This is a genomic window from Mesorhizobium sp. M0306, assembly GCF_040321655.1.
Classification (GTDB): domain Bacteria; phylum Pseudomonadota; class Alphaproteobacteria; order Rhizobiales; family Rhizobiaceae; genus Mesorhizobium.
The window spans coordinates 1-111,611 of the sequence record NZ_JAMYRY010000013.1 but is presented as its reverse complement, the minus strand read 5'-3'; the positions used below and the strand labels follow the sequence as shown (position 1 = coordinate 111,611).

Below are 111,611 nucleotides of genomic sequence, written 5' to 3'. Positions count from 1 at the left end.
GCCCAGCGTCATCAGTGTGAGGAACAGGAGCACCGAATAGGCCGATGCCACGCCCCAGCGCTGCCGTCCGAAGGCGAGCTCATAAATGTGGGTTATCCAGATGTGCGATGCGTTCGACGGCCCACCGCCGGTCATGATCCAGGGGATGATGAAGGAATTGAAGTTGGCCACCGCGAGCAGCAGCATCGTCACCACCGAAACGTTGCGCAAGTGCGGGAAGGTGACGTGCCAGAAGCGCTGCCATGCATTGGCACCGTCGACTTTTGCGGCGCGCAGCAATTGGTCGGGGACTGTCTGCAGGCCGGCCATCATCATGATCATGGCAAACGGAAACTCGCGCCAGATATTGACGACGATCAGGGAGGGCAGCACCGTGCTGACATTGTCGATGAAATTCGGCGGCTGGTCGGCCATTCCGAGGCCCACCAGCACCGCGCCGATGATCCCGAAGTCCGAATGGTAGATCCACTTCCAGATATAGGAGGCGGCGACTGCGCTGATGACCCAAGGGATGATCAGGATAGCGCGCAAGACACCACGGCCGATGAAGTCGCGGTGGAGCGCCAGCGCTGTGGCAAACCCCAGGACAAAGGAGATGAAAGTTGACCCCAGTGTCCAGATCAGTGTGTTCCAGGTGACTTTCCAGAACACCTGACTGGTGAGGATGGTCGTGTAGTTGTCAAAGCCGATGAAGCTCTTGTCACGGAGCTGCAGACCAGGCGGTGTCTTAAAGAACGACAGCTCGATCGTGTAGTAGATCGGATAGGCGATGACGATGAGCATCACGGCGATCGCTGGGAGCACGTACGCGTAGTCCGCGCGATGCGCCCAGATCTTCCGCAGCGCGCCGGACCTGCCAGGTTGCAATTTTCGGCGAGCCTCGGCCTTGCCGGTCACGATCGTCACTTGTGGCGTGCCCTTATTCTTCGGAACGAGGCGGCTGCGCCAGCGGCGCAGCCGGTCAGGTCGTAGGTCAGGCCTGGACTAGAGTCCGCCCATCACGTCTTTTACCTTCTTGGCCGCGTCGTCCGCTGCCTCGTCGACGGTCATCGCTCCGGTCAGGGCATTCTGCAGCATGTCCGGGATGATGATGTTCATGATCTCGGGGGCCTGCGGCAGCGCTGGGAACGGGATGCCGTATGGCAGCATCGAGGTGGTGACGTCGAGGAACTTGATGTTGTCCAGACGTTCCTTCATCCACTTGGTCTTGAAGCCGTTGAGGTTGCCCGGGTTTGATCCGGCGTAGGCCATCTTCAGCGACCATTCAGGGCTCGTCCACATGCAGATGATAGCTTTCGCAGCCGGCTCGTCTACCTTGCCGCCCTCGACATATTCGGGCTTCAGGATGTGAATGTTCGAGCCGCCGAACACGACGGCGCGCTTGCCGTCGGGACCAGTCGGGATCAGGCCGTAGCGCATGTTGTCGATGACAGTCTGCGCCTTGTCCTTGTCGGTGCCCGTCGCCTTTTTCTGCAGGTCGAGCATGACGTTGTAATCGGACGGGTGCGAGATCATCATGCCGAGTTGGCCGGCTACGAACAGGGGCTGGTTATCGGCCTGCTGGTTGGTGAGTGCCGAAACCGGAACCGACTTGTCGCGAACATACATGTCGTAGGAGGCTTGCAGCGCTGCCTTGCTCTGCGGACTATCGAGCTGGACCTGCTCATAGGTCGGGTTTGCCGTGGCTTCGTCGAAGACGCCGCCGCCATAGGCCCATAGCTGTGGCATGAAGCGGTACGGCGTATTGCCGGCATTCTTGCGAGCCACGAGACCGTAGCCGGCAATGCCGAGCTTGTCGTGGATCTGCTTGGAATATTTGACGACGTCTTCCCAGGTTGCCGGAGCCTTGTCCGGATCGAGGCCCGCACGCTTGAAGATGTCGGCGTTCCAGATGAACGCCATCGTCTCGTTGTTGGTCGGAATGCCGTAGGTCACGCCCTCCCAGGTCACTGCCTTCATGGCGCCGGGCCAGAAATCCTCGGTCGAATACCCCACGTCCTCTGGCTTGAGCGGCTGCAGATAGCCCTTTGAGGCGAATTCGGTACCACCCAGGATTTGCAGGCGGACCGCCATAGGCGCGGCATTGCCCAGGAGCGCGGTGCGGAACTTGTCGAGAAGGTCGTTATAGGTGAGGGCTTGTTCCTCGAGCTGGATGTTCGGATATGTCTTGCGGAAGGTCTCGAAGAATTCCTTGTAGTACTGGCGCAGGAGGTCGGGGTCGCCCTCGAACACGCCCTGATACCAGAAAGTCAGTCGCCCCTTGTAGTCGAGCGGGGTGACTTTGGCGCAATCGGCCGCCGTGTCAAAATCCTGTGTGCCCGCAATCGAGCGTACATATTCCGGCGACCACTTGCTCAGGTCAACCGGCGGTGCACCCAGCGCCGATGTAGACGTCAGGGATGCCATCAAAGCAGTGGCGACAGTGCCGCGCAGGACGGCACTGCCGAGCGCAATTCTCGTCATAGGTATCCTCCCTGGTTCTCCCATGCCGCCCTGCGCCAAAGCAAAGCGGTCCTTGCTCGTTTCGATCGCGAGGATGCTTCTTTCAGCTCAGTGTATCCTCTCGATCGCTTGGTACGTTTTCAGATCATGGATTGCCTGTCAACGCGCCAGATCGTACATTGTTTGCGAAAGCCGTGTGTGATATCGGGCAAGGTATGTATTAAATTGGGGAGCCGACCTTGGCCGAAATAAGCGACTTCAAAGCGATGCCACCGGTGGGGACCGATCCCATCGGGGCCTCCAGCGAGGGCGCCTCGCTTTATGAATTGATCAGGGAAGACATCATCGAAGGACGGCTCGCCGCCAACGAACGGCTTGTGGTCACCGATCTCGCCCGGCGTCACGGCACTTCGACCAATCCTGTGCGCGAGGCCCTGCAGCTGTTGCGCGGCGAAGGCTTTGTCACCTTTGTCGCCAACCGCGGGGCGCGCGTCCGACCCATTGATCAGGATTTTGTCCGGGATATCTACGAGATCGGTGTTCTGATCGAGCCAGCCCTGACACGATGGTTTGTGAATATGGCTACCGGCGAGGACATTGCCGAACTCGAACGTCTCCAGGGCCTGATCGAAGAGAACAACTTCGCCGACACATTCAGGCACAGTGAGCTGGATACCGCTTTCCACACGGTGATGTACCAGCGGCACTATAACCGCCACGCCGCCGAGCTTTGGTGGAAGCATCGCGAAGTGCTGCGAGCCGTGAGCCGGCGTTTCAATTTCACGCTGGCGCGACGTGCCGCGATCATGCGCGAGCACCGCGAACTCATCGCGCTTGTGAAGGCGGGAGAGGCCGACAAGGCGGCCGAACTCGTTTCCCGCCATGTCGAGGGTTCGGGCAGGCATATTCTGGAACAGATGCGAGCGCGCAACGCCGCTCGGGCCGGATAGAATATCCAGTCCAGAACATCGTTAGCTGACCATTTTCAGGCAAAGGTAGTTGAGATGAAAATCACGAGCATTCGGCCGTGGCTGTTCAAGTCCGATGCTTCTTACTGGGGAGAGTTCCTGTTCGTCGAAGTGACGACCGACGAGGGAGTGAGTGGCTGGGGAGAGATCACCACCACGACAAGGCTCGCCAACCGCGCTCTCTGCACGATCCTGCGGCAGATCGGCGTCGCCGTGACAGGCGAGGATCCGGCGCGTATCGAGCATCTCTGGCACAAGATCTTCCGCAGCTTCACCTACATGGGAAGCCGCGGCGCCGCGGTCGAATGCGTGAGCGCCATCGACATAGCCCTCTGGGACATCAGGGGCAAAGTCCTCGGCAAGCCGATTTACGAGCTGCTGGGCGGACCAGTACGCGATGAAATCGCGCTCTACACCCATCCCAACCAGGCCAAATTCACCAGCAAAGAGGCTGTGGTCCGCGAAATTCTAGACATTGTCGAGTCCGGACACACTGCGCTCAAGTTCGATCCTTACCCCCACCAGGGCCGCAGCGCCGATGGCCTGCCCCGCGAACAGCGGGACGGCTACCTCGATGGCAGCATGACCCGCAAGGACGAGCGCGAAGCCGCCGAACTCACGGCTCTGATCCGCGAAACGGCAGGACCCGATGTCGACATTCTCATCGATGCGCATGGCCGCTTCGACGTTCCCACCGCCATTCGCCTCTGTCGGAGCCTCGAGGAGGCCGGCCAGATCGACTGGTTTGAGGAGCCCTGCCCGCCCGAGAGCCTTAACGCCCTCAAGCAGGTGCGTGAGAAGGTCAATACCGCCATCTCGTGGGGCGAGCGCGGCCACACGAAATGGGATTTCGTGCCGGTACTCGAGAACAAGCTCGCCGACTACATCATGCCCGACGTTACCTGGACCGGCGGCATTACCGAACTCAAGAAGATTTCTGCGCTGTGCGAAGCCTACTACGTCCCGGTCTCGCCGCATGACGCCGCGGGACCGATCAACGTGGTTGCGGGAGCGCAGGTGATGATGACCGTTCCCAACTTCTACAAACTCGAAACATCGGAGTGGAACCTCGGCAAATACGATCACCTGATCGACAGACCACTCGACATTTCGAACGGCAGCCTCAAGCTGACGTCGAAGCCTGGTCTCGGCATTGAGATGGATCGCGACTACCTGCAGGCCCACGAGATTGAGCTGGGCTAGCAACACTCTGTGCCGGCCCAGGGTGCGGGGCGACAAGCCGAAACGAGGATAAGTCATGGCAAAGACAGATGGCGCCGACGAAGCGCTCAATCGGGTGAACGCGAACTCCAAGCCATCCCAGCTTCGCATCACCGACATGCGGGTAGCCGAAATCGTCGGCGCGCCGTTCACCTCGACCCTGCTCAAGATTTACACCAACCAGGGCATCGTCGGGCTTGGCGAGGTGCGCGACGGCGCCAGTGCCACCTACGCGCTGATGCTGAAGAGCCGGCTGCTTGGCGAGAACCCTTGCGACATCGACCGCCTGTTTCGCCGGATCAAGCAGTTCGGTGGCCACGGCCGGCAAGGCGGCGGCGTCTCGGCGGTCGAGATCGCGTTGTGGGATCTCGCCGGCAAGGCCTATGGCGTGCCCATCTACCAGATGCTCGGCGGCCGGTTTCGGGAGAAGGTGCGCGTCTATTGCGACACCGACGCTACCGTGCCGAGCGGCACCGAGACAGGCAAGCGCCTCAAGCAGCGCATGGAGCTCGGCTTCACCTTCCTCAAGATGGATCTGGGGCTGATGCAGATCGCGGATGTACCCGGTGCGGTCGTCTCCCCTGCCGGTTCACTTGAAGGGTACCGCGTCCATCCCGGCCGCGGCCCGGTCAAAACCCTTGAAGAGCGACGCGCCCGCAACGCCGCGTACGATTTGCACAACATTGCCCACCCGTTTACCGGCCTCCATTTTTCCGACAAGGGCCTCGACCTGCTTGAGCAGTATATTGCCGAGGTTCGCGATGTTATCGGCATGGATATTCCGCTCGCCATTGACCATGTCGGCCACATCTCGCTGCAGAACGGTATTCGCCTCGCCAGGCGGATTGAGAAATACGTGCCGGCCTGGCTCGAGGATGTGATCCCATGGCAGTACACCGAGCAGTACCGGCAACTGCAGGCCGCCACCACGGTGCCGATCTGCACCGGCGAGGATATCTACCTTACGGAGGGCTTCGAGCCCCTGCTCAAAAGCGGCGGCCTCTCCATTATCCACCCGGACCTGCTCACCAGCGGGGGCATCCTCGAGACCAAGAAGATCGGCGACATGGCGCAGGACCACGGCGTCGCAATGGCCATCCATATGGCCGAAAGTCCAATCGCCGCAATGGCCGCGGCACATGTCGCGACCGCGACCGAAAACTTCATGGCGCTCGAATACCACTCTGCCGATGTCGACTGGTGGGACGATATCGTCACCGGCGTTCCCAAGCCGCTCGTGAAGGACGGCTTTATCACTGTTCCGGACAAACCTGGCCTGGGGATCGACGACGTCGTCGACGAGGTGATCTCGCAGCATCTGCAGCCGGGTGTCACCGGCATCTGGCAGCCCACGGATCACTGGGACAACGAGTATTCCTGGGACCGCACCTGGAGCTGAGGCGAAAAGAACCGAAGATGAAGATCACCGACCTCCGCTGCGCCGTCATCGGCAAACATCCCATCGTCCGCATCGTTACCGACGAGGGCCTCTATGGCCTTGGCCAAGTCGAGTTCACCAAGACCTATCTCAAGCCTTGGGTGCTGCATTTCCGCGAGGCGCTGATCGGCGAGGACCCTACCGACGTCGAGCGGGTGATGCTGAAGATCCGCCAACGCGGCTCTTTCAAGCCCTATGGCGCGGCGGTAAGCGCTATCGAGCATGCGCTGTGGGACATAGCCGGCAAGGCCGCAGGCGTGCCGGCCTACAAACTGCTCGGCGGCAAGGTGCGCGACAAGGTGCGCGTCTATAACGGCTCGATCCGCCAGAAACGCACGGGCGACCGGCCGGAGGATTACGCCGCTGACGTGAAATGGATGATGGAGCAGCCGCAGAACTTCTTCATGATCAAGCAAGGAATCTCGTTCCACTCCAACATGAAGGACACTATCGAGGGCTTCCATTACGGTGTGACGCAGACAAAGGCTGGCTATCACGGTGCCATGGATCAGGGCGTGATCAGCGAGCGCGGTTTCAACCACATGCTCGACTGCGTGATCGCGATGAAGGAAGTGCTGGGCGACAAGGTCAGCCTGGCGCTCGACTGCGGCCCGGGCTGGATGCTGCCCGATGCGATCAAGTTCGCTCGCGCGGTCGAGAAGTACAATTTGATGTGGCTCGAGGATATGCTGACCGGCGACTATGTGCCGTGGGTCAATCCGCAGGCCTATCGGGAGCTGACCACCTCCACCTCGACGCCAATCCATACCGGCGAGCAGATCTACCTGCGGCACAATTTCAAGGAGCTGATCGAAACGCAGGCGGTGCGCGTCATCGGGCCCGATCCGGCCGATATTGGCGGCATTGCCGAGCTCAAATGGGTCGCCGAGCACGCCTATATGCACTCGATCCTGATGGCACCGCACGGCACCGCGAACGGCCTTCTCGGCCTCGGCGCGCTGATCAATGTCTGCGCCACCCTGCCCGCCAACTACATCGCGTTCGAATACCCGAGCGCCTCCGACCCCTGGTGGGAGGACCTCGTAATCGGCCTGCCGTCGCAGATCGTGAAGGACAGCATGGTGGACCTGCTGGAAGCGCCGGGGCTGGGCCTCGATATCGACGCCGAAGCAGCCAGGAAGTATCTCGGGGAAGAGGATGCGGGCTTCTTCGACTGAACCATGCTTCTTGCGCAACCCCGCGCCGCGCGGACCGCTTCACGCAAAATGGCATCCAGAATGACCGTTTCGGGGCCGGATGCGGACTGGCAGCTTTTCAACAGCGGAGGGTCCAAAGCTGGACATTCAAATCGGTGCATCCTGAAAGCAACTAACGATGCGGGGAAGGATACTGCACGCCTGTACTCCGGCCTCCAACCGAAACTACTTCGTTGGCAATCCCGCAGCGACGAGGTCGGCTACCTGTCGATCAATCACTGCAGGATTGATATGGAACGTCATATCGCGCCACCGCGTGGCCTTAAGCCACGGCTGCATGGCAAGCGCCTTGAGGACTTCACTGCGTGCATCGTCAGTTTTTCCAAGATGGACATCGTTGATGGCACGTAGCAGCGGAACGGTGATCAGGAAGTCTGACGCCTTCGTGATCAGTGCAGCAGATTCGGCGTACTTTTCGATATCCGTCAGGGCATTTGCCTTCATCACGAGATAATAATCGGCGAAGTTTGGATCGTTCCTGAGCCCGTATTCTGCTCGCTCAATGGCCTTGTCTGTCAGGCCGCTGAAGCGGGCTGCTGATGAAAGGTCGCCGATGAGAAACGCGTCTCCGGGCGAAAGCGCAATCACCTCATCGGCCCTACGCAGAGACAGATCGAAGTTGCCCTCATGAGCGCTGACGTAGACGGATGACCACAAGCAGCTTTTTCTTGCGTCGGGTCCGAGGTTGGCCCGCGGAAGAACCTTTGCTTCCAGTTCGGACGCCATGCGCCAATGTTCGTCAGGCTTTTCGTCAAAGCCGAGGCTGGCCGCCAAGACGTGATCCCAAGCCATTCCGCACGATAACAGCGACGAGTCGGGAAATTTGGCCAGGCCCTCAAGAATTATGTCCGTCGCCTTCACCAGGCTCTCGGGCGTGAACTGCCCAAAAAAGAAATTGGATCGAAGGAAGAAGTCGTACTCTTCAAGATCCGGTGTGTCCTTTTCCCAGACCTTCTTGTATTCGATGTCGTACATTTTTCCGCGCTGGCCACCAAGCGTGCCAATGATGCGTTCGATCGCCTCGTCCTGAATCACAAGGGGATTGCTTCCAGAGCGATCGAACTTTTCCGCCCAGAGGTTTTCGCCCGTGCGCGCGTCGATCAGCTGTGCGGTGATGCGCACCCGGTCCGTCTCCTTCCAGATACTGCCCTCGATCACGTAGGCCGCGTTCAATTCTTGGCCGATCCGGCGGACATCGGTTGGCTTGTCCTTGTAGACAAAGGTAGAGCTACGCGAGAGCACCTTAAGTTCGGTGACGCCTGCCAGCATCGAGATCAAATTGTCTGTCATGCCGTCGCTGAAATATTCCAGCTTCGGGTCGCCGCTCATGTTCTTGAACGGCAGAACCGCGACGGTCGGGATACCACCCTGGCCCATATCACGCTTTGTTCCATAGAACTGCCACCACGCCAGGACCGCTGTGACTGCTAAGACCAGCACCAGGAAGCTCGCCACGACTGGCAGCCGCGACCGGCTGCGGCTCGCCCGCCTGGGCTTGGCCTTGCCGCCGATCGTGACACGGTATGCCTCCACCGGCTCCGCGATGTTCTTGACCCTCTGCAGGCCCATCGACTGAAAGCCGAAAGCCAGCTTCTTCTCAACCTCGCGCGCGACCTTTGCAGACACCCAGATGCCGCCAGGCTCGGCAAGTTGTTCTAGTCGCGCCGCGATATTTACGCCCTCGCCAAACCGATCGTCACCCTCGACAATCACCTCGCCAAGATTGACGCCGATGCGCACTTCGACGCGCTGGTCTTTCGGCAAAGAGGCGTTTCGCTCGGCCAGCCCACGTTGCAACGAAACCGCGCATTCCATCGCCTCGACGACAGAAGAAAACTCCGCCAGCAGGCCGTCGCCCATCAGCTTGAAGATAGTGCCATGATGACGCGCTACTGTCGGCTCGAAAAGTTCCTTATGATCGGCGCGCACCCGTTCATGCGTACCCGCCTCGTCGCGCTCCATCATGGCAGAGTATCCGACAACGTCAGCAGCAAGGATGGCGGCGAGCTTGCGGTCCATTTCGGAGCACTCTGTCGGCGGCCAACCTCGGAGGCGAGGTGGCAAACCCTCCCGGTTCCAATCAGTTTCGCCTATCAGGACCTTACCCGCAAGCGGCTGCCGGTTACGAAACGACTTGATTGGGGCCGGACGCGGACTGTCGGCTATGGGAGAATCCGCCCGACTCCTTCCGATAGGCGAAAGTCGCTCTGGAAAAGCACCGCGGGGTCTTGAAATGGCACGACCGAGCCGGCGGGCGCATCGGCTCGAACTATTCCGCGTGGCTAATTTGGGCCGTAGTGTCGAAGCGTCGGTGGAGCCTTGGCAACCAGGGGCAGTTCTAAACCGGTCGGGCGCGGCCAGACTTTCGAGTTTCAAGGTAAGCCGCCATGGATTTGCAATGATCTCCACGACGAAGCCATAGCGCTGGTTGCTCGCGCAACGCTATGGGCGTCCTGGTGGCTGCTCCTGCGGAAACTTGTCTTCATGGACGATTGCCACGGCCCGCTCAAGATTGCCTCTCACCTCGAAACCGATCCAGTGTCCGTCCATCAGGTGCGTTTGTCTCGGACAGGCGAGGAAATAGTTCCCCGCCTGCTGGGCAACAAAGTTGAGTTGCCTCCTCTCATTAATTTTAATCCCCTCTAGCGGAGCGGTGTACGCCCCCCAAATCGCATCCTCAGCCTCCAACTTCACTGGCATCTCTGACCGAGCATAAACCCTGGTCACCATCAGACCGTGCCTGAAATTCGAGGAGCCATTGATGAACTCGATCTGGACCGACCATTCTTCTGGCACGATGATCGTGAGATTGCCGCCCCAGTAGCCGTTGAAGTCGATAATGTCGGTCCGGATGTTGTCCCTGCGGTACCGCTCGACTTGGTTCCAATCGGCGACCATCTCGATAGCCACCGTCTTCGCTACCGGATCGTTTTTGATCCAGCTCGGGACGAAAGGCTTCCCAGCCAGCGCAATTCCAGGCAACAATGCGAAGGCGAGAAGGGCAAGGTGGGCAAAGCGCGCCATCGCAATCAGAGGCTCCTCCCGAGCGGAGCGGCCGAGCTAAAGCGACCGCAATCGAAGTCGACTAGGCCCATTCTTCAACCAAGAGAATACCCCCAAAACAAGATCCACACCAGCAAACCCCCTTTGGCGGAACGGAACAAAACTCGCCGTCGCCGGAGGCGCCCCAAGCGAACGCCCCACCTCGCGCAGGCCGATGTCTGCCCCCGAAAAGCGAAGGAGGAGTAAGGTTTCCGCGCCACGCTGATCGCCGCTCGGCAAAGGTCTGCTTCGGGCCGGAAAGCGGACAGATGCTTTTCAAACCCGGAGCGACAAGAGCGGACCTTTGGTCGGCGCAAGTGTCGTCCTGACGTGACCCAATGCGGTCTTCCGTTGCGAGCGTCGCTTGCTGGAGCTGCGTTAAGTCGGTCGGAGGCCAATGGTATTTTCAATGGAACGCTAATATACATGGAAACCCCAACGAGCAGCGCCTGCCAGATACTTGAGGAATGCCATGCGAAGGCTCATCTTCACGGCGATGTGTATCGCCGCCGCAACAGCCGCCAGCGCCCATGATTGGTACGAAGACAAGATTGACCCACAGACCAAATTCAAGTGCTGCGGCGGTTCAGATTGCCGCGCCATACCTCGGTCTTCGGTGCGGTCCAGGGTAGACGGCGGGTACACTTATTTGCCGCATAATTTCACCATCCCACGGGACCGTGTACAGGAATCCCCGGACGGGCAATACCATATCTGCGAAAATAAATATGTTGTAACCAACCAGCTGTATTGGCGTTGCTTCTTCGCACCTCGTGTCGATGTGTCGATACTTCTAAAGCATTAACCGCGCGTGCTTCCGCAACTTACATCCGCAGGTGCTAGTCCATTAATTCTGTTGGACTTTCTTCAAAATTGTCGAAGCTCAAGCGGTGCGCGACTGCCCCAGGGATTTCATTGGATACGTCGCGGCTATCGAGAGCCTGCGCGCCCTGGGCGTAACTCCATGGGCGCTGCCGCGGGTGACTTCTGGGCGCGCTCCGCAAATTCGGTGACAGTCCAGATTTTATCGTGTCGGCAGGGCCGTGGTTGTGTAGATTGGCTGCGTGGCCCGCCTTGCCGCATTGTCGTTCCAAGTCCACTCGCCACGTGACGCAAACGCGGTAACGGCTGGCGATTTCGACCACGATGGACAGCCAAGCGATAGGAGATAACTGGCGCGGGATCATCAGCACGGTTCATGCGGGAGCGGCATTCGCCGGATGCGGTAGCTGCGGCTGCAGTCTCGAATTTGACGCATCAGCACTTGCAAATCGTCAGCCGAGGTCTTTTGCTCGCGCGATAGTTGCCCTTGACCGTTGAATGGTTGGCGAACAGATGAACAAAATCGATCGACGGCGGCCAGAGTCAGAAACGGACGCCACCGTAAATGCCGCAAGACTTGGAACTCGGCTGCGCCTCGCCCGCCAGACACGCGGCATGACGCTGAAGACGCTGGCCGCGGCTGCGAATTGCTCGGAAAGCCTGCTGTCCAAGATCGAGAACGGCAAGGCTTCGCCGTCCCTGCCCATGCTTCACCGTCTGGTCGAGGTTCTCGACACAAACATCGGCTGGATGTTCGAGCAAGTCGATGACGACGAGGCGATCGTATTCCGGGCGGGCGCAAGGCCTTTGATTGCGCTCGACGCGCTACGGCGTGGCGAAGGAATTTCGCTCGAACGCATCATTCCGTATTCGCCCGGCCACCTCTTACAATGCAACATCCATCACATCGAGGCAGAGGGCTCGAGCGAAGGTCCGATCCAGCATGCCGGCGAGGAAGTCGGCTATGTGCTCGCCGGCCGGATCGAGTTGATCGTCGACGGCAAGAGCCATGCTCTCGCCACGGGTGATGCCTTCGTGTTCAGATCGGAGTTGCCGCATCATTACCGCAACATCGGCGAGGAACGCGCTAGCATTTTCTGGGTCAACACGCCGGCGACTTTCTGAGCGACGCTCTGCGTTCATTTGGATTGACAAATATTCAAGTCTCTTGAATGCTTGCCTCGTGCCTGTAGCACTAACGGGACCAGCCGAGGTCTGGTCCGCAAGCAAGGGGAACCGAAATGCGTCTGTTCAAACTTCTCGCCGGCTGTGCCGCCGCCATTGCCATGGGCTCGGCAGCCATGGGATCGGCGCTTGCCGATACGTTCGCTCTCGTCAACATCAACCAGCAGGCCCTGTTCTTCAACGAGATCAACGAGGGCGCGCAAAAGGCAGCCGACGCCGCCGGCGCCAAGCTGGTCATTTTCAACGCCAACAATGTGCCCAGCGCGCAGAACGACGCGATCGAGAACTACATCACGCAGAAAGTCGACGGCATCATTCTGGTCGCCATCGACGTCAACGGGGTCAAGCCTGCGATCACCGCGGCCAAGGCGGCCGGCATTCCCGTCATAGCCATCGACGCGCAGATCCCCGACGGCGACAATATTTCGTTCATCGGCGTCGATAACACCAAGGCCGGCGAGGACATCGGCAAATTCTACGCCGACTATGTGAAGGCCGAGATGGGCGGCAAGGCCAAGATCGGTATCGTCGGCGCACTCAATTCATTCATCCAGAACCAGCGGCTCGACGGCTTCAAGAAGGCGGTGACCGAAAGCGGCCAGGCCGTCACCTTCCTCGACACGGTCGACGGCCAGAACGTTCAGGAGACCGCGTTGAGCGCTTCGGAAAACCTGATGACCGCCAATCCCGACATGAACTCGCTCTATGCGACCGGCGAGCCGGCCTTGCTCGGCGCAGTTTCGGCTGTGACCAGCCAGGGCCGCACCGGCGACGTCAAGGTGTTCGGCTGGGATCTGACCAAGCAGGCCGTTCAGGGCATCGACGACGGCTGGGTGGTCGCGGTCGTGCAGCAGGATCCGGCCGGCGAAGGCAAGGCCGCGGTCGAAGCGCTGGGCAAGCTCAAGAAGGGCGAGAAAATCGACCCGATCATCAATATCCCGGTGACGATCGTGACCAAGAAGAATGTCGACGAATACCGCTCGATGTTCAAGTAAACTGCGTCGGCGACCGAGCCGCGGCGCTGCCTGAGGCTGCGCTGCGGATCCCTTGCAATCGCGTGGAATCCCAGATGAGCAGTGGCCAGACCTATCGGGTGCGGATGAGCGGCATCTCAAAGCGCTACAACGCCATCCAGACGCTCGATGATGTGTCGCTGACGCTGAAGCCGGGCGAGGTGCTGGGCCTGGTCGGCGACAATGGCGCGGGCAAGTCGACATTGAGCAAGGTGCTGTCGGGGGCTGTGGTTCCCGACGCCGGCACCATCGAGATCGACGGCAAGCCGGTGATCTTCAGCTCGCCGGGGGACGCACGTGCGGCGCGCGTCGAGATGGTCTACCAGGACCTGTCGCTCTGCGACACGGTCGATGTCGCCGGCAATCTGTTTCTCGGCCGTGAGCCGCGCCGCCGCATCGCAGGCATTTCCTTTCTCGACAAGAAGCGCATGCATGACGAGACGCGCCAGATGCTCGATCGGCTCGGCATCGTCATTGCCGACACGCGGCTCAAGGTCGAAAACCTCTCCGGCGGGCAGCGCCAGTCGATCGCAATCGGCCGCGCCGCCTCGTTCGAGCCGGCCGTGCTGATCATGGACGAGCCGACGGCAGCGCTTGCCGTGGCCGAAGTCGAGGCCGTGCTCGAACTGATCCGCGCGGTCAGTGCGCGCGGTGTCAGCGTCATCCTGATCACCCACCGGCTGCAGGATCTGTTCCTCGTCTGCGATCGCATCCAGGTCATGTATGAAGGGCGCAATGTCGCCGAGCGGCTGATCGGCGAGACCAATATCGAAGACGTGGTCAATCTGATCGTCGGCCGCAAGTTCAGTGCGCGTTCCGCCACCAATGGCTATCGCGGTGGAGCGCCGGCATGAGCGACGCGATCCACGCCGCCCAGCCCTCACGGGTGCGCAGGGGCACCTGGCGCGATGCGCTGCTCGCCAATGGCAGCGTCGTCTCGATCGCGCTGTTCTTTCTGGTCGTCTGCATCATCTTCTCGGTTGCGACCGACGCCTTTCTGACGTCGCCCAATCTGTTGAACATCCTGCGGCAGTCGGCGCCGCTGCTGATCGTCGCCGCGGCAATGACTTTCGTCATCACCACTGGCGGCATCGATCTTTCGGTCGGCTCCGTGCTGGCGCTGGTGGCGACGCTGTCGGCGACGCTTTTGCAGTTTGGCCTGCCGTGGCCAGTCGTTGTCCTCGCCATGTTGGCGCTCGGTGCCTTGCTTGGCGCGGTGCAAGGCTATTTCATCGCCTATGAGGGCATCCCGTCCTTCATCGTCACGCTTGCCGGGCTTTCGGTGATCCGTGGCGTGGCGCTGCTGATCACCGGCGGCTATTCCATCCCCATCGAGCCCGGAAGCACTTTCACCGTGCTGGGCCGCGCCTGGTTCCTTGGCGTGCCGGTGCCGGCGCTGATCGCGCTGGCGATCCTGGCCATCGCCTATCTCGCCTTCAACGAGACGCCGTTCGGCCGCTATGTCACCGGCATCGGCGCCAACGCCGAGGCGGTGCGGCGTGCCGGCGTCAACACGCGGCAGACGACCCTCTTCGTCTATGTGATTTCCGCCGCCGCGGCAGCCCTTGCCGGGATCATCATTGCTGCCCGGCTTGGATCGGGATCTTCGAATGCCGGACAGGGTTTCGAGTTGGAAGTCATCGCTGCCGTCGTGCTCGGCGGCACCAGCCTGTTCGGCGGCCGCGGAACGATCATTGGCACGGTGCTCGGCGCGCTGACCGTGGCCGTCATCGGCAACGGCCTGATCCTGGCGCATCTGTCGCCTTTCCTGACGCCGATTGTCACCGGAACGATCATCCTGATCGCCATCTGGCTGAACTTCCGCCTGTTCCGCGGCGCCGTGCGGAGCCGTTGAGCCGATGAGCGGTCTGTTCGATGACGCAGTGCCCGCCCAGCGGCTGGCGATCGGGGTCGACACTGGCCATGTGATGACCGTGCTCGGCCCGGTTCCGGTCGACGACATGGGCATCACGCTGATGCACGAGCACATCTTGCTCGATGGCGCGCGCAGCTGGAAATGCCCCTGCCATCCCGATGACATGGCGATCGCCGAGCAGCCGGTGAACATCGAGATCATCGGCGAGTTGCGCATGAACCCTTACGTCAACCGCGACAACGTTTCGCTCGACGACGCCGACCTGGCGCTGTCGGAGCTGCAGCGCTATCGCGCGCTGGGCGGCCACACCGTCGTCGATGCCACCAATATCGGCATCGGCCGCGATCCCGAAAGGCTCGCCCGCATCAGCCGCATGTCCGGCCTGAAGATCGTCATGGGCACCGGCTTCTATCTCGAACACACCCATCCCGAATGGCTGAGAGCGATGGATGTGGACGCCGTGACCGAGTTCATCGTCAACGATGTCGGCGGCGGCGAGACGCAGCCGCCGATCATGGCCGGGCTGATCGGCGAGGTCGGCGTCAGCAAGGATTTCACCGCCGAGGAGCGCAAGTCGCTGCGAGCTTCGGCGCGCGCCTCGCGCATCACCGGCGTGCCGCTGTCGATCCACCTGCCGGGCTGGGAGCGGCTGGCGCATGAAGTGCTCGATATCGTCGAGGCCGAAGGCGCCGATCTCCGCCACACCGTGCTCTGCCACATGAACCCGAGTCACAACGATCTGGACTATCAGAAGAGCCTCGCCAAGCGCGGCGCGTTCCTCGAATACGACATGATCGGCATGGACTATTATTATGCCGACCAGGACGCGCAATCGCCCTCCGACGAGGAGAACGCACGCGCCATCGCCGCCCTTGTCGAGGCGGGCTTCGGCGACCGCCTGCTGTTGTCGCAGGATGTGTTCCTCAAGATCATGCTCACGCGCTTCGGCGGCTTCGGCTATGGTTATATCTTGAAGCATTTCATACCGCGCCTGAAACGCCACGGCGTCGAGCAGGCGGCCATCGACCGCATGCTGATCGCCAATCCGAAAAGCGTATTCGCGCGGCTCTAAGCGGCCTGGAGTTACACGGGAGTTCAAATGTCCAAGAAGAAGATCCTGCTTGCCGGCGAATCCTGGGTGTCGACCGCGACCCATATCAAGGGTTTCGACCAATTTCCGACCGTTACCTACCACACCGGCGCGGACGAGTTGCTGGGCGCACTGAAGGCGACCGACTTCGATGTCACCTTCATGCCGGCACATGAGGCGCAGCGCGGGTTTCCTCAGACCATGGAGGCGCTGTCTGCCTATGACGCGGTCGTGCTCTCCGACATCGGCGCCAACACGCTGCTGCTGCATCCCGACACCTGGGTCCTCTCCAAGCCGACGCCGAACCGCCTGCGCCTGCTGCGCGATTACGTCGGCGGCGGCGGCGGTCTATTGATGTTCGGCGGCTACTACAGCTTCCAGGGCATCAATGGCGGCGCACGCTACCGCAAGACCCCTGTCGAGGACGTGCTGCCGGTGAATTGCCTGGCCTACGACGACCGCGTCGAGGTTCCCGAAGGTTTTGCGCCTGTGCCGAAACCAGGGTCGAGCCATCCCATCCTCAGGGGCCTCGGCTCGGACTGGCCGATCCTGCTCGGCTTTAACGAGGTGACGCTGAAGGACGATGCGGAAGTTCTGGCCAGCGTGTCGTCGGACTATGGTTCGCTGCCGCTGCTTGTCACCGGCCATTACGGCAAGGGCCGCACCGTGGCCTGGACATCCGATGTCGGGCCGCATTGGCTGCCGCCGCAATTCATCGCCTGGCCAGGCTACAAGACGCTGTTCGAACAGATGCTGGGCTGGGCGACCGGTGAGAGCTGAGCCATGCATGTCCACGTCGTCGGCAATGCCTGCGTCGATACCGTGTTTCGCGTCGGCCGCTTTCCTGCTGCGGGCGAGACTTTGAATGCTGTGAGCTATGCCGACGGGCTCGGCGGCAAGGGCGCCAACCAGGCGGTGGCAGCAGCACGGACTGGTGCAGAGGTGACGTTCTGGACGGCGCTCGGCAAGGACCCCGCTGGCGCATGGATCAGGAGCCGCCTCGACAGCGAGCTGTCCGATCTTAAGGTGAGCGAATTCGAGCTGCCGAGCGACCGCTCGACCATCGTCGTCGATAAAGGCGGAGAGAATTTCATCGTCAGCGGCGTCGCCTGCAGCGAAGCCTTCGATCCGGTTGCGCAGACAGCACTTGTCCGCTGGATCGCGCCCGGCGACATCCTCGTCTGCCAGGGAAATTTGCGGGCTGCCGTGACCAATGCCTGCCTCGGGGCAGCAAGGGAAAACGGCGCGCGCACCGTTCTCAACGCCAGCCCGATCGATGCGATTTCGCTGCCCGATCTCGGCTTGGCGGAGGTTTTGGTGGTCAACCAATCCGAGGCGAAAACCCTGACCGGCCGCGATGATATGACAGCAGCAGCCGGCGCGCTGGTAGCCAAAGGCGCAGGCACCGTCGTCATCACGCTCGGTGCCGCAGGCTGTCTCGTGCTTGGCCCGGGTCATGAAAAGCCGCTTCGTTTGCCGGCGCCGCAGATCGAGGCGCTCGACACCAGCGGCGCCGGCGATGTGTTCTGCGGCTGCCTCGCCGGCGGGCTTGCGCGGGGCATGCCGGTCACCTCGGCGCTGGAGCTTGCGCTCGCGGCCGCCGCAATTGCCGTGACACGGCCGGGCACGCTGGCATCCTGTCCTTCCGCCTCCGAGATGGCGGCGCTCATCGATCAAATGGAGCTCTCATGACCCAGATCGGCCAATCCGGCGGCGACGCGCTTCTACACCTTTTCGGCCGCACCAAGGTGGTGATCGGCGTCGTTCACCTGGCGCCGCTGCCCGGCGCGCCGCGCTATGGCGGCGAGGCCGTGGAAGTGATCTACCAGCGCGGGCTCGATGACGCCAAAGCCTATCTCGACGGCGGCTGCGACGGCGTCATCGTCGAGAACCATGGCGACATCCCCTTCGCCAAGCCTGACGATATCGGGCCGGAGACGGCGGCCTATATGGCGGTCGTCTCCGACCGCATCCGCCGCGAGCTCGGCAGGCCGATCGGCATCAATGTGCTGGCCAATGCCGCGATCCCGGCCTTGGCGATCGCCAGCGCTGCCGGCGCCGGTTTCGTCCGCGTCAATCAATGGGCGAACGCCTATGTCGCCAATGAGGGTTTTGTCGAAGGCGAGTCGGGCCGCGCGGCGCGCTACCGCGCCAGGCTGCGCGCCAACGGCATCCGCATTTTCGCCGACGCGCATGTCAAGCACGGCGCACATGCCATCGTCGCCGATCGCCCGGTCGAGGAACTGGTCAAGGACCTGGTCTTCTTCGACGCCGACGCCATCATCGCCACCGGCCAGCGCACCGGCCACGCCGCGGATTTGGGCTACATAAGCATGATCAAGCAGGCCGCCGGCCTGCCGACGCTGGTCGGAAGCGGTGTCACGGCGGACAACGCCAAGGATATCCTCGCCATTGTCGACGGGGTCATCATCGCCAGCGCGCTGAAGCACGACGGCGTCTGGTGGAACCAAGTCGACTCTGCTCGAGTAAAGGCGTTCATGGGTGGTCTGAAGCGATAGCTGACTTCAACCGCCTAGCCCACCGAGGGCTCGGGTCACCTCCATCAGAGACGACGGACAGGCCCAGGATACTGCGCGACCAGATCGTCGACGGTCAGCAATGTAATGCCTTCCACAATCGATTGAGCAATCAGGATCCGATCGAAGGGGTCCTTGTGGATGGGTGGAAGCCCCTCCACCGCAATGGCATGCTCGCCGGTGATTGGCAGCTCATGATAGCCATTGTCTATCAGGCCCCGACGTAAAAGACGCGCATCGACCCTAAAGTCAGAGCGGCCCAAACTGCATTTGATGGCAATCTCCCAGAGACTTGCAGCGCTGAAGGTCAGGTGGTTGTCGACATTCTCGATCTCAGCAAGGGCGGCGGGCGGGAGCTTTCCGGGCTCGCCCGCCGCCCAGAGCAGAAGATGGGTATCGAGCAGAAGTTTCATGCGTCGCCGCCAAACAGCTTCTCGATTTCCTCATCGGCCATGCGATCAAAATCGTCCGGAACTGAAAACTGCCCGGCCATAAACCCCAAGCGACGCATTTCGCCGGCCGCAGGTGCGTCTATGGCAACGACCTTGACCATCGGCTTGCCGGATTTGGCGATAATGAAAGATTCGCCCTTGGCCGCCCTGTCGATAAGACGAGACAGATGCGTCTTGGCCTCGTGGATATTGACGGTGCGCATTGCGGGCCTCGTGACTTAGTCTATAAAACTTAGTCTAGTTGGGCCCGATCTTCAAGTGTGTATCTCTCGGCGAATAGGATGGGGCGGATCCAATTGCCCATGTCCTCGACCAAAAGCCGTGGCAGATCTTCGTGCAGCCCGCCGGGGCGGAGGCCAATGCTTGTGTGAATCGCTCGCGCGCTCGTGAGCACCACCAGCTTCTTCTGCTCCACAGGGCGGCATTAGCGCCCGGATGTCGAAGCCTGGGGTGATGATGTTGGGCAGATGGGACAGAACAAGGGAGATCTCAATGGTGAGAACTCGTATCAGCTGAGCGCGCTTGGGCACCTCGGCGCAATCGAGGCGATTGAAATAGGGCAATACCTGCAAACTAGGGCCTCGAGGCCTACGCTCTCGGCGTCCGTATCGGCATCACGGCCGTCCTCCACACATGGGCTCCGCGATGACCCACCATCCGCACGTGCACATGATCGTGCCGGGCGGCGTCGCCCGGCTCGATCGATGATAGTCGAGCGGCTACTAGGCCGGCAACGCGCCCGACTTCTTCGCGGTCCAGGTGGCGATAAAATCCATCAGGCCGGGATTGAGGCAATCGTAGGGTTCGAGCCCGATCGACTTCAGCTGTGACCTTATACCGTCCATGCGGCTCGGATCGACACCCGATTCGATGATCGACGAGACAAAGGCGGTGAAGCCCGGCGGCGACCAGCCGTCTTCCTGGAAGCGTTCCGGATGGATGAACGACAGCCCCTTGAAAGCGTGGTCGCGCTCGACCGGGCCGTGCATATGAACGCCGCAGCCGGTGCAGGCATGGCGCAGGATCAGCGCGCCCGGATCGACGATCTTCAGCTTGTCGCCGTTTTCGGTCACCGTCACGTCGCCCGTACCGGCAACTGCGACGACCGAGAACAATGCGCCTTCCGGCTTCCAGCATTTGGTGCAGCCGCAGGCATGGTTGTGGGCGATCTGGCCCTTGACCTTCACCTTGACCGGGTTGCTGGTGCAGGCGCAGACCAGCGTCCCGCCGGCAAAATCGGCCTTTTGCCTGGGCAGTCCATTGTCGATCTTAGGATGCAGTTTTTCCGGCATTTTTGTTTCCTCCCTTGTTGAACATCTGCATTTTTCGGCCTCTGGCTGGCTAGCCGGCGGCTTTCTCCTCGTCAGTAAACCACCACGCTCCTGATCGACTTGCCTTCATGCATCAGGTCAAAACCCTTGTTGATGTCCTCGAGCTTCAGTGTGTGGGTGATCATCGGATCGATCTCGATCTTGCCGGCCATGTACCAGTCGACGATCTTCGGCACGTCGGTGCGGCCGCGCGCGCCGCCGAAGGCGGTGCCCATCCAGGTGCGCCCGGTGACCAGCTGGAACGGCCGCGTCGAGATCTCCTGGCCGGCGCCGGCAACGCCGATGATGACCGACTTGCCCCAGCCGCGGTGGGACGATTCAAGCGCCTGCCGCATGACTTTGGTGTTGCCGGTGCAGTCGAACGTGTAGTCGGCGCCGCCGATCTGGTCGGCGCCGCGCTTGGTCATGTTGACGAGATGAGCCACGATATCGCCGTCGATCTCCTTCGGATTGACGAAATGCGTCATGCCGAATTTCTCGCCCCATTCCTTCTTGTCGTTGTTCAGATCGACGCCGATGATCATGTCGGCGCCGGCCAGGCGCAATCCCTGGATGACGTTGAGGCCGATGCCGCCGAGGCCGAAGACGACGGCCGTCGCGCCTTGCTCGACCTTGGCCGTGTTGATCACAGCACCGATGCCGGTGGTGACGCCGCAGCCGATGTAGCAGATCTTGTCGAACGGGGCGTCGGCATTGACCTTGGCCACCGCGATCTCGGGCAGCACGGTGAAATTGGAGAAGGTCGAGCAGCCCATATAGTGGAACAGCTTGTCCTTGCCGATCGAGAAGCGCGAGGTGCCGTCGGGCATCAAGCCCTGTCCCTGCGTGGCGCGGATCGCGGTGCACAGGTTGGTCTTGCGCGACAGGCAGGACGGGCACTGCCGGCATTCCGGCGTGTAAAGCGGGATGACATGGTCGCCCTTCTTGACCGAGGTGACGCCCTTGCCGACGTCGACGACGATGCCGGCGCCCTCATGGCCAAGGATCGCCGGAAACAGGCCTTCCGGGTCGGCGCCCGACAGCGTGAACTCGTCGGTGTGGCAGATGCCGGTTGCCTTGATCTCGACCAGCACCTCGCCATCACGGGGACCTTCGAGGTCGACCTCCATGATCTCCAGCGGCTTTCCGGCGGCAACGGCGACAGCGGCGCGCGTTTTCATCAGGCAATCCTCCCAAGACAACCCATAGAGTTTCACATTCCGGCATTGCTGCGGATGATCTCGGAGTCGAAGACCGCAACACGCTCATTCACCGCCGTATCTCCGCAAAAAGCCATAGGACTAAAGCAGACACGTAAGTCCACTTGCAGGCTTTGATAAATCTTGTGGGGTCCGCTAAGCTCATTGTGGGCACCTTGAATTCGCGCTGGTCCGGGAACAATCGGACTTTAGTGCAAGAATGGGCAGTTTTATCGATGACGAGCGCGGTGCCAGGCACTCTCGCGGCCTTTTTGTGCTTTTTTTTCCAGACCGCCAACGTTGCGGACGTGATGGTCCAGGAAGCGACGGGCAAGCAACCGGTCGCAACCCACAGGCCGGAAAGAAAGATAACCGAAATCAGAATAGGCTATTTGCGGGCCTACGCGCCGCAACTGGCGCTTTCGCTGCTGGACCTGCCGCCACGCGACGAAGGTGTTGCCGGCGCCAATGTGGCGATCGGCGACAACAATACGACAGGAAAGTTCCTCAGCCAGAAATTCAGCCTCGACATAGCCGAGGTCAAGCCGGACGCCGACGCGGTTCAGGCGTTCAACGATCTGATTGCCAAAGGTGACCGCTATGTTGTCGCGGACCTCTCGGCCAGGCAATTGCTGTCGATCGCCGACATCGCCCGCGACAAGGGCGTTCTGGTCTTCAATGTCGGTGCCACTGACGACAGCCTGCGCGAGGAAGACTGCCGCATAAACATTTTCCATGTGGCGCCGACGCGAAGCATGCTGGCCGACGCGCTGGCGCAGTATCTCGTAGTAAAGAAATGGCCGAATTGGGTGCTGCTCTACGGTTCGCATGAGCGGGATCATCTCTATGCGGCCGCGCTGCGCCGCGCGGCGGCTCGCTTCGGCGGTCAGATCGTCGCCGAGAAGGAATTCAAAGACACTGGCACGGCGCGCCGCACCGACACCGGCGCTACGCAGATACAGCAGCAGATTTCCGTGTTCACGCAGGATCTGCCGGAGCATGACGTGGTGCTTGTCGCCGATGAGAGCGAGGTGTTCGGAACCTATGTGCCCTACCGCACCTGGACACCGCGGCTGGTCGCTGGCACGGCCGGTCTTGTCGCATCGTCCTGGCATCCCGCGAGCGAGCAATGGGGTGGCATTCAAATGCAGAGCCGTTTCCTGAGGACGACCGGCCGGCGAATGCTGTCCAAGGATATGTCGGCCTGGACGGCGGTGCGGGCGGTGGGCGAAGCCAGCACGCGGACCAATGGCGACGATCCGAAGAAGATCAGCGACTACATCCGCTCGGACGATTTCTCGGTCGCTGCCTTCAAGGGACAGAAGCTGACCTTCCGCAAGTGGAACCATCAGCTTCGCCAGCCAATCCTGCTCGGCGACACCGAATCGGTGGTCTCGACATCGCCACAGGAGGGTTATCTCCACCAAATCTCCGAGCTCGATACGCTCGGCGTCGATCAGCCGGAAACGAAATGCGTCCTTAAGTAGAACCAATCGGGAGGAATTTTCGTGCAGAGACGAGCTTGCGCACTCGCCATTCTCGCAATCGGCTTCATGGCCAATCCGGCGTGGGCTTACACCGTTTATGTCTCCAACGAGAAAGACAATACGATAACGGTCGTCGACACGGCGACGATGCAAGTGGTGAAGACCGTCGAAGTCGGCCAGAGGCCGCGCGGTATCACCATCTCGCATGACGGCAAGTTCATCTATTTGTGCGCCAGCGATGACGATACGATCGAAATCATCGATACCGCGACGCTGCAGATCGTTGGCACGCTGCCATCGGGCCCCGATCCCGAACTGTTCGTTCTTTCGCCCGACGGCAAGACGCTCTACGTCGCCAACGAGGACGACAATCTCGTCACCGCGATCAACATCGAGAGCAAGCAGGTCATGACCGAGATTCCCGTTGGGGTGGAGCCTGAAGGCATGGCCGTCAGTCCCGATGGCAAAACCATGGTCAACACCTCCGAAACCACCAGCATGGCGCATTTCATCGATACCGACAGCCATGAGGTGACCGACAATGTCCTGGTCGACACGCGTCCACGCTTTGCGCAATTCAAGCCCGACGGATCACAGATCTGGGTCAGTGCCGAAATCGGCGGCACCGTCAGCGTCATCGACAGTCTCAAACGCGAGGTGGTGAAGAAGATCCAGTTCGCGATTGCGGGACTGCGGCCCGAAACCATCCAGCCGGTCGGCATCGCAATCAGCGCCGACGGCAAGAAGGCCTATGTCGCGCTCGGCCCAGCCAACCACGTCGCCGTTATCAATACCGAAACCTACGAGGTGGAAAGATACATCCTGGTCGGCCAGCGCGTCTGGCATCTCGACTTCACCCCCGATCAGAAGACGCTGATCACCACCAACGGCAATTCCAACGACATCACCTTCATCGACACGGCGACCGACGAGCCGGTTCAATCGGTCACGGTGGGCCAGCAGCCTTGGGGCGTGGCCATATCGCCCCGTTAGACCGCAGCGATTATCAGGGAGGCCGGCATGATGAATATTTGCCGCGGGGATGCTGCAAGTGCACTAGATAACCAGCGCGCCCCGAAGGAGCCAGCGGCATGCAACATGTGAGGACAGGCGGACCTGGAGAGGAGGTGGCGGCGCTCGATCTTGCCGGTATCAGCCATTCCTATGGTCCGAAGCGGGCGCTCCACGACGTCTCATTCTCGATCGCGCCGGGAACTTTCACCGTTCTGCTCGGCCTCAACGGCGCCGGCAAGACAACTTTGTTCTCACTGATCAGCCATCTTTACGGCACTCGCCGCGGATCGATCCGCATCTTCGGCCATGATGTCAGCCGCGCTTCGGGCGAAGCGCTCAGACGTGTCGGCATCGTGTTCCAGGCACGCACGCTCGACCTCGACCTCAGCGTCCACCAGAACCTCTCCTACCACGCCTCGCTGCATGGCATTGGCGGACACCAAGCCCGGCAGCGCATTGCCGCGCTGCTGGACATAGTCAACATGCAGGGCCGTCAGCATGACAAGGCACGCAGTCTTTCCGGCGGCCAAATGCGGCGCATCGAGATCGCGCGGGCGCTGCTCCACCGCCCTTCCCTGCTTTTGCTCGACGAGGCGACGGTCGGTCTCGACATCCAGTCGCGTGCGGGCATTTTGGCCACCATCCGCAAGCTCGTCGAAACCGAGGGCATCGGCGTGCTGTGGGCGACGCATCTGATCGATGAGGTCGAAGCCGGCGACCATGTCGTCGTGCTGCGGCAGGGCGACCTGGTTGCCAAGGGTAAGGTGGCCGATGTCGTTGCGACGAGCGGTGCCAGTTCGATCCGCGACGCCTTTTCCAGGCTCAACCGCATCGAAACAAGCGGCATCGCGGAGATGGCGCCATGAGCGCTCCCGCAATGCCCGCAAAAGTCGCCGCCCTCACGCCGGTGAAGTTCGAACAATTTGGGCTCCGCCACTACCTCATTTGCCTCAAAGGGATCGTCGTGCGGGAGTGCCTGCGCTTCCTGCACCAACGCGAGCGCTTCATATCCTCGCTGGTTCGGCCGCTCGTCTGGCTGTTCATTTTTGCCGCCGGATTCCGGCAGGTGCTCGGTGTATCGATCATCCCGCCCTACAAGACCTACGTGCTCTACGAGGTCTACATCACGCCGGGCCTGTGCGGCATGATTCTGCTGTTTTCGGGCATGCAGTCTTCGCTGTCGATGGTCTATGACCGCGAAATGGGCAACATGCGCACCCTGCTGGTCAGCCCCTTCCCGCGTTGGTTTTTACTGATCTCGAAGATGCTCGCCGGTGTCGCCGTGTCGATCGCGCAGGTTTACGCGTTCCTGATCGTTGCTTGGTTCTGGGGCGTCAAGGCGCCGCCGCTCGGCTATCTCACAGTACTGCCGGCGCTGTTCCTGTCAGGCATGATGCTGTGCGCGCTCGGCATGCTTTTGTCCTCGATGATCAAGCAGCTCGAAAACTTCGCCGGCATCATGAACTTCGTCATCTTTCCCGGCTATTTCGCTTCTCCGGCACTCTATCCCTTGTGGCGTATCCAGGAGGCTAGCCCCCTGCTCTACAAAATCTGCCTCGCCAATCCGTTTACTTACGCTGTCGAACTGATCCGCTTCGCCTTCTACGGCCAGGTTGAGTGGCTGTCGCTGGGCGTCGTTGCCGGCTGCACGCTGCTGTTCCTTGCCGCCGCCATCATCGCCTACGACCCTTCGCGCGGCCTGATGACCCGCAAACAGGACACGGGAGGAAATGCCTGATGGCACGAATGAGCCTTGTTCGCGGACTGGCTCTGGTTGCCATGCTCGCGCCGGGCGTCGACGCCATGGCAGCCAACCCCGATCCAGACTGGCCCTGCATACAGCGCAAGGTGCCGCAACTCTCGCTCGGCCAGATCTGGAGCGGACCGGACCTTCCTTCAGCGGCGAAGGACTGGTCGAAGGACCCCACCATCTCCGCCCTGGTCGAGGAGCTGGCAGCTCGCCGGATGCCGATTGCGGAAGCTCAAAAGAAGATCAAGGATTTCGCCTCCTCCTTGCCGGCCGAGCAACTTGCACCCAAAATGGCGATGCTGGTGCAAGGCATGTTCGATCACATGGACGCCGAGCGCTCGCAGGTGATCTCCGGCATTTCCCGTTACGCCCACAAGCAACTCGAAATGGCCGCCGCGTTGCGCAAGGAAGCGTCCGATGTCGATGCGTTGCGGGCAAAGCCGGATGCAGATCCCGAAGAGATCGATCGGCGAACCGAACAGCTGAAATTCGCAACGCGAATTTTCAATGAACGCGTCCAATCACTGACTTACGTCTGTGAAGTGCCGACGATAATCGAGCAGCGGCTCTATCAATTGTCCAAGGTCGTCTCGGAAACGCTCGCCGCGAAGAAGTAGGACCTCATTCGATCTTTGCGGCGGATATCACGATCCACGGCCGGGCAGCACGCGCCAGCGCTGAACGAAATAACCGGGATGCGTCTCGATCCACTGGGCTACCAGCGATTGCGCCTGCATGAAGGCGGTCCCGGGATTCATCGCCAGGCCGTCCACCATCTGTTCGCGTTGTTCACAGGTCTGCGGCACATCCGTCAGGCAGACCATCATAACGAGCGTGTAAAGCATTACCCCTTGTCCCCCTCGAATCCCGAACCCCATGCGCGGGAGTTTCCGTGATACCGACCAGTCTGCAGGGGTCGCACATACGGATCGCTTACGGGTGTGAAAAGAACGTGGCCCCCGCTCTTTCGCGCCGCAATATAACATGGCGCTAATCTAACGCCAACGACCGCAGGGCTCAGTCGCGGACGCTGGCGCATCGAAGATGCGCGTCCGGCTGTGCCAGTGCCGAAAAATGTGAACTCCTGGAACGCGCTCGCGCACGGGTTCGAGCGAAACAGGAATATCATTGTTGTCGACCTCAGACCGGCAGGCCGTTCTGCTTTCGCAGGCTCTTGTCGAAAGCGGATGCGGGGACGAAACGGCGCAGGAAACTAACCTGGCGCGCCATTTTTCCAGCCGCATAGCGCCTCTTGGGAGCGGGATCGATCGCAGCCGCCAAAACGGTCCTGGCCACCACTTCGGGCGCATCGCCTTTTTCCATCGCTTTCCGCACAGCTGCATTCATGCCAGCGCGCGCGGAGTCATAGATATCAAGCAACTGATCCGGCCTGGCGAGATTTTCTTCAAATGAGGTGCGGGTATAGGCGGGCTCCACCAACACGACGCGAATTCCGAAAGTACGCAGTTCGTGGTCGAGCGATTCGGAATAGCCCTCAACGGCATGCTTGGTCGACGAATAAAGCGCGAAATAGGGAGCTGGAATGAACCCCTGCACCGAGCTCAAATTGACGATTCTGCCCTTGCCTTGACGGCGCATTGTCGGCAACACCGCTTTGGTTACTCGCATAACGCCAAAGACGTTCACGTCAAATAGCGACTTGGCCTGGGCCATCGAGGACTCCTCCGCGCCACCAAGCAGGCCAACGCCGGCATTGTTGACGAGCAGGTCGATGCGCCCGGTCTCGGCCAGCACGTCCTGGACAAGTTTCGCCACGGACGTGTCATCGGTCACGTCGCAGGCCAGCATGGTAACGCCGTCGGATCGGTCGGCGACCGCGCGACGGCTGGTTCCGAACACGCGAAAGCCCGCGTTCTGCAGGGCTTTGGCCGTCGTGTGCCCGATGCCGCTGGATGCCCCGGTCACCAGGGCGACGCCCAGATTGGTCTTGTTCATGGAGGTCACTTCTTTCTTCGTTTTGGATTGGCGTGGGAGAAGCACGAAAGGTCGGAGCGAAAGGCGTCAATCATGAGCGCCTCCGGTACTCGCGCCGGCCAGATCATCCGTCCAGCGCCGGAACAGCGCGCTGGCATTAACGCCTCCGAAGCCGAAGCCATTGGAGATTGCATAGCCCAACGCCATCGGCCGGGCCCGGTTTGCGACGAAGTCGATCCCGTCGCCGGCCGGATCGGGAGCGCTCAGATTGAGGGTCGGCGGTGCCATCTGATCCCTGAGCGCCAGGATTGCGAAGATTGCTCCGAGCCCGCCGGCGGCTCCGAGCAGGTGTCCGGTCGCCGATTTCGTTGCACTGACGGCTATCGCGAAATCGCGCCCGAACACGCTCTTGATCGCTTCGATCTCACCCAGATCGCCTACCGGCGTGGAGGTCGCATGGGCATTGAGATGACGAACCTCGCGGGGCGAAATCCCTGCTTGGGCGATTGCGATCTCCATGGCCCGGCGCGCACCGTCGCCGTCCTCGGGACCGGAGGTGACGTGATGAGCATCCGCCGTCGTGCCGTAGCCGACAAGCTCGGCCAGCGGTCTTGCGCCGCGCGCCAGCGCGTGGCTCAATTCCTCGATGACCAGCATGCCGGCTCCTTCGCCCATGACGAAGCCGTCCCGCGACTTGTCGAACGGTCGGGAGGCCTCATCAGGACGGTGATTAAAGGAGGTCGAAAGAGAGCGTGCCGCGGCAAACCCACCGAGGCTGACAAGATTCATGCATGCTTCCGTCCCGCCGCACACGGCAATATCGGCTTCATTGGCGCGGATTAGGCGAGCCGCATCGCCGATCGCCTGAATGCCGGCCGCGCACGCCGTCACCGGTGCACCGAGCGGACCTTTGAAGCCATAGCGGATCGAGACGTGGCCTGCCGCGAGGTTCACCAGGAAGGACGGCACCGTAAAAGGTGATAGACGGCGGACGCCGCGCCGGTCGACCGTGCGCACCGCCTCGGTTATGGCCGGGAACCCGCCGACGCCCGAAGCGATGATCGTGGCCGTGCGCAAGCGATCCACTTCCGAGGCGGGGGCCCATCTTGCTTGGGCGAGCGCCTCTTGTGCCGCCGCCAGCGCAAAGAGAATGAACCGGTCTACCTTGCGCTGATCCTTCAGCGGAAGGACCGCTTCCGGATCGAAACCAGCGTCCGGATCTTCTTCTGTGGAGGGCACCACCCCGCCGACCTTCGCCGGCAGGTCGCCCACCACATTGTCGGGAAGCCTCCGGATGCCCGAGCGGCCGGCCAGGAGACGCGACCAGGACGTTTCAACATCGGCAGCAAGGGGCGTGACCGCTCCCATGCCCGTAACAACAATCCGTCGCATCTATTTTCCTATCAGTTTGGGCGCGCCGCCGGCGCCGCGACGCCGTTCAAGCGCCGGCTGATTCACGAACCTGATTGGCCGCCGCATCCAGAAAGGCCTGCGCGAGGTCAGGATCGTTGATAACGCGCGATAACATCAGCGCACCGACCATCGTCGAGAGAATGGCCATGGCCTTGCCATCGAACTCCCCGCCATTGGCCTCGACAACGAAACGGCCGAGGATCTCGAGATGCTCCTTGATCCCGGCTTCGAACGGCGCTTTCACGTCCATGCCCTGTCTGGCGGCATCCGAGCCGAGCGCCACGATCGGGCAGCCGTCCATCTTTTCTCCGCGATGGTCCATACTGAGGTAGAACGCGATCACCGCGCCAAGCGGATCATCAGGGTTTGCCGCAGTGGCGGCCGACCATCGACGGGTGGCGCTCTCCATCGCCCGCCTGGACGCCTGCGCCGCCAGGTCGTCCTTGGATGCGAACTGCTTGTAAAACGCGCCTTGGGTCAGTCCGGCGCCCTTCATCAGATCCTTAAGGCCAATACCGTCAAAGCCGCGCTCCCGAAAAAGGCGGCTTGCCACGTTGATTACGGTTTCGCGGTTTTTCGCGGCCCGAGTGCGACTTACGCGCATTGTCGACCTCTTTTTTTAGATTGCGTTCGTAATCTATAGCCTATATAGAGTTCGAACGCAATCTAAAAAGGAGATACGAAAATGATCCGCAAAACCTTGAGCGCATCGCTCCTGGCCGCGCTGTTTCTTGCGACCCCCGCTTTTGCCGAGGAAGCCACCATCGGACGCCCGATCGAGGGCGGCAGCCTGCACGCGGGACACCTTGACATGGTGGTCTACTACGTCCCGGTCGACGGCGACCTCCTAGAGGTCACCGCCACCTTCGCGCCGAAGACCGGGGGCGATCCGCTGCGCATCGTCATGGGTCTCGCCGACGATGACTCCGTCGCCTTTTCCATGCCGGGCCACCAGGGCTCGCTTTACGCGTTCTCAAGGTCCGGCGAGCAGGTGACGGTCTCGACCGAGACGGACATGGATCTGCGAGCCGACGCGACAATGCGCTGACCCGACGTGCAGACCGCAACCTGCGTACTGCGGACCGTGGGCTCTCGCGTCCGCGCGGCCGACGTAGAGGTCGAACGCAATCTACTCGATATGAAGAGATGGGCATGAAGAACGAGACCCGCCATTGTGCTGGCGGGCGTCCTGTTCGGATGGTCCTCCCGAGAGCGCTAGGAGCAGGCAAAAGCCGCATTAGAGACGGCTACGGCAGCGGCCACCGGACAGAAACCAATAAGGTTCCATCGGATCAACGCCATCGTTCCCCAATGGCGGCGAGCATCATCAGAGTCAGCGGACGGAGCGCCACTGTGCCCTCGATCACGCCATCGAATAAGCTTGAGGAGAGGTCAAATGCTATACAGTTATTTTGTCGAGAAATCGATCCGAGAGAGCTTCGACCACGTCAATAACCATCGCTGGGATGAGGCGGTGAGGGCACTCGCGCCGCATGTCCATCACCGCGTTTCCGGCGCCCACGCGCTTGGTGGTGAGCGCCACGACAAAGAAGCCATGCGCCGCTGGTTTGAGCGCCTCGGCCGCGTCCTGCCCAATCTCCATCTCACGGTCAACCACATCTGGGTGAACGGCTGGCCGTGGCATACCACCGTGTTTGCCCAGTGGGACGGCACCGCAACGCTGCTCAACGGCGACGCGTCGTACGTCAACCGCGGTCTCCACGTGTTCACCCTGCGGTGGGGCAGAGTCTATGCACTTGAGGAATTTTACGATTCACAAGCAGCGGCCCGCGGTCTTGCCGCCCAAGCGGCAGCTGGCCTCGAAGAAGCTGGCGCCGAACCAATTGTAGGCTAGCAGAAGCTCAGTCAAAGCCCACCCGTTCCGTGAATGCGGGTGCGCTACCCCGTGGCCCAGCGCTTGGATGGCGGTCGCCTCGGCTCCGCAAATGCGTGCCACGAGCGATGCCGATGCTCGGCTCGTGGACGTCGGTCTGGAGGTCACAGCCGATCAGCCGCTGATGCACGCCATGTCTGAAGCGTTTGCCTGTGCCGCGCCCCTAACTCGCGCGACCTTTGGGGATCGGCTCCTCGTGCGGATAGAGCTTGCCGAACAGCGGCAGGTACATCGCGCCCTTGCGCATCAGAAAATCGTGGAAGGTCGCCATCGCCGGCGAGATCGCGTGATCGCTGCGCATCACCGAAAACCATTGCCGGCGGATCGGCATGCCGACAACGTCGAGGATGACAAGCCGGCCAGCCTCGATTTCCGCGGCGATGGTGTGGGCAGAGATGAAGGCGATGCCGAGCCCGGCCATCACCGCCTGTTTGATCGTCTCGTTCGAGCCCATCTCGACGCCGAGATCGTCGATGCGGCCAGGCACGTCGCTCAGGAATATTTCCAGCGAGATGCGCGTGCCGGAGCCGGACTCGCGAATGAGGAAATGTTCCTGGGCGATCCGCTCCTTGGATATCTCGCGCATCGAGGCCAGCGGGTGGTCCGGCGGCGCGATGATGACCAGCGGATGATCGCCGAAGACCGAGGCACGCACCGGGACTTCTTTCGCCGGGCGTCCCATCAGCGCGATGTCGATGTCGTGATTCTTCAGATTGTCGATCGTCTCGGCGCGATTACCAATGGCAAGCCGCATGTCGATGTCGGGATGTTCCTTCATGAAGGCAGCCATCAGCCGCGGTGCGAAATATTTGGCCGTGGAAACGACACCGAGTCGCAAGCTGCCGGCGCGCACGCCCTTGATCGCATCCATCTTGTCTTCGAGCAGACGAAGCCGCTCCTCGATCGCCTGTGCCGTCTCGACGAAGGCAAGACCTGCGGCAGTGGGACGCATACCGTCCGCCGTCCGGTCAAACAAGGCCAGCTGGAACTCTTCCTCAACCTGCCGCAACTGGATCGTCACCGCTGGAGGAGACAGGCCTAACGCCCTGGCCGCACTGACGATTTTCCCGTGGCGGACGATTGCCTGAACGGTCTTGAACTGCTTGAGCGTGAGGTTTCTCATGCCGCATACTAAAATTTTTTTAGTGCTAAAGTAAAGTTATTGAATTTTACTTATCCAGCATCGTTTGTTTTCATTCCCCAATCCGGCCGATCCGAGGAGAGGCGGCTGGATCGGGAGGTTACGATGCCAGCGGCAACGCTCGACGCTTTTCTGAACTCCTATCTCGGCGAGCCGGACGAACTGCGCTCCGCGGTCGTAATGACCGTCCGTCGGCTGACGCAGGCGGCCACCACGATCCGCAACACCATCAATCAAGGGGTACTCGGCACCGCCTTTGCCGGAACCCGTGGCGCCAATGCTGACGGCGATGTTCAGAAGGATCTCGATGTCTTCGCCGACGACATCTTTCTCGATGCCATGCGCCACGCTCCGGTCGCGCTCTACGCTTCCGAGGAACTGGACCAGCCAGTGCTTCTCGACAGGCAAGCGCCTCTTGCCATCGCCATCGACCCGCTCGACGGCTCTTCCAACATCGACACCAACGTGTCGATTGGAACGATCTTCTCGCTTCTGCCTGCAACTGGCGCGCCGGATGGGAATCCGGCCGCCTCATTTTTGCAAGCAGGGGTGAACCAACTGGGCGCCGGTTTCTTCATCTACGGGCCGCAGCTGGCGCTCGTTCTGTCTCTCGGCAGCGGCACGCATGTCTTCGTTCTCTCGGCCAGGCTCGGCACCTTCGTCCAGGCCTACGAGAGCCGGGTCATCCCCCAGCGTACCCAGGAATTCGCCATCAACGCCGCCAACTACCGGCACTGGGACGAGGCGGTGCGGCTCTACATCGACGACTGCCTCGAAGGCACCGAAGGCCCACGCGAGAAGGACTTCAACATGCGCTGGATCGCCTCCCTGGTCGCCGACTGCTACCGCATATTGATGCGCGGCGGCGTATTCCTGTATCCAGGCGACAAGCGCAAGGGCTACAGGCAGGGGCGGCTTCGCCTCGTTTATGAGGCAAACCCGATCGCCTATCTCGTCGAACAGGCGGCCGGTGGCGCCACCGATACGATCACCCGCATCCTCGAAATCGAACCCGAGAGCCTGCACCAGCGCGTGCCCATGGTTTTCGGATCGGCGCGGGAAGTCGCGCGTATCACCCGCTACCACACCGAGCCGAGCGCCATCGGCGAGCGCGCGCCGCTGTTCAGCCGCCGCGGCCTTTTCAGGGCCTGAATACCATGTCGGCAAAGCACCCCATCATTACCATCACCGGGTCGTCGGGCGCAGGCACTACCTCTGTCAAGCGCATCTTCGAGCTGATCTTCCGGCGCGAGAACATCGGGGCCGCCTTCATCGAAGGCGATGCTTTCCATCGCTACGACCGCGCCACGATGAAGGCGAAGGTGGCCGAGGAGGAAAAGGCAGGCAATCCGAACTTCACCCACTTCCATGCCGAGGCCAATGAACTGGCAATCCTCGAAGAGGTGTTTGAGGAATATGGCCGCCGGGGAACCGGAAAGACCCGCACCTACATCCATGACGAGGATGAGGAGAAGCAGTACGGCACGCCGCCAGGACATTTCACCGAATGGCGCGAATTTCCGCCGAGCGACCTGCTCTTCTACGAGGGCCTGCATGGCTGCGTCGTCACCGACAAGATCAATCTGGCCAGGCACGCGGACCTCAAGATCGGCGTGGTGCCGGTCATAAATCTCGAATGGATCCAGAAGATCCATCGCGACCGCACAACGCGCGGCTATTCCACCGAGGCGGTGATGGACGTGATCCTGCGCCGCATGCCGGACTATGTCCGCTACATCGTCCCGCAGTTTTCGCAGACCGCCATCAACTTCCAGCGCGTGCCGATCGTCGACACGTCCAATCCATTCATCGCGCGCTGGATTCCGACGCCCGACGAATCGATGCTGGTTATCCGCTTCGCCAATCCGCGCGGCATCGATTTCCCCTACCTGCTTTCGATGATCCACGACTCGTTCATGTCGCGGCCGAATTCCATAGTGGTGCCCGGCAACAAGCTCGACCTCGCCATGCAGCTGATCCTGACGCCGCTCATCCTGCAATTGATCGAACGCAAGAACCGTGTGTCGTGAGGAGGACGCCATGAACAGCCAAGCAGCAGCACTGAAGCCCGTCGCCGCCGTGTTGGAGCGCGATATGGCGAACGCCATTCGCGCACTGGCGATGGACAGCGTCCAAAAGGCCAATTCCGGTCATCCGGGCATGCCGATGGGCATGGCCGATGTCGCGACGGTGCTGTTCAGCCGCTTCATCAATATCGATCCGTCGATGCCGGACTGGCCCGATCGCGACCGCTTCGTGCTTTCGGCCGGGCACGGCTCGATGCTGCAATATGCGCTGCATTACCTGCTCGGCTACGAGGACATGCCTATCGAGGAGTTGCAGCGGTTTCGCCAGCTGGGCAGCCGCACTGCCGGCCATCCGGAATATGGCCATGCGCTTGGCATCGAGACGACGACCGGTCCGCTTGGACAAGGCATTTCGACCGCGGTCGGCATGGCGCTGGCGGAGCGCATGCTTGCTGCCCGCCACGGCGCCGATCTCGTCGACCATTTCACCTACGCGATCGCCGGCGACGGCTGCCTGCAGGAAGGCATCAGCCACGAGGCGATCGATCTTGCCGGTCACCTGAAGCTCTCCCGGCTGATCGTCTTTTGGGACGACAATGCGATCTCGATCGACGGACCGACCTCGCTGTCGACATCGATGGACCAGCCGGCACGGTTCAAAGCCGCTGGATGGCATGTCCAGTCGGTGAACGGCCACGAGACCGAAACCGTTGCGGCGGCAATCGAAGCGGCGCAGCAGTCGGATCGGCCGTCCCTGATCGCCTGCCGCACGGTGATCGGCAAGGGAGCGCCCAATCTGGGCGGTTCGGAAAAGACGCATGGCGCGCCGCTGGGCGACGCGGAGATCGCCGCTACGCGCGAAAACATCGGCTGGGCTTACGCGCCGTTCGAGGTGCCGGACGATATCCGTTTCGCTTGGCGCGAGATTGCCGACCGCGGTCAAGCCGTGCGGCGCGCCTGGGAGCAGCGGCTTGCCGCCTCGCCACGGCGGCAGGCCTTCGAGAGCGCGGTCGCCGGCGCCCTGCCCGACGCGGTCTTCGAAGCGCTCGGCGCTTTCCGCAAGGAGCATGTCGGGACGGCGACCAAGGTTGCAACGCGAAAAGCCTCGGAAATGGCGCTCACTACGATCAATGGCGCAACCGAGCTGACCGTCGGCGGCTCCGCCGATCTGACGCATTCGAACCTGACGATCACCAAGGGCATGGATCGCATAGCGCCTGATGATTATGCCGGCCGCTACATCCACTATGGCATCCGCGAGCACGGCATGGCCGCAGCCATGAACGGGATCGCACTGCATGGCGGCTTCGTGCCTTATGGCGGCACGTTCCTGTGCTTCGCCGACTATGCGCGCGGCGCGATGCGGCTCTCGGCGCTCATGGGCCAGCGCGTCATTTATGTGATGACGCATGATTCCATCGGGCTCGGCGAGGACGGCCCGACCCACCAGCCGGTCGAGCACCTGGCGATGCTGCGGGCGACACCAAACCTCAACGTCTTCCGTCCGGCCGACATCATCGAAACGGCGGAGTGCTGGGAACTGGCGCTGAGAAGCGAGAACCGGCCGAGCGTGCTGGTGCTCTCGCGCCAGAACCTGCCGATGCTGCGCCAAGCGCACGACGACGAGAACCGGTCGAGCCGGGGCGCCTACATCCTGCGCGAGCCAGCCGGGCACCGCGCGGTAACGCTGATCGCCACCGGCTCGGAGGTCGAAATCGCGGTTGCCGCCGCCGAACGGCTGGAGGCCGAGCACGGCATCGCAGCCGCGGTCGTCTCGATGCCATGCTGGGAGCTTTTCGAGGAACAGGACGCCGGCACCCGCAAGGCTGTCCTCGGCTCGGCGCCGCGCATTGCCATCGAAGCCGCAGCACGGCTCGGCTGGGACCGCTGGATCGGCGACACCGGCACTTTCGTCGGCATGGCCGGTTTCGGCGCCAGCGCCCCTGCCTCGGATCTCTACCGGCATTTCGACATCACGCCCGAAGCCGTCGCGGCAGCGGCGCTGAAGCTCATCATCTAGGAGGACGACCATGGCCCGCATCACCCTTCGCCAGCTTCTCGACCATGCCGCCGAGCACGGCTACGGGGTGCCGGCATTCAACATCAACAACATGGAACAGGGCCTCGCCATCATGGAGGCCGCCAGGGCCTGCGATGCGCCGGTCATCATCCAGGCCTCGCGCGGCGCCCGTTCCTATGCCAATGACATCATGCTGGCCAAGATGATGGAGGCGTTGACCGAAATCCATCCGGCCATTCCGCTATGCATCCATCAGGATCACGGCAACAACGAAGCCACCTGCCTGTCGGCGATCCGCCACGGCTTCACCTCGGTGATGATGGACGGGTCGCTGATGGCGGACGCCAAGACCCCGGCGAGCTACGATTACAACGTCGCCATCACCGAACGTGTCGCGCGCATGGCGCATTGGGTCGGCGCCTCGGTCGAAGGCGAGCTCGGCGTGCTCGGCTCGCTGGAAACCGGCCAGGGCGAGGCCGAGGACGGGCACGGCGCCGAAGGTGCGCTTTCCCACGACCAGCTTTTGACCGATCCCGATCAGGCGGTCGACTTCGTGACCGCCACCCGGGTCGACGCGCTGGCGATCGCCTGCGGTACCTCGCACGGCGCCTACAAATTCAGCCGCAAGCCCGACGGCGGCATCCTGGCCATGCAGGTGATCGAGGCGATCCACGAAAAGCTGCCCAACACGCATCTGGTCATGCACGGGTCTTCCTCCGTGCCGCAGGAACTGCAGGACATCATCAACAACTATGGCGGCGAGATGCCCCAGACCTTTGGCGTCCCGGTCGAGGAAATCGAGCGCGGCATCCGCTACGGCGTGCGCAAGGTCAACATCGACACCGATTGCCGAATGGCCATGGCCGGGCAGTTCCGCCGCGTCGCGACGGAGGACCCGCGCGAATTCGATCCGCGTAAATTCCTGAAACCCGCAATGGACGCCCTGCGCGACCTTTGCCGCGATCGCTTCGAACGCTTCGGCACCGCAGGCCACGCGTCGAAGATCAGGGTGATCGCCATGGATGAGATGGCGAAACGTTACGCCGCAGGAAAGCTAGACCCCCATATCGCAACCGCGAAAGCCGCCTGAGCGGCAAACAGGAGACCTGCCATGAACAAGATCGACATGCAGTCAGCAGGCACGCTCAAGGAAGGCAAGGAACGCTACCGGTCGGGCGTCATCCCCTACAAGAAGATGGGCTACTGGGAGCCGGACTACCGGCCCAAGGAGACCGACCTGATCGCCATGTTTCGGATCACGCCGCAGCCCGGCGTCGACCACGAGGAGGCGGCCGCCGCCATCGCCGGTGAATCCTCTACCGCGACATGGACCGTGGTGTGGACCGACAGGCTGACCGCCTGCGAGCTCTACCGCGCCAAGGCGTTCAAATCCGAGCCGGTGCCGAACACAGGTCCAGGCACCAGGATCGAGCAGCAGTACTTCGCCTATATTGCCTACGACCTCGACCTGTTCGAGCCAGGCTCCATCGCCAACCTGACTGCATCGATCATCGGCAACGTGTTCGGCTTCAAGGCCGTCAAGGCCTTGCGGCTCGAGGACATGCGCATCCCGGTGGCTTACCTCAAGACATTCCAGGGCCCGGCGACCGGCATCGTGGTGGAACGCGAGCGGCTCGACAAGTTCGGCCGGCCGCTGCTCGGCGCGACGACGAAGCCGAAGCTTGGCCTATCAGGTCGCAACTACGGCCGCGTCGTCTACGAGGCGCTGAAGGGTGGCCTCGACTTCGTCAAGGACGACGAGAACATCAACTCGCAGCCCTTCATGCACTGGCGCGACCGTTTCCTCTACTGCATGGAGGCTGTGAACAAGGCGTCGGCCGCCACCGGCGAAGTCAAGGGCCATTATCTCAACGTCACCGCCGGCACGATGGAGGAGATGTACGAGCGCGCCGAATTTGCAAAACAGCTTGGCTCCTGCATCGTCATGATCGACCTCGTCATTGGCTATACGGCGATCCAGTCGATGGCCAAGTGGGCACGCCGCAACGACATGATCCTGCACCTGCACCGGGCCGGCAACTCGACCTATTCGCGCCAGAAGAACCACGGCATGAATTTTCGTGTCATCTGCAAATGGATGCGGATGGCCGGCGTCGATCACATCCATGCCGGCACGGTGGTCGGCAAGCTGGAAGGCGACCCGCTTATGATCAAGGGGTTTTATGACACGCTGCGCGAGGAGCGCACGCCGCAGAACCTCGAAACCGGGCTGTTCTTCGATCAGGACTGGGCCTCGCTCAACAAGGTGATGCCCGTCGCCTCCGGTGGCATCCATGCCGGCCAGATGCACCAGTTGATCCATTATCTCGGCGAGGACGTCATCCTGCAGTTCGGCGGCGGCACGATCGGTCATCCGGACGGCATCCAGGCCGGCGCGACGGCCAATCGCGTCGCGTTGGAGGCGATGATCCTCGCCCGCAACGAGGGCCGCGACTATCTGCGCGAAGGGACCAAAATCCTCGAACAGGCGGCCAGATGGTGCACGCCGCTCAAGGCGGCCTTGGAGACGTGGAAGGACGTCACCTTCAACTACGAATCGACAGACACGGCCGACTTTGTGCCAACCGCAACGCCGAACTTCTAGACGAAAGGAACCTTCGCCATGATGACCAATCCCGGAAACAAGGTCACGCAGGGACAGTTTTCGTTCCTGCCCGAGCTGACCGATGAGCAGATTTCGGCGCAGATCAAATACGCGCTGAAAAACCACTGGGCGGTCAGCGTCGAGTACACGGACGATCCGCATCCGCGAAACACCTATTGGGAAATGTACGGCAACCCGATGTTCGACCTGAGGGACCCGGCGGGCATCCTGCTTGAAATCAACAATTGCCGGAAAGCCATGCCCAACATGTATGTCCGGGTCACCGCTTTCGACTCGACCAAGGGCTGGGAAGCGCCGCGCATGTCATTCATCGTCAACCGGCCGCCCCATGAACCCGGGTTCCGGCTGCTGCGCCAGGAGCGTGACGGGCGCAGCCAGGGCTATTCGATCGTGCCTTACGCGACCGACAGGCCCGAAGGCGAGCGGAGCTAGGCGAAACCATGCTGGACGCGATAGCAAAGGGCGCTGCCGTGCCGGGCGAAACGGTTGATCTGCAGGCCGAGTTCGAGGCATCCAACATCGACGAGGTGATGGAAAAGCTCGACCGCGAACTCGTTGGCCTGAAACCCGTCAAGAACCGCATCCGCGAGATCGCCGCGCTGCTCCTGGTCGACCGGCTTCGCCGCAAGTTCGGGCTGATCGCGGGCGCGCCGACGCTGCACATGAACTTTACGGGAAATCCCGGTACCGGAAAGACCACCGTGGCGCTCAGAATGGCGGAAATCCTGCATCGTCTCGGCTATGTCCGCGAAGGGCACATGGTCGCGGTGACGCGCGACGATCTCGTCGGCCAGTATGTGGGCCACACCGCGCCCAAAACCCGCGACGTGATCAAGCGCGCCATGGGCGGGGTGCTTTTCATCGACGAGGCCTACTATCTCTACAAGCCAGAGAACGAACGCGACTACGGCCAGGAATCGATCGAAATCCTGCTGCAATGCATGGAAAACAACCGTGACGATCTGGTTGTGATTCTTGCCGGCTACAAGGACAAGATGGACCGCTTCTTCGACAGCAATCCCGGCATGCGCTCGCGCATCGCCCATCACCTCGATTTTCCCGACTACGGCGTCAGCGAACTCAAATCGATCGCCGAGATCATGCTGGCGGAACAGAATTACCGTCTCAGCGAAGCGGCGGCCAAGGCGCTCGAAGAGTATCTCCCGATCCGCATGCGGCTGCCGCATTTCTCCAACGCTCGATCGGTTCGCAATGGCCTCGACCGGGCGCGGCTTCGCCAGGCCAGCCGGCTTTTCGCATCGCGCGACCGGGCGTTGACGAAAATCGACCTTATCACCATCGAGGAATCCGATATTCGCGGCAGCCGCGTATTCGCGGAAGGTAAGCTCGAAGGCGAACCGGAGACGAAGACGCGCTGACGAGACGACGCCGATTGGTGTGCAGCGACCGGAAACGGACGACAGAATGGGAGCCGACGACCATGGATACTACGACAATCATCGCGCCTTCGGTCCTTTCCGCGGACTTCTCGCGGCTTGGCGACGAGGTCGAAGCGGTCGTCCGGGCGGGTGCCGATTGGATCCATCTCGATGTGATGGATGGTCATTTCGTGCCCAACATCACCTTCGGTCCGCCGGTGGTCAAGGCGATCCGTAATCGAACGGACAAGGTCTTCGACTGCCACCTGATGATCGCGCCGGCCGACGCCTATCTCGGCGCCTTCGCCGATGCCGGTTGCGACATCATTACAGTGCATGCCGAGGCCGGACCGCATCTCGACCGTTCGCTGCAGGCAATCAGAAATCTCGGCAAGAAGGCCGGCGTGTCGCTGAACCCGTCAACGCCGGAAAGCGTCATCGAATATGTGCTCGACCGGCTCGATCTGGTGCTTTTGATGACGGTCAATCCGGGCTTCGGCGGCCAGGCCTTCATTGCGGCAGTCGTCGACAAGGTCAGGCGTGTCAAGGCGTTGGTCGGCCATCGTCCGATCGACATACAGATCGACGGCGGCGTCACGCCCGAAACCGCTCCGCTGGTCACCGCGGCCGGCGCCAATGTGCTGGTCGCCGGCTCGGCCATCTTTAAGGGCGGCACCCAGGCGGCCTATTGCGCCAATATCGGCGCCATCAGGCAGGCGGCCGACGGGGCGATCCGGAAAGCTGCATGAACCGTTTCATCGGAGGGCAAATATGGCGGCAATTCCACCTGTCTGCGATTTCGGCTGGCGAGCCATCGACGCCGTTTTGCCTGGCGTCGACGGCCCATCGCATTCGATCTTAAGCCACGCCGGCCCGAACGGGCTGGTGGTGGCCTTCATCTGCAACCACTGCCCCTATGTGAAGGCGGTGATTTCACGCATGGTGCGCGACGCCAACGACCTCAAGGCCGAAGGCATCGGCTTTGTCGCGATCAACTCAAACGATGCCGGGGCCTATCCGGATGATTCCTTCGACAATATGAAGCTCTTCGCCAGCACGAACGGCTTCACTTTCCCCTATCTCCACGACGAGCGCCAGACGGTGGCGCGTGCCTACGGAGCCGTGTGCACCCCGGATTTCTTCGGGCTCAACAGCGAGTTGACGCTGCAATATCGCGGCCGGCTTGACGCGTCGCGACGCGACGCCGAATCGCCCGGGCTGAGGCGCGACCTGTTCGAGGCGATGAAGCAGGTTGCCCGAACCGGCGACGGACCGCTCGACCAGATCGCTTCGATCGGCTGTTCGATCAAGTGGAAGGGTGCTGCATGAACGTCGGCGCAGGCAGGCCGTTTCGCTCGCCCAAGGCGATCCTGTTCGATCTCGACGGTACGCTGGTCGATTCGGCGCCTGATATAACGGCCGCCGTCAACGAATTGCTGGCCGGCCGCGATCTGCCGCCGCTGCGCCTGGATCAGGTCAAGTCCATGATCGGCGGCGGCATCAGGAAACTGGTCGAACGAGCCTTCGCGGCTTCCGGCACGCCGCTCCTCGGCAGCGCGCTCGATGAGGCCAACCGCGTCATGGCGCCGATCTATCGCAGGCATCTGACCGGCCGGACGAGGCTGATGCCTGGCGTCAGGGAGGTTCTCACGCACTTGCATTTGAGCGGAATAGCCATGGGCGTGGTGACCAACAAGCCGCAGTTGGCGGCTCGCGAAATCCTGCTCCATTTTGGGCTGACGGAATATCTCGGCGCGATCGTCGGCGGAGACGCGGTGACATACTTGAAACCGGCACCAGACGCGCTGTTGCTGGCGCTCGACCAGCTTCAGGTCGAACCTCGTGACACGCTGATGGTCGGAGACAGCAGCGCCGACGTGGCCGCCGCCCGCGCCGCCGGCATGGCAGTCATTCTGCTGCGTGGCGGATACAGCCAAATTCCCGTTGAAGAGCTTGGCGCCGACCTCGTTTGCGACAGCCTGTTCGATATGCCGTCTGCGATGCAGAGGCTGCAAGACGCTGCGTGACCTCAAGCGCAATGCCCAGGCCAACGCCGGCCGGGCGCAGTCCAAATGGCCGGCGGAAGTACCGCGTTATTTGGAGAATTGCTTCAGGTAGGCAATGACATTGGCGATGTCCTCGTCTTTCTTGAGGCCGACAAACGCCATCTTCGTTCCTTTGACCATCGCTTTCGGATCGTGAAGGTAGGTGGTCAACGTGGCCTCATCCCATTTGACGCCGGACTTGCCGGCCTCGGTCATCGCCTTGGAATAGCTGAACCCTGGATGCGTCCCGGCCGTTCGGCCGATGACGCCGTTCAAGGACGGACCGATCTTGTTCTGGTCCTTGTCTGCCACGTGGCAGACCTTGCATTTGGCGAAGACCTTCTCACCCGCCGCGGCATCCTGTGCCTGAGACTGGGTAGTGACAAAGGTGGCGACGGACACGGCGGCGAAAAATGCGACTGCGCGCATGGCATTTCCTCATTGATCGTGTGAGTGCCCCGGACAATTTACGCGTGTCGATGCCTTGATCGCCGGCATCCCCGTTTACGCCGGAGAGCAAACGTTCGTCCTTCCTCCCCGGACTGGCAGCACCTGCACGCCTCGAAAAGCTAGACTGCCGATGACGGAAGTCAATCGTACAAAGGTCCTGTTTCGTTTCCCGACTGCGCGAAGGGGAAGTGCGCAGCGACACGCGGTTCACATTATTGACGCCTATTGGCCGAGCGCGTAGCCTCACTCCAACCGGTTTGCTGTTTGGGCACCTTCAGGAATCCGCTGCAACTCCAAAGCACGAACTCTGGAGAGTTCGCCGCGCAGGCGACGATAAGTGCCAGATGGACATGGTCGATCTCATATTAACGGTGTGCCTTAGCGCCAATCCGGGCAATTGCCGAGATGAACATGTCTATTTCGAGAGCCGCGGCTCTCTGTTCCAATGCATGTTCCTGGCGCCTGCCGAGATCGCAAAATGGTCTCAGGAACATCCGAGGCTCAAGGTCGTGCGCTGGAAATGTGCCTTTCCGAGCAAGGAACGAGCGATTTGATCGGCATTCCTGGTTCGCATGTTCGACGTAAGATTGCCGCGGCAACATCGCAATCCACAGGTGATGAGCGACCTTTTGCGGTCATTCCAGCAAAAATTTCCGGATGTGGCCTGATCGCCTTGCCGTTCGGAATGCATATCGGAGGAGACATGCCGATCGACAGGGTACGACGCAAGCTTGTGAACGGCTTCGCCTGCACCGCGGTCAGCGCCGCGGTGCTGCCTTTGTTGCCTCGGGCGGACCGCTCTCGCCGCTGCCGGCGGCCTTGAATTCAAGATCAGGAAAGTCGCCGACAACGTCTTTGCTTTCCAGGACGTGGACGAATTGATCACGGCGGATGGCAAAGGCGAAATCCGTGCGGAGGCGACAGACACGGATGGCAAGGTATCACGGATGGCAAGGTATTTCGCGGCCATCGGCCGATGGAAACAGCGGGACTGTGAGGCGCACGGCCACGCGTGCCTGTTCCGCCTGACTAAAAGCAACGTATGTCAGCTTCCGCCTGCGCGCGTTTCAGTTCCGTGCGCGCCGCCTTCGCCGGCGCGCTTTCGCGAAACAACCCTGCCGCCTCCCCTGTCGTCAACGACATGCTTTTGAAGGTCTCCGCCCTCTCATAGTGATCGTAAGGAAGGATCGAGGCAATAACATCGATCGAGCAGGAACAGCTTTCAAGCGCCTGACGTGTCTGGCCATTTGTTTGCATGCAGCCGAGCACGTAGTCGGCAATCGTTGCCGTCGGGTAGTCTCCCGCGGCATTGGCCGAGTTCGCAAAGGCCAGCGCCGCAAAGGCCACCGGCAAGGTGAGAGATCCAACAGACCTTATCATGAGGAACCTCCAGTTGGCCTGGACACCATGCATCCAGACGGGATCATCGCTCCAATTGGCGACGTGCCGCAAAGCCAGTCAAGCTCCCATGGCCTGCGTATAGGACCAAAGGAGGAATGCCCTATCGGCCGACAAGAGCCAGCTTCATGACCCGCTGTGCACCCCCCTTCTCGCGTTCATTTCATGCTTCGCCCACTATCGGCAGGCAGCGAGATGCACGCATACTTACTCCGAGGTGCCTCGTAGAATATATCGAAATAAAGTTAAATGTGTATCACCTTGAGAATACGGGAACAATATGGTTGCTATATATGTCGCGGCTGGAGGCTCATCTGCTTAATAGTTTTTCACAAGACGCTTCTTTTAATTGTTTCTGAATATTGCACCGCACCATAATCGATATTGCAGCGCAACGATGCATTGTAGGTTTTTGCTTGCCTGGCCTTTTACGATGACATAGCTTTTTCCTGTTTCCGGCTTCAAGAGCGCCACCGTCATCAGGGAGCGGCGGCAGTCTTTCGAAGACCAAGGGGGGCGGGCGGTAACGGTGCCCTCTGCTTCGGGGTAGGTCGTGACAGCTGCCGGAAAATAACTTCCCAACATGAATTGCTTGGGCAAGCCCTTGTGGGGCTTGACGGTCGATTCTTCACTGTGAACCCGGGAGGATTTTGGATGCGTGTACTTGCGAAAACTACCTACATTCTGACGACCGCGGCGTTTTTATCGCTCGGCGCTGCCTATACGGCTTCGGCCAATGAAGACCTTGCAAAGCTCGCATCGGATGCGAAGAACTGGGCGATGCAGACGGGTGACTACGCCAACACCCGCTATTCCAAACTCAACCAGATCACTGCCGACAATGTGAAAAACCTGCAGGTCAAATGGAGCTTTTCCACCGGCGTGCTGCGTGGTCACGAAGGCGGGCCGCTAATCATCGGCGACGTGATGTATGTCCACACGCCTTTCCCAAACAACGTCTATGCTCTGGACCTCAAGAACGACGGCAAGATCCTCTGGAAATACGAGCCCAAGCAGGACACGAACGTCATTCCGATCATGTGCTGCGACACGGTCAATCGCGGTGTCGCCTATGGCGACGGCAAGATCATTCTCAACCAGGCCGACACCACCGTCGTCGCGCTCGATGCCAAGACCGGCAAGGTCGTGTGGTCTGTCAAGAACGGCGACCAGACCGACGGCGGAAAGGGCGAATCCGGCACGTCGGCACCCGTAGTCATCAAGGACAAGGTGCTCGTGGGCGTCTCCGGTGCTGAATTCGGTGTTCGCGGCTGGCTGGCCGCCTACAATCTGAAAGACGGCAAGCTCGCCTGGAAAGCCTATTCGGAAGGTCCTGATGCAGACACCCTTCTCGATCCTGAGAAGACGACCCATCTCGGCAAGCCTGTCGGAAAGGATTCCGGCACGAACACCTGGGAAGGCGAACAGTGGAAGACGGGCGGCGGCACGACATGGGGATGGTATTCCTATGATCCCAAGCTGAACCTCGTCTACTACGGCACCGGCAATCCCTCGACGTGGAACCCGGTCCAGCGCCCAGGCGACAATCGCTGGTCCATGACAATCATGGCTCGCGATGCGGATACCGGTGTTGCCAAATGGCTCTACCAAATGACCCCGCATGACGAGTGGGACTATGACGGCATCAACGAGATGATTCTCGTCGATGGCATGGAGGTCAACGGCGCCAAGCACGACGTGCTGGTGCATTTCGACCGCAACGGCTTTGCCTACACAATGGATCGAGCCACCGGCGAACTTCTCGTCGCCAAAAAATACGATCCGGCAGTGAACTGGGCGACGGAAGTCAACATGGATCCCAAGAGCGACCAGTATGGCCGCCCACAGGTCGTCGCCAAGTATTCGACCCAGCAGAACGGCGAAGACACCAACTCGACCGGAATCTGCCCGGCCGCGCTTGGAACCAAGGACCAGCAGCCGGCCGCCTACTCGCCGAAGACCGGGTTGTTCTACGTGCCGACCAACCATGTCTGCATGGACTATGAGCCTTACAAAGTGAGCTACACCGCCGGTCAGCCCTATGTGGGCGCTACCGTGTCGATGTATGCGGCGCCTGGCGGTGACGGTAACATGGGCAACTTCATTGCCTGGGATGCAGCCAAGGGTGAGATCGTCTGGTCGAAGCCCGAGCAGTTCTCGGTGTGGTCGGGGGCGTTGGCGACCGATGGCGACGTCGTCTTCTACGGTACCCTCGAAGGTTACATCAAGGCGGTCGATAAGGACGGCAAGGAACTGTACAAGTTCAAGACCCCGTCCGGCATCATCGGCAACATCACGACCTATGAACATGACGGCAAGCAGTACGTCGCCGTTCTGTCCGGCGTCGGTGGATGGGCCGGTATCGGTCTGGCAGGTGGGCTGCTTTCGCCCGATAACGCCGCTGCCTGGCATGGTGCCGTTGATCAGGGCCGTGCGCAGGGCGACCAGACCGCAGTCGTTGGAACCGCCGGTCTGGGTGCTGTCGGCGGTTACGCTGCACTTGCCGACTATACGACGCTGGGCGGCCAGCTCACCGTGTTCGGCCTCCCGGACTGATAGCCGGGAAGAGCCTTACGACTAGGTTCGAAAAACGAGAGCCCGGGTCACCCGAAGCCGGGAACCGGGCTCTCGATTGCGCCGCCCACCCAACACCGATCAATGCCGCTGCACGACGGCAGCCAGGGTTTCTGGCAAATGAAGGAAGAGTCTGAATGATCGTTCGCATTGCAGTTTCCGCTCTCGCCCTGATCCTGCTGCCTCTGGCCAGCTCAAGTCTGGCACGGGCCGAAGACAGCATGGAAAAAGCCAAGGCGGTGAAGCAAGAAGGAGGCAAATATTTAGATGCGGACGGAAATCCGACCTACAAGATCGAAAACGGAACCGTCGATTGGTACACCTTCAGCGGGTATCGCCGGTATCACTCAGATTGCCATGTCTGTCACGGACAGGACGCCACAGGTTCGAGCTATGCGCCTGCCCTGGCTAATAGCCTGAAGAACATGGATTACGCCACGTTCCTGTCGATCGTCGCCGAGGGCCGCAAGAATGTCGGCGGCGGCAAGGAAAATGTCATGCCTGCCTTTGGCGACAACAAGAACGTCTATTGTTACCTGGACGATCTCTACGTCTATCTGCGCGCTCGCGCCGATGGCGCGGCACCCCGCGGCAGGCCGCCTAAGCACGAAAACAAGGCTCAGGCAGCCAAGGATGCCGAAGCATCCTGCATGGGTGGATGATATGACCGGCTGCACTGCATCGAAGCTGCGCGTCGTTCTGCCGATCCTCGGCGCGCTCGCCTTGCTGCCGTCGAACGTTCTGGCGCAAAATGCCGGGCTTGGCGCTGCGGGCGAACTGGTCGATCCTGACATTCTGCGCGTCTGCGCCGATCCCTCGAACATGCCCTTTACCGACAAGAGCGGCCAAGGCTTCGAAAACAAGCTGGCTGAACTGGTTGCCAAGAACACGGGGCGGAAATCAGTCGCTTACACGTGGTTTCCCAATGTTACCGGCTTTGTGCGCAACACGCTGGGGGCCAACCGATGCGACATCATCATGGGCTACGCCCAAGGTGATGAACTGGTGCAGAACACCAATGCCTACTACCGCTCCGCCTATGTGCTCGTATACCCGAAAGGCAACGGCATGGAAGGCGTCGAGACGATCGAAGACCCGAAACTTTCCGGCAAGAGAATCGGCGTCGTCGAAAGCACGCCGCCAACCGCCAACATGGCCACCAACAAGCTTCTGCGGACCGCCAAGATCTACCCGCTGGCGGTGGATACGCGCGTCACCCCTTCCATAGGGGAGGTCATGATCAAGGACATGCTCGCCGGCAAGATTGACGCGGCGGCCCTGTGGGGGCCGATGGCAGGTTACTATGCCAGGGAACTCGGAGCCGATGTCACCATTGTTCCGCTGCTGAAGGAAAAAACCGGCTCGCGCATGTCCTACCGCATCACCATGGGCGTACGTCCGTCCGACCAGGAATGGAAGCGGACGCTCAACCGGGTGATCAGGGAAAACCAGGCGGAGATCACCAAGCTCCTGCTGGGTTACAATGTGCCGCTGATCGACGAGCACGACAATCCGATTACGCAATAGTTGGGATGGGTCAGGAGGAGAAAATAACCTACGCGATGAACAATTGAAGAGAACTACAGCTACTTTCGATAGTTTTGTTTTTCGGCCTTTCAAAACCTTGTGTTTCATTTGTCCATTTTGAGACGTGATGGACGAGCCATTGCTTCGGTGCCCTGCAATGGTTGGCTAACCACCGGATCGGCCCCTTCGGGCTGGTAGAAGAGGAGAAATGTTATGAAGAAGAGCTGGACAAAACCGACCATGTGTCAGGTTGCTGCGGGCTTTGAAATTTCGCGGTATCTGCCTGCTGAAATTACTCCCAAGAAGTAGGCCGCAGAGGTGCGTGTCCCTGGCAACAGGGGCACGCATCCCCTTGCCGCATGGGATTTTCGTGAAAGAGTTTGAGGCACGCAAAGCGGGCGGGACGTTTTTTGCGGCTGCAAATCGGCTGCTGGTCAGAGAAGCCGCGGGGCGGGCGTTTTCATGCGCTTGAGAATCATCGGATCGGCGGCAGGCGGTGGCTTTCCGCAATGGAACTGCAATTATCGTCTGAGCCGTGCGGCTCGCACGGGGGTAGCTGGCGTGCATTCACGAACCCAATCAAGTGTCGCCGCGTCGGCGGATGGGCTCGGCTGGGTTCTGTTCAACGCGTCGCCCGACATTCGCCAGCAGATCGCGGCAACGCCTGAATTGCAACCCGCGCACGACGCGCCGCTGCGCTCGACACCTATTCGCGCGGTGGTGCTGACCAACGCCGATGTCGATCATGTCGCCGGCCTGCTCAGCCTGCGTGAGCGGCAGCCTTTCGCTGTCTATGCAACGACTCAGGTTCTGGCAACGCTGGAGGCGAATTCGATTTTCAATGTCCTCGATCCGGCGCTCGTGCCGCGACGCATCTTGCCGCCGGCGCAAGAACTGGCGATCTGCGATGCAGACGGGCACGACACTGGGGTGGCTGTCGAGAGCTTTCCCGTGCCCGGGAAGATAGCCCTCTATCTCGAAGAAAGAGGCCAGCCGGATGCGAATTTCAGCTCCGATGCCGGCGACACGATCGGCGTTCGAATCGCCGGTGCCGGCAGTCGCGGCTCCGTCTTCTACATCCCCGGCTGCGCCCGCATCGATGCGAACCTGCGAACGCGTCTAGCCGATGCCGCATGCCTTCTGTTCGACGGCACGGTCTTCACCGACGACGAGATGATTGCTGCCGGCGTCGGCCAGAAGACCGGTGCGCGCATGGGGCATCTGGCAATGTCGGGAGACGCGGGGTCGATCGCCGGCTTGGCCGATGTGAGGATCGGCCGCCGTGTCTTCGTCCACATCAACAACACCAATCCTGTTCTGGACGAGAATTCTGCCGAGCATGCAGCAGTCAAAGCGGCTGGCTGGGAAGTGGCCCGCGACGGGATGGAGATGGACCTTTGAGTGATTTCCACGACGCAGCCAGCAACGGCCTGTCCTCCAGCGAGCTCGAAGCCGTGCTGCGGCGGGTCGGTGCCGAGCGCTATCACAACCGCCATCCTTTCCATCACAGGATGACCAGCGGTGCGCTGTCGAAGACCGAGATGCAGGCCTGGGCGCTGAACCGCTATTGCTATCAGGCCGTCATTCCACGCAAGGACGCTATGATCCTCGCACATGCCGAGGATCCGGCGTTTCGCGCCGCCTGGCGCAAACGCATCGAGGATCATGACGGCGAGAACGGCTGGAGCGGCGGTATTGCGCGCTGGTTGCACCTGGCGACCTCGCTCGGTCTCGATGCCGACGCGGTGAAGAGCGAGAGGCTGGCCCTGCCGGCGACACGTTTCGCGGTTGGCGCTTACCTCTCCTTTTGCACGAACCGGACCCTGCTAGAGGCGGTCGCGTCGTCGCTGACCGAGATGTTCTCGCCGCTCATCATCGGCGAGCGGGTACCCGCGATGCTGGCCAGATACGATTATATCACCGAGGACACGCTGGCCTATTTCAGCCGACGGCCAGAACAGGCCTCGCGCGACGCCGACTTCGCTCTTGCCTATGTGCTCGAACATGCCGACACGGCGGAACGCCAGCAGCAGGCGATCGATGCACTGGTGTTCAAATGCGATATACTCTGGGCCATGCTTGACGCGCTTCAACACGCCTATGGCGAGCCGGGCAATATCCCGCCCGGCGCCTTCCGTCCGGAGGCAGCCCAATGATGGCACTGCGCGAAAGAGCCATGGTGTCGCCGCAGTCGGTTCCATCGCTGCCGAAGCACGTGCGCATACAGTACGACCCCGTGCGCCAGGCGTTCGCCGTGCTTTCGCCCGAAAAGGTGTTCTGGCCAAACGATATCAGCCTCGACATATTGCGCCGCTGCGATGGACGGTCCACGGTCGGCCACATCATTGCCGGCCTTGCCGCAGATTATGACGCCGAACAGGAGGCTGTGGCGGCCGATGTCGTCGCCTTCCTGCAGGAATGGTCGGACAAGCTGCTGGTGAAGCTATGAGCGAGCCCCCTCTCCCCCCGATCGGCATGCTGGCGGAACTGACGCATCGCTGCCCGCTGCAATGCCCCTATTGCTCCAATCCGCTCGAATTGCTGAAGGCCAATCGCGAACTCGACACGCAGAGTTGGCTCGACCTGTTCTCGCAGGCGGCCGATCTTGGCGTTCTCCAGGTGCATCTGTCCGGCGGTGAACCGACGCTGCGTCGCGATCTCGAGCAATTGATCGCCGGGCTTTCGGCCCGCGGCGTCTACACCAACCTGATCACCGCCGGCGTCGGCATTGCGGATGGCCGCATCGAGGCATTTGCCGAAGCCGGACTCGACCATCTGCAACTGAGCTTTCAAGGCGCACGGTCGGCGACCACCGAGCGCATCGGCAATCACAGGGGCAGCCACGAAAAGAAGCTGGAAACGGCACGGCGCGCTCGCGCGGCCGGCTTGCCGCTTACCATCAACGCGCCGATCCATCGCCACAACATCGAGGAGGTACCGGAATTCATCGATCTGGCCCTTTCGCTGGGTGCGGAGCGTCTCGAGATCGCCAACGTGCAGTACGCCGGCTGGGCGCTGACCAATCGCGATCAACTGATGCCCGAGCGTGCTGCCGTCGACCGGCAGGCGGAGATCGTCGCGGCGGCGTGCGAACGGCTCACCGGCATCATGAACATCGATTTCGTCACGCCGGATTATTTCGCCATCTATCCCAAGCCGTGCATGGGCGGCTGGGCGCGCGACGCCTTCATGGTGACGCCGGACGGCACCGTACTGCCATGCCACGCTGCCCAGACCATCCCGTCGCTCAGCTTCGAGCGTTTTGGACCGCGCAGCCTGGCCGCGATCTGGACCGATTCCCCGGCATTTAATGCCTTTCGTGGTACGGACTGGATGCAGGAGCCCTGCCGCAACTGTGAGCGGCGCGAGATCGATTGGGGCGGCTGCCGCTGCCAGGCTATGGCAATCGCCGGCGATGCCGCCGCGACGGACCCGGCTTGCGCGAAATCGCCGATCCATGCGCGCATGGCAATGCTGATCGACGAAGCCCAGCGCGCTGCGGCGGTTCCTTCGAAGGACGGACCATTCGTCTACCGGCGTATCGGCGTCGTCACCGAGCCCGCCTGACTGCCGACCTATTCCTCTGGCCTTAGCCTCGTGAAAGCCGTTCGGCATGCCACGTCATATGGTCATGCATGAAGGTCGAAATGAAAAAATAGGAGTGATCGTATTCGTCCTGCATCCGCAATTTCAACGGAATGCCGGTTTTGGAGCAGGCGTCTTCGAGCAGCCAAGGCCTGAGGTCCTCCTGGAGGAAACCGTCTGATGTTCCCTGATCGACCAGGAATTCCGGGAAACGGTGTCCATCCTCGATGAGCGAAGTGGCGTCGTAGCGCCGCCACGAGGCCTCATCCCGGCCGAGATATTTTTCGAAAGCCGGCTTCGACCAGCCGGCTGTGCTTGGCTGCACGATCGGCGCAAATGCTGAGCAACTCCTGAAACGTGCGGGATTTTTCAGTGCGATCGTCAGCGCGCCATGCCCGCCCATCGAATGGCCGAAGATCGACTGGCGCGCCATATCGGCGGGAAATTCGCGCCCGATTACAGCTGGCAGCTCCTCGACGATATAGGAATACATGCGATAGTTCTTGGCATATGGCTCTTGCGTCGCGTCGAGGTAGAAACCGGCGCCGCTGCCGAACTGCCAATTGTCCTTTTCATCCGGAATGTCGGCACCACGCGGGCTGGTGTCGGGACAGACAACGATCAAGCCAAGTTCGGCGGCAATACGTCTGTATTCGCCTTTTTCCATTACATTCGCATGGGTGCAGGTGAGTCCGGAGAGGTACCACACCACCGGGCAACGCCGTTCCCGTGCCTGCGGAGGCACGAAAATGGCAAACGTCATTTCGCACGAGCAGCTCGTTGAGAGATGAGAGTAAACATGCTGGGCGCCGCCATGCGACTTGGCAGTCGAGACGAGTTTCGGGTGCTCTGGCATATATTCTTCTCCGCCAATTTTAACCGCCCACCATAGGCTCTACGACATCGAGGGTGATCGCGGCAACCTTGGTGGACCGGCTGGCGCAGGGCACTTGATCGGAGCCGGGATGGCCTGCCTTCGCCGACCGTCTTGGCGCAGCAAGGCACGAGAGGCCATTCGCTGGCGCAGCGTTGTCCAACGTCTTTCGCAAGCAGTGTGGGCGCTCGTTGGCGATGCTGGCTATAACAAGGACGCAATCACTGCGCAGGGCATCCGCGATGCCTTGCCGCTTCGGCGCGGCTATGGCGGACGAGCACGCACGCGTCATCGCGTGGGCTCGCAGTAAGCGCGCCAGGGTAGCGAGCAAGAACTGGTGAGCCGGCGGCTATTCCCGGCTGTCGAAAGCCACGGACAGGCCAAGGGCAGTTGCTGCCTCGACGATCGCCTCGGTTAGCTCTTCGTCGGATGCGACCAGATAAGGGGCGGCTTGCCGTGCTGCCTTTAATGTCGCTGTGATCGAGATGGTGTCACCACGATCCTCCCTATTGAGGACTGCGGCGATTGCTTGCTCTACTACCGGACTGATCCTCTGCACCTTACTCATCCAACCCTCCCCGTACGCGGCCCAGGGCGATGGTAATCTATCCACGGTTGTGTTCAATTCGATGTACGAAACCGTACAGACTTGATCGACTGGACCGTTACGGCCAGACATTTCTAATTTCGACGGCATCCTAGATCGACCAAGCCTCGCTACCGGGCCTCGACCGGCTACTCAGCAGATCGCCAGCGCGGCGCAGAGCCATGGCAAATTGCCAGGTTCGTACGCGAGCCCGGTCCAGGAGCTCGGCTCGGCCCACGGGCGCGCGCCCCTGTGCTTGGCGAAGATGTCGCCTAGAAATAGCCGAGGATGGATTTGACCTCGAGATACTCCAACATGCCCTCGACCCCATATTCGCGTCCGTTTCCAGACTGCTTGAAACCGCCAAACGGGGCGTGCGGATCCCAGGCCGGGTAATTGAGATGCACCTGACCGGAGCGTATCCGCGAGGCCACCTCCCTGACGGCGTCCACATCCTCGCCCTGCACATGGGCGCCCAGACCGTAGACCGTGTCGTTGGCGATGGTGACGGCCTCCTCGATTGTGTCGTAGGGGATGATGCAGAGAACGGGCCCGAAGACCTCTTCCTGGGCAATGCGCATGCTCGTGCGGACGTCGGAAAAGATAGTCGGCCTCACATAGAACCCGACGTTCAGATCGTGCGCACGACCCGGTCCTCCGGTGAGGAGCCTGGCGCCCTCAGAAATGCCGACGCCGATCATGGTTTGGATGCGGTCGAATTGGGCACGGTTTGCGATTGGACCATGAGTTGTGGCTTCCGAAAGAGGATCGCCAATTACGATCTGGGCTGCGGCCCTTTTGGCGATTGCCTCGATCTCGGAGAGCAGCGCGCGTGGCACGATCATGCGCGTCGGGGCGCTGCATGACTGGCCGAGATTGCGGAAGGCGGCGGCTACGCCCAGAGAAACGGCGCGATCGAGATCTGCGTCCGGCAGGATCACGTTCGGCGACTTGCCGCCGAGCTCCTGCGCGACACGCTTGACCGTGGTCGCTGCCGCCTGGGCCACCGCAATGCCCGCGCGGGTGGACCCGGTAATGGAGATCATATCCACATCGGGATGGGAGGCGAGACCCATCCCCACGCACGGACCGTCACCTTGCACGAGGTTGAAAACTCCGCCAGGGAAGCCGGCTTTCTCGATCGCCTCGGCAAACAGCAGGGCGTCCAAGGGAGAAAGCTCGCTCGGCTTCAGCACGACCGTGCAGCCTGCAGCGAGCGCCGGCGAAACCTTGGCGGTGATCTGGTAAAGTGGCCAGTTCCACGGAGTGATCAAGGCGCAGACACCGATCGGTTCGTGGGTGACGGCGGTTTGCCCCCGTTGCTTGACGAAGCGAAAGTCTGTCAGCACATCGCGAGCGACCTTAACATGGGTGATCGCCAGCGGCACCTGCGCGCTGCGCGCATAGCCGATCGCCGCGCCCATTTCGAGGCTCAGGCATTGAGCCAGCAGTTCGCCGCGCGCCTCGAGCAGCGCTTGCAGGCGATCGAGCAGACCCGCGCGGTCTTCTGGCGTGGTCCGACTCCAGGTGGCGAATGCCCTGCGAGCCGCTGCAACGGCCGCGTCCACGTCCTCGCCATTTCCAAGCGGAAACTGGCTCACAACCTCTTCTGTGGCGGGATTGACGACGGCGCCCGTCGCGGTGCCGCTCGGCTCAACCCATTGACCGTCGATGAAAAACTTGTCCAGGTGGCCGTTGCGGGACAGGTGTTCGAGGGGCGTCATCACCCTACAAGGTCCTTCATGCGGTAATAGGCGCCGAGAATCGGCAGGAACCAGGGACGCCCGAAATAACCGGGGATCGCTGGCCAGTCGAAATCCTTCCAGGGATTGAGCTCGGGGTGCCCGTCCATGACGTCGGCCATGATGGTGCCCATCAACGTCGACATCTGGGTCCCGTGTCCGCTATAGCCCATTGAGTAATAGATGCCATCGCGCTCTCCGGCGCGCGGCAGGCGATCGCGGGTCATATCGACCATGCCGCCCCAGCAGTAGTCGATGCGGGTGCCGGCCAGTTCCGGAAAGACCTCGACCATCGCCGCCTTGAGTATCCGGCCGCTTTTTTCGTCGGATTGAGGATTGGACACGGCAAAGCGCGCCCTCCCGCCGAACAGAAGGCGATTGTCTGGCGTGAGCCGCCAGTAGACAACGAGATTGCGCGTGTCGACGATCATGCGCCCGGTCGGCATGAGACGCTTAAGGTGGTCGGGCGACAGCGGCTCGGTCACGATCAGAAAGGCGCCGACCGGGATCATGCGCCGGCGGATCCAGCCGAGCGGGCCAACCTGGGAAATGCCGCTCGCCAACAGGACCTGCCGCGCGACGATCTTGCCCTTTGGCGTCGTTACCTCATGCCCGCCTGAACCCTTGCGCATCGCCATGACGGGCGAGCGTTCATGGACGTCTGCGCCACGCCGGGCAGCGGCGGTCGCGAGGCCCCGGACGAACCGGCCGACATGCATGCCCGCGCTCTTGGGAAAGAGCAGCCCGCCATGGTAGCGGTTGGTGCCGACTTCGGTTCGCAGGTCCTCGCGCGCGATCATCCTGGTTTCGGGATCGACATTGGCCGCCAGCAGTTCCTGGCTGCGCGCCAGCATGTCGTAGTGTTCGGGCTTGGCGGCAAGCTTGAGCTTGCCGACGCGGGAGAAGCTGCAGTCGATCTTCTCTTCCTGCACCAACCGCTCGACCATATCGACGCCGGCGTCGAAAGCCTTGTAGAGAGCATTTGCGGCCGGCTTGCCGTGCTTGCCAGCCATGATTGCATAGTTCTGGGCAAAGCCGTTGTTGCACATCCCGCCATTGCGGCCGGACGCGGCGTTGCCGATCGTTTCGGCCTCCAGCAGGGCAACCCTGGCGCCCTTTTTGGCAAGGGCCAGCGCGGCGGAGGAGCCGGTCAGGCCGCCGCCCACAATCGCCACGTCGTAGTGGCCTTCGAGCGGTTTGGACGATCCTTCATTGAACGGCTGAGATGTGTCCAGCCAGTAAGAGGTAAACTTCATTTTCTTGACCACCAGTGTTGATTTGAGTGGAGCGACATCCGAGCGTAGTTGCGCGCCTACCAGCCGCGCATCCGCTCCCAACGCGCTTCAATCTTGGGGCTGTCCCCGTTGACGACGCTGTAGAAATCATGCTGGGCGGCCATCGCACACGCATGGTTGGGCAGAATCCGGACCCGAGTCCCGAGCGGCAACTCGGGCATGGACTTTCCAGAGCCGGCACGAATGGCGAGGATACCGTGTTCCTGGCTGGCCTGGGCCACGATCACATCTTCAAGCACCCGCCCCTTTTCGTCGCAGACCACGCCGTAACCTTGGTCGATCTGCTGATTTGCGGTTCCCCGGTCGCGCGAAAGCGCCATCCACCCGGCGTCGACCAGCACCCATCCCTTTTCCGGCTTGGCGCCGATCACGGTGGCCAACACGGAAACCGCGATATCGTCGATGGCACAGACCCCGACCCCGTGCTGGACGAGGTCGAAAACATGTAGACGCCGGCGCGCAACTCCGTAATGCCTTCTAGATTCTCGGCGAAGTGTGCAGTCGGCGTCGAACCGAGGCTGATGATCGGGCAGGCATGGCCGTGTGCGCGCAAAGTTTCGACCGCGCGCAAGCTGGCCGAACGCTCGTTCTCGGCTGCTTTGATCAGCGCCTCGGGCGTGCTCAAGGTATAGGACTCGCCCGCATGGGCGAGGACGCCGACGAGATTAGCGCCCGCCTCGACGACCCTGTTGGCCACCTCGAGCAGCTTGGGATCGTCCGGCTTCAATCCACCGCGATGGTCATCGCAGTCCAGTTCGATGAAGACGGACGGCGTCATGCCGATTGCTTGGCGCACGTCGGCCAAAGCATCAGCCTGCTCCACCGTATCGAGCAGCAGCTTCAGGTCGATGCCAGTACGGCGACAAAGCTCCAAGGCACGCATGGCCGAGCCCGGCGAGATGCCGACCGCATAGGTCATGTCTCGAAAGCCATGGCCCGCGAAATACTCCGCCTCGGCGATGGTCGAGACCGTGATCGGACCGGGTTCGCGGTGGAACGCGCATCGGGCGACGTCGATGCTTTTGGCCGTCTTCATATGCGGGCGCAGCACCACGCCAAGCTTCTTGGCGCGCTCGGCCAGACCCTGGATGTTGCGCTCGAGCCGCCCACGGTCGAGAAGCAGCGCCGGAGTGACCAAGGCGTCGATCGTCCGAGCCGTCTCGCTCACTGCCAGGTTTGCCGCCCTCTTGTTCATAAGTTCGTTTCCTAAGTGAACGATTGGTTTGCCAACGCATACATATGGGCTGGCCCCTCGGAGACGGGTCGCTGCCCTTTGACCATGGCGGTCGCACTGCCGGACCGCTGAAGACCAAGGCTCTCAAGCCAGTCGCCCAATCCATCCTCGGCATAGACGTCGATGCGAACGAATTGATTGTGAAGCTTCGAAAGCTGGGCCAGGATCAGAAGCCGCGCGTCTTGGTCGCTCTCGGCTGCACAAGGGCCGACGACATAGCCGCGGCCAAACCTCCTCGCGATAGCGTAGCCTGCAATCCGTCCCCTGCGCTCAATGACCAATGCGTTGCCCACATCGGCGAGCGCAGCCACCATCGCCAGCCGGGGCATGCCCGTGGCCGATTCGTCGAAGGCCTGGATCGCCGCGAGGTCGGAGGCTGTCGCTTGACGGATGTCGTCGCGGGTACTCCGCGTCACGGCGGCAGTCAGCGAGCCCTGGTGCTGAAGCACCGTGCCCCAGCCAGTGAAGCCGCGTCGCTTGTAGAGCGCCAGCCCCTCTTCGGTTGAGTTGAGCAGCACGTTGCGACCGTGTGCCGCCTCAAGCAAGCCATCAAAGAGCCGGGCGCCGTTGCCGCCGCCTTGCGCGGAGCCAGTAACTATGATCATCCCGACCGTGGCATAGGAATGTCCGTAATTCCACGACATGGCAGTGCCAATCACCTGTCCTGCCCGCTCGAGGATCAGGCCATTGCCGACCATCACGGCAAATTCCCAATCCTCATGGCGATAGGGCCAGCCCATCTCCTGCGACAGCTTCAGCGCGCCCGGCACATGGCGGGTTTCGAAGTTCATCAGCTCGATCGGGGCGCTGAGGGTGTCTCTCTCATATTCGAGGGCCATAAGTGCAACGCTGTCTCTTGGTCCGAGGTCGATTTGAAGTCGGACCTTAAAGTCGCGCCTGCCAGGCAGATTTCCCTGCTGTTTTGCCCTGTTAACTCGACGGGATCATTCGTTTTGACCCCGTCCCTCGGCATACAAAATGGCGCAAATCGAGTGAAAACTACTCATCTGCCACCTTGCGTCGCCCATCATGGTTGCCGGTCGGCGTGACGTCCGTGCCTCTACACCGATGTAATCTCGGGCCTGACCACGCCATGCCGGAACACGCTGCAGCGATGAACGGCTTGATGCTCACAAGGAAGTTTGGATGATCTACATTAGCGAAGAGGAGTCTGCCGCCCTTGTCACGCATGAACTTGCCTTCGAGGCGGCGCGGGAGGCTCTCGTGGCAGCAGCATCGCGGCAGAGCTGGGTCTTTCCGGCTGTTCTCGGGCGCGCACAGGAGGCGACCAATACCTTCTCAATCAAATCCGGTTCGTCGGACGACCTGACCGGGGTGAAAATCGGCTCCTTCTGGTCGGGCAACCCGGCACGTGGCCTTCCCCGCCACAACTCGACCATCGTCCTGCTCGATCAGCATACAGGACGGCTCCGCGCCGTAATCGAGGCCGGAAAGGTGAACGCCTACAGGACGGCCGCAGCCGACGCGGTTGCGGCTGATCTTCTTGCGCGCAAGCAAGCCAAGGTTCTGGCGATCTTCGGTGCGGGCAACCAGGCGAGCTTCGAAGTGATGGCGCTGGCACGCATCCGCCCAATCGAAACCGTGCTGGTTGTGGCCCGGCCTTCGCCGCGGCGCGACGCTTTTGTCGATCAGATCGGCGAAAGGGGACTGAAGGCGCGCGCTGCCTTGCCGGAAGAAGCCGTGCGCGCGGCCGACATCGTGGTGACGGCGACACCCTCACGCGAACCGCTGTTCGATGCCGCTTGGGTGGGACCCGGAACGCATATCGTCAGCATGGGGTCGGATGCTCCGGGTAAGCGCGAATTGCCGAGCGAATTATTTCCCAAGGCACGTCTGTTTTGTGATCTGCTTTCCCAGTCCGTCCAGATCGGCGAGTTCCAACACGTGCGCGACGAGATCGACGCAGGCGTGCTTGCGGTAACACCAATCGGCGACGTCATCGAAAGGCGTGCGCCCGGACGCCGCTTCGACAATGAGATCACGGTCTTCGACAGTTCCGGTATCTCCCTGCAGGACCTCTACATGGCCGACGCGCTGATCCGCGCAAAGGCGTCCCACCGCTGATCAGCTTCGCACCGACAGGCCCCAGCCCCGACGGATTTTTCGACGGAGTGCTCTCCGGCAACAAGGTGACCCGCTCTGCAGTCGTGTCTGCGGCGGGCACGCCAAAGGGTTACCCACGTGATATTTCCGGCGATCAGCGGCTGGCGCGCCAGAAGGCGAGACGGTCCTGCAACCGATAGCCCTGGATAATCGCCGGCATAAACCACGGATTGCCACGATAGAGCGGGACGGCCGAAGGCGGTCGAAAGTCGAACGCAGTGCGCGACTGCTCGCCATGCCCCATCAACTTGTGGGCCGCACGCATGCCAATCCAAGGCGCCCAGACCACGCCCGAACCGCAGAAGCCGGAGGCATAGACCACACCGTCCTTCTCGAAGATGCGGGGCAGCATGTCTCGGTTCATCGCCACATTGCCGAACCAGCAATGCGAAAGGCGCACGTTCTCCAACTCCGGGAAAAGGTTCACCAGTCCCTTGCGTAGGAGAAGTTTCGGCGCCGCCGGATCGCCGACGCGAGAACTGTCACGGCCCCCCAGCAGGATACGTTTCCCGTCGGGCGACGGGCGATAATAGAAACCGAGTTGCCGGTTCTCGGTGATCGTCATCAGCTTCGGCATCAGTCGCGCCATGACATCGGGCGCAAGTTCCTCAGTCACGATGATCCGGCTGCGGACCGGAACCAGGCGGCGCCGCAGGAAGGGAGCGGCGCCGTCGGTATAGCCGTTGGTACAGACCAGAACCTGCCGTGCATCCACCGTCCCTGCCGAAGTCGCGACGCGGAACCCCGAACCGTTCCTCTCGATCGACTTGACCACTGTATGCGAATGGACCGTCAACCCGGAGGCGAGCGCCACCCGCAGGAGTTCAGCGTGGAATTTTGCGGGGTGCAGCCCGCCAATATCCATCCGAACGGTTCCGCCGCGGTAGAAATCGGTGCCGATATAATTTCGCTGCTCGTCATGCGGAACCGCGTAGGACTCGATCCCCAGTTTCTTCGCCAGCGTCTCGGCGCCGCGCGCCATCTTCCCATACTGTTCATATCCGAAAGCGCCCTTGAACTGGCCAACCAGTCGGAAGTCGCAGTCGAGCCCTTCGGTCTTGATGAAGTCGTAGAGGAATTCGCGTGCGACCTTGCCCTCGGCCTCGATCGCCATGGCCTTCTCTTCCCCGAAGCGCCGGGTGATCGCGGCATAGTCCGGCCGGATGCTTGCGCTCGTAATCCCTCCGTTGCGGGTGGAAGCACCCTCGCCCGGATTCATCGCATCAAAAGCTGCGACCGAGCGCCCTTCGCGCGCCAGCACAAGCCCGGCCGAAAGCCCGGCATAACCGGCGCCGACAATTGCCACGTCAAGCTTCTCTGCGACTGGCTGCCGCGGCAGCGGCATGACGGGCGCTGCTTCCCACCAGTAGGGTGTGCTCTTGTCGGCGATATGAGGCTCTTGCACGTGGCTGACTTCTCGCTGCATTGCAGGGGTAAAGATCTGCGGTCGGTGAAACTTCAGATGTGGTCGTCTCGGACGTCGAGCGCATCACGCAGCCCGTCACCGATGAAATTGAAACTGGTTACCGCAATGGTGATTGCAGCTCCGGGAATGATTGCCAGCCAAGGTGCGCTGCCCAGATATTGTTGGGCGCCATTCAGCATGTTGCCCCAACTGGGCAGTGGCGGCTGGATCCCGTAGCCGAGGAAGCTGATGTAGGCCTCCATGAGAATGGCGCGCGCGACCGTCAAGGTGGAAGCGACGATAATCGGCCCCATGGCGTTGGGCAGTATCTCGCGGAACATGATGTGGGTACCGCTCAACCCCAGCATTCGGCCGGCGAGGACGAACTCGCGTTCGCGTAACGAGCGGACCTCCGCTTCCACAATACGAGCAACCTCCATCCAACTGGTGAGGGCGATAATAACGGTGATCATCACAGGACTGGGCTTCAGTGCGGCAGCCAGCGCCAGCAGCAGAAAGATCGATGGGAATGACAGGAATCCATCGACCGTGCGCATCAGCGTGGCCCCGACCCAGCCGCCCCGATAGCCGGCAATCACGCCGACCAGGGTGCCGATGAGCGTCGACAAAACCATGGCAAAGAAACCGACCAGCAGCGAGATTCGTCCCGCCATCAAAAGCCTTGCCGCCACGTCGCGGCCAAGCGGATCGGTGCCTAGAAAGTGGTAGCCCGTCAGCGGGGAGGCAAAGCGGGCCCGCAGATCGATATACAGTGAGTCATAGGGCAGGAGATGGGGGCCGAGGACGCAAGCAAGGCTCAGGAAGATGATCATCGCCAACCCGAGCAGCGCCAAGCGATGCCGCATGAAACGAAGTGCCGCGCGGTTGTTTCTCCATCGGCTTGGAGCTGCATTTGCGGTGAGAGCGGTCATATCGGCTGTCTCCTGTCGGGGAAGTTGCGCGCTCAAGCCAGGCGAATGCGCGGATCGACAATAGCGACGACAATGTCGGCGATCAGGTTTCCAAGCAGAACGAGGATGGCGGAGAACATCAGCAGCCCCATTACGACCGGATAGTCGCTGTAACCAAGGCTATCGAGGAACAACCGTCCCATTCCTGGCCAGGTAAAGACGGTTTCGGTCACGAGCGCGCCAGTGAGGACGCTGGGAAGCTGCATCCCGGCCAAGGTAATCATCGGCAAAAGTGCGTTGCCGACGACATGCTTCATCAGAATCCGGCGTTCACTCAACCCCTTGGCCCTGGCCGTCTTGACGAAGTCCTGGCTAATGGCGTCGAGAGTAGCCGTCCGCATGTAGCGGCTCCAGATCGCGACATGGACCAGCGACAGCACTACACTTGGCAGGATCAGATGGTGGAGATAGCCCAGGATCGAGGCATCGCCGATCTCGGACATATTGCCCGCGGGCAGCCAGCCCAGCTTCAGGGAAAAGATATAGATGCCGACGAGGCCGAACCAGAAGGTAGGGACCGACAACGCGACCATGGCACCGACAGTTGCGAGATAGTCGAACAGCGAGTAGCGGCGCGTGGCGCCCCGGATTCCGATCCAGGCGCCAATGGAGATCGCAATCGCGGTTGAGGACCCCATCAGCAGCAGCGTGGCAAAGAGATGGCTACCGATCACCTTCAAGACCGGCGCTCCGTCACGGAAGGAGTGACCCCAGTCGCCCCGCACCAGCCGCCATGCCCAGTCCAGATATTGAATCCATATGGGTCGATCGAGGCCCAGTAACCCCTTGAGCCGCTCGATGTCCTGCTGGGTCATTCCGGGATCGAGCCCAAATTGGGCGAGCGGGCCGCCGGGAAGGAGGTTCAGAATCCCGAAGCCGATGATCGAAACGATCACAAGCAGCACCAGGCTCTGCGAGAGGCGATTGAGCAGGAAGCCGCGCATTCGAGTCCTCCGTTGTGGGTTGACCATTTTAGTCTGTTGCCGCCGCCCGCGGGGGAATCGGGCGGGGCGGCGGCAACTGCGTGGATTAGGCCTTCCACTGCCAGGCCGCGGCATTCCACGATGCGGTGCGGGTGTTGGCGTTGGGCTCGAAGCCGTCCAGCCCTTTCTTGCGCCCGAGGACGATTGTGTAGGCGAACAGCGGCAGGAAGGGCAGATCGTGGCGCACCACTTCCTGCACGCGATTATAGATCCCGCGCCGTTCTTCCGGATCGAAACTGCGAGCACCCTTTTCGAGCAGGGCATCGACCTCAGGATTGGAATATTGCCCGGTGTTCGAACCGTGTCCGCCTTGAGCGGCGATTGCCTTCGTATGGAGCCGGTTTGTGGCGTCGGGGTCCGCGGCAATCAGATAGGTGACGCCCACCATGGCGGTGTCGAATTGCGACTTCAGCCAGAACTCGCCCCACATGACTGCAGCCGGCAAATTCGAGATCGTCATCTCGACGCCGATCTCGGCAAACGTCTGCTGCAGGAACTGCTGCGTCTGCTCGCGGAGGTTGTTGCCAGAAGTTGTCGAGTTGGAGAAGGAGAGTCGCACCCCATCCTTGGCGCGGATTCCATCCGGCCCCGGCACCCAGCCGGCCTCATCAAGGATTTGGCGCGCCCGGTCCAGATTGAACTCCTGAACCGGGAGGTTCGGGTCGTAGTAGTAGGACTCCTTCGGCATGAAGGTCTCGGTGAGCGTGCCCACGCCGTAATAGATCGTGTCGACGATCGCTTTCCTGTCCAACGCGGCGTAGAGCGCCTGGCGCACGGCCAACTCCTTGAACTGCGGGCGGCCCAAATTGAGGTAGATCGACTCCAGGGATGCCCCTGTCTCCAGTGTCACCACGCGGTCTGGTAGTTCGCGGGCTTCAGTATAGTGGTCGGCGGTGATGAACGACTGATCGACCAGGTCCACGTCGCCGCTCTTGAACTGCGTGTAGAGCACCGTCATATCGGGGATGTATTTGAAGATGAGCTGCTCGACATAGGGACCTTCGCCGGCGTACTCAGGATTGGCGACGAGCTCGATGTGATCGCCCGCGACGCGCTGGCTCCATTTGAATGCGCCGGTGCCGACCGGCGCCTGGTTGAACGCGGCTGTATTCGGATCGGCCTCTTTCTCCAGAATGTGCTTGGGCACGATGAAGGTTTCGGCCAAGAACGAAAGATAGGGCGCAAAAGCCTCCTTCATCCGCCATGTGATCTCGGTGGGCGAAACCACTGTGATGTCCTGCACGAGCGAATGGCCGCTCGTGCGCCAAGCGCGAAACTTCGGGTTCGTGATGAGTTCAAGGGTGAATTTCACGTCCTCGGCCGTGAAGGGCTCACCGTCGTGCCAGCGGGCATTGTCGCGCAACCGGATGCGCCAGTTGAGACCGTCTTCCGAAATGCCGCCGTTCTTCTGGCTTGGCACCTCGGCTGCAAGGTTTGGATGTAGGCCACCTTGCGGATCCATGCGGACCAACGCATCGAAAACCGAGAAATGGACCGCGTCATCGACTTCGATATGCGCCATCAGCGGATTGAACACGGTCGGCTCTTGCGAGAGGCCGACGACGACGCGACCGGCCGGGCCCGCAGCAGGGGTCTTGGCGAAGGCGGGCTTGCCCAACAGATTGGGCGCGATGAAGCCTGCAGCCCCACCTAGCGCGATCAGTCGCAGCGCTTCGCGCCTCGAGTAGTTGGACGTAGTCGATGAATTTCTGGTCATGGTAGTTCCTCTCTTGTTATTTGTTATGCGTTTGCTGCTACTGGACGGGCATTGCCCGGCCGCTCTCCTGGAATTGCCGCTACCAGTTGGCGCGTGTAGGCTGCTTGCGGGTTCAGGAATATTTGCGAGGGCGGCCCGCGCTCGACGATCCGGCCCTTCTGCATCACAGCGATTTCGTCGCAGATCTGGCTGGCGACGCGCAGGTCGTGCGTGATGAAGACCATCGACACGCCGGTCTCGCGCTGGATCTGGTCCAGAAGCTGCAGGATCTGCGCCTGGATCGACACGTCGAGTGCGGAGACCGCCTCGTCGGCGATCAACAGCTTCGGCTTGAACATCAGCGCACGAGCGATGCCGATGCGCTGGCGTTGCCCACCCGAGAACTCGTGCGGGTAGCGGCCAAAAGCGCCGGCATCGAGACCGACATGGGCCAGAAGCGCACGCGCTTCATCGCGCGCTTGGACATAAGGCATCCCGTGCGCCATCGGGCCTACCGTCATGATGTGGCCGACGGTTGAGCGTGGGTTCAGAGAAGCGAAGGGATCCTGGAAGATCATCTGGATCCGCGGTCGAAGCGGGCGGAACTTCGCTTCGGAAAGCTTGGCTATGTCACATCCCTCGAACAAGATCCCGCCGCCGTCACTGTCCAGCAGCTTGATCAGCAGCCGGCCCAGCGACGATTTCCCCGAACCGCTCTCGCCTACGACCCCCAATGTGCGGCCGGGCGCGAGTTCGAACGAAACCTCGTTGACCGCTGTCACAGTCCGCTGCGCGCCGAACAGCGCACTGCCGCCTCGATAGGTCTTCACCAGACCCTCAACCTTCAGGATCGGCTCCTTGCTGGCAGCCTCCGGACGAGGGCGATCTTCGCCGGTCAAATGCGGTACGGCTGCAATCAGGCGCTGGGTATAAGGGTGCTTGGGCGACTTCAACACCTGCCCGGCGCTGCCCTGTTCGACGACATGGCCCTTTTCCATCACCACGACGCTGTCGGCGATCTCGGCCACCACGCCGAAATCGTGGGTGATGAACATCACGCTCATGCCCTTGCGCCGCTGAATGTCACGGATCAGTTGCAGGATCTGAGCCTGGGTGGTGACGTCGAGCGCGGTGGTTGGTTCGTCCGCAATCAGCACCGTCGGCTCAAGCGCCAAGGCCATGGCGATCATGACCCGCTGCCGCTGCCCGCCCGAAAGCCGGAACGGGTACTGGTGATACATGAGTTCGGGATCTGGCAGGCCCACTTCAGTGAGCAGTTCGATAGCGCGGTTTCGACAGGTTTGTGGTGTGCCGAAGCCATGCGCGGCCATGACCTCGTCAATCTGCGCGCCAACCGTCATCAGGGGATTGAGCGCCGAGAGCGGGTCCTGAAAGATCATCGACACGACCCGTCCACGCAGATTGCGCAGCTTGTCTGGCGACATGCCGACGATATTCATCCCCTCCAACTGGATGACACCCGATGAGAGGCGGATGACCTTTGGCAGAAGCCCCATGATCGCGTTCGCCGTGACCGACTTACCCGATCCGGACTCGCCTATGATGCAGAGGATCTGGCCGCGCTTCAGATCGAAGGAGATGTTCTTGACAGCATGGGTCCGTTCCATGCCTTGCGGCAAATTCACCGTTAGGTCGCGCACCGAAAGCGCCACATCGTGGGGGGCTACAGCCTGGATGCTTGCGACCATCGAGATCACCTCCCCTTTCAACCGAGCGCGTCCACCCTGTTGCGGACCGCATCATCGCCCTTTAGGCAGAAGCGCCTCACCGTAGCGGCCGTAGTCCGGCCTTCTCGGCGCTTCGCGCGCTGAGGCTGCAAGAGGCGGGTTCTGCTCATCCTGGCGGCTCCCTTGTGAAATCCGGTCCGTGTACCGGACTCTGTTCCCTTTTCTTGGAGAACTCTCCGAAGGGGCAAGCCCTGCCTATCGGATGTCCTCTGGAGCCTGCCTGCCATAAGGAAGGGTTGCTCCGTTCTTCCAGCCAGTTTGACTGTTCTGTTTCCGCAGAGTCTTCGAAACTTGGCCCTCGCGCGGCAGGAACTTCTGAAAAGAACATCCAGTTCGGCATTTCACTCTGTTCCCGTTTCGGCGCGGAAACCGAAATCAGGCAACCATATCCTTCATCCGGCAATACGCGCCCATGAGGGATAGGACCAAGGCTTTCCGGTGTACATCGGTCCCATGTGCAGGCCATGCCGCTGAGCGGATTGGTGACCGTACGGCCCATCGCAATGTCGGCCAAGGCGCTGCCGATCAAGGTCGACGAATGCGCCGTGTGCCGAACTGCCCATGCCGTAGATGACGCGACTGCGTGAAGTGTACTCCCGCTTGCCCCGCGCAGCGAACTTTTCGCGCAATAATTGCCTGTCCTGGGGGCTGCTAAACGCAGGAAATTCCGTCCAGGCACAAACTCCGCAGCCTGCCTCTGCAGGCGGGAGGTTAGGATGCTTCAAATTACCGGAGTCCCATCCATGTCCGCGCCGCTCATGCACATCGACTGCAGCCCTTCCCTCCCTCGCGAGGCGGACGTCGTCGTCATCGGCGGCGGCGTGGTGGGCGTGTTCAGCGCATACTATCTGGCGCGCCGCGGCCTCAAGGTCGCCCTGGTCGAGAAGGGGCGCATCGCGGCCGAGCAATCCAGCCGCAACTGGGGCTGGTGCCGCCAGCAGAACCGCGATGCGCGCGAGCTGCCGATGGCGACCAAGAGTCTCGACCTCTGGGAGAAGGTGGCACAGGAGACCGGCCAAGACACCGGCTTTCGCCGCTGCGGGCTCCTCTATCTCTCGCAAGACGAAAATGAGCTGGCAGGCTGGGCAAAGTGGCGCGATTTTGCGAGAACGGTCGGGGTCACCACACACATGCTGAGCGCGGAAGAAGCCACCGAACGGGGCAAAGCGACGGGCCGCAAATGGAAAGGTGGCGTGTTCTCGCCAACTGACGGAACGGCGGACCCTTCCAAGGCAGTGCCGGTTGCGGCGCGCGGCATCATCGCGGCGGGCAGCACCCTACATCAGCATTGCGCGGCGCGCGGGCTGGAGTTGAGCGCCGGCCGGGTGAGCGCTGTGGTGACCGAAGCGGGCACCATACGGACGAAAACCGTTGTCATGGCCGGAGGCGCGTGGGCTTCTTCCTTCTGCAACCAGCTTGGTGTGCGTTTTCCGCAAGCTGCCGTACGTTCGTCCATTCTGGCCGTGGCACCCGGCGCAAACAGCCTGCCGGATGCCCTGCATACCACGCGCGTCTCTCTGACGCGGCGCAGCAACGGTGGATACGCGCTGGCGATCAGCGGGCGGGCGCGTGTCGATCCAACGCCGCAGCAGTTCAGGTTCAGCCGCGAGTTTGTACCCATGTTCGCCCGCCGCTGGCGCAATCTGGCCCCGGGCGCCTTCGAGGGCTGGCGTCAAGGCCATGAAAGCCTGCGCAAATGGGCCCTCGACGACATCACGCCGATGGAACGGAACCGGATTCTCGACCCGAAGCCCGACATGGGACAGATTCGGCTGACATATGGAAGAGCCTGCGAATTGATCCCCGAACTCCAACGCGTCGCGATCTCCGATGTCTGGGCGGGTTATATCGACAGTACACCCGATGGCATTCCCGCAGCCGGTGAAGTGGAGGGAATTCCGGGCTTCATCCTGGCGGCGGGATTCAGCGGGCACGGCTTCGGGATTGGCCCCGGCGCGGGACATATGATCGCCGACATCATCACGGGCAGCGAGCCTATTGTCGATCCGCGTCCTTATAGGCCCGAGCGTCTGAAGACCGCTGCGTGGGGCAAGGTCGCTGAATTCTGAGAAGACCGTCTTGCCAAGGTACAATCGGTCGCACACGAGATTGAGGCCACGAGGCGGCCAGCACCAAAAAACAGGGAAGTGACGATGCGCGAATATGAGATTGCCGCCATTCCGGCCGACGGGATCGGCCCAGAGGTGATTGCCGCAGGTCTCCAGGCGCTTGAGGCGCTGCAGCAGCGCTGCGGCGACTTCAGGCTGCGCGTCCAGCACTTCGACTGGGGCTCAGACTACTACAAGGCACATGGTCGCATGATGCCCGAAGATGGCGTGGCGCAACTGAAGCGCTTCGACGCCATCTTCTTTGGCGCGGTAGGCGCCCCCGATCTGCCTGACGACATCACGCTCTGGGGCCTCCGGCTGCCGATCTGCCAAGGCTTTGATCAGTACGCCAACGTGCGGCCGACCAGGATATTGCCCGGGATTGTTTCGCCGCTGGCGGGCGTTGGCCCTGGCGATCTGGATTGGGTGATCGTGCGTGAGAATTCCGAGGGCGAGTATTCGGGCCACGGCGGCCGCGCCCATCGCGGCCTCCCCGAGGAGGTCGGAACCGAGGTCGCGATCTTCACGCGCGTCGGCGTCACCCGCATCATGCGCTATGCATTCCGGCTGGCGCAGTCACGGCCGCGAAAGCTCCTGACAGTTGTTACGAAATCCAACGCGCAGCGTCACGGCATGGTAATGTGGGACGAAATCGCAGCCGAGGTGGCGCGGGAATTCCCGGACGTCGCGTGGGACAAGATGCTAGTCGATGCTATGACAGTGCGTATGACGTTGAAACCTCGGAGCCTCGATACGATCGTCGCCACCAATCTTCACGCCGACATATTGTCGGACCTTGCAGGCGCGCTCGCGGGCAGTCTCGGCGTTGCACCGACCGCCAACATTGATCCCGAGCGGCGCTATCCCTCGATGTTCGAGCCAATTCACGGCTCGGCATTCGACATCGCCGGCAAGGGTATTGCCAACCCGGTCGCCACCTTCTGGACCGCTGCCCAGATGCTCGAACATCTGGGCGAGAGCGCAGCGGCCGTCCGGTTGATGAGCGCTGTGGAAACGGTGACGAGTGAAGGCGTGCTAACGCCCGACGTGGGAGGGACAGCGACCACGCAGGAAGTGACGGACGCCGTCTGCCGGACGATCCGCGGTTCGAACGTGTGACAGGTTTCCAATGAAGCTCGACAAGATCGACATCAAGATCTTATCCCAATTGCAAAAGAACGGGCGGGTCACGAATGTCGAGCTTGCCGACCTGGTCAACCTTTCGCCGAGCCCTTGCCTGATGCGGGTGAAGAAGCTTCAGGCCGAAGGCTTCATCACCGGCTATTCCGCCCAGATCGACGTGTCCAAGCTCGGACAGACTCTAACGATCTTCACCGAAGTCACGCTCAAGCACCATCAACAGAACGACTTCGCGAGATTTCTCACCGCAATTCAGAAAGTCGATTCTGTCATCGAATGCCATCTGGTTTCAGGCGGCTACGACTATCTTGTGAAGTTTGTCACAGCGGGCATCAGCGAGTACCAGACGATCATGGAGCGCATGATCGAATTGGATATCGGAATCGACAAATATTTCAGCTTCGTCGTGCTGAAGTCACCGATCGTGAAATCCCATTTGCCTCTCGACATCATTTTCGACAAATGAGAAGGCAGCTCCGGCTCGATTTTCAAGCGGCGTGCGCTCGTGCCACGCTCCATCTTGTCGCGCGCGGCATTGTCGAATGACGATGTCACGTTTCAGGGGAGGCCGTCATTGTCACTCGTCTGAACGGTGCTTAGCCTAAAACTTCGACCGCATCTGGACACTTCCAGCGAACGCCTGTTTTCGCCTTGTCCTCGTCAAATGGCTTGAATATATATCCTGCAATGATATATAGTCAGGCAGCATGCACAGCTTGCGGAGTTGCGATGATCTAGCCTCGGGTCACAGTTGGACCAAAGGCAAAAGGCGAAAAGATGAACAAGATTGACACTTTGATCCACCGAAGAGCTGACGATCGCCGGAAGACCGCGCAAGCCTGTGTATCGCGTATTCTCCGGAACGCCAAAGCCCACGGCGTCGATATCTCTGTTGTCGGATCTCTCGCGAAAAACCGTTTCCGCGTCCACTCGGATGTAGATCTGCTGGTTCACGGAAGTACTGATCCTGCGCGCCGGGCCATGGTAGAGCGCTTGGTCGCAGACCAGCTTCGGGGAACGAACATTCCCTATGACCTGATCTTTGCCTCAGACGTTTCGTCCGAACGAGTACAGGAATTGCTCAATGACAGCGTTTAAGCATCCGGCATTCGCAAAGCTGTCGCCAAAAATCGCCCGCGCTGCGAAGGAACTGCAGCAAATCGAGGAATATCTGTCGGCTCATAGGAGTGAGATGTCACTCGGCGAATGGGGGGCGATCGCAGCTGTTTCGCTGGGAGTCCACAATGTCTACAACGGCATCGAGGACATCCTGCTCAGCCTGTCCAACGACATAGACGGCCTCGTTCCCCAAGGGCCTACGATGCACCAGGACGTGCTCGATCAGATGTCGGCGGAAATTGCAGGCATCCGCCCGGCTGTGCTCGACCCCGAGCTTTATCAGTCCCTGAGTGAGTTAAAGGGATTCCGTCACCTGGTGAGGCATCGGTACGGTTTTGACCTGAAAACAGACAGGGTGCAGGAAAACCTCGACAGGGTAAAAGAGGCATTTCCGTCTTTCGTCGAGGCCATTGTTTACTTGGAAAGCACTCTTACTGAGGAAAACACGCACGACAGTAATGGCGGCGGCGACGGCTCAGGAGGCGGGGCATCTGGTGGTCCCTGAACCAATGGCTCAGTCGTGTGCGCCGGAAGAGATTCTCCGGGCGTTGACCCCTGAGAATTGTCGGCTGGTGGCGCTGATCCATCGGCATCGACCGCAAAGCATCACGGAACTGTGCAGGTTGGCGGCGCGTCCGCAGCCGAACGTATCCCGCTCCTTGGCGGCCCTTGAGCGGGCGGGAATTGTCTCAATGGTGGGCTCCAGGCCGAAGAGACCCGAACTCGCCGTGCAACGAGTCACGATCGAACTCGCTGAGCTTCAGAATGGCCGATGCGAGGTCGACGATTCGTGAAAACAAATCGCCGGACCATCATCTTTGCTGCGCCATGGGCAACAGGGGCAAAGTCGATCAGTGGGATGCGAAGCCGCCGCTGACGAGGTTTGGCAAGTACTGGATGCGAAGCCTCGGTGACGCCGAGCCGATCGCCAAGAAGGAGGGTCGGAGCTTTTAGCGGTTTTCATTGGGCCCAGGAAGGTATCACGACAGGCGCTTCCTGCCTGTAAGCGGGTTTCGCCAGACATCTTGCGCCGGATCACCGGGCATTGAATGTCGTTTTCGGAGCCGTTCATATAGAGAAGATTCCCGGGCCGAGCGCGGACGATGACCAACTCGGCCTTGTTGGTGCATCACCTCGGGATTTTGCTTCGGGAGAACGAAGCGTCTAGCGTGATACTTAGGCCGGGAACCATACGAAAGACCCGGACGGGGTGAGTTTAGCCCTGGTCGATGCAATGCGCCCCGCTGATCATCCCTTCATCGCTGCCCGCACATCCTTATCGTCGAGGGTTTGGTCCAGCGTCATCCGCGTGCGTTCGAGGATTCCATCAATATCGTCGTTTGTGCAGCAGAGCGGCGGCGCATAGCCGAGAATGCCGCTGTTGAAGGCACGGATGACAAGGCCGTTCGCCCACGCGCGCTCGAAGATGCGACGCCCCGGATCGGCCGCCGCCGGCAGAGGCGTCTTGCGTACCTTGTCGGTGACCAACTCGATTGCTGCCAGCATGCCGCGACCGCGAATGTCGCCAACCAGCGGGTGGTCGGCGAGCGAGCGAAGCCCTTCCGTCAAGCGCTTCCCCGCCTTGCGCCCATTCTCGAGCAAGCCATCTTCATAGAGACGCAGGCATTCGAGCCCGACCGCCGCGCTCACGGGATGGGCCGAATAAGTGTAGCCATGGCCGACAGCCGTTTTGCCGGCTCCGTCCGCGATCGTATTGTATACATGGTCGGCCATGAAGACGGCGCCCATCGGCACGTAGCCCGAGGTCAGTCCCTTCGCTGTGGTCATGAAATCCGGCACGACCTCGTCTTCCTCACACGCGAAGAGGGGGCCGGTACGGCCAAAGGCAGTGATAACTTCGTCGGCAACGAACAGAATGTCGTGTTCCTTGCACACGGCGTGCAGAGCCTTCAGCCAACCTGTCGGTGGAACGAGAACACCGCCCGAACCCTGGATGGGTTCGGCGTAGAAAGCCGCAACGCGGCCCGCGCCGAGTTCTGCGATTTTGGCCCGCAGGGCCGCGACCGATGCATCGATGATCGCCTGCGGGTCGGAACCGACCGGATTGCGATAGGCGTAGTGCGAGGGAATTTTGTGCTGCCAGTCGTAAGGGACGCCGAAACCCGCATGGAATGCCGGGATCGCTGTCAGACCTGACCCTGCCGTCGAGGATCCATGGTAGCCATACTCGACGGAGATGAACTGGTCCTTTTGCGGCGTACCCTTGGCATGGTAGTAATAGCGAATGAAGCGGATCGTACTGTCGACTGCGTCGGAGCCGCCGAGCGTGAAATAGACATGGTTCAAATCGCCGGGCGCCAGTTCGGCAAGCCTGGCAGCAAGGCGAATGGCAGGCTCGGATCCCAGCCCGAAATATCCCGTCGCATAGGGAAGCTCTCTTAGCTGCTTTGCCGCCGCCTCAACAACGCTTTCCTGGCCGTATCCGATGTTGACGCACCATAGACCGGCGAATCCGTCCAGCAGGGTTTTCCCGCTTGCATCGGTCACGGTTGCACCTTTGGCGGATTTGAGCACCCGCACGCCCGTCTCCTCGTGGCTCCGATAGCATGAAAACGGGTGAACCAGATGTGCGCGATCGAGTTCGATCAGTGAGTTTGCCAGCATTTCTTCCTCCGATTCAGCGTAGTGCCTGACTGACGAGAGCATAAGTCCGGTGTGGTGTGGATTCGTCCTTCAACTCGTTTTCAGCGTGATCTGCTGCGCGGTCATGGTTCATTCCGGGCCTGAATTCTCTATGCCCAAGGTAGGCTGCCGCGGACAGCAGTTCCTCCCGACCAGAAGCTGAGCGATAGGCGTTTTGACTTTCCTTTGCCGCTGGCACCGCATCTTATGCCACGCACGGCTGAGAGATCGCGCGCCCGCCGAAGCCCGAAACGAACTCAGGCGCAACTCTCTGCCAAAGCTCTCACGCAATACAAAACAATCTGCTTCAGGGCGCATCGAATGCGGCGACTAGTCTTCTCCGGCCCTCATTATGATCCTTGCTGTTAAAGGCACGCAGTGCCGACAGGATTGGAAGGATCGACGCTCATGACCCAGTTCAGACCGAAATACATCACCTTCGACTGCTACGGTACACTGACCAACTTCGACATGGCCGGCGCGGCGAGACGCGTATACGGCGCGCAGCTCTCCCCAGCTGGGATGGCGCAGTTCATCAAGGATTTCTCGGCCTATCGCCTCGATGAGGTCCTTGGCGCCTGGAAGCCGTACAGCGAGGTCGTGCACAATTCCGTGGAACGAACCTGCAAGCGCAACGGCGTCGCATTCCGGCCCGAGGATGCCCAGCGCATCTATGCGGAAGTGCCGACATGGGGTCCGCACCCGGATGTTCCGGCGGGCCTGGCCAAGGTCGCCAAGGAGATTCCGCTGGTGATCCTGTCGAACTCCATGAAGAGCCTGATCATGTCGAACGTGGAGAAACTCGGCGCACCGTTCCACATGGTCATCACGGCGGAGGAGACCGGTGCCTACAAGCCTTTGATGAAGGGCTTCGAATATATGTTCGAGAAGCTCGGCTGCGGCCCGGAGGACATTACGCACGTGTCGTCCTCATTTCGCTATGATCTCATGACCGCCTATGATCTCGGTATCAAGAGCAAGGTCTGGGTGAACCGCGGCCACGAGCCTGCGAACCCCTTCTACGAATATACCGAAATCAAGGATATCGGCGGTCTGGCCGGCGCCGTCGGACTGGAGCCCGTTCGGGAATTCGCCTGAACGTCTGTTTGCTGGCGCAGTCGCGCCCGAGCGAGGCGCTTCCAAACGTTAATAGTCAATGGTTGCAATAGAGAAAGGGGCGGTTTTCACCGTCCCTTTCTTGTTGTTCCAACGCTTTAGGGCTGCAAGTGTTGCCACCTGCTTGCAAGATAACTAATTAAGCCCGCCAACATGAAGCGTCTTGACCTCGAGATATTCCTCGATGCCGAGCTGCGATCCTTCGCGCCCGACTCCAGAGTGCTTGACACCGCCGAAAGGGGCAACCTCGGTCGAGATCATGCCTGTGTTGAGCCCGACCATACCGAACTCCAGCGCCTCGGCAACACGCCACGACCGCTTGAGATTGTCGGTGTAGAAGTAGGCGGCAAGGCCGAACGGCGTACCGTTTGCGATCGCGATGGCCTCTTCCTCCGTCTCGAAGCGAAAAAGCGGCGCCACCGGACCGAACGTCTCTTCCGATGCCAGGAGCATCTCGGTAGTAGCCTCTCCCAGCACGACGGGCCGTGCATATTGCTTGCCCTCCGGCATCGTCTCGCTTTGGGCGATGACCCGCGCACCTTTCGCCTGTGCATCCGCGATGTGACGCTCGATCTTGTCGATCGCGGCCGCGTTGATCATCGGGCCGATCTCAGTGCCCTCGTCGGTCCCTGCGCCAACCTTCATCCGCGTGACGCGCTGGCTCAGCTTTTCGGCGAAAGCATCGTAAACGCCCTGCTGCACGAGAATCCGGTTCGCGCAGACGCAGGTTTGACCGCCATTGCGGAACTTGGATGCGATCACCCCTTCAACTGCCCTATCCAGATCGGCGTCGTCAAAGACGATAAAGGGCGCGTTGCCGCCAAGCTCCAGGCTCAGCCGCTTGATGCTATCGGCCGCGCCGCGCATGAGCAGCGCACCGACGGGGGTCGAACCGGTGAACGAGATCTTGCGCACCGTCTCGTTGGCCATCAGTTCGTTGCCGATTTCGATGGGCATGCCGGTCACAATGTTGATCACGCCGGCAGGAATACCTGCCCGTTCCGCCAGAACGCCGAGCGCCAGCGCCGAGAATGGCGTAAATTCCGACGGCTTGATGACAACCGTACAACCTGCGGCCAGCGCCGGTGCTACTTTGCGCGTGATCATCGCGTTGGGGAAATTCCACGGCGTGATGATGGCGCAGACCCCGACGGGCTCTTTCAGCACCAGAATGCGGCGATCGGCAGTGGGTGACGGAATGGTCGAGCCACCGATCCGGCGCGCCTCCTCCGCAAACCATTTCACAAAAGATGCGCCGTAGCGGATTTCCGCCACCGCCTCGGCAAGCGGCTTGCCTTGTTCCAGCGTCAGCAGGAGCGCAAGATCCTGTTCGTGCTGGCGGATGAGGTCGTGCCAGCGCTCCAGAAATCCTGCACGGTCGGCATGGGTCCTCTTCTTCCAGCCTTTGAATGCCCCAGCCGCAGCGTCGATTGCGGCTCTCGTCTCGTTCTCCCTCATTTCGGGAACTGTGCCGAGAACACTTTGGCTGGCAGGGTCAACGACATCGACCACGCCCTTCGTTTCCGCATCGCACCAGACACCGCCAATCAGCGCCTGCTGGCGGAAAAGGTCGGAATCGTTGAACATGCCAATCTTCGTCATCGCATTCATGGTCTTTCCTCTGCTCTTTCAGCTTAATCCTGCCAGCACGGCCTGCGTGATTGTTTCAGTCCTGTCCTTGCCTGCGATCGTGCCAATCCCCCGCGCGGTTGCGGACTCGATTGCCGACATCACTTCTGCCGCAGCATGCCCCTCGCCCAGATGCTCGAGCATCATCGCACCGGACCAGATCGCTGCGATCGGATTGGCGGTGCCGAGATGCGCGATGTCGGGCGCCGAACCATGGACCGGCTCGAACATGGAAGGCGCGCTGCGATCGGGATTGATATTGGCGGAGGCGGCGTAACCCAGCCCGCCCTGAATGGCCGCTCCAATATCCGTGAGGATGTCGCCGAAAAGGTTCGATGCGACGATTACGTCGAGGCTTTCCGGCGCCAGGACCATACGGGCGGCAATGGCGTCGATGTGGTGCTGCGAGACCTCCACATCGGCATAGTCTTTCGCCAACTCGCGCGTGACCTCATCCCAGAAAACCATGGAGTGTTTCTGCGCGTTGGATTTGGTGACAGATGCCAGCTTCTTGCGGCGGGCCCGCGCCTGTTCGAAACCGAAACGGATGATCCGTTCGACACCCGTACGCGTGAAGATCGCAGTCTCAACCGCGACCTCATCGGCCGTGCCGGAATGAACGCGCCCACCGGCGCCGGAATATTCGCCTTCCGTATTCTCGCGGATGCACAGGATGTCGAAACCATCGGAGCGGAGGGGCCCCTGAACGCCCGGCAGCAGCCGGTGCGGTCGTATGTTGGCGTACTGCGTGAACGATTTCCGGATCGGCAGGAGCAGTCCATGAAGCGATACTGAGTCGGGCACTTCCGCGGACCAGCCTACAGCGCCGAGATAGATCGCCTCGAATTTTCGAAGTGTCTCGATGCCGTCTAACGGCATCATTGCACCGGTCTCCACATAGTAGGCGCACGACCACGGGAATCTTGTGCCATCAAGGGCGAAACCGCCCCGCTTAGCCGCCGCCTGCAGCACCTGCCATGCCGCCTGCGTCACGTCCTTGCCGATGCCGTCGCCGGGGATGAGCGCTATCTTGTAGGTCTTCATTGATGGGGGTCCTCATTCGCACTAGCGTCATCGGAACAATAATGGACCGCCCGCCGCATTTTCCGTCGAGGATGAGCCGCCCGACGGCGTCGAATCGCGTCAGGCGGAACCTGGAAAGCCGATTGTTCTGGAGCCGCCGCGGGCGCTATTCGGCCCGACCTTGAGCACTGAACTCAGTCGTAAACGCAGACGTAGATCTTGCGCACGGTCTCGATAGTGCGCCAGACGCCGACGAAACCGGGCTTCATCACGAAACTGTCGCCGGCGCGGTAGGTCTTGGTCTCACCGCCCTTCTCCTCGATTTGGACGAGACCCGAAACGATGTGGCAGAACTCGTAGATAGTGCCCTTGATCGAGTGCGTCTCGCCGGGCGTCGCCTCCCAGACACCGGTGAGCACCCTTTCTTCCTTCGAGGAATCCTGCGCCCAGGTCTTAAAGGATGGATTGCCGGAAATGAGCCGCTCCGGAGCCGGTAATGCCTCCTTCGGCGCGAAGTCTGGAACTGTGTCGATCGTGATCAGAAGTGACATGTGATGCTTCCTGGTTAGTAGCCGAGTGTCCGATCGACGAGGCCGATCAGTTCTTCTCCGGCGCGGTGGCGCCGGATATTGTCCACGACGGATTGTGCCGCCGTATGCGGTTGCGTCACCGAGGCGATGTGCGGCGTTATCATCACCTTCGGATGCGACCACAGCGGATGGTCTTCCGGGAGCGGTTCTGGATCGGTGACATCAAGCATCGCCGCAGATACGTGACCGGTGTCGAGCGCGTCGATCAGCGCGGCCTGGTCCAGTTGCGGACCCCTGCCGACATGCAGCAGCTGCGCCCCAACGGGCAGCAAATCGAAGAAGTCTGCATCGAGCATGCCGTGCGTTTGTTCCGTGAGCGGGAGCAGGCACACGAGAATATCCGTTTGCTTCAGAAAGCCCGCGAGTTGGTCCGTGCCGTGAAAACAGGCGACGTCCTCTATCCGCTTTTCGCTGCGGCTCCACCCGGCAAGCGGAAACTGGAACGGCTTCAAGCACTCGATAGCCGCGCGGGCGAGCATGCCAAGGCCGAGGAAGCCAACCCGGCGTTCGGCCGCCTGTCGAGCGACAATCGGTTGCCAAAAGCACCTTTTCTGCTGCTCGAGATAGGCGGGCATCTCCCGGTGGAGCGCCAACACGCCGAGCGCGACGTATTCCTGCATCATGCGTATGATGCCGTCCTCGACCATGCGCACCAGCTTCACATGGCTTGGCACCACGTCCTGCTTGAACTGGTCGACGCCCGCCCCGATGGAAAACAGCACTTCCAGATTGCGGTAGCGCGAGATCTCGTCCGGCACCGTCCAGGTGATGAGATAGCGCACCTTCTCCGGCTTCATCTCGTCTCCTGAATGGAAGAATTCCAGATCCGGGAGCTGGCGCGCGAAGATCTCGCGGAAGACCGCAGCACGCGCGGTATCGGAATTGAAAAGAAACGCCAAGGTGACCGCCCCTTCCTTCAGGCCGCAAAACGCGCGCCGAGACCGTGGATCATCTTCCAGCAAGCGGCGAGTTCACCAATATCGATATATTCGTCGGCACGATGAGCACGGCCGATCTCGCCAGGGCCGCAAATGATCGCGTCAATGCCGGCCTGCTGGTAAAGGCCTGCCTCTGTGCCGTAACTGACGGCTGTCAGCGGCTCCTGCCCCGTCAGCTCCGTCAGAATGGCCGCTAGCTCGCTCCCGTTGGCGGGCGCAAGGGCGGGATAGGTGCTCAGTTCGTGCCACGCCACATCGAAGCCGCTGTCTCGCAGGGCGAAAAGCCGGGCCTTGACCGGCTCAAGCAGGGAGGCTGGAGAAACGCCGGGCACGGCACGCGCCTCGATATCGGCTGTGCAGTGGCCAGCGATGATGTTGACCGCCTGTCCACCGGCGATGACGCCCACCTGCAAGGAAGAATACGGGGGCTCGAAATTGTCATCGAGCGGCCCGTCGGCGAGGGATCGGCCGTAGGCCACGGCATGCGTAATGACGCCGGCCATGGCATGCACGGCATTGAGTCCGAGATCGGGGCGTGACGAATGGCCTGATCGCCCGATCACCTCGAGTCGCGCGGCGGCCTTCCCCTTGTGCGCGCGCACAGGCTGCATCCGGCTCGGCTCGCCGACAATCGCGCCAAGCGGCCTCTCGCATAAGCTCGGCAACGCGGCTAGGAGATGCGGCACACCACGGCACCCCGCCTCTTCGTCATAGGAGAATGCGAGATGAACTGGCTGCCGCAGGTTCATCGCCGCAAGTCCTGGGAGCGCGGCCAATGCGCAGGCGAGGAAGCCCTTCATGTCGGTGGTGCCGCGGCCGTATAGCCTGCCGCCCTCGCGGCGCAGGACGAACGGGTCCGAGCTCCATTCCGGCTCGCCGGCCGGCACGACATCCATATGTCCCGAGATGATGTAGCCCCGACCCTGGCGCGGGCCGATCGTGAGGAAAAGGTTGGACCGGTCGCCCTCGGGACCGGGTAGGACCGTCACCTCGGCTCCGGCTGCCTGACAGTAGTCGCGGATCCAATCGACGATCGCGCCGTTTGGCGTGCCCACAACAGAGGGAAATCCAATCAGCGTCGCGAGGATTTCTTCCACGTTCATGGCGGTCCGCTCTGCTTGCACACTATCACCGGGTGCAACCAGCCTATCCGCAGGCGGCAGTGTTCCCTGCCGAATTGCGTCGTGCTTTAGCCGAAGATTGCGAAAAAGCACCTCGAACCAGCGAAACCTGCTGGCTTTCCCGTATAATGCTGCGGCAAAAGAGGCATGTCGCGATATGGTGATCGATGACAGGATCAACACCGGGTGCCTTGCGCATTCGTTGAAGGAGCGGATCGACTGTGACGCAGAGATCAGTACGCCTGAAATCCTTCGAACTGGTCGCGCGGGACATTGATGATGTCGACGTCAAGCTACTGCACGCGCTGTCGATCTCAGTCCGCTGGCCTCATCGGCCAAAGGATTGGGACTTTCTGCGCCGTGCCGGCCGCGGCATTGTTGCCGTTGATGGTATTGGACGCGTTTTCGGCAGTGCGATGTGGTTTCCCCACGGAGACGATTTCGCCACAATCGGCGTAGTGATCACAACGCCCCGCACGCAAGCGCAAGGCGGCGGCCGATGGCTCATGGACTTGGTGCTCGAGCAGTGCGGCGATCGCAACTTGGCACTCAATGCTACCCATGCTGCCTATCCTCTTTATGTCTCACTCGGCTTCGCGACCGAGGCGATCGTATACATGCGCCAGGGGGAGGTCCCACAGACGCTCCCAACAATGCCGGCCCTGGATGGTCAATTGCAGGCGTTACCGAGCGACAGGCTGAATGAGATCACGGCGCTGGATACGCGCGCGTTTGGGACGAACCGCGAGAGGCTGCTCGCGTTGCTCGCGGCCGATGCCTCAATCTGCACTTTGAGCCGCGGCGGCGAGATCGTCGGCTATTCCATGTGTCGCGAGTTCGGACGTGGTCACGTGATCGGCCCCATGGTCGCGCGCAACGATCTTGATGCGGTCCATCTCACAGCCGTGCATCTGAAGGAACTGGCAGGACGGTTCGCCCGCGTCGACACCCGCGAGAAGGATGGCGTGTTTGCCGCGTTTCTCCAGCAGTGCGGCCTCGGCATTGCCGAGACCGTTACGACCATGTCCAAAGGGCGCCGCTTCCTGAACCGAGAAGGCAATGGGCCTTGGGTCTATGGATTGGCCGGCCATGCCTTGAGTTGAATGCAAGCACGCTGTCGCCTTCAACCAGCCGTCAGAGGATCAGGTCGATCAGTGCGCGGCGTCGATCAACCGGCATAATGCGGTTGCCGTCACACGGCCGGAACGGCTGCCGCTTCGAATCTGCTCCTAATCCCGGATTCGGTTTCCGCTGCCGCCATAATGACCGTCCGACGCCCATCCGCCACGCCGTCCACGATGACGTGGCCGATGCCGCGCGAGCACGGCTCGATGCGGGCGTTGAGGTGATAAATGTCCCGCAGCAGATTGGATGTGATGACGGCCGGCGATGGCCCGCATGCGACCAGCCGGCCGTCCGCGATGACCATTGTCTGATCGCTGAAGCGCAGGGCGTGATTGAGGTCGTGCAGGGCGATCAGCACGACCATGCCTCGCGCCTGAGCAAGTCCCCGCATGAGGCCGAGCACTTCCACCTGCCGCGACAGATCGAGTGCTGATGTCGGTTCATCCATCAGCAGGATCTCAGGCTCGCGCACCAGCGTTTGTGCCAGGCTGGCGAGTTGCCGCTGGCCGCCGGAAAGCTCGCCAATGTTGCGGAAAGCGATGTCGGCGATGCCGAGCGCCGCTAGCGTCTCGTCGATGCGAGCCAGATCATCGTCGCCCACAGACCAGCCCATACCCTGCTTACGGGCGAGCAACACTGACTCATAGACGGTGAGCACCGCGTTGGCGGACGTTTCCTGTGGCATGTAGCAGATGCCGCTCTTCCCGCGAATGGCCCCCTCGACATGCATTGCTCCCGGACCGTGCAGGAGGCCGGCGATGCGCCTGAAGAGCGTCGACTTCCCGGCGGCATTCGGACCGATCACGGCCACGATGTCTCCGCCCTCGAACGCAGGCGTCGTCACATCCCGAAGCCGGAGGCTCGTGCCGTAGCGCGCGCCGAGCGCCTCGAGCCGGATCGTCACCATGAGCGCCTCGTGCTGGACAGGATGAGCGAGATGAAGAACGGGATGCCGATCAGCGAGGTGACGATGCCGATCGGGAAGACCGTCCCCGGGATAAGCGACTTGCTGACGACCGAGCTAGCCGACAGGATGAGCGCGCCCGCAAGGGCCGAGGCGGGCAGGAAGAAGCGTTGGTCCTCGCCGATGACCATGCGCGCGATGTGCGGGCCCACGAGGCCGATAAAACCTATGGTGCCGACGAAGGCGACGGGAATGGCGGCGAGGAGGCTCACCAGGATGAGCGTCTCGAGCCGCAGGCGACCGACTTTGACGCCGAAGCTGGCCGCCTTGTCCTCACCGAGCCTCAACGCCGTCAGCGCCCAAACGCGACGGGCGAAAACGGGTAAGACTGCGAGGAGAATGAAGGTAGTGACTGCAAGCTTGGGCCAGGTGGCCTTGGTGAGGCTGCCCATTGTCCAGAAGACGACCGCCGCCAGCGCTTCCGCCGACGCGAAAAACTGGACGAGCGCGAGCAGCGCGTTGAAGGTGAAAACCAGCGCGATGCCGAGCAGCACGATGGTCTCCGCGCTGACGCCGCGCTTTACGCTCAGCACGTGAATGAGGAAGGCCGCCAGCATCGCCATCACGAAGGCGTTGATCGGCACTACATATCCGACTGCGGCGGGGAGAAGCCTCACCCCGAAGGCAAGTGCAAGCGCGGCGCCGAAGCTCGCGGCGGCGGATATGCCGAGCGTGAAGGGGCTCGCCAGTGGGTTGTTGAGAATGGTCTGCATCTGCGCGCCGGCCACGGCGAGCGCTGCCCCGACGACAATGGCCATCAGGGCTACCGGCATGCGGATGTCCCAGAGCACCACGCGCACCTGCGGCGGCACCGTGTCGGGGAACACAAGTGCCCGCACGACCTCGCCAAGTCCGTAGCGGGCGGGACCGACTGCAAGGTCGACGCACAGGCTGAAGAGCAGGGCAGCGCCGAGGCCGGCAAGGATCAACTGCCGCCGCCAGACGAGAGCGCGGTAACGCCCCCGTCCATTGGTGCTGTCGAGCGCGGTGCTGACGGCCGTCGATTCAATCGACATCGGTCAGCGAGACCCAGTGGCCGGGTCTGTATGCGACGGGCAGGAATTTCTCGTGCAACTCCCTGAAGGTCGCCTCGGGATCGAGATCGGCGAAAAGATCCGGATGCAGCCACTTCGCCATCTGCTGGATGGCCACGAACTGATAAGGGCTGTTGTAGAACTGATGCCAGATGGCATGCACCGCGCCATCCTCGACGGCCTTCACGCCGGTCAGCGCCGGCCGCTCGGTCAGCGCCTTCAGCTTGCGCAGCGCCTCTGCCTGATCACGGCCGGGCCCGACGCCGACCCAGGCACCGCCCGGCACATAGGCTTCCCACCATCCGCCGGTGACGATGATCTGATCCGGGTCGGATGCGATGATCTGTTCGGGATTGAGCGTGCCGAACGTGCCGGGGATGATGTCCTTGGCGATGTTGTCGCCGCCTGCCATCTCGACGAATTTGCCGAAATTGTCGTCGCCGAAGCTCATGCAGCAGTCGTCGGAATAGCCGCCGGCGCGTTCGATGAGGACCTTGGGCCTTTGCGGCTTGGCCTTCTCGATGACATCGGTAACGCGCGCGATCTCGGCGGCGCGCCAGGTGATGAATTCCTCGGCGCGCTCCTCCTTGCCGAACAACTTGCCAAACAGGCGCATGCTGGGTTCGGTGTTGGTGAAGGGGCGCTCGCGGAAATCGACATAGACCAACGGAATGCCGGCGGCGGCGAGCTTCTCGATATACTTGCCGTCTTCCGTAGCCTGCTTCGACTCGATATTCATCAGGATGACGTCGGGCTTGAGCGAGACGGCCTGCTCGACGTCGAAAGTACCGTCCTTGAAGCCGCCAAAAGTCGGGATCTCCGCCATCCTGGGGAATTTTTCCAGATAGGCGGCGTAATTGTCCGGATCCGCTTGGCTGAAATCCTCGCGCCAGCCAGCGATGCGCTTGAACGGATCCTCGGTGTCGAGCGCCGCGACGAGATAGACCTGCCGGCCCTCACCCAGGATTACCTTCTCGACCGGGACGTTCACCTCGACCTGGCGGCCCGTGATGTCAGTCACTGCAACCATTTCGGCCCTGGCGGCCAGGGTCATCGACAGGGCGACTATAGCGGCCGCCATCGTCCCTGCTGGGATCTTTCCGAAACTCATCGCGCCCTCTCTTGAAGTGGATTAGCCAGAGGTGGCTTATAAAAGATGACTTCAATTCTCAAGAAATATCTTTTAGAGCCATTCCAGACTGGTGCGACGACAAGGGGTCTGGAATGGCGGGGGAGCCCAATTATTCGCTGCGGGACGAGATACGCGACTATTGGTCGACGCGCGCCGGAACATTCGACCTTTCGGTGGGGCATGAAATCTTCTCACAGCGGGAACGCCTGGCCTGGCACAGGCTGATACTCAAGCACTTGGGGCCTGGGGATGGGCGTCGCGCGCTCGATCTCGCTTGCGGCACCGGGGTTCTATCCCATCTCATGCACGACCTGGGTTATGCCGTGACCGGGCTCGATTGGTCAGAGGCCATGCTTGCCCGCGCGCGTGCAAAGGCGACGCAGAGGGAAAGCGGCATGCGGTTTCTGATCGGCGACGCCGAGCGCACCCTTGAAAAAGGAAAAAGTTACGACGTCCTCGTCACCCGTCATCTCGTCTGGACGTTGGTGGATCCGCGAGCGGCGTTCGCCGAATGGTTCTCGCTGCTCAAGCCTGGCGGACGGCTGCTGATCATTGATGGTGATTTCGTCAGTAAGACCTGGGTAACCTCTCTGCGACAAGTCCTGGAAAGGGCCATTGGCCGGACAGGCGAGCCGGTCCACGGACTGGATCAGGCGATGGCGGACCGCCATCGCAGCATCCTGTCGCGGCTGCACTTTTCGCACGGCGCCAAAGCGGACGAGGTTTGCGCGCTTCTCGTGGAGGCTGGCTTCGAGATACCGGTGGTCGACACCCGGCTCGGCGCGATTCATCGCGCGCAGGCACGGCACATGAACTTCCTCAGGGCGCTGGAACGCTCGACGCAGCATCGCTACGCGATCTGCGCGACCAAGTCGGCCTCGTAGTTGGAGAATTTCCAAGGATTTCCAGAACCCATCTATCGGCGATTATCGGCTCTCACCGCGCCATTCTTGATCTGACATCCGAACCGCAGACTGAATCTGATTGCTCGCAGCAGCCTCTAAAGACGGACAGCACAGGGCGAAAGACCACCGCGGAAACGTTAGAAAAGAAGCTGTACGGATTGTCCCTGCGCCGAAAGCAGTTTGACGGCCTTCCGATTAAACGAGACGAAAGTCTCCCCGCCAAGCCAGCCGCCTTCAAAAGCGATCACGCCGTCCGCGAAATCGCCGCCGGCATTGAGGACTGACAGCCCTGCCTCAACTGCGGGCCGGTTGACTACAACATTCGCGGTGTTCAGCAACGCCCGGATCGCCGCGGCAATATTATCGCGCTCTGTCTGGTATTGCCGGGCCAGAACCCAGGCGAACTCGCACAAGGCCTGCAAGCTCACGGCCACGATGTCGGCTTTGGCCAGCAGGTCGACCGCAATGGCCGCCTGCCCCTCATCATCGGCGACATAGGCGCGCAGAAGCACATTCGTGTCGGCCGTAACCCTCATTCCTTGCCGGACCCGGCCGCGGCGCCCGCTTCCGCTATCGCCTCGTTGATCTCCTCGATGCTGAGCGCCCGGCCGTTCGTCTTGCCTCTGAGGAAGCCGTGGAGGTCCCGGAACGACCCCTTCGCGCGTGCCGCCTTCAATTCCGCCCGACCGTCGGGCAGCAGATCAAGCTCGATCTTCTCGCCCGGCTTGATGCCCAGATGTTGCAGCACGTCCTTGCGGAACGTTACCTGTCCCCTTGTCGTCACTGTCAACGTTGTCATATCAAACATTCCCGTTCATCGCGTGCCAGCGTCCCTCGCCAAAGGGCCGATACGCATGACGGAGAGGTATGCATAACCACTCCCAAGGAAATAGAAAAATTCGAGTTGCCTCATCCGCTGTCTCCTCGACACTGTCTGGAGCCCGGGCGTTCAGCCGATCGTCGACACCACCACTACGTGCCAGCTGCCCTTACCAAGACTTCACGCGTCGCCTCCCAGTTTCCTGGTCGTCATGGCGCATCGAAGGCATCCTGCCCAAACATCAGGGTAGTAGCTGAGTTCCTGTATTGCGCAAGCGAGATCTCTGTCTTCGTTCTGTGAAAAGGCTTGCCGAATTGCTTCCCAACCACGCAACGTTACAGTGGAAGAGACGATCCACCTGGCATCTTCAGCCTAGGCTGAAGCACAAGCTGCTGCCTTGAGCCGGTTCACGAGCTGCAAGGTATTCTCTCGTGATTGGGGCAAGGTCTAAGCTAAAGCCAACTATGGCCTCCTGCCTCTCGGCGCACACTTTCGCCCAACGTTGGAGCGTAGGCAATATTGTATTAGCGTCAATTTGAATACCGCCATCGTCGGTCCCGGCTCAGCCCCGCGCGGCGAATAGGCAGTGGTGGCGATCACCGCTGGGCGGCGCAGGGCGCGGGCCTATCCGCGTCTCAGCCGCAGCTCGCGCGTGACTCCCGGCGACGAAATTCGAACTCCGGACCCCTAGAGTCGAAGTTACTGGTGTCAAAAATAGTTGTTTTAGATGAATTACTTAATCAAAATGTCATTTTCGAAAGGCTGGAAAACCAAGATCATCGGATCGCCTAGAGTTGAGGCTTCCTTTTGCGCGCTTCGGTCGTTTCTGTTCGCGCGATCGATCCAACCGTTGGCGATTGAGCAGCATGGAATCGCCGAATTCATGCGTGCGGTATCGGTGCTCGGCGAAGGCTGCGGAGGCCTTGGCGAGCAGAGCATCGTCGGCAAAGGCGCGCAGGAGCTCGAAATGGCTTTCGCCAGACTGGTGGACGCCTGTTAGAATCGCATCGACCGCGCGAAGTGGCGTGCCCAGCGCGATGCGCCCCGTCGCAATGCCATTTCCGGCACGCACATTGCCGTCGGGGTTGGCAGCTGCCTCAAGCGCGCGCACCACGCTCGTGCCGATTGCGATGATGCGGCTTCCGCGGAGCTTCGCCCGCGCGACCTGCGCCGCCGTCCGCCCGGGGATGCGGTACGGCTCGTCGAAAGGCAGGCGCAAGTCGAGCGCGGGGTCCCCGGTGGAAGACACACCCGCGGCATGCGTGAGTGTTGCGAAGCCGACGTCTCGCCGACGCCAGGCCTGGAGTGTGCGCCAGTCGAGTGCGAAGCCTGCCGATGGCGCCTCGAACGCCACCGGCCCAGCGGCAATCTTCGTCCAAACATTCCAAAGTGCCAACGGTTCGCGAACATGCGCATACTGAATCGGCCGGCCGTGCTGCGCCAGTCCTGCAAGCACCGCTGCGCGGTTGCCTGGGAAGCGCAACTCGAGAAGGCGAGGATGGTCGAAAAGGCGCTCTATGACGGCTTCAAGCCGGCCGAGCCGGAGGCGATCGCCTGGTGACAGCGGAGGCGGAGGCATCCGATTTTCGGTGCGCGTGCGGTGATCGCCTGCGCCGAAGGCAATTGCTACGAAGCGGGTTGGATCGGGAAGTGACAGCCAGCCTGCCAGGCGGATCTCGATCGCCTCGCCGCTGGGAATATGCGTGCCGTGGAAGCTGGCAGGCAAGGTCGCGGCGTCATTGGCTACGACCAGATCGCCGGTATCGAACAGTGTCGCGAGTTCACTGCGCGGCAGGTCGCGCGTCGCGCCGTCCGCCTCGACGACGAGCAGCCTGGCGGCACGCCGAACCGGACGGTCGGCGGCAATCATCCGCGTGTCTCGGCGAGAAGTGTTGCGCCGGCCGGCAACGTATCGAGCATCTTTTCGATGATCTCGGCAGCAGCCAGGTCGGGACGCTTCAATGTCGACGGATCGGCGTCAGGAAGCGCCAGCGCGTGCAGCGGGGTGTCCATATCGCCGGGGTCGAGCGCGAGGAGCCGGATGCCGTCGGCCTTCGCCTCCTCGTCCCAAATCGCCGTCAGGTGAGCCAGAGCGGCCTTGCTCGCGCCATACACACCCCAGCCGGGATAGGCGTTCACCGCCGCGTCGCTGGAGATGTTGATCACCAGCGCGCCACGGCCCTCGCGCGCGGACGTGGCAAGTGCACCGAACAGTGCTTTCGTCAGCCGGAACGCGCCGACGAGGTTGACCGCGAGCGCATTTTCCAGCTCCTCGCACTCGGTATCGGCAAGGAGCGCCAGTGGGACGGGCCCGAGGCTCGACGCATTGTTGATCAGAACGTCGAGCCCGCCTAGGCTCGCGGTGACCTGCAACGCGATCGGGTAGATGTCGTCCTTTTTGCCGACGTCGCCGACAATGCCATGTGCGCCCGTCTCGTCAGCGACGCGTTCGACGCTCGCGGCAGTGCGTGCAACGAAGGCGACGAACGCACCCTCTCTGGCAAGTTGCCGGACAAGCGCCAGTCCTAGGCCGGACGTGCCGCCCGTGACTGCTACACGAAGTCCCTGAACATCAATGTTGGTCAGCATTGCCGATGCTCCTTCAATCCGTATAGCCGAATCGTACAAGCTCAAGTTAACTTGAGGTCAAGCATTCATTCCGTGGATCGATGCCGACCAGACTCACGTATCGCGGCACCTTCGCCTTGTCGGCTCGAGACGATCGACTTCCTCGGAGGTTCTTCACCGTTCTCACCTACTCAATGAAAGCCATGCCGAGGCTGCACATCACGGCGGTGCTGAGCTGTTTGTGCTTTGCCTATGGCGCCCCCATCGGCAGCTTATCCCTGAGCCTGTTGGAACTGATGCTGCTACCGATCAATGCCTGGCGCCTGTTCGAACTTTTCCATCAAACTTAGCCGGGCCGAATTCAGGGGCCTGAAAATGCCAACACCGCATCTCTGGCTGCTGCTCCGGTCGGCGCTTTCCTTCTGGGTGCTCGGCCGGATCTGGCTTGTGATCGCCGTTAGCGTGCGCTTTCAGGAAGTGGCAGAACTCGTCGCAACGGCCGAGACGAGGCGCAAACTCGCCTAGCGCCTCAACGCCGCATGGTTCCGCTTTTGATGGGCGACAGTGGACCGGCGGCTTTCGGGATGACCATCTCCCCTGCCGAACGGCTGTGATGCGGCGCACTGCTGAAATCCAGCCCCGTAACTGAGCGGTGGCTTTTCAGAACATGATGGCCTCTCGGCGAAGTCGAGAGGCCATCGTGATCAGATCTCGGTTCCCTCGGCGAGTGTGAGCGCGTCCCCGACCTCGACATCCGGATGGCGAACCGTATTCTCGATCTCGGTGTGCCCAAGCAGGATCTGAACCGGCCGGAGGTTGCCTGTTGCCTTATAAGAAGCGGATCGAAACCGAAAGTTCGACGCGAATTCAACAGAGAGCTCGCCGGCTGTTCACGGCTGCTCTACGCGCTCAGTCCTAAGACAAGCCGCCAGAGAACTGGCCTTCCAGAAGCGACGCGGGTCAAGGGGACGTCGCCTCGCCGGGCATCTTTGCAACCGCGACGATCACTCCGGCACGCCGGAGATGCCCAGCGCCTCGACGTAACGCTCGGCGAACACCTCGTCCAGCCACGGGTTGATCTGTCTCTGCAGGGTGAGCGTGTAGGTCGGGAACGCCTTCATAAGCCGCCGCGCCGCCGCCTGCGCTTCGTCCAGCCGGTTGAGTTTGACCAGCGCCATGATCACCACCCGGTGCGAGGAGCCGTAGTTCGGCATCTCGTGCAGCGCGCGTTCTCCCCATGCCAACGCTTCCTCGTAGCGCTCGAGCATCAGGTAGCTCATTCCGATGCCGGAGAGCGCGATGCCCTTTTCGGGGTCGACCGGGCTCAGCCGCATTGCCCTGTGAAAGTGCTCGATGGCGACTAGCGGGCGGCTGGAATGTGCGTTCACCCAGCCGCTGCCCGTATGGCCCTGCGCCGAATTGGGGTTGAGCAGCAGGGATCGCTCGATCGTGCGCAGCGCCATCTCGTAGTCCTTCGCGCTGTAGGCAATCACCTGCGCGGCGAAGCGTAGGGTCGTGGGGTCGTCGCGCGCTTCTGCCAGTACCTCTCGCGCCATGCGCGCGGCGACTCGGATATCGTCAGGCTGGTGCCAGCACTGGCTCACGGATAGGCTACGGATATAGGCGCCGAGTGCCTTCGCCAAGGTGAAGCCAGGGTCGATGCTGAGCGCCTCGTTGGTGAGCCGGCGCACGTCGGCAAAGCCTTCGCGCGTCATGCTATAGAAGCGCGGCAGCGCGCGAAGGTAGAGGTCGTAGGCGCTGATGTACTCGGTCGGCTTCATGCGCGCCTGCTTGATCTCCTGCAGCCGGATGCTCGGTTCGACCGCGCCGACGACGCTCTCGGTCACCTTGTCCTGCAGGTCGAAGATGTCGCTCACGTCGCCCTCGAAGCGGTTGGTCCAGACATGGTGTCCGCTGATCGCGTCCACCAACTGCCCACTGATGCGCACCCGCGATCCTGCTCTGCGGATGCTGCCTTCTAGCACGTAGCGGACTCCCAGCTCGCGCCCGACCTGGCGCAGGTCCACCGCCCGGCCCTTGTAGGTGAAGGACGAGTTGCGGGCGATCACGAAGAACGAGTTCACCCGGCTCAATCCCGTGATGATGTCCTCCACCAGCCCGTCGGCGAAGTATTCCTGGTCGGGGTCGCCGCTCATATTGGTGAAAGGCAGAACCGCGATCGAGGGTTTCTCGGGCAAGGGAGGCGATGCAGCCACCGAGGCGCTGGCGTCGGTCTCGACGCGGTAGGCGCGCACGGGCCGCTCGATGTTCTTGAGGCGCAGGTTGCCGAGCGGCGTGAAGCCGCAATCGAGCTTGCCCTGAAGGTGCTCGTAGGCGGTGCCCGAGACGACCACGGTGCCGGGATCGGCGATGCTTTCGAGGCGGGCGGCGATGTTGACCCCGTCGCCGTAGAGGTCGCCGTCCTCCTCGCAGACCACGTCGCCGAGATTGACGCCGATGCGGAGGCGAATCCGCTCTTCCTCGGGCATCTCCGCCTCGTGTTCTGCCAGGGCCTGCTGGATCGCCATCGCCGAAGTCACCGCGTTAACGACGCTCGCGAACTCGCACAGCATGCCGTCGCCGGTGAGCTTGACGATCCGACCCTGGTGCACGGAGACCAGCGGTTCGAGGAGGTCCTTGCGGTAGATCTTCAGCCGCTCGAGCGTGCCGCGCTCGTCGCGCTCCGTCAGGCGCGAATAGCCGACCACGTCGCAAGCCATGATCGCTGCGAGGTGGCGCTGCGTGGTCATTGCACCGCTCAGCCAAGCGCCTGCACGGGGGCCGCCCCGCGTCTGTGTCCTGCCAACTTCCTGACGCCCCACGTGCATCGTATCTATCTTTCCCAGTCGCCGGCCGTTGCCGATACAGAACGGAGAACGCAGCTTGACCTTGCCTTCACGAGATTTCGCTATCCCACTTGCGAGGCGTGGAGCGTTCCAGTCGCCGCGCCCACGCAGCCTCTGGAGACGCTGACACGTCACTCCCAGAAGGCCGGAGATATTTCCTGCCCTGTGTAACCGGTTGACGCCACTGTGGCGGTGCTTTTGTCACGGCGATGTAACAGCGAGATGCCCTACGGGCGCGCATCGGTGCATCACACCAGACGTTTGCGCTTAGAGGTGCCGAGGTCGGCAGGTGGTGCGAGCGCGACCTTCAGCATGGTCAGCTGCGATGCTTTGGGCGAAAGCAAAATTCGCCTCTGCGGCCGATATTGAAGCGCAAAACTGCCGTTCACTTCTTGATAGATGTAGGCCGGCTTCAATTCAGAACCGACCTCGGCCAAAGGCTACCTTTGAGCCAAGACGACCTTAGTTGCATGTGATTGGGCAAACGGGCCGACTTCCTCAGTCGGCGATGTCAAGCCGCTCGGGTTTTCATGCGTGGAACTATCTGGAATAATGTAGCAGACGCCACAAGATCGTAGCTTCGTATGCCACGACTGCTTCAATCTCCCCTCAGAATTACACCCACGCCGTCCTCTCAGCCCTTTGTCGAGCAGTCGCTGCAATGCCCGGCTCGCTGCGCCATGATCTGTGCTGCATCCTCGATCAAGGCTCTGACAATGTCAGACGCTGGTAGAATCTCATGCACCAATCCGACGGACTCGCCCGCGTAAATGGCGAAGTCGTCGATTTCCCCCTGACCTCCACTGAGAAGGCTGGCGAACGAGTAGCGCCGCACTGGGTTGCCATCGGGAGTGCGGCCAATCTCCTCGCCTTCCCCAGGTCTCGAACCGGACTCGGGGTGCCCCACCGCTTCCCATGCCTCGACCGTGCGGTTCCGCAGCACGCGGCTCGGTGCATCCGGCCAGCCTCCGTCAAAAAGAGTGGTCTCGATCGTGTCACTCGCGGCAGCTTCGATGAGACGCCGCTTGTAATCGGCGTGACAAGCCGCTTCAGTCGAAGCAAGAAACCGTGTGCCGAGCCATACACCTGATGCGCCCAGCATGAGAGCCGCAGCAAGGCCTCGCCCATCGGCAATTCCACCAGCCGCGAGAACGGGCACCTTCCCGGCCACATCGGCCACAAGCGGCACGAGCACCATGGTTGATAGCTGGCTCCAGACGTGACCACCGGCTTCATTGCCCTGCGCGACCAGAATATCCACACCGAGATCAATTGATCTACGCGCCTCTTCCGGAGTTCCGACGGTGTGAACGACCAGCGCACCCGCGGCTTTTGCACGATCCATGTAGGGCGCGATGTCACCCCAGAAGAAAGAGACGATCCGAGCGCCGGCCGATAGCGCAGTTTCCATCCTCTGGTGCTGATCCCATTCAAGGACGAAGTTGGCGAGGAAGGGACCGTCATCAGTAAGCCGCCGCACGGCACCAACTAGCTCTTCGATGCGCTGCGGGCTGTCCCAACTGAACCCAAGCCCGCCGAGGCCCCCGGCGTTGGTCACTGCTGCGGCAAGTTCCGGCAGTGATGCACGCCCCATCGGGGCCGACACGATTGGATGGCGAATACCGAGCAGGCGAGTGAGAGGAGTGACAATCGGTCCGTCGGCATCCATGAAGGTGCTTCGTTTTCTGAACGCGCTTGAACACTCGCGCTCGAATGCACTCGCGACAATGCCACGCTACGGTCTACGTGTTCTTGGACGTGCGATCCCGCGTGGTCCGCTGCGGATATTATTGCTTGACATTCGAGCCTAATGTCAACGACCGGTAGTAGCGCATTTCGAAGGTCAACGATCTTCCATTGCTGGCCGCAAAGCTGCCGCCGGGCGCGGCCGGCGGGGGTGGCATCTACATAATCCCGGAATTATCCCGCCAAGGTGTGAGGCGGCAAACCGCTTTCTTTTCATGTCTTCGCCGCTCACCATTTTGGTCACGGCGGAGTAATCGAGCTTGCCGGAGCTGAGGACAGGCACTTTCGCAACGACGCGCACCTCGGCCGGTACCCTCAGGTCCATCGCGCCATGGGCCTTGGCGAAGTCCAGGAATTCGGCACGCGTGGCGCTGACGGCCTCGGTGATGAGGATCAAAGCAGTCGAATTCGGCATTCCGACACGCATACGTATTGGTGGTCAGACTCGCTGGTGGACGCCCTGTTCCGCCTCCGGTTGGCGCGAGCTAGCCTTTTGAGCCGGCTGGGGCGATTGCGCCTGGAACAATATCCGTGTTCTGAGCCACCTTGATTCGCCATCCCGACTGCCCTTCTTGGGCAATCAGAAGCAATATGCCTTTCCTAACCCCGGCCGGGGACCCGTCAGGAGCAAATGCTCCCGTAAGGGTCCAAGTGTAATGAACAGCAGCAAGCCCCGGAGCCAATTCCACAACCGACGAGATATCGCCTTCTAATCGGCTATCCCGAAACATGGCATCATGGGTGGCTCGGTGCGCCGCTTCGATCTCGGATCGGTTCTTCCACCAAACACCTACCACGTTAACGAAATTAGCATCGGAAACGAACAGAGACGCAAACTCATCCATGTCATGCCGGTTCCAAGCGTTCGCAAAAGCGGTAGCGACATGCTCGGGCTTACCAGACGTCACGCTCATGACCCACGTCTCCTGCGTACCTCCGCTAAGCATATAGGAGCCGGGACCGGATGCGACACGGCAAAGGTCAAATTTCAAACTGACGCACTACCGGCAGCGGAGGAATTGCGACATCCAATGTGGGATCCTGTTACGATCCCCTATGGCCATCCGAATAGTGGTTATCCTGGCGCTTCTTTCCGCCTTCGCCTACGGATTCGCAAAACTCGTTGAACGTTATGGCGGCGTTGGCGATCAGCCTTCTCCATGTGAGGAAGGCTCAACCCTTGATTGCCCAGACCGCAATGCGCCGCCACCTTAAACCTGAGCCTAAGCATTCGAGCGTGCTTGGAATAGGAAGTCGCGTTCGCGCCAATCAAGCGGAAGACCAAAGTCTGCACGGCAGAAGGGCGAATTGATGACTATCATCGTGACTTGATAGCATTGCCGCACCTTGCCCGAGGACGGTGTCTTCGCGCCATTCCATGCACATGCCATGGGTCGCAGTTGCGCCACAAATGCTCAGGGCGCCAGTCCGGCCTTCCCCCCAAGCGACGATCATGGCGTCGAGGCGCTGCAGGCTGATGGATGTTGTCTGGTCGGTCATCTTTGATGAAACCGTACCGGATGAAGACGCCGAAGGGGGCGGAAGCCGACTGAGAGCCCGCCAATTTCGTCTAAGTTCATGTCCGCCATTTGCAAGTAAAAATGCGAAAAGCCACTGCGATGCAATGACTTAGCTTGCGTTCTTGAGCCTTCGACCTTTTCTCCTAGCACGCACGCGGCAGTAGCCCGGAGCAGTGGGTCTGAGTGCCCCTATTCTGCTCCTAGTTTTTGACGTTCGGAGACGATTAGATGGCCAAAATCAAGCTAACGAAATCTGCGGTTGACGCTGCCGCCCCGCAGGACCGCGATTACGCATCCGGCAGGGTGAAGACGGTGCAGGGCGCCGCGATGCCGCGCAGCACGTGTTCGCCCAGCGGCACCAGCGGTGTGGTGGTCTCGGCGGCGACCGCGCCCGAGATCAGCACCGAGCGGCCGAGCGGTCGGCAGAGCCCCTCCAGCCGGCTGACCAGGTTGACCGCGGGGCCGATGGCGGTGAAATCCAGCCGGTCGACCGCGCCGATATTGCCCCACAGCATCTCGCCGAGATGCAGCGCCGCGCCGAACGGCAGCCGCGGCAGGCCCTGCGCCTGCCGCCCCGCATCGAGATGGGCCATGCCGGCGCGGGCGGCGACGACGGCGCGCAGCGCCGCCTCGCAGGCCTCGGCCGGCGCAGCGGTGACTGGGAAAATCGCCAGCATGCCGTCGCCGATGAATTTCAGCACTTCGCCCCCGAAGGCGTGCACCGCACCGGCGACGCGGTCGAACCAGGCGTCGAGCACGGCGATCACCGCCGCGGGCTCGGTTGCCTCGGACAGGGCGGTGAAGCCGCGCAGGTCGGCATAGAGCAGCGCGGCGTGAATGGTTTCTCCGGTGCCGCGGCGCAGGGCACCGCCCTGCACCCGGGCGGCACTGCGCCGGCCGAGATAAGCCTCGAGCAGCGCTGTCAGCGCCGCCCGCGCCGCAAGTGCGGCAAGGGGCGCCGCGGCGAAGCGCGCGGCCTGGCGCAGCCGGGCAGACTCGGCGGGGCCGAACGGCCGGGTTCCGGCCCAGCCCAGCACCGGACTATCCGGCGCCCGGCCAACCGGGCCCTCCTGCACCGGGCCGAGCCTCGCCAGCCAGTCGCGCCCGGCCTGGCCGAGCGGACCGCCGGCGAAGCTCAGCGCCTCGATCACCGCCCCGGTCTCCGCCCGCCAAAGCCAGGTGCGGCGGGTGATGATGGGATGCGGCACCGCGAGCGTCAGCGCGCCGCCGGCCAGCGGCAGGCCGTCAGCCAGAAGTCGGCCGCCGAGCTCGGCCAGAAACCGGTCGGGGGCGGCCGAGGCGCCGGCCTCGTCCACCAGCCAGGCGAGAGGCGCGGGCAGATCCATGGCGCGATTATGCGGCCACCGCGCCCGGCCTGTCATCCGCGCCGTGACGATGCGCAGCCGGCCCGCCGATCTATCCTCCCCCCGCCCCCCGGCGCTGGTACGGTCCGATCCTCGATGGCGCCGGGTTCGACCCGCCCTGCGAGCCGGCGTCCGCCGTCAAATTGCAACGGGCTCACGGGCGGCGATATCGCGCGCGGAAGGCCGTCACCCCCTGCCCGTGTGGCCGTATTTGGGATCCGGGCCGGGATCACGCCCGGCTGCAACCTCGCCCAGCCTGCCGAGGTAATGAGCCCAGCCCTCCGCATGGCCGGCGCATTGCTCGGCATTGGGCAGGCCGGTGTGGGTCAGGCACAGCAGCGTTCCGTCCGGCTGCTCGATCAGATCGATCTCGACCAGGCTCGATCCCGGCGGCACCTCATCGCTCTCTTCCCAGCCGAAGCTGTATGCCAGACGGTGCACTGGCACCACCTCCCGGAAGGAGCCGCGAGCGACGCGAGCCCCGGTAACATTGACGAGATAGAGCCCGCCGGGCTGCGGCTCGAGCTGCGCCTCCGTTCCCATCCAGCGCAGGATCTTCCCCGGATCGGTCAGGAGGGCAAACAGCGCAGCGGGGGGCGCCGGGATGTGCGTCTCGCGGCGGACGACGAGGGCCTCTTGCATCGGCTTCCTCCATAGTTGCGACAGTTGGAGCAATTGTAAACCAGTTGGCTGCTCGTGCGATAGAATAGGATCGGACATCGACACTGGAGTGACAAGTGTGGCGAGATTCCCATGGGCACTCGCCGATCACAGCCGCGGCGCATGCGCTCCGCTTCGGGAGGCGTTCGAAGCGTTGGGTGCCGCATCCGATATCCCGAGGATCGATCCTCAGACATCAGTTGCATCACCGGAGATTGGTTTCGGGCTGACGCCACGCGAGCTGCACGTGCTGCGGCTGGTGGCGACCGGCAGGTCGAATAAGGTGATCGCTCATGAGCTCTGCCTCAGCGGAAAGACCATCGACCGGCACGTCAGCAAATCTTTAACAAACTAGACGTCTCCTCGCGCACCGCCGCAGCCGCTTGGACCTACGAGCACAAGCTTGTCTGGATGCAACGCGGCCGTGGGTGAAATTCCCCATAGTTCCGACGTGAGATTGGGGAGTTTCCCCGATGCGGCCCCTGGCTTCTGGCGGTACGGTTTGCTGCGCCCTCAATAAGCAGAAACCGGAGAAAACCACGTCCACGAACGATTTAGGCACGACGGAACTGCAAGAAGCTGCGGAGCGGAAACACACTGCTGTCGAAGCGAAGTCGGAAGACGACCGCGTGCCGATTGAAACACGGCAAGCCTGGATCGGATCGCGCCGGGCTATGACCGAACCAATACCGAGACGCAGATGTGGCTCGGCAGCGAGGCGCTGCTCAGGGCGGGGCTCGGCCATAGGCGAGTGTTCAGGTTCTGAGCAGCAGGCTTGAGGGTGTCGACCGCTTCTCTCACGCTCCTCCCATATAGATTTCCATGATGTGCCGGTCGTCGCGCACGTCCCGACGCGTCCCCTCGAAGCGCTTTTCGCCGGCCGCCAGGATGTAAAGCTTGTCCGCAATCGGCATCGCCTCGCGGATGTTCTGCTCCACCATCACAATGCCGATGCCGTGCGCGGTGAGGCTGGTAATGCGTTCGAGCGTCTCGATGACCATGGCCGGCGACAATCCGGCGGAAGGCTCGTCCAGCAGAATGAAGCGCGGTTCCGAAACCAGCGCCCGCGCCAGCGCAAGCATTGCCTGCTCGCCGCCCGAAAGCGAACCGGCCGCGGTACGGCGCCGCCGTGCCAAAGAGGGATATTGCTCGATCAGCGCCTCGATGCGCTGCTCGACTATCCGCCGGTCCGCGATGGCGTAGCCACCCATGCGCAAATTCTCCATCACTGTCAGGCGCGGAAACACACCGCCGCCCTGCGGCATCAACACCAGCCCTTGGCGCACCACTTCATGGACGGCAAGGTTGGAAAGTGTTGATTCGCCCAGGCTCGCCGTGCCGCTCCACACCGGCAGCGCGCCGACAATGGCCTTGAGCAGGGTCGACTTGCCACTGCCGTTCGGCCCGAAGATGCAGGTAATCTTGCCAGCTTCCGCGCTCAGCGAGACGCCATGGACGATCTCCTGCCTGCCGTAGCCGGTAACGATGTTGTCGGCGATGAGCGTGGTGCTCATTGCGGCCGCCCCAGATAGGTCTGCATAACCTCCGAATTGCGAACGATGTCGTTGAAAGGCCCCGTGGCCACGACACGGCCTGCATCCATGACGATGATGCGGTCGCACACGTTTCGCACCATTTCCATGTCGTGCTCGATGACCAGGACGGTGGTGCCGCGCTCGCGCAGCCGCGCGATGGCATCCACGATGATCCTGCGGATGGTGGGATGCACGCCCGCTGTCACCTCGTCGAGCAGAATGAGCGAGGCCTGGCGCATCACAACGCGCCCGAACTCCAGCAGTTTCTGCTGGCCGCCCGAAAGATCGGATGCGCGGTTGTCTGCGACATGCTCCAGCTTGAGCAGCGCCAGCGTATCGGCCGCCCGTTCGCGCGCGCCCTGCCAGTGGCCCTCGGCCGCAGCCGCCAGCAGGTTTTCGGTGACGCTCATATTGTCGAACATGGCCGGAATCTGGAAGGTGCGAGCCAGCCCCAGCCGCGCGATCGCGTGAGCCTTTCGGCCGCCGATTTCGTGACCGTCGAAGCGGATCTGGCCACGATCCGGCGTCACCGTGCCCGATATTAGATTGAACAGCGTCGACTTGCCGGACCCGTTAGGCCCGATCAGGCCGGCGATCTCGCGCCGACCGACGTCCAGGGAGACACCGTTGACGGCCTTGATGCCGCCGAAATGGCAGTGGAGTTCGCGCACGACGAGAATAGGTTCGCCGGTGCCAGCCGTTTTGCCCTCGGCGGCGCTCAACTGGACCGTCCCGGGCCGCCGTCGACAAGATTGCCGACCGCCTTGTCCAGCACGGCACCAGACTTGGCCACGCGCCTCGAAAACATGCCGGCGATGCCGTTCGGCAGGAACAGCACCACCAGCACGATGGCCGCGCCCAATATGGCGATATAGAAGGCGGTGTCACCCCAGTACATCCAGATGATGCGGTTTACGACAAAGAGCGCCACACCGCCCAATGCCGGCCCCCACAGGCTGCCCAGCCCGCCCAGCAGCACCATCACCACCATCTGATCGGTGATGTCGCCGCCGAAGACGCTTTTCGGATTGATGAACGTGACCCAGTAGGCGAAGATCGCGCCGAATACCGAGGCGGTGACGGCACTGAGCACGAAGGTCTGCAGCTTGACCAGCGAAGTGTTGATACCGATAGCCTCGGCCGCCGGCTCATGATCGCGCAGCGCCTTGACCTTCAGCCCGAAACGCGAGCGCTCGAACAGCGCCCACGTAATGAGATAGGTGAGCGCAGCCGCGCCGAACATGGCGAAGTAGAAGAAGCGCTCATCAAGAAAGGGCGGCAGCCCAATGCCGCCAATGCCGCCGGTGAAGTCCATCACCGAGGCGAACTGTATGAGCACCTCGGCGAAGGCCCAGGTGGCTATGGCGAAATAGGCGCCGCGCAGGCGCAGCGTCGGCGCGCCGATGATGATGGCAAACAGCGCCGTCACCACGATACCGGCCGGGAGGGTGGCGAAGAAGGGCCAGGCGAGCCTGTCGCCCATCAGCAGCGCCGTAACATAGGCGCCGAGCCCGAAGAAGGCCGAATGGCCGAAATTGATGTAGCCGGCATAGCCGCCGAGCATGTTCCAGGAGCAGGCCAGCCCCGCCCACATCAGCGCGCCAGTGGCAATGCGCAGCCAGTAGTTGTTGACCAGCATCGGCAGCAGCGCCAGCACAACGATTACGGCGATCAGCAGGAGGAGGCCGGCCCAGCGTGGCTTCATGTCCCGCCTCACAAGCCGTGCCGCAGGATCCCGCGCGGAGACACGAGAAGGACGAGAAATAGGGTGCCGAAGATCGCCAGCAGCGAATAGCTCGACCCGACATAGGTCGCGACGAAGGCTTCGATGACGCCGAGCAGCAGCGCGGCGACAAGGGCACCGCCGACGGAGCCCAAGCCGGCAAGCACAGCCACGAAAAATGCGAACAGAGTATAGCGCAGGCCGACTTCCGGGTTCACTGAAAAGATTGCACCCATGAGTACGCCGGCCATGGCAGTGATGCCTGCGTAGAGCCCGTAAACAGTGGCGCTGAGGCGGCGGATGTTGACGCCCATCAGTGCGGCGTTCTGCCGGTTTTCAGCCGTCGCTCTGATCGCCAACCCATAGCGGGTGCGGTAGAGGAACAGGAACAGTCCGCCGGCGATGGCGATCGCGAAGATCGCCGCGGCCACGCGGATCAGTGGCACCGTCACGGGCCCGACGGCGAGGCTCTCGCCGCTCAACACGGTCGGCACGCTGTGGGTATTGAAGCCCCACGCGGTCAGCATGCCGCCGCGCAGCAGCGTGAACAGGCCGAAGGTCAACGCAAGCGCCATCAATTCCGGCCGCGCCGTGCGGCTGTTGCGGACATTGTAAAGGATCGGCCCGATCAGATAGCCGATGGCGCCGAACAGCACGAAGGCCACCGGGATCGCCAGGAATCCGTCGACACCCAGTCCGGCACCCATGTAGTAGCCGAGATAGCCGCCCAGCACGACCCAGCCGCCCACCGCGAAATCGATGACGTGCAGCACGCCGAAAGCGAGCTGGAAACCGATCGTAAAAGTGGCGATAACGCCGCCGATCAGAAGGCCGTTCAGCAAGGTCTGTAGGAATAGATCCAACGCGGGAACCGTCCGTCAGCCAACGAAAGAGCGGAGTGCCGCGGCAAAGCGGCCGTACACACGATAGCATGGTCCGTCATTTTCCGAGCACGCGCAACCACCGTCATTGCGCCGGGCAAGGGTGATGGCGACGAGGCCCGCCCGCACCCTGCCCAGAACCGGCTATTTCCAAGCTGGCAGCGGGTAGGTGAGGTCCGCTGCCGCGGCCTCTTTCGGCCCCACCGCTACGGTCTTGCCACCCTGAATCTGGATCAGCACCGGCACCGGCTGGACGTTGTCGTGGTAGTGGATGCCTTCCTTCTCGAACTTGATCGGTCCGTAGAAGGTCTGGATGTCGGTCGCGGCTATCGCGTCCTTAAGAGCCACCCTGTCTTCAGGCGTGAGCCCCGGCTTCTTGCCAAGCCGCTTGACGGCATCGCCGAAAACGAGACCGCTGGCCGCGCAGGCCGCTTCGGTATAGTCGGGCTCGTGCCCGGACTTCTTTTGCGCCATCTCGGCAAACTCCTTTGCGGTGCCGAAGAGGTCGTCCTTATATGGAACTGACGGCAGCCACACGGAGACGCCGCAGGTGCCGTCGGCGTCCGTGGCGAGCGCCTGGGCGAAGGCCGGGTCGGTGACGCCATAGTGCATTATCAGCGCCTTGGGCCGGAAATTCAGCGACTTGGACGTCTTGACGACATTGATCAGCGGCTCCTCATGGCCGCCGACGGCGACGATATCGGGATTAAGCGCTGCGATCTTGGAGATGACGGGGGTAAGGTCGCCCGAGGCCGGCACCAATTCGTAGGCGACGACTTCCAATCCGGCCTCCTTGGCCCCGTCGCGAAAACCTTCGCCGGTTTCCTTCGAGAAGGGTTCGTTGACGCCGATCACAGCAATCGTCTTGGCCATGGGGTTAGACAGTTTCGCCAGCACGGCCAGCGATTTGCCCGCAGTGGTGTCCACGGCCGGGATGATGCCGAAGTTGAATTCCGGCTTGGCCTTCCAGACGTTTGGCGATTCCGCGGAGCCGGAAATCATCGGCACCTGGTACTTCTGGCAGATCGGCTGCACGGCGATAGTCGAGCCGCTGGTGTAGGGGCCGAATAACACGTCGACCTCGTTCTGGACGATCAGGCGCTCGGCGGCATCGGCGCCGGTCGCGGGGTTGCTTTGGTCGTCACCGTAGAACATGTCGACCTTGAAGCGCTCGCCGGCGACTTCAACCCCACCCTTGGCGTTGATGGCCTCGGCCCATAGGTCGTAACCGCGTTTGGTCAGGTTGCCGCCGAGGATGTTCTCGCCCGACAGCGAGGTGATAACGCCGGCCTTGAATGTCGTCACCTGCGCGCGTGCCGCTCGCACAAACGGGCCCAACGGGCCGGCTGCGAGGGCGCCGGCGCTGACGCCGAGGAACCGACGGCGCGAAAAACGTTTGCTGTTCGTGAACATCACTCAACTCCCTTCATCCGGTTATCAGATTGGAAACCGACGATATCTCTTGTTTATACCACTGTATGCCTTTTGTGCGGACAGAGAAGATATGCCTGGGTCAACAGGCGATGCGTAAGGCGGCTTCGGGTCATCAACGCGTAGAGGCGCCGCAGGCCGTGGATGCTCAATGCCTCGTCGTGCACCAGCTTCGTCGACGAATGCCTTTTGGGCGCCATTGGCGCCGCGAGCAGTTGTAGACGCGGCTCCTATTCTGCACCTAGACAGAGCAGCAGGTGCTCCCGATCGGTCGCTGGCGATGCAGGGCGTGGGAGCCAGCCCGCATCGTCAAATTCGCCGGCCGCTCGCTGCGCGCTGACCTCGCCTCGTCGGCCGAGGTCGACGAACGCGATGTGCAAAAACAGCTCGGCCATACCTCCTCGGAGATGACCCGCCGCTGTCAGCGCCGCAGACATCGCTTCCGCATCAACCTGACCAGGGCTTCCGACCTCGAGGCAAAAAACCCCTCCTCTGCCGTTATTCCGCCGCTCAGGTTCGCGCGAACGCCTTCACCCTGAGCGCCAACAGACTGGCTTCTGCCATTCGGGCAGCCCCGGAGCCTCAGGCCTGTTTCATCGCCAGGACAGCTGGTCTTTCGGCAACCGACCGCTCGGATCGAACACGTTCACTTTGTGCGGAAGATCGGGGCCCCAGTCCCATAGCACCAGATTGCGGTCTTCCGTCTCCGCGCCCGGAGCAAAACTCGGCACCAGAATTCCAGCGATGCCTTCAGGCCGCAGCCGGTCATGGATGGACCAGGATGCAGGTCGCTCTCCGTTGCTGAGAGCCGTGGCCCAGGCGCTGCCCATGTCCGCAAGCGTGACAGAAGATTCTCCCCTCCCCCGCTCGGTTGTCAGATCAGTGATGTCCTCGCAGTCCACCTCATAAGAGCACAGCACGCAGGGGTCGATGCGATGCGCGAAGCCCTGGTTGGCTTCCTTGACAGCTGTCATGACGGTCAGCGCCAGATATAGCGCGGGCACACCTTTGGGATTGAATCGAGCGCCCCTGATCGCCGCTCCATCACCGGAACTCGGCTTGAATGCCCAACGTGGATCATGCGCCCGGTAGCAGGTTCCGACAAACCTCAAGCAAAGCCACCCAGGGCCATGTGATCGAGGTAGTCGCGAATAGCAGCGGCCTTGCCGTCCTTCACGAGGGCTTCGGCGGTCCGTCCACCGAATGCCGGCAGCGGCTGGGCTCGGTACCAGGCCATGGCCTGTTCCTTGCCTCCCGCCCAATCCGTCACGCGGCTGATGATCTCGAGCATCTCGCGCAGACGGCCCTGCGTCTTGGCCGTTCGGCTGCGCTCCAGCCGATAGAGGGTTTCGCGGGCAAGCCCGGCCGTCTGAGCCAACTGACCCTTGGACATTCCAAAGCTGTCGGCCACCTGGTCAACGGCAATTTTCCCGGCCCGGTCCATATAGGACAAAACCAGGGGTTCCTTCTGCACGGATTTCTTGAGGGCCTGCCCCATGGAGTTCCTTGTCATATTAGCAGCCGCATTTACTGTGCAAAACATATGGCGCTTTTCGACTGGTTTCAAGCTCCAAGCGCATGGCGCCCCGAGAACCGGTCTTTGCACAGCTCCGAACACGACGGCAGCGCTGGATGAGGCGTGCGCCGTCAATGCGGGAACAGGACAGCTTGCGGAGTTGCAGCCCGGTGGTGAAAGTTGGGCGGAGGCCTATGTGGCGAGCGGTGACATGGCGGAGGAAATCGGGAAGTTGAAAAGCCCAAGAGGGCAAGCCGATCATCGCGCACGGCGGAGTGAGCTTTGCCCGCAGTCTCGTCGCTCAGGGACTGGTCGACCAGCTCGCCCTGATGGTGGTGCCCGTGGCGCTGGGCAAAGGCCTGCCGCTGTTCTCCGAAGTCGCCGCGCCGATGTCTCTCAAGCTGACAAGCTCGAAGGCATTTCCGGGGGCGCGGTGGCGCAGATCTATCGGCCGGCGTGAGCCCTGGCGAAAGTCCGGTTGCCGGCAATCTATCTACTCATGGACAACTTATTCATTCGGCGCGTGCCACCCTTCCATCAGACTAGCTAATTTCCCAGGCGATGAATCGGCAGGCTCTTCGGCACGGTGCGTGCGCTGCATGGCGTCTCCCAATACGCAACAAGGCCCCTCACGGGGGCCTTGTCCTGTCAACTTTTGCTCTGAACTCATTTCCCCATCAACTGCTTGGCATTCTCTGGCGTGATCGCGGTCGTGGCCACCGTCACCGTCGGCTCCACCGACGAAGCACAATCAAGCAGAATCTTCTTCGACATCTCGATCGCCTCCTTGGCGCCGGTCGGGTAGGTGAAGGTTGCCGCCCAGTCGCCCTTGGCCACGGCCTCGATGCCACCGGCTGGGCCCGGCAGGCCGTCGGTGCCGATAATCTTGACCTGCTTGCCCGCGCCCTTGGCTGCAAGCAGCGCGCCGGCTGCCATCATGTCGTTCGAGGCGTAGAGCACCTTGATGTCGGGGTGCGCTTGCAGCATGGCAGAAAAAGCGGTCTGAGCTTTGTCGGGCACCCAGTCGGCGGCCTGCTCGGCCACCACCTGGATCTTGTCATTTTCCTTCACACCATCCTTGAAGCCGTTGAGTCGCTCCACCGCCGGCGTCGAACTTGGCAGGCCTTCAAGCACCGCTGCCTCGCCGCCTTCCGGGAGCAGGGTCTTTGCGGTGTATTTGCCCGCTTCGAGCGCGATCTTGTAATTGTCGCCGCCGATGAAGGCGGTGTAGTCTTTACCTGGGTCGCCTACCGTCTTGCGGTCTAGCTCGATCACAGGAATGCCGGCATCCATGGCGCGCTTCACCGCCGGGGTCAGGGGCGCTGCCTCGAAGGGCGAGATCAAGAGCAGATCGACTTTTTGAGTGATGAAGTTGTCGACCTGCGATGTCTGCGTGTTGACGTTGCCGGCGCCATCGGCGATCTGCAGCGTGAACTGAGACACTTCCTTGACCGCCGCGCTCAGTTCGTCATTGACATGCTGGCGGTAGGGCTCGGCGTTGTTTGCCTGCGAAAAGCCAATGATGAACTGGCCGTCCTTGGCGCAGGCCTTGACCATAGGGTCGGCGGCCTCCGCGGTGCCCGCCATGCACAGGCACGTGCCGGCGAGCAGTCCAAGCCGCCAGGCACGCCACGATCCTCGTTCTATGGTTCTCATGCTCTCTCTCCTCCTTTTGGGGCCGCTGCGGCCAGACCTTGGTTTTTAACGCCTTCCACTTGCTCGCCGTCTGCCTGCTATCTGCCCAAACCCTCGCGGCGGCGAACAAGGGATTGAAGCACTGCCGCCAGCACGATGATCGCGGCGGTCGCGAGCAACTGCATGGCCGGGGTAATGTTGTTGAGCTGAAGGATGTTGGCGAGCGCGCCGAGCATGATAGTCCCGGCGACGGTGCCGACCATAGAGCCGGCCCCACCGAACAGGCTTGTCCCGCCAATGACCACTGCTGCGATTGCCGTGAGCTCATAGCCCATGCCGTCATTGGCGCTGCCGAAATTGAACTGGCCGGCATGAACGATGCCGGCAAGGGCGGCGGCAAAGCCGGTGATGGCATAAACTGACATCTTGACCACCGAGACCGGCACGCCGGAAATACGCGCCGCCCGCTCGTTGCCGCCGACGGCAAAGACATAGCGGCCGAAGCGCGTCGTGTTCAGTACCAAGGTGGCAATGGCGGCGAAGACGATGAAGACAATGGTCGCCACCGGCACGGTGTTGTTGAACAGACGCTCGCCCAGCACCGCGAAAACAGGTGGCGCCAGGCCGGGGCCGTCGCCATAGGAAATGTTGATGTACTGGTTGCCCGAAACGACCAGCGCGAGCCCCCGCGCCGCCTGCAGGCCGGCGAGCGTGACAATGAACGGCTCGAGGCGAAAGCGGCTGGAAATCATGCCCTGGATCATGCCGAAGACGGTGCCCATTACCAGCACGGCGAGGACGGTCGGGATAAGCCCGAAGCCGCCGGAGATCATCATCGTTGCGGTAACCACGCTGGAGAGACCGAGCACGGCGCCCACTGAGAGGTCGATGCCGGCGGTGATGATGACGAAGGTCATGCCGATTGCGATAATGCCGGTCTCAGACACCGCGCGCACGATGTTGGCCATGTTGTCGGGCGCAAGAAACAGGATCTCGCCATGGCGCCTCGGCGAGAAGATGACGCCGCCGATCGCCACCAGCACCAGGCCGATCAAGCTCTGGAAGCGCACGACCAAAGCGAGCGGATCGCGATGCACGGGTGCTGCCGCCAACGGGCCGCCTGCAACCGAAGTCGTCTCGTCAGACATTAGGCCTCCTTGCCGTTTGCTGCGGCCAGCACCGTGTGCTCGTCGACGCCGCCGATGAATTCCGCCACATTGCGCCCTTGGCGCAGCACCACGATGCGGTCGCATAGGCCGATCAGCTCAGGCATTTCGCTGGAGGCGACCAGAATGCCCAACCCTTGAGCGGCCAGTTGCCTCAGCCGCGCATAGATCTCGCCTTTGGCACCGACATCGACGCCGCGCGTCGGTTCGTCGAGCAGCAGCAGACGCGGATTGCCTAAGATTTCCTTAGCCAATACCACCTTCTGCTGGTTGCCACCCGAAAGCGCGCCGACGGCGATGTCGGGGTTCTTCGGCCGGATGTCGAACTGACCGAAGGATTGCTTCACCGCCTCCGCCTGCCGGCCCGGCGACATCAGTCCGGCCGGCGAGAGGCGGCGGATCACCGACATGACCAGGTTGAGGCCGACAGCCATCCTCAGCATTAGGCCGCTGCCGCGACGGTCGTCCGTGACGAAGGCGATGCCGGCCGCTCGCGCCGCCCTGATCGAATTGAGCTTCACCTGACGGCCGTCGAGGGCGACACAGCCCTCCCAGTGGCCGGAGAGGCCGGTGCCGTAAAGCGCGCTGAGAAGTTCGGTCCGCCCTGCCCCCATGATGCCGGCCAGTCCGACGATCTCCCCTTCATGCACATCGAGCGAAAGCCCTGTCGGGGCCTGCCAGCCGGCACTGTCGCGCGCCAGCCGGAAGCTTGCATCGCGCAAGCTGAGCAGTGCCCGGCCGACTGCTTTAGCGCGCTGGGGATAAAGCTCGTCGAGCGGACGCCCGACCAGCAGCCGCACCAACTCGGCTTGCGGCGCGTGCGGCTCGGTGACGCCGGCGACGCGCCCGTCGCGCATCACCGTCACCCGGTCTGCGATCTCGGGCACTTCCTCCAGCCGATGCGAGATATAGACGATGCCGATGCCGCTGGCGGCGAGCTTGCGCATGATGTCGAACAGCCTTTCGACCTCGCCCACCGTCAGGGCCGCCGTCGGCTCGTCCATGATCAGCACGCGCGACGCGTAGGACAGCGCCTTGACGATCGCCACCACCTGGCGCTGGCCGATCGAGAGATCGGCGACCAGTCGTGCCGGGTCAATGGCGAGTCCGATCGCTTCCAGCCGCCTGTGGGCCTCGCGGCGCATCGCCGCCACATCGAGCAAGCCGCCCGGGCGCATTAACTCGCGGCCCAGGAAGAGGTTCGACGCCACATCGAGCGTCGGTACGAGATCGAGCTCCTGGAAGATGGTGGCAATGCCGGCACCCTGCGCTTCGCGTGGATTGCTGAAGCGCACTGGCTTGCCGTCGATCTCAATCGTGCCTTCGTCCGCCGCATAGACGCCCGACAACAGGTTCATCAATGTCGATTTGCCGGCGCCGTTCTCACCGAGAAGGGCGTGGATTTCACCGGCCCTGAGCTCGAAGTCGACGCCGCGCAGAGCCTGGACACCACCGAAGCGCTTGACCGCGCCGGTGACCCAAAGCAGCGGCGCGCTCATCTCGGCCTCGCGCAGGATTGGCGGGCATGAAGCGTGGCTTGGAGTCGGACGGTGCGCGGCTCCGTCGCGGAGGATGCGATACGAGCGCTGAGCAAAGCGGCCGCCTGCCGGCCGATCTCGGCGCAAGGCTGCGCCACCAGCGTCAGCCGCGGCTCGAAACAATCGGCCCACTCGAAGTCGTCGAAGCCGGCAAGCGAAAGATCGCCCGGTATCGCCAGGCCCATTTCGCGGATCGCGCGGACTGCTCCGATCGTCGTCATGTTGTTGCCGGTGACCAAGGCCGTGGGCGGCGACGGCAAAGACAGTATGACGCGGGTCGATGCTGTCGCGGACGCGGTGTCTACGTTCCCGACCGACAAATAGCGCGGCAGGCAGTCAAGTCCGTTGCCGGCCAGGGAAGACCGGAACGCCTCGACGCGTTCGCGGGTCGTCGCCAAGCCCGGCTGGCCAGCGACGAAGCCGATCCGCTTGTGGCCGAAGGAGGCGACGTGATCGATAAGGGCTCGCATTGCCGAATGGTTTTCAACGCCGATCTGGTCGAAGCGCTCGTCGGCCAAGCGGTCTATCAAGACGCAGGGCAGCTTCTTCTCGGCCAGATAGTCGATCGCTCGCTGCGGCGCGCCCGATGGCGCCAGAATGACGCCGTCGACCCGCCGCTGATGGAACGCACGAACTACCGAAAGCTCGCGATCCGGGTCGTCCTGGGTGTCGGACAGGAAAACCATGAGGCCGAGACGCGCGCACTCGGCCTCCACTGCGCAGATGATGTCGGTGAAATAGGGATTGGAAATTGCCGAGATTGCCAGGCCGACGCTGTTGGTCGTCGAGACCTTGAGAGAGCGCGCCAGTTCATTAGGCTGATAGCCCATCGAGGCAATCACGTCGTTGATGAGCTTCGCCTTCTCGGGCGATACAAAACGGGTGCGGTTGACGACATGCGACACGGTCGAAACCGACACGCCCGCGCGGCGCGCCACTTCAGCCATTGTCGGCATGGCGGCTCGAATGGGGTGCTCGCAAGCGCTCCTCCCTCACTGTGTTTCCCATCCGCTCTTGTTCTGATTGGCGATTAGGCGAAACGATAATGCAATCGAAACGTTTGCGCAATCGTTTCGATGCTCAACATGCCGCAAACGAGATCAACGGCCGTTCCAGGTGATTGTCCAATGACGCTGTTAAGGGAAACCGGAGCGGCGGTCACCTCATCGGCTGCTTTGGAAGCTGCTTGGTTTCGTGCGAATGTCTTGGAAGGGTGGGGAAGTCGACACTGGCGACCCTTACGATGGGTGACTTACAGAGCCCGATCTGGCCAGGAGACGACCCACCTACCCTAGTTCCCAGAGACTCCTCGTAGGAAGACGCGAACATCGGTTATCGACCTGCCGGCCGCAGCCGCATTGTACTCCACCCGGTGACCGTCTGCTCGATTCAGATGTCCGGGTCATAGAGAATGCGAGAGATCGTGCTGCACCCCAGCGCACTCATTGCGGGGTTGGTGCGATGGTAATACCAGACGAGACCCATTGCCTGCTGGAATGCCCAAGCGACACCGCGCTTCCACCAAAGATCTTCAACTTGAAGGACGCGCCGAAAGGTCGCCCTTCGCTCGCGGTCTAGAAGATGCCACGCGGCTACTAAATCCAGCGACGGGTCGGCTGGCCCGAAACTGCCGCCATCAAGCACTCCGACAAGACGCCCGCCCTGCACGAGAAGGTTTGCTGGGATAAGGTCCCTATGACTCATCACGACAGACCCAGCGGATGGCAACTCCCGGAAGCGAGTCCACAAATTGCGCAGTCGAGCCACATCAAGAAGACCCTCGCTGTTTTCAAAGCAAACACTCATCCAATCGTCATGATCCGAGAGATGTCCACCACGTCCTTGCCCGTCGAAGCGTCGGCCCCGTGTGTCCGCTTGGCGCAACGATGCCACGAGGTGTGCAAGGTCTAGCGCGAACGCCGAAGAACCAATTAGCCCGTGCGGCGTGGCAACCTCGCCTTCGATCCACGTTTGTAATGCCCATGGCATTGGATAGTGAGGACCTGGCTCGCCGAGCCCAATTGGTTGAGGCGTCGGAAACAAGCAATGTTCCCCAATTTCAACAATAGCAGCGGCCTCTGACCGAAGCATATCGGCGCATTCGGTCGGATTCATCGCCCTCAGCGGGAACCGGGCAGTGATCTTCGAGCCAACGCGGAAGATCGCATTGACGGTTCCCGACGATGTGACTGTGGTGAGGTCCTCATGACGGTACTGGGGAAATTGATCGCGGATCAACTGGCGGGCGATATCGATGTCGATATTCACTTGATCGTCATGCATCATGAGTTCGTGTCCTGCCGAGCTCGGTATGAAGGGCAAATAGTTGTTCGTTGTAGCAATTGGACGGAACAATGTCCGCTTTCTAGTCTTCGCAGTCAGATCCCAATATGTCTGCAACGCGCGCATTGTCGCCCGGCCGGTATGGGGACGGAAGCGGCCGTTTCATGTTGCGGCCCTGGTGGGAACTTCTTCAAGCCGTCTTTCATTGGCGGAGGGAACGCGCAATTTCACCCCTTCCCTTCCTTTTTGCTGACGGCGTCTTGGCAGCCGGCGTCTCCTTCGGGCAAGCGGCTTGTCCATCCGCTTTCCGTGGCAGATGTTGCAAATGCCAAACTTTGGTGCAGGAAACCAGGAATTAGTCGGAACTATAGCGACACGCCGAATCAGCCCGGCAGGAGGTCCAACTGAAGTGCTCAGATTTCGAATAAGTTGGCCCGCCGTACGGGAGACATTCAGAGAAACCACGAGGCATCTTAACATACTACTCGCGGCTTCCGTGAGCAGACTATCATATCCAAGGACTGCTCGTTGAGCGCCAAACCAGTGGGCCTCAAACCGTACTGCGCACGACTAGGCTCAGCGGCCCGGCCGGCAACATCGACATTATCCGTAAGTTGCGGATTTCTTCCTGGCTGAGGTGGGCATTTACCAATTCACCCGGTCTAGAATCCCTCACGCGAAAGGTTCGCGAGGTCCACGTCTGATAACCCTTCGATCCCAAGGGCAGGAAGAATATCATTATCTTCCTTGAGGTCGCGACCATAGGCCGCCGATAATATCGAAACTCCAGACTCGTGGAGTATCGCCGGATTCCCGCTAATCTTGCCCAATAGTACGGTCGACAGCAATCCGAACGGGACATCCTCGAGAATGTAGCGGCTTTCGATGGTTGTCGGGCCAAAGCCGCCGCGGCCTTGGCGGTCCATCTCCTGGTTCATCTCCGAAACCGTTCCCATCGGAACATGGAACGATAATGAAAAATGCTCTTTGACGGTGCGAACGGCGATGCCGAAATGGGCAGCGATGGCCAACCGCTCGGCATCCAGAGCCTCGATAA

109 protein-coding genes and 4 pseudogenes (1 of these 113 running past the window's edge) are annotated in these 111,611 nt (G+C 61.6%); 53 read left to right on the top strand and 60 right to left on the bottom strand.

Annotation, left to right across the window (positions count from 1 at the left end):
• Window positions 1-906, bottom strand: the 5' portion of a protein-coding gene (locus tag NKI95_RS19215; protein WP_352718869.1) for a carbohydrate ABC transporter permease. Its footprint begins 54 nt before the window's first position; only the first 906 of its 960 coding nucleotides appear in the window; the start codon lies at window positions 904-906; the stop codon falls past the left edge of the window.
• A gap of 78 nt (window positions 907-984) precedes the next feature.
• Window positions 985-2,463 carry an ABC transporter substrate-binding protein gene (locus NKI95_RS19210; RefSeq protein WP_352718868.1) on the bottom strand — a complete coding sequence of 493 codons (1,479 nt, stop codon included), beginning with the start codon at window positions 2,461-2,463 and terminating at the stop codon, window positions 985-987.
• Window positions 2,464-2,681: 218 nt separating this feature from the next.
• On the opposite strand from NKI95_RS19210, the gene NKI95_RS19205 reads away from it, so the two are divergent.
• Genes NKI95_RS19205 through NKI95_RS19190 form a run of 4 tightly spaced genes read left to right on the top strand, consistent with a single transcriptional unit; the run spans window position 2,682 to window position 7,247 of the window.
• Window positions 2,682-3,392 (top strand): GntR family transcriptional regulator, encoded by a 711-nt coding sequence (locus NKI95_RS19205; RefSeq protein WP_023679253.1) that lies wholly within the window; start codon window positions 2,682-2,684, stop codon window positions 3,390-3,392.
• 54 nt (window positions 3,393-3,446) lie between these two features.
• Window positions 3,447-4,613 carry a mandelate racemase/muconate lactonizing enzyme family protein gene (locus tag NKI95_RS19200; RefSeq protein ID WP_352718867.1) on the top strand — a complete coding sequence of 389 codons (1,167 nt, stop codon included), beginning with the start codon at window positions 3,447-3,449 and terminating at the stop codon, window positions 4,611-4,613.
• 55 nt (window positions 4,614-4,668) lie between these two features.
• Window positions 4,669-6,030, top strand: coding sequence for a mandelate racemase/muconate lactonizing enzyme family protein (locus NKI95_RS19195; protein WP_352718866.1), 1,362 nt, complete (start codon window positions 4,669-4,671; stop codon window positions 6,028-6,030).
• Between the two features lie 17 nt (window positions 6,031-6,047).
• Window positions 6,048-7,247, top strand: coding sequence for a mandelate racemase/muconate lactonizing enzyme family protein (locus tag NKI95_RS19190; RefSeq protein WP_352718865.1), 1,200 nt, complete (start codon window positions 6,048-6,050; stop codon window positions 7,245-7,247).
• Between the two features lie 204 nt (window positions 7,248-7,451).
• Here the strand turns inward: NKI95_RS19190 and NKI95_RS19185 are convergent, their stop codons facing one another.
• Both NKI95_RS19185 and NKI95_RS19180 read right to left on the bottom strand, forming a co-directional pair.
• Window positions 7,452-9,305, bottom strand: coding sequence for an adenylate/guanylate cyclase domain-containing protein (locus NKI95_RS19185; protein ID WP_352718864.1), 1,854 nt, complete (start codon window positions 9,303-9,305; stop codon window positions 7,452-7,454).
• Between the two features lie 423 nt (window positions 9,306-9,728).
• Window positions 9,729-10,310 (bottom strand): sulfocyanin-like copper-binding protein, encoded by a 582-nt coding sequence (locus tag NKI95_RS19180; protein WP_352718863.1) that lies wholly within the window; start codon window positions 10,308-10,310, stop codon window positions 9,729-9,731.
• Window positions 10,311-11,663: 1,353 nt separating this feature from the next.
• Between NKI95_RS19180 and NKI95_RS19175 the strand changes: the two genes are divergently transcribed.
• The 8 genes from NKI95_RS19175 to NKI95_RS19140 all read left to right on the top strand — a co-directional run bounded on the left by NKI95_RS19175 (window position 11,664) and on the right by NKI95_RS19140 (window position 18,833).
• A complete protein-coding gene (locus NKI95_RS19175; protein ID WP_023679230.1) occupies window positions 11,664-12,275 on the top strand; it encodes a cupin domain-containing protein in 612 nt (203 codons plus the stop codon).
• Between the two features lie 116 nt (window positions 12,276-12,391).
• On the top strand, window positions 12,392-13,330 hold the full coding sequence (locus NKI95_RS19170) for an ABC transporter substrate-binding protein (protein WP_352718862.1): 939 nt from the start codon (window positions 12,392-12,394) through the stop codon (window positions 13,328-13,330).
• Window positions 13,331-13,404: 74 nt separating this feature from the next.
• Entirely contained in the window at window positions 13,405-14,202 is a 798-nt protein-coding gene (locus NKI95_RS19165) for an ATP-binding cassette domain-containing protein (RefSeq protein WP_352718861.1), read from the top strand.
• A complete protein-coding gene (locus NKI95_RS19160) occupies window positions 14,199-15,203 on the top strand; it encodes an ABC transporter permease (protein WP_352718860.1) in 1,005 nt (334 codons plus the stop codon). Before NKI95_RS19165 ends, NKI95_RS19160 begins: the two co-directional genes overlap by 4 nt.
• 4 nt (window positions 15,204-15,207) lie before the next feature.
• Window positions 15,208-16,296 carry a phosphotriesterase family protein gene (locus NKI95_RS19155; RefSeq protein ID WP_352718859.1) on the top strand — a complete coding sequence of 363 codons (1,089 nt, stop codon included), beginning with the start codon at window positions 15,208-15,210 and terminating at the stop codon, window positions 16,294-16,296.
• A gap of 27 nt (window positions 16,297-16,323) precedes the next feature.
• Entirely contained in the window at window positions 16,324-17,094 is a 771-nt protein-coding gene (locus tag NKI95_RS19150) for a glutamine amidotransferase (RefSeq protein WP_352718858.1), read from the top strand.
• A gap of 3 nt (window positions 17,095-17,097) precedes the next feature.
• Window positions 17,098-18,006, top strand: coding sequence for a ribokinase (locus tag NKI95_RS19145; RefSeq protein ID WP_352718857.1), 909 nt, complete (start codon window positions 17,098-17,100; stop codon window positions 18,004-18,006).
• Window positions 18,003-18,833: a BtpA/SgcQ family protein gene (locus NKI95_RS19140; protein WP_352718856.1), complete on the top strand. Its 831-nt coding sequence runs from the start codon at window positions 18,003-18,005 to the stop codon at window positions 18,831-18,833. Before NKI95_RS19145 ends, NKI95_RS19140 begins: the two co-directional genes overlap by 4 nt.
• A 44-nt stretch (window positions 18,834-18,877) precedes the next feature.
• Here NKI95_RS19140 and NKI95_RS19135 read toward each other — a convergent pair whose 3' ends face one another.
• Both NKI95_RS19135 and NKI95_RS19130 read right to left on the bottom strand, forming a co-directional pair.
• Window positions 18,878-19,264, bottom strand: coding sequence for a type II toxin-antitoxin system VapC family toxin (locus NKI95_RS19135; RefSeq protein WP_352718855.1), 387 nt, complete (start codon window positions 19,262-19,264; stop codon window positions 18,878-18,880).
• Window positions 19,261-19,506 (bottom strand): type II toxin-antitoxin system Phd/YefM family antitoxin, encoded by a 246-nt coding sequence (locus NKI95_RS19130; protein ID WP_352718854.1) that lies wholly within the window; start codon window positions 19,504-19,506, stop codon window positions 19,261-19,263. Before NKI95_RS19130 ends, NKI95_RS19135 begins: the two co-directional genes overlap by 4 nt.
• A 392-nt stretch (window positions 19,507-19,898) precedes the next feature.
• Between NKI95_RS19130 and NKI95_RS19125 the strand changes: the two are divergent.
• A pseudogene (locus NKI95_RS19125) lies at window positions 19,899-19,990 on the top strand (transposase); the annotation flags it as partial.
• Between the two features lie 35 nt (window positions 19,991-20,025).
• Here NKI95_RS19125 and gfa read toward each other — a convergent pair.
• Together gfa and NKI95_RS19115 are read right to left on the bottom strand one after the other, a co-directional pair.
• Entirely contained in the window at window positions 20,026-20,595 is a 570-nt protein-coding gene (gfa, locus tag NKI95_RS19120) for an S-(hydroxymethyl)glutathione synthase (protein ID WP_352718853.1), read from the bottom strand.
• A gap of 71 nt (window positions 20,596-20,666) precedes the next feature.
• Entirely contained in the window at window positions 20,667-21,794 is a 1,128-nt protein-coding gene (locus tag NKI95_RS19115) for an S-(hydroxymethyl)glutathione dehydrogenase/class III alcohol dehydrogenase (protein ID WP_352718852.1), read from the bottom strand.
• A gap of 329 nt (window positions 21,795-22,123) precedes the next feature.
• Between NKI95_RS19115 and NKI95_RS19110 the strand changes: the two genes are divergently transcribed.
• The 5 genes from NKI95_RS19110 to NKI95_RS19090 all read left to right on the top strand — a co-directional run bounded on the left by NKI95_RS19110 (window position 22,124) and on the right by NKI95_RS19090 (window position 26,680).
• Window positions 22,124-23,299 (top strand): lanthanide ABC transporter ABC transporter substrate-binding protein PedA1, encoded by a 1,176-nt coding sequence (locus NKI95_RS19110; RefSeq protein WP_352718851.1) that lies wholly within the window; start codon window positions 22,124-22,126, stop codon window positions 23,297-23,299.
• A 21-nt stretch (window positions 23,300-23,320) separates the two neighbouring features.
• Window positions 23,321-24,292: a YVTN family beta-propeller repeat protein gene (locus NKI95_RS19105; protein ID WP_352718850.1), complete on the top strand. Its 972-nt coding sequence runs from the start codon at window positions 23,321-23,323 to the stop codon at window positions 24,290-24,292.
• Between the two features lie 98 nt (window positions 24,293-24,390).
• Complete coding sequence (locus NKI95_RS19100; RefSeq protein WP_352718849.1) at window positions 24,391-25,179, top strand: lanthanide ABC transporter ATP-binding protein PedB/LutE; 789 nt, start codon at window positions 24,391-24,393, stop codon at window positions 25,177-25,179.
• Between the two features lie 11 nt (window positions 25,180-25,190).
• Window positions 25,191-26,051 (top strand): lanthanide ABC transporter permease protein PedC, encoded by an 861-nt coding sequence (locus NKI95_RS19095; RefSeq protein WP_292655027.1) that lies wholly within the window; start codon window positions 25,191-25,193, stop codon window positions 26,049-26,051.
• Window positions 26,051-26,680 carry a hypothetical protein gene (locus NKI95_RS19090; RefSeq protein WP_352718848.1) on the top strand — a complete coding sequence of 210 codons (630 nt, stop codon included), beginning with the start codon at window positions 26,051-26,053 and terminating at the stop codon, window positions 26,678-26,680. The genes NKI95_RS19095 and NKI95_RS19090 overlap by 1 nt, the downstream gene beginning before the upstream one ends.
• Before the next feature lie 27 nt (window positions 26,681-26,707).
• On the opposite strand, the gene NKI95_RS19085 is transcribed toward NKI95_RS19090, so the two are convergent.
• The 4 genes from NKI95_RS19085 to NKI95_RS19070 form a co-directional block, all read right to left on the bottom strand.
• Window positions 26,708-26,908, bottom strand: coding sequence for a hypothetical protein (locus tag NKI95_RS19085; protein ID WP_023678847.1), 201 nt, complete (start codon window positions 26,906-26,908; stop codon window positions 26,708-26,710).
• Window positions 26,909-27,203: 295 nt separating this feature from the next.
• Window positions 27,204-28,019 carry an oxidoreductase gene (locus tag NKI95_RS19080; protein ID WP_352718847.1) on the bottom strand — a complete coding sequence of 272 codons (816 nt, stop codon included), beginning with the start codon at window positions 28,017-28,019 and terminating at the stop codon, window positions 27,204-27,206.
• Window positions 28,020-28,085: 66 nt separating this feature from the next.
• Window positions 28,086-29,390, bottom strand: coding sequence for a beta-ketoacyl-ACP synthase II (gene fabF / locus NKI95_RS19075; RefSeq protein ID WP_352718846.1), 1,305 nt, complete (start codon window positions 29,388-29,390; stop codon window positions 28,086-28,088).
• A 46-nt stretch (window positions 29,391-29,436) separates the two neighbouring features.
• The gene (locus tag NKI95_RS19070) at window positions 29,437-30,015 is read right to left on the bottom strand and encodes a TetR/AcrR family transcriptional regulator (protein WP_352718845.1); all 579 of its coding nucleotides are present in this window, start codon (window positions 30,013-30,015) and stop codon (window positions 29,437-29,439) included.
• 81 nt (window positions 30,016-30,096) lie between these two features.
• Between NKI95_RS19070 and NKI95_RS19065 the strand changes: the two genes are divergently transcribed.
• Both NKI95_RS19065 and NKI95_RS19060 read left to right on the top strand, forming a co-directional pair.
• On the top strand, window positions 30,097-30,459 hold the full coding sequence (locus tag NKI95_RS19065) for a hypothetical protein (protein ID WP_352718844.1): 363 nt from the start codon (window positions 30,097-30,099) through the stop codon (window positions 30,457-30,459).
• Window positions 30,460-30,807: 348 nt separating this feature from the next.
• Window positions 30,808-31,266, top strand: a complete 459-nt coding sequence (locus NKI95_RS19060; RefSeq protein ID WP_352718843.1) for a nuclear transport factor 2 family protein — start codon at window positions 30,808-30,810, stop codon at window positions 31,264-31,266.
• Between the two features lie 202 nt (window positions 31,267-31,468).
• Here NKI95_RS19060 and NKI95_RS19055 read toward each other — a convergent pair whose 3' ends face one another.
• A complete protein-coding gene (locus NKI95_RS19055) occupies window positions 31,469-32,428 on the bottom strand; it encodes a LysR family transcriptional regulator (protein ID WP_352718842.1) in 960 nt (319 codons plus the stop codon).
• A 123-nt stretch (window positions 32,429-32,551) separates the two neighbouring features.
• Between NKI95_RS19055 and NKI95_RS19050 the strand changes: the two genes are divergently transcribed.
• The 10 genes from NKI95_RS19050 (at window position 32,552) to gph (ending at window position 42,525) form a co-directional block, all read left to right on the top strand.
• A complete protein-coding gene (locus NKI95_RS19050; protein WP_352718841.1) occupies window positions 32,552-33,598 on the top strand; it encodes a class 1 fructose-bisphosphatase in 1,047 nt (348 codons plus the stop codon).
• Window positions 33,599-33,603: 5 nt separating this feature from the next.
• Window positions 33,604-34,476, top strand: a complete 873-nt coding sequence (locus NKI95_RS19045) for a phosphoribulokinase (RefSeq protein ID WP_352718840.1) — start codon at window positions 33,604-33,606, stop codon at window positions 34,474-34,476.
• A gap of 10 nt (window positions 34,477-34,486) precedes the next feature.
• On the top strand, window positions 34,487-36,493 hold the full coding sequence (gene tkt, locus NKI95_RS19040; protein WP_352718839.1) for a transketolase: 2,007 nt from the start codon (window positions 34,487-34,489) through the stop codon (window positions 36,491-36,493).
• Window positions 36,494-36,503: 10 nt separating this feature from the next.
• The gene (fba, locus tag NKI95_RS19035) at window positions 36,504-37,583 is read left to right on the top strand and encodes a class II fructose-bisphosphate aldolase (RefSeq protein WP_352507750.1); all 1,080 of its coding nucleotides are present in this window, start codon (window positions 36,504-36,506) and stop codon (window positions 37,581-37,583) included.
• A gap of 21 nt (window positions 37,584-37,604) precedes the next feature.
• Complete coding sequence (locus NKI95_RS19030) at window positions 37,605-39,098, top strand: ribulose-bisphosphate carboxylase large subunit (protein ID WP_502909198.1); 1,494 nt, start codon at window positions 37,605-37,607, stop codon at window positions 39,096-39,098.
• An 18-nt stretch (window positions 39,099-39,116) separates the two neighbouring features.
• A complete protein-coding gene (locus NKI95_RS19025; RefSeq protein ID WP_352718837.1) occupies window positions 39,117-39,551 on the top strand; it encodes a ribulose bisphosphate carboxylase small subunit in 435 nt (144 codons plus the stop codon).
• Between the two features lie 8 nt (window positions 39,552-39,559).
• Window positions 39,560-40,498: a CbbX protein gene (gene cbbX / locus NKI95_RS19020; protein WP_352718836.1), complete on the top strand. Its 939-nt coding sequence runs from the start codon at window positions 39,560-39,562 to the stop codon at window positions 40,496-40,498.
• Between the two features lie 62 nt (window positions 40,499-40,560).
• Window positions 40,561-41,247 (top strand): ribulose-phosphate 3-epimerase, encoded by a 687-nt coding sequence (gene rpe / locus NKI95_RS19015; RefSeq protein ID WP_352718835.1) that lies wholly within the window; start codon window positions 40,561-40,563, stop codon window positions 41,245-41,247.
• Window positions 41,248-41,269: 22 nt separating this feature from the next.
• Complete coding sequence (locus NKI95_RS19010; protein ID WP_352516571.1) at window positions 41,270-41,827, top strand: thioredoxin family protein; 558 nt, start codon at window positions 41,270-41,272, stop codon at window positions 41,825-41,827.
• On the top strand, window positions 41,824-42,525 hold the full coding sequence (gene gph / locus NKI95_RS19005; RefSeq protein ID WP_352718834.1) for a phosphoglycolate phosphatase: 702 nt from the start codon (window positions 41,824-41,826) through the stop codon (window positions 42,523-42,525). Before NKI95_RS19010 ends, gph begins: the two co-directional genes overlap by 4 nt.
• 66 nt (window positions 42,526-42,591) lie before the next feature.
• On the opposite strand, the gene NKI95_RS19000 is transcribed toward gph, so the two are convergent.
• On the bottom strand, window positions 42,592-42,972 hold the full coding sequence (locus tag NKI95_RS19000; protein ID WP_352516570.1) for a c-type cytochrome: 381 nt from the start codon (window positions 42,970-42,972) through the stop codon (window positions 42,592-42,594).
• A gap of 499 nt (window positions 42,973-43,471) precedes the next feature.
• Here NKI95_RS19000 and NKI95_RS18995 point away from each other — a divergent pair, with 499 nt between their 5' ends.
• Window positions 43,472-43,816 carry a hypothetical protein gene (locus NKI95_RS18995; protein ID WP_352718833.1) on the top strand — a complete coding sequence of 115 codons (345 nt, stop codon included), beginning with the start codon at window positions 43,472-43,474 and terminating at the stop codon, window positions 43,814-43,816.
• Window positions 43,817-44,022: 206 nt separating this feature from the next.
• On the opposite strand, the gene NKI95_RS18990 is transcribed toward NKI95_RS18995, so the two are convergent.
• Window positions 44,023-44,373, bottom strand: a complete 351-nt coding sequence (locus NKI95_RS18990) for a hypothetical protein (protein ID WP_352718832.1) — start codon at window positions 44,371-44,373, stop codon at window positions 44,023-44,025.
• Window positions 44,374-45,171: 798 nt separating this feature from the next.
• Here NKI95_RS18990 and NKI95_RS18985 point away from each other — a divergent pair.
• The 7 genes from NKI95_RS18985 (at window position 45,172) to pqqE (ending at window position 52,059) form a co-directional block, all read left to right on the top strand.
• The gene (locus tag NKI95_RS18985; protein WP_502909203.1) at window positions 45,172-46,947 is read left to right on the top strand and encodes a methanol/ethanol family PQQ-dependent dehydrogenase; all 1,776 of its coding nucleotides are present in this window, start codon (window positions 45,172-45,174) and stop codon (window positions 46,945-46,947) included.
• Between the two features lie 155 nt (window positions 46,948-47,102).
• Window positions 47,103-47,627: a c-type cytochrome, methanol metabolism-related gene (locus NKI95_RS18980; protein WP_352718830.1), complete on the top strand. Its 525-nt coding sequence runs from the start codon at window positions 47,103-47,105 to the stop codon at window positions 47,625-47,627.
• A gap of 1 nt (window position 47,628) precedes the next feature.
• The gene (locus NKI95_RS18975) at window positions 47,629-48,492 is read left to right on the top strand and encodes a substrate-binding domain-containing protein (protein WP_352718829.1); all 864 of its coding nucleotides are present in this window, start codon (window positions 47,629-47,631) and stop codon (window positions 48,490-48,492) included.
• Between the two features lie 462 nt (window positions 48,493-48,954).
• Window positions 48,955-49,893, top strand: coding sequence for a pyrroloquinoline quinone biosynthesis protein PqqB (gene pqqB, locus NKI95_RS18970; protein WP_352718828.1), 939 nt, complete (start codon window positions 48,955-48,957; stop codon window positions 49,891-49,893).
• Complete coding sequence (gene pqqC, locus NKI95_RS18965) at window positions 49,890-50,648, top strand: pyrroloquinoline-quinone synthase PqqC (protein WP_352718827.1); 759 nt, start codon at window positions 49,890-49,892, stop codon at window positions 50,646-50,648. Before pqqB ends, pqqC begins: the two co-directional genes overlap by 4 nt.
• Window positions 50,645-50,941: a pyrroloquinoline quinone biosynthesis peptide chaperone PqqD gene (gene pqqD / locus NKI95_RS18960; protein ID WP_352464196.1), complete on the top strand. Its 297-nt coding sequence runs from the start codon at window positions 50,645-50,647 to the stop codon at window positions 50,939-50,941. The genes pqqC and pqqD overlap by 4 nt, the downstream gene beginning before the upstream one ends.
• On the top strand, window positions 50,938-52,059 hold the full coding sequence (pqqE, locus tag NKI95_RS18955) for a pyrroloquinoline quinone biosynthesis protein PqqE (RefSeq protein ID WP_352718826.1): 1,122 nt from the start codon (window positions 50,938-50,940) through the stop codon (window positions 52,057-52,059). The genes pqqD and pqqE overlap by 4 nt, the downstream gene beginning before the upstream one ends.
• 22 nt (window positions 52,060-52,081) lie before the next feature.
• Here the strand turns inward: pqqE and fghA are convergent, their stop codons facing one another.
• The 6 genes and pseudogenes from fghA to NKI95_RS18925 form a co-directional block, all read right to left on the bottom strand.
• On the bottom strand, window positions 52,082-52,933 hold the full coding sequence (fghA, locus tag NKI95_RS18950) for an S-formylglutathione hydrolase (protein WP_352718825.1): 852 nt from the start codon (window positions 52,931-52,933) through the stop codon (window positions 52,082-52,084).
• 367 nt (window positions 52,934-53,300) lie between these two features.
• Window positions 53,301-53,519, bottom strand: coding sequence for a hypothetical protein (locus NKI95_RS18945; protein ID WP_352718824.1), 219 nt, complete (start codon window positions 53,517-53,519; stop codon window positions 53,301-53,303).
• 290 nt (window positions 53,520-53,809) lie between these two features.
• A complete protein-coding gene (locus NKI95_RS18940) occupies window positions 53,810-55,264 on the bottom strand; it encodes an aldehyde dehydrogenase family protein (RefSeq protein WP_352718823.1) in 1,455 nt (484 codons plus the stop codon).
• Complete coding sequence (locus NKI95_RS18935; protein ID WP_352718822.1) at window positions 55,261-56,535, bottom strand: NAD(P)/FAD-dependent oxidoreductase; 1,275 nt, start codon at window positions 56,533-56,535, stop codon at window positions 55,261-55,263. The genes NKI95_RS18940 and NKI95_RS18935 overlap by 4 nt, the downstream gene beginning before the upstream one ends.
• A gap of 56 nt (window positions 56,536-56,591) precedes the next feature.
• Window positions 56,592-57,769: pseudogene (locus tag NKI95_RS18930) on the bottom strand (alanine racemase).
• 11 nt (window positions 57,770-57,780) lie between these two features.
• Entirely contained in the window at window positions 57,781-58,647 is an 867-nt protein-coding gene (locus NKI95_RS18925) for a GNAT family N-acetyltransferase (RefSeq protein ID WP_352718821.1), read from the bottom strand.
• A 307-nt stretch (window positions 58,648-58,954) separates the two neighbouring features.
• Here NKI95_RS18925 and NKI95_RS18920 point away from each other — a divergent pair, with 307 nt between their 5' ends.
• Window positions 58,955-59,893, top strand: coding sequence for an ornithine cyclodeaminase family protein (locus NKI95_RS18920; RefSeq protein WP_352718820.1), 939 nt, complete (start codon window positions 58,955-58,957; stop codon window positions 59,891-59,893).
• 133 nt (window positions 59,894-60,026) lie between these two features.
• Here the strand turns inward: NKI95_RS18920 and NKI95_RS18915 are convergent, their stop codons facing one another.
• From NKI95_RS18915 to NKI95_RS18895, 5 genes are all read right to left on the bottom strand, one after another.
• Entirely contained in the window at window positions 60,027-61,358 is a 1,332-nt protein-coding gene (locus tag NKI95_RS18915) for an NAD(P)/FAD-dependent oxidoreductase (protein WP_502909197.1), read from the bottom strand.
• A 32-nt stretch (window positions 61,359-61,390) separates the two neighbouring features.
• A complete protein-coding gene (locus NKI95_RS18910) occupies window positions 61,391-62,269 on the bottom strand; it encodes an ABC transporter permease (RefSeq protein WP_352718818.1) in 879 nt (292 codons plus the stop codon).
• Between the two features lie 32 nt (window positions 62,270-62,301).
• Window positions 62,302-63,252, bottom strand: coding sequence for an ABC transporter permease (locus NKI95_RS18905; protein ID WP_352718817.1), 951 nt, complete (start codon window positions 63,250-63,252; stop codon window positions 62,302-62,304).
• Window positions 63,253-63,337: 85 nt separating this feature from the next.
• Window positions 63,338-65,008: a peptide ABC transporter substrate-binding protein gene (locus tag NKI95_RS18900; protein WP_352718816.1), complete on the bottom strand. Its 1,671-nt coding sequence runs from the start codon at window positions 65,006-65,008 to the stop codon at window positions 63,338-63,340.
• Window positions 65,009-65,031: 23 nt separating this feature from the next.
• Window positions 65,032-66,696, bottom strand: a complete 1,665-nt coding sequence (locus NKI95_RS18895; RefSeq protein WP_352718815.1) for an ABC transporter ATP-binding protein — start codon at window positions 66,694-66,696, stop codon at window positions 65,032-65,034.
• A 782-nt stretch (window positions 66,697-67,478) separates the two neighbouring features.
• On the opposite strand from NKI95_RS18895, the gene NKI95_RS18890 reads away from it, so the two are divergent.
• The 6 genes from NKI95_RS18890 to NKI95_RS18865 all read left to right on the top strand — a co-directional run bounded on the left by NKI95_RS18890 (window position 67,479) and on the right by NKI95_RS18865 (window position 71,896).
• Window positions 67,479-68,804: an NAD(P)/FAD-dependent oxidoreductase gene (locus NKI95_RS18890; RefSeq protein ID WP_352718814.1), complete on the top strand. Its 1,326-nt coding sequence runs from the start codon at window positions 67,479-67,481 to the stop codon at window positions 68,802-68,804.
• 84 nt (window positions 68,805-68,888) lie between these two features.
• Window positions 68,889-69,962, top strand: coding sequence for a tartrate dehydrogenase (locus NKI95_RS18885; protein WP_352718813.1), 1,074 nt, complete (start codon window positions 68,889-68,891; stop codon window positions 69,960-69,962).
• 10 nt (window positions 69,963-69,972) lie between these two features.
• Window positions 69,973-70,449, top strand: a complete 477-nt coding sequence (locus NKI95_RS18880) for an Lrp/AsnC family transcriptional regulator (RefSeq protein ID WP_023718597.1) — start codon at window positions 69,973-69,975, stop codon at window positions 70,447-70,449.
• Window positions 70,450-70,760: 311 nt separating this feature from the next.
• The gene (locus NKI95_RS18875; protein WP_352718812.1) at window positions 70,761-71,081 is read left to right on the top strand and encodes a nucleotidyltransferase domain-containing protein; all 321 of its coding nucleotides are present in this window, start codon (window positions 70,761-70,763) and stop codon (window positions 71,079-71,081) included.
• The gene (locus tag NKI95_RS18870; RefSeq protein WP_352718811.1) at window positions 71,068-71,607 is read left to right on the top strand and encodes a ribonuclease toxin HepT-like protein; all 540 of its coding nucleotides are present in this window, start codon (window positions 71,068-71,070) and stop codon (window positions 71,605-71,607) included. Before NKI95_RS18875 ends, NKI95_RS18870 begins: the two co-directional genes overlap by 14 nt.
• A complete protein-coding gene (locus tag NKI95_RS18865; RefSeq protein ID WP_352718810.1) occupies window positions 71,561-71,896 on the top strand; it encodes an HVO_A0114 family putative DNA-binding protein in 336 nt (111 codons plus the stop codon). Before NKI95_RS18870 ends, NKI95_RS18865 begins: the two co-directional genes overlap by 47 nt.
• 454 nt (window positions 71,897-72,350) lie before the next feature.
• Here the strand turns inward: NKI95_RS18865 and NKI95_RS18860 are convergent, their stop codons facing one another.
• Window positions 72,351-73,727 (bottom strand): aspartate aminotransferase family protein, encoded by a 1,377-nt coding sequence (locus NKI95_RS18860; protein WP_352718809.1) that lies wholly within the window; start codon window positions 73,725-73,727, stop codon window positions 72,351-72,353.
• Between the two features lie 426 nt (window positions 73,728-74,153).
• Here NKI95_RS18860 and NKI95_RS18855 point away from each other — a divergent pair, with 426 nt between their 5' ends.
• Window positions 74,154-74,843 (top strand): haloacid dehalogenase type II, encoded by a 690-nt coding sequence (locus NKI95_RS18855; RefSeq protein WP_352718808.1) that lies wholly within the window; start codon window positions 74,154-74,156, stop codon window positions 74,841-74,843.
• Between the two features lie 153 nt (window positions 74,844-74,996).
• Here NKI95_RS18855 and NKI95_RS18850 read toward each other — a convergent pair whose 3' ends face one another.
• From NKI95_RS18850 to argE, 5 genes are all read right to left on the bottom strand, one after another.
• Window positions 74,997-76,472 carry an NAD-dependent succinate-semialdehyde dehydrogenase gene (locus NKI95_RS18850; RefSeq protein ID WP_352718807.1) on the bottom strand — a complete coding sequence of 492 codons (1,476 nt, stop codon included), beginning with the start codon at window positions 76,470-76,472 and terminating at the stop codon, window positions 74,997-74,999.
• Window positions 76,473-76,490: 18 nt separating this feature from the next.
• On the bottom strand, window positions 76,491-77,534 hold the full coding sequence (locus NKI95_RS18845; RefSeq protein WP_352718806.1) for a tartrate dehydrogenase: 1,044 nt from the start codon (window positions 77,532-77,534) through the stop codon (window positions 76,491-76,493).
• A gap of 173 nt (window positions 77,535-77,707) precedes the next feature.
• Window positions 77,708-78,064: a cupin domain-containing protein gene (locus NKI95_RS18840; RefSeq protein WP_352718805.1), complete on the bottom strand. Its 357-nt coding sequence runs from the start codon at window positions 78,062-78,064 to the stop codon at window positions 77,708-77,710.
• A gap of 14 nt (window positions 78,065-78,078) precedes the next feature.
• Complete coding sequence (locus NKI95_RS18835; RefSeq protein ID WP_352718899.1) at window positions 78,079-79,002, bottom strand: 2-hydroxyacid dehydrogenase; 924 nt, start codon at window positions 79,000-79,002, stop codon at window positions 78,079-78,081.
• A 17-nt stretch (window positions 79,003-79,019) separates the two neighbouring features.
• Complete coding sequence (argE, locus tag NKI95_RS18830) at window positions 79,020-80,144, bottom strand: acetylornithine deacetylase (RefSeq protein ID WP_352718804.1); 1,125 nt, start codon at window positions 80,142-80,144, stop codon at window positions 79,020-79,022.
• Between the two features lie 239 nt (window positions 80,145-80,383).
• On the opposite strand from argE, the gene NKI95_RS18825 reads away from it, so the two are divergent.
• Window positions 80,384-81,265 (top strand): GNAT family N-acetyltransferase, encoded by an 882-nt coding sequence (locus NKI95_RS18825; protein ID WP_352718803.1) that lies wholly within the window; start codon window positions 80,384-80,386, stop codon window positions 81,263-81,265.
• 89 nt (window positions 81,266-81,354) lie between these two features.
• Here the strand turns inward: NKI95_RS18825 and NKI95_RS18820 are convergent, their stop codons facing one another.
• From NKI95_RS18820 to NKI95_RS18810, 3 genes are read right to left on the bottom strand one after another with little or no spacing between them, the layout of a single operon-like run.
• On the bottom strand, window positions 81,355-82,194 hold the full coding sequence (locus NKI95_RS18820; RefSeq protein ID WP_352718802.1) for an ABC transporter ATP-binding protein: 840 nt from the start codon (window positions 82,192-82,194) through the stop codon (window positions 81,355-81,357).
• The gene (locus NKI95_RS18815) at window positions 82,188-83,267 is read right to left on the bottom strand and encodes a FecCD family ABC transporter permease (protein WP_352718801.1); all 1,080 of its coding nucleotides are present in this window, start codon (window positions 83,265-83,267) and stop codon (window positions 82,188-82,190) included. The genes NKI95_RS18820 and NKI95_RS18815 overlap by 7 nt, the downstream gene beginning before the upstream one ends.
• Window positions 83,257-84,366 (bottom strand): ABC transporter substrate-binding protein, encoded by a 1,110-nt coding sequence (locus NKI95_RS18810; protein WP_352718898.1) that lies wholly within the window; start codon window positions 84,364-84,366, stop codon window positions 83,257-83,259. Before NKI95_RS18810 ends, NKI95_RS18815 begins: the two co-directional genes overlap by 11 nt.
• Window positions 84,367-84,509: 143 nt before the next feature.
• On the opposite strand from NKI95_RS18810, the gene NKI95_RS18805 reads away from it, so the two are divergent.
• The gene (locus NKI95_RS18805) at window positions 84,510-85,301 is read left to right on the top strand and encodes a class I SAM-dependent methyltransferase (RefSeq protein ID WP_352718800.1); all 792 of its coding nucleotides are present in this window, start codon (window positions 84,510-84,512) and stop codon (window positions 85,299-85,301) included.
• Between the two features lie 158 nt (window positions 85,302-85,459).
• On the opposite strand, the gene NKI95_RS18800 is transcribed toward NKI95_RS18805, so the two are convergent.
• From NKI95_RS18800 to NKI95_RS18785, 4 genes are all read right to left on the bottom strand, one after another.
• Window positions 85,460-85,858 carry a type II toxin-antitoxin system VapC family toxin gene (locus tag NKI95_RS18800; RefSeq protein WP_352718799.1) on the bottom strand — a complete coding sequence of 133 codons (399 nt, stop codon included), beginning with the start codon at window positions 85,856-85,858 and terminating at the stop codon, window positions 85,460-85,462.
• Window positions 85,855-86,121, bottom strand: coding sequence for an AbrB/MazE/SpoVT family DNA-binding domain-containing protein (locus NKI95_RS18795; protein ID WP_352718798.1), 267 nt, complete (start codon window positions 86,119-86,121; stop codon window positions 85,855-85,857). Before NKI95_RS18795 ends, NKI95_RS18800 begins: the two co-directional genes overlap by 4 nt.
• A gap of 769 nt (window positions 86,122-86,890) precedes the next feature.
• Window positions 86,891-88,012, bottom strand: coding sequence for an S-adenosylmethionine:tRNA ribosyltransferase-isomerase (locus NKI95_RS18790; RefSeq protein WP_352718797.1), 1,122 nt, complete (start codon window positions 88,010-88,012; stop codon window positions 86,891-86,893).
• Window positions 88,009-88,731: an SDR family NAD(P)-dependent oxidoreductase gene (locus NKI95_RS18785; protein WP_352718796.1), complete on the bottom strand. Its 723-nt coding sequence runs from the start codon at window positions 88,729-88,731 to the stop codon at window positions 88,009-88,011. The genes NKI95_RS18790 and NKI95_RS18785 overlap by 4 nt, the downstream gene beginning before the upstream one ends.
• An 80-nt stretch (window positions 88,732-88,811) precedes the next feature.
• On the opposite strand from NKI95_RS18785, the gene NKI95_RS18780 reads away from it, so the two are divergent.
• Window positions 88,812-89,060, top strand: a complete 249-nt coding sequence (locus tag NKI95_RS18780) for a hypothetical protein (RefSeq protein WP_352718795.1) — start codon at window positions 88,812-88,814, stop codon at window positions 89,058-89,060.
• A gap of 25 nt (window positions 89,061-89,085) precedes the next feature.
• Window positions 89,086-89,235, top strand: a complete 150-nt coding sequence (locus NKI95_RS18775) for a hypothetical protein (protein ID WP_352464145.1) — start codon at window positions 89,086-89,088, stop codon at window positions 89,233-89,235.
• Window positions 89,236-89,414: 179 nt separating this feature from the next.
• Here NKI95_RS18775 and NKI95_RS34460 read toward each other — a convergent pair.
• The 8 genes and pseudogenes from NKI95_RS34460 to NKI95_RS18740 all read right to left on the bottom strand — a co-directional run.
• Window positions 89,415-89,552, bottom strand: a pseudogene (locus tag NKI95_RS34460) (integrase); the annotation flags it as partial.
• 162 nt (window positions 89,553-89,714) lie between these two features.
• A complete protein-coding gene (locus NKI95_RS18770) occupies window positions 89,715-91,460 on the bottom strand; it encodes an adenylate/guanylate cyclase domain-containing protein (RefSeq protein ID WP_352718794.1) in 1,746 nt (581 codons plus the stop codon).
• A gap of 344 nt (window positions 91,461-91,804) precedes the next feature.
• Complete coding sequence (locus tag NKI95_RS18765; RefSeq protein ID WP_352718793.1) at window positions 91,805-91,993, bottom strand: hypothetical protein; 189 nt, start codon at window positions 91,991-91,993, stop codon at window positions 91,805-91,807.
• A gap of 197 nt (window positions 91,994-92,190) precedes the next feature.
• Window positions 92,191-93,225 carry an NAD(P)H-dependent flavin oxidoreductase gene (locus NKI95_RS18760; RefSeq protein WP_352718792.1) on the bottom strand — a complete coding sequence of 345 codons (1,035 nt, stop codon included), beginning with the start codon at window positions 93,223-93,225 and terminating at the stop codon, window positions 92,191-92,193.
• A 174-nt stretch (window positions 93,226-93,399) separates the two neighbouring features.
• On the bottom strand, window positions 93,400-93,717 hold the full coding sequence (locus tag NKI95_RS18755; protein WP_352718791.1) for a hypothetical protein: 318 nt from the start codon (window positions 93,715-93,717) through the stop codon (window positions 93,400-93,402).
• Window positions 93,718-93,787: 70 nt separating this feature from the next.
• Window positions 93,788-94,216: an SgcJ/EcaC family oxidoreductase gene (locus NKI95_RS18750; RefSeq protein WP_352718790.1), complete on the bottom strand. Its 429-nt coding sequence runs from the start codon at window positions 94,214-94,216 to the stop codon at window positions 93,788-93,790.
• A gap of 893 nt (window positions 94,217-95,109) precedes the next feature.
• Complete coding sequence (locus tag NKI95_RS18745; protein ID WP_352464139.1) at window positions 95,110-96,168, bottom strand: adenylate/guanylate cyclase domain-containing protein; 1,059 nt, start codon at window positions 96,166-96,168, stop codon at window positions 95,110-95,112.
• Between the two features lie 204 nt (window positions 96,169-96,372).
• Window positions 96,373-96,828 (bottom strand): SRPBCC family protein, encoded by a 456-nt coding sequence (locus NKI95_RS18740; protein WP_352718789.1) that lies wholly within the window; start codon window positions 96,826-96,828, stop codon window positions 96,373-96,375.
• Window positions 96,829-97,000: 172 nt separating this feature from the next.
• Between NKI95_RS18740 and NKI95_RS18735 the strand changes: the two genes are divergently transcribed.
• Window positions 97,001-97,201, top strand: a complete 201-nt coding sequence (locus NKI95_RS18735; RefSeq protein ID WP_352718788.1) for a response regulator transcription factor — start codon at window positions 97,001-97,003, stop codon at window positions 97,199-97,201.
• 442 nt (window positions 97,202-97,643) lie between these two features.
• On the opposite strand, the gene NKI95_RS18730 is transcribed toward NKI95_RS18735, so the two are convergent.
• The 5 genes from NKI95_RS18730 to NKI95_RS18710 form a co-directional block, all read right to left on the bottom strand.
• A complete protein-coding gene (locus tag NKI95_RS18730; RefSeq protein ID WP_352718787.1) occupies window positions 97,644-98,360 on the bottom strand; it encodes an ABC transporter ATP-binding protein in 717 nt (238 codons plus the stop codon).
• The gene (locus NKI95_RS18725; protein ID WP_352464131.1) at window positions 98,357-99,103 is read right to left on the bottom strand and encodes an ABC transporter ATP-binding protein; all 747 of its coding nucleotides are present in this window, start codon (window positions 99,101-99,103) and stop codon (window positions 98,357-98,359) included. The genes NKI95_RS18730 and NKI95_RS18725 overlap by 4 nt, the downstream gene beginning before the upstream one ends.
• Window positions 99,100-100,086, bottom strand: a complete 987-nt coding sequence (locus NKI95_RS18720) for a branched-chain amino acid ABC transporter permease (protein WP_352718786.1) — start codon at window positions 100,084-100,086, stop codon at window positions 99,100-99,102. The genes NKI95_RS18725 and NKI95_RS18720 overlap by 4 nt, the downstream gene beginning before the upstream one ends.
• 8 nt (window positions 100,087-100,094) lie before the next feature.
• A complete protein-coding gene (locus NKI95_RS18715; RefSeq protein WP_352718785.1) occupies window positions 100,095-100,967 on the bottom strand; it encodes a branched-chain amino acid ABC transporter permease in 873 nt (290 codons plus the stop codon).
• Between the two features lie 162 nt (window positions 100,968-101,129).
• On the bottom strand, window positions 101,130-102,398 hold the full coding sequence (locus NKI95_RS18710) for an amino acid ABC transporter substrate-binding protein (RefSeq protein WP_352464125.1): 1,269 nt from the start codon (window positions 102,396-102,398) through the stop codon (window positions 101,130-101,132).
• 311 nt (window positions 102,399-102,709) lie between these two features.
• Here NKI95_RS18710 and NKI95_RS18705 point away from each other — a divergent pair.
• A pseudogene (locus NKI95_RS18705) lies at window positions 102,710-102,889 on the top strand (integrase); the annotation flags it as partial.
• A gap of 120 nt (window positions 102,890-103,009) precedes the next feature.
• Here the strand turns inward: NKI95_RS18705 and NKI95_RS18700 are convergent.
• Window positions 103,010-103,528, bottom strand: a complete 519-nt coding sequence (locus NKI95_RS18700; RefSeq protein WP_352718784.1) for an RES family NAD+ phosphorylase — start codon at window positions 103,526-103,528, stop codon at window positions 103,010-103,012.
• Entirely contained in the window at window positions 103,525-103,914 is a 390-nt protein-coding gene (locus NKI95_RS18695; protein WP_352718783.1) for an antitoxin Xre/MbcA/ParS toxin-binding domain-containing protein, read from the bottom strand. The genes NKI95_RS18700 and NKI95_RS18695 overlap by 4 nt, the downstream gene beginning before the upstream one ends.
• 293 nt (window positions 103,915-104,207) lie before the next feature.
• On the opposite strand from NKI95_RS18695, the gene NKI95_RS18690 reads away from it, so the two are divergent.
• Window positions 104,208-104,636, top strand: a complete 429-nt coding sequence (locus NKI95_RS18690; protein WP_352718781.1) for a dihydrofolate reductase family protein — start codon at window positions 104,208-104,210, stop codon at window positions 104,634-104,636.
• Here NKI95_RS18690 and NKI95_RS18685 read toward each other — a convergent pair.
• The 6 genes from NKI95_RS18685 to NKI95_RS18660 form a co-directional block, all read right to left on the bottom strand.
• Window positions 104,599-105,588 (bottom strand): substrate-binding domain-containing protein, encoded by a 990-nt coding sequence (locus NKI95_RS18685; protein WP_352464118.1) that lies wholly within the window; start codon window positions 105,586-105,588, stop codon window positions 104,599-104,601. The two genes, NKI95_RS18690 and NKI95_RS18685, sit on opposite strands and share 38 nt — an antisense overlap.
• Window positions 105,589-105,665: 77 nt before the next feature.
• On the bottom strand, window positions 105,666-106,715 hold the full coding sequence (locus tag NKI95_RS18680; RefSeq protein WP_352464116.1) for an ABC transporter permease: 1,050 nt from the start codon (window positions 106,713-106,715) through the stop codon (window positions 105,666-105,668).
• Window positions 106,715-108,232, bottom strand: coding sequence for a sugar ABC transporter ATP-binding protein (locus tag NKI95_RS18675; protein WP_352718780.1), 1,518 nt, complete (start codon window positions 108,230-108,232; stop codon window positions 106,715-106,717). The genes NKI95_RS18680 and NKI95_RS18675 overlap by 1 nt, the downstream gene beginning before the upstream one ends.
• Window positions 108,229-109,227, bottom strand: coding sequence for a LacI family DNA-binding transcriptional regulator (locus tag NKI95_RS18670; protein WP_352718779.1), 999 nt, complete (start codon window positions 109,225-109,227; stop codon window positions 108,229-108,231). The genes NKI95_RS18675 and NKI95_RS18670 overlap by 4 nt, the downstream gene beginning before the upstream one ends.
• Before the next feature lie 433 nt (window positions 109,228-109,660).
• Complete coding sequence (locus NKI95_RS18665) at window positions 109,661-110,557, bottom strand: aminoglycoside phosphotransferase family protein (RefSeq protein WP_352718778.1); 897 nt, start codon at window positions 110,555-110,557, stop codon at window positions 109,661-109,663.
• A 659-nt stretch (window positions 110,558-111,216) separates the two neighbouring features.
• Window positions 111,217-111,611 (bottom strand): NAD/NADP octopine/nopaline dehydrogenase family protein (locus NKI95_RS18660; protein WP_352718776.1); only part of this gene is annotated, 395 nt, incomplete at its 5' end.

Excerpts from the sequence above, each read along its gene's own strand:
- NKI95_RS18815 (WP_352718801.1), bottom strand. The coding sequence starts at position 83,267 with ATGTCGATTGAATCGACGGCCGTCAGCACCGCGCTCGACAGCACCAAT.
- NKI95_RS19000 (WP_352516570.1), bottom strand. The coding sequence starts at position 42,972 with ATGCGCGCAGTCGCATTTTTCGCCGCCGTGTCCGTCGCCACCTTTGTC.
- pqqB (WP_352718828.1), top strand. The coding sequence starts at position 48,955 with ATGCGCTTGAGAATCATCGGATCGGCGGCAGGCGGTGGCTTTCCGCAA.
- NKI95_RS18785 (WP_352718796.1), bottom strand. The coding sequence starts at position 88,731 with ATGCTGACCAACATTGATGTTCAGGGACTTCGTGTAGCAGTCACGGGC.
- NKI95_RS18925 (WP_352718821.1), bottom strand. The coding sequence starts at position 58,647 with ATGGCCCTCGAATATGAGAGAGACACCCTCAGCGCCCCGATCGAGCTG.
- NKI95_RS19010 (WP_352516571.1), top strand. The coding sequence starts at position 41,270 with ATGGCGGCAATTCCACCTGTCTGCGATTTCGGCTGGCGAGCCATCGAC.
- NKI95_RS19130 (WP_352718854.1), bottom strand. The coding sequence starts at position 19,506 with ATGCGCACCGTCAATATCCACGAGGCCAAGACGCATCTGTCTCGTCTT.
- NKI95_RS18685 (WP_352464118.1), bottom strand. The coding sequence starts at position 105,588 with ATGAGAACCATAGAACGAGGATCGTGGCGTGCCTGGCGGCTTGGACTG.
- NKI95_RS19055 (WP_352718842.1), bottom strand. The coding sequence starts at position 32,428 with ATGAGAAACCTCACGCTCAAGCAGTTCAAGACCGTTCAGGCAATCGTC.
- NKI95_RS18795 (WP_352718798.1), bottom strand. The coding sequence starts at position 86,121 with ATGACAACGTTGACAGTGACGACAAGGGGACAGGTAACGTTCCGCAAG.
- NKI95_RS18915 (WP_502909197.1), bottom strand. The coding sequence starts at position 61,358 with ATGCAGCGAGAAGTCAGCCACGTGCAAGAGCCTCATATCGCCGACAAG.
- NKI95_RS19170 (WP_352718862.1), top strand. The coding sequence starts at position 12,392 with ATGCGTCTGTTCAAACTTCTCGCCGGCTGTGCCGCCGCCATTGCCATG.
- NKI95_RS19100 (WP_352718849.1), top strand. The coding sequence starts at position 24,391 with ATGCAACATGTGAGGACAGGCGGACCTGGAGAGGAGGTGGCGGCGCTC.
- NKI95_RS18895 (WP_352718815.1), bottom strand. The coding sequence starts at position 66,696 with ATGGTCGCAAGCATCCAGGCTGTAGCCCCCCACGATGTGGCGCTTTCG.
- NKI95_RS19135 (WP_352718855.1), bottom strand. The coding sequence starts at position 19,264 with ATGAAACTTCTGCTCGATACCCATCTTCTGCTCTGGGCGGCGGGCGAG.
- NKI95_RS18885 (WP_352718813.1), top strand. The coding sequence starts at position 68,889 with ATGCGCGAATATGAGATTGCCGCCATTCCGGCCGACGGGATCGGCCCA.
- NKI95_RS19210 (WP_352718868.1), bottom strand. The coding sequence starts at position 2,463 with ATGACGAGAATTGCGCTCGGCAGTGCCGTCCTGCGCGGCACTGTCGCC.
- NKI95_RS18870 (WP_352718811.1), top strand. The coding sequence starts at position 71,068 with ATGACAGCGTTTAAGCATCCGGCATTCGCAAAGCTGTCGCCAAAAATC.
- NKI95_RS19155 (WP_352718859.1), top strand. The coding sequence starts at position 15,208 with ATGAGCGGTCTGTTCGATGACGCAGTGCCCGCCCAGCGGCTGGCGATC.
- NKI95_RS19065 (WP_352718844.1), top strand. The coding sequence starts at position 30,097 with ATGATCCGCAAAACCTTGAGCGCATCGCTCCTGGCCGCGCTGTTTCTT.
- NKI95_RS18665 (WP_352718778.1), bottom strand. The coding sequence starts at position 110,557 with ATGATGCATGACGATCAAGTGAATATCGACATCGATATCGCCCGCCAG.
- NKI95_RS18760 (WP_352718792.1), bottom strand. The coding sequence starts at position 93,225 with ATGGATGCCGACGGACCGATTGTCACTCCTCTCACTCGCCTGCTCGGT.
- NKI95_RS19045 (WP_352718840.1), top strand. The coding sequence starts at position 33,604 with ATGTCGGCAAAGCACCCCATCATTACCATCACCGGGTCGTCGGGCGCA.
- NKI95_RS18875 (WP_352718812.1), top strand. The coding sequence starts at position 70,761 with ATGAACAAGATTGACACTTTGATCCACCGAAGAGCTGACGATCGCCGG.
- fabF (WP_352718846.1), bottom strand. The coding sequence starts at position 29,390 with ATGCGACGGATTGTTGTTACGGGCATGGGAGCGGTCACGCCCCTTGCT.
- NKI95_RS18995 (WP_352718833.1), top strand. The coding sequence starts at position 43,472 with ATGGTCTCAGGAACATCCGAGGCTCAAGGTCGTGCGCTGGAAATGTGC.
- NKI95_RS18740 (WP_352718789.1), bottom strand. The coding sequence starts at position 96,828 with ATGCAAGAGGCCCTCGTCGTCCGCCGCGAGACGCACATCCCGGCGCCC.
- NKI95_RS19050 (WP_352718841.1), top strand. The coding sequence starts at position 32,552 with ATGCCAGCGGCAACGCTCGACGCTTTTCTGAACTCCTATCTCGGCGAG.
- fghA (WP_352718825.1), bottom strand. The coding sequence starts at position 52,933 with ATGCCAGAGCACCCGAAACTCGTCTCGACTGCCAAGTCGCATGGCGGC.
- NKI95_RS18790 (WP_352718797.1), bottom strand. The coding sequence starts at position 88,012 with ATGATTGCCGCCGACCGTCCGGTTCGGCGTGCCGCCAGGCTGCTCGTC.
- NKI95_RS18840 (WP_352718805.1), bottom strand. The coding sequence starts at position 78,064 with ATGTCACTTCTGATCACGATCGACACAGTTCCAGACTTCGCGCCGAAG.
- NKI95_RS18850 (WP_352718807.1), bottom strand. The coding sequence starts at position 76,472 with ATGAATGCGATGACGAAGATTGGCATGTTCAACGATTCCGACCTTTTC.
- NKI95_RS18810 (WP_352718898.1), bottom strand. The coding sequence starts at position 84,366 with ATGGCGGCCGCTATAGTCGCCCTGTCGATGACCCTGGCCGCCAGGGCC.
- NKI95_RS18800 (WP_352718799.1), bottom strand. The coding sequence starts at position 85,858 with ATGAGGGTTACGGCCGACACGAATGTGCTTCTGCGCGCCTATGTCGCC.
- NKI95_RS19200 (WP_352718867.1), top strand. The coding sequence starts at position 3,447 with ATGAAAATCACGAGCATTCGGCCGTGGCTGTTCAAGTCCGATGCTTCT.
- NKI95_RS18860 (WP_352718809.1), bottom strand. The coding sequence starts at position 73,727 with ATGCTGGCAAACTCACTGATCGAACTCGATCGCGCACATCTGGTTCAC.
- tkt (WP_352718839.1), top strand. The coding sequence starts at position 34,487 with ATGAACAGCCAAGCAGCAGCACTGAAGCCCGTCGCCGCCGTGTTGGAG.
- NKI95_RS18975 (WP_352718829.1), top strand. The coding sequence starts at position 47,629 with ATGACCGGCTGCACTGCATCGAAGCTGCGCGTCGTTCTGCCGATCCTC.
- pqqE (WP_352718826.1), top strand. The coding sequence starts at position 50,938 with ATGAGCGAGCCCCCTCTCCCCCCGATCGGCATGCTGGCGGAACTGACG.
- cbbX (WP_352718836.1), top strand. The coding sequence starts at position 39,560 with ATGCTGGACGCGATAGCAAAGGGCGCTGCCGTGCCGGGCGAAACGGTT.
- NKI95_RS19080 (WP_352718847.1), bottom strand. The coding sequence starts at position 28,019 with ATGAACAAGACCAATCTGGGCGTCGCCCTGGTGACCGGGGCATCCAGC.
- NKI95_RS19160 (WP_352718860.1), top strand. The coding sequence starts at position 14,199 with ATGAGCGACGCGATCCACGCCGCCCAGCCCTCACGGGTGCGCAGGGGC.
- NKI95_RS18910 (WP_352718818.1), bottom strand. The coding sequence starts at position 62,269 with ATGACCGCTCTCACCGCAAATGCAGCTCCAAGCCGATGGAGAAACAAC.
- NKI95_RS18990 (WP_352718832.1), bottom strand. The coding sequence starts at position 44,373 with ATGATAAGGTCTGTTGGATCTCTCACCTTGCCGGTGGCCTTTGCGGCG.
- NKI95_RS19145 (WP_352718857.1), top strand. The coding sequence starts at position 17,098 with ATGCATGTCCACGTCGTCGGCAATGCCTGCGTCGATACCGTGTTTCGC.
- NKI95_RS18880 (WP_023718597.1), top strand. The coding sequence starts at position 69,973 with ATGAAGCTCGACAAGATCGACATCAAGATCTTATCCCAATTGCAAAAG.
- NKI95_RS19095 (WP_292655027.1), top strand. The coding sequence starts at position 25,191 with ATGCCCGCAAAAGTCGCCGCCCTCACGCCGGTGAAGTTCGAACAATTT.
- NKI95_RS18905 (WP_352718817.1), bottom strand. The coding sequence starts at position 63,252 with ATGCGCGGCTTCCTGCTCAATCGCCTCTCGCAGAGCCTGGTGCTGCTT.
- NKI95_RS19030 (WP_502909198.1), top strand. The coding sequence starts at position 37,605 with ATGAACAAGATCGACATGCAGTCAGCAGGCACGCTCAAGGAAGGCAAG.
- NKI95_RS18985 (WP_502909203.1), top strand. The coding sequence starts at position 45,172 with ATGCAGACGGGTGACTACGCCAACACCCGCTATTCCAAACTCAACCAG.
- NKI95_RS18670 (WP_352718779.1), bottom strand. The coding sequence starts at position 109,227 with ATGCCGACAATGGCTGAAGTGGCGCGCCGCGCGGGCGTGTCGGTTTCG.
- fba (WP_352507750.1), top strand. The coding sequence starts at position 36,504 with ATGGCCCGCATCACCCTTCGCCAGCTTCTCGACCATGCCGCCGAGCAC.
- NKI95_RS18780 (WP_352718795.1), top strand. The coding sequence starts at position 88,812 with ATGCCGACCAGACTCACGTATCGCGGCACCTTCGCCTTGTCGGCTCGA.
- NKI95_RS19090 (WP_352718848.1), top strand. The coding sequence starts at position 26,051 with ATGGCACGAATGAGCCTTGTTCGCGGACTGGCTCTGGTTGCCATGCTC.
- rpe (WP_352718835.1), top strand. The coding sequence starts at position 40,561 with ATGGATACTACGACAATCATCGCGCCTTCGGTCCTTTCCGCGGACTTC.
- NKI95_RS19115 (WP_352718852.1), bottom strand. The coding sequence starts at position 21,794 with ATGAAAACGCGCGCCGCTGTCGCCGTTGCCGCCGGAAAGCCGCTGGAG.
- NKI95_RS18770 (WP_352718794.1), bottom strand. The coding sequence starts at position 91,460 with ATGACCACGCAGCGCCACCTCGCAGCGATCATGGCTTGCGACGTGGTC.
- NKI95_RS19195 (WP_352718866.1), top strand. The coding sequence starts at position 4,669 with ATGGCAAAGACAGATGGCGCCGACGAAGCGCTCAATCGGGTGAACGCG.
- NKI95_RS18695 (WP_352718783.1), bottom strand. The coding sequence starts at position 103,914 with ATGGGGCAGGCCCTCAAGAAATCCGTGCAGAAGGAACCCCTGGTTTTG.
- NKI95_RS19150 (WP_352718858.1), top strand. The coding sequence starts at position 16,324 with ATGTCCAAGAAGAAGATCCTGCTTGCCGGCGAATCCTGGGTGTCGACC.
- NKI95_RS18945 (WP_352718824.1), bottom strand. The coding sequence starts at position 53,519 with ATGAGTAAGGTGCAGAGGATCAGTCCGGTAGTAGAGCAAGCAATCGCC.
- NKI95_RS18775 (WP_352464145.1), top strand. The coding sequence starts at position 89,086 with ATGCCAACACCGCATCTCTGGCTGCTGCTCCGGTCGGCGCTTTCCTTC.
- NKI95_RS18805 (WP_352718800.1), top strand. The coding sequence starts at position 84,510 with ATGGCGGGGGAGCCCAATTATTCGCTGCGGGACGAGATACGCGACTAT.
- NKI95_RS18890 (WP_352718814.1), top strand. The coding sequence starts at position 67,479 with ATGTCCGCGCCGCTCATGCACATCGACTGCAGCCCTTCCCTCCCTCGC.
- NKI95_RS19140 (WP_352718856.1), top strand. The coding sequence starts at position 18,003 with ATGACCCAGATCGGCCAATCCGGCGGCGACGCGCTTCTACACCTTTTC.
- NKI95_RS18755 (WP_352718791.1), bottom strand. The coding sequence starts at position 93,717 with ATGCCGAATTCGACTGCTTTGATCCTCATCACCGAGGCCGTCAGCGCC.
- NKI95_RS18730 (WP_352718787.1), bottom strand. The coding sequence starts at position 98,360 with ATGAGCACCACGCTCATCGCCGACAACATCGTTACCGGCTACGGCAGG.
- NKI95_RS19165 (WP_352718861.1), top strand. The coding sequence starts at position 13,405 with ATGAGCAGTGGCCAGACCTATCGGGTGCGGATGAGCGGCATCTCAAAG.
- NKI95_RS18720 (WP_352718786.1), bottom strand. The coding sequence starts at position 100,086 with ATGAAGCCACGCTGGGCCGGCCTCCTCCTGCTGATCGCCGTAATCGTT.
- NKI95_RS18680 (WP_352464116.1), bottom strand. The coding sequence starts at position 106,715 with ATGTCTGACGAGACGACTTCGGTTGCAGGCGGCCCGTTGGCGGCAGCA.
- NKI95_RS19025 (WP_352718837.1), top strand. The coding sequence starts at position 39,117 with ATGATGACCAATCCCGGAAACAAGGTCACGCAGGGACAGTTTTCGTTC.
- gfa (WP_352718853.1), bottom strand. The coding sequence starts at position 20,595 with ATGCCGGAAAAACTGCATCCTAAGATCGACAATGGACTGCCCAGGCAA.
- NKI95_RS19060 (WP_352718843.1), top strand. The coding sequence starts at position 30,808 with ATGCTATACAGTTATTTTGTCGAGAAATCGATCCGAGAGAGCTTCGAC.
- NKI95_RS19085 (WP_023678847.1), bottom strand. The coding sequence starts at position 26,908 with ATGCTTTACACGCTCGTTATGATGGTCTGCCTGACGGATGTGCCGCAG.
- NKI95_RS18855 (WP_352718808.1), top strand. The coding sequence starts at position 74,154 with ATGACCCAGTTCAGACCGAAATACATCACCTTCGACTGCTACGGTACA.
- NKI95_RS18920 (WP_352718820.1), top strand. The coding sequence starts at position 58,955 with ATGATCTACATTAGCGAAGAGGAGTCTGCCGCCCTTGTCACGCATGAA.
- NKI95_RS18750 (WP_352718790.1), bottom strand. The coding sequence starts at position 94,216 with ATGAGCGTGACGTCTGGTAAGCCCGAGCATGTCGCTACCGCTTTTGCG.
- NKI95_RS19110 (WP_352718851.1), top strand. The coding sequence starts at position 22,124 with ATGGTCCAGGAAGCGACGGGCAAGCAACCGGTCGCAACCCACAGGCCG.
- NKI95_RS18865 (WP_352718810.1), top strand. The coding sequence starts at position 71,561 with ATGGCGGCGGCGACGGCTCAGGAGGCGGGGCATCTGGTGGTCCCTGAA.
- NKI95_RS18820 (WP_352718802.1), bottom strand. The coding sequence starts at position 82,194 with ATGGTGACGATCCGGCTCGAGGCGCTCGGCGCGCGCTACGGCACGAGC.
- NKI95_RS18900 (WP_352718816.1), bottom strand. The coding sequence starts at position 65,008 with ATGACCAGAAATTCATCGACTACGTCCAACTACTCGAGGCGCGAAGCG.
- gph (WP_352718834.1), top strand. The coding sequence starts at position 41,824 with ATGAACGTCGGCGCAGGCAGGCCGTTTCGCTCGCCCAAGGCGATCCTG.
- argE (WP_352718804.1), bottom strand. The coding sequence starts at position 80,144 with ATGAACGTGGAAGAAATCCTCGCGACGCTGATTGGATTTCCCTCTGTT.
- NKI95_RS18935 (WP_352718822.1), bottom strand. The coding sequence starts at position 56,535 with ATGAAGTTTACCTCTTACTGGCTGGACACATCTCAGCCGTTCAATGAA.
- NKI95_RS18675 (WP_352718780.1), bottom strand. The coding sequence starts at position 108,232 with ATGAGCGCGCCGCTGCTTTGGGTCACCGGCGCGGTCAAGCGCTTCGGT.
- NKI95_RS18710 (WP_352464125.1), bottom strand. The coding sequence starts at position 102,398 with ATGTTCACGAACAGCAAACGTTTTTCGCGCCGTCGGTTCCTCGGCGTC.
- NKI95_RS18845 (WP_352718806.1), bottom strand. The coding sequence starts at position 77,534 with ATGAAGACCTACAAGATAGCGCTCATCCCCGGCGACGGCATCGGCAAG.
- NKI95_RS18745 (WP_352464139.1), bottom strand. The coding sequence starts at position 96,168 with ATGGATCTGCCCGCGCCTCTCGCCTGGCTGGTGGACGAGGCCGGCGCC.
- NKI95_RS19180 (WP_352718863.1), bottom strand. The coding sequence starts at position 10,310 with ATGGCGCGCTTTGCCCACCTTGCCCTTCTCGCCTTCGCATTGTTGCCT.
- NKI95_RS19175 (WP_023679230.1), top strand. The coding sequence starts at position 11,664 with ATGAACAAAATCGATCGACGGCGGCCAGAGTCAGAAACGGACGCCACC.
- NKI95_RS19070 (WP_352718845.1), bottom strand. The coding sequence starts at position 30,015 with ATGCGCGTAAGTCGCACTCGGGCCGCGAAAAACCGCGAAACCGTAATC.
- NKI95_RS19185 (WP_352718864.1), bottom strand. The coding sequence starts at position 9,305 with ATGGACCGCAAGCTCGCCGCCATCCTTGCTGCTGACGTTGTCGGATAC.
- NKI95_RS19190 (WP_352718865.1), top strand. The coding sequence starts at position 6,048 with ATGAAGATCACCGACCTCCGCTGCGCCGTCATCGGCAAACATCCCATC.
- NKI95_RS18980 (WP_352718830.1), top strand. The coding sequence starts at position 47,103 with ATGATCGTTCGCATTGCAGTTTCCGCTCTCGCCCTGATCCTGCTGCCT.
- pqqD (WP_352464196.1), top strand. The coding sequence starts at position 50,645 with ATGATGGCACTGCGCGAAAGAGCCATGGTGTCGCCGCAGTCGGTTCCA.